Origin of the sequence: Aeromicrobium sp. Sec7.5, from assembly GCF_036867135.1 — a bacterium.
GTDB lineage: Bacteria > Actinomycetota > Actinomycetes > Propionibacteriales > Nocardioidaceae > Aeromicrobium.
On sequence record NZ_JBAJIJ010000001.1, the window covers coordinates 2,482,560 to 2,595,451 of the forward strand.

General features: G+C 70.1%; 115 protein-coding genes and 4 tRNA genes (2 of these 119 cut by a window edge). 20 read left to right on the top strand and 99 right to left on the bottom strand.

Going from position 1 to position 112,892, the window contains the following annotated elements:
* From V6S66_RS12410 to rplM, 14 genes are all read right to left on the bottom strand, one after another.
* A protein-coding gene (locus tag V6S66_RS12410; RefSeq protein WP_334207052.1) for an FtsK/SpoIIIE domain-containing protein crosses the window boundary here: on the bottom strand, window positions 1–1,921 show its 5' end (the start). The gene continues 2,576 nt to the left of window position 1, outside the view; 1,921 of the gene's 4,497 nt are visible here — the first part of the coding sequence; its start codon is at window positions 1,919–1,921; the stop codon falls past the left edge of the window.
* On the bottom strand, window positions 1,918–3,450 hold the full coding sequence (locus tag V6S66_RS12415) for an RDD family protein (RefSeq protein ID WP_334207053.1): 1,533 nt from the start codon (window positions 3,448–3,450) through the stop codon (window positions 1,918–1,920). Before V6S66_RS12415 ends, V6S66_RS12410 begins: the two co-directional genes overlap by 4 nt.
* Window positions 3,447–5,879: a transglutaminase-like domain-containing protein gene (locus V6S66_RS12420; protein WP_334207054.1), complete on the bottom strand. Its 2,433-nt coding sequence runs from the start codon at window positions 5,877–5,879 to the stop codon at window positions 3,447–3,449. Before V6S66_RS12420 ends, V6S66_RS12415 begins: the two co-directional genes overlap by 4 nt.
* Window positions 5,876–7,153: a DUF58 domain-containing protein gene (locus tag V6S66_RS12425; protein WP_334207055.1), complete on the bottom strand. Its 1,278-nt coding sequence runs from the start codon at window positions 7,151–7,153 to the stop codon at window positions 5,876–5,878. Before V6S66_RS12425 ends, V6S66_RS12420 begins: the two co-directional genes overlap by 4 nt.
* Window positions 7,150–8,121 carry an AAA family ATPase gene (locus V6S66_RS12430; RefSeq protein WP_334207056.1) on the bottom strand — a complete coding sequence of 324 codons (972 nt, stop codon included), beginning with the start codon at window positions 8,119–8,121 and terminating at the stop codon, window positions 7,150–7,152. The genes V6S66_RS12425 and V6S66_RS12430 overlap by 4 nt, the downstream gene beginning before the upstream one ends.
* Before the next feature lie 15 nt (window positions 8,122–8,136).
* Window positions 8,137–14,334 (bottom strand): Ig-like domain-containing protein, encoded by a 6,198-nt coding sequence (locus V6S66_RS12435; RefSeq protein WP_334207057.1) that lies wholly within the window; start codon window positions 14,332–14,334, stop codon window positions 8,137–8,139.
* An 8-nt stretch (window positions 14,335–14,342) separates the two neighbouring features.
* Window positions 14,343–15,122 (bottom strand): hypothetical protein, encoded by a 780-nt coding sequence (locus tag V6S66_RS12440; RefSeq protein WP_334207058.1) that lies wholly within the window; start codon window positions 15,120–15,122, stop codon window positions 14,343–14,345.
* Window positions 15,123–15,219: 97 nt separating this feature from the next.
* Entirely contained in the window at window positions 15,220–16,938 is a 1,719-nt protein-coding gene (locus tag V6S66_RS12445) for a serine/threonine-protein kinase (protein ID WP_334207059.1), read from the bottom strand.
* The gene (locus V6S66_RS12450) at window positions 16,935–18,179 is read right to left on the bottom strand and encodes an FHA domain-containing protein (RefSeq protein WP_334207060.1); all 1,245 of its coding nucleotides are present in this window, start codon (window positions 18,177–18,179) and stop codon (window positions 16,935–16,937) included. Before V6S66_RS12450 ends, V6S66_RS12445 begins: the two co-directional genes overlap by 4 nt.
* Before the next feature lie 52 nt (window positions 18,180–18,231).
* On the bottom strand, window positions 18,232–19,062 hold the full coding sequence (locus V6S66_RS12455; protein WP_334207061.1) for a PP2C family protein-serine/threonine phosphatase: 831 nt from the start codon (window positions 19,060–19,062) through the stop codon (window positions 18,232–18,234).
* Window positions 19,063–19,258: 196 nt separating this feature from the next.
* Complete coding sequence (locus tag V6S66_RS12460) at window positions 19,259–19,741, bottom strand: GNAT family N-acetyltransferase (protein ID WP_334207062.1); 483 nt, start codon at window positions 19,739–19,741, stop codon at window positions 19,259–19,261.
* Window positions 19,742–19,745: 4 nt separating this feature from the next.
* On the bottom strand, window positions 19,746–21,092 hold the full coding sequence (gene glmM, locus V6S66_RS12465) for a phosphoglucosamine mutase (protein ID WP_334207063.1): 1,347 nt from the start codon (window positions 21,090–21,092) through the stop codon (window positions 19,746–19,748).
* Between the two features lie 7 nt (window positions 21,093–21,099).
* A complete protein-coding gene (gene rpsI, locus V6S66_RS12470) occupies window positions 21,100–21,594 on the bottom strand; it encodes a 30S ribosomal protein S9 (RefSeq protein WP_334207064.1) in 495 nt (164 codons plus the stop codon).
* Window positions 21,595–21,614: 20 nt separating this feature from the next.
* The gene (gene rplM / locus V6S66_RS12475) at window positions 21,615–22,058 is read right to left on the bottom strand and encodes a 50S ribosomal protein L13 (protein ID WP_334207065.1); all 444 of its coding nucleotides are present in this window, start codon (window positions 22,056–22,058) and stop codon (window positions 21,615–21,617) included.
* Window positions 22,059–22,317: 259 nt separating this feature from the next.
* Here rplM and V6S66_RS12480 point away from each other — a divergent pair, with 259 nt between their 5' ends.
* The 6 genes from V6S66_RS12480 to V6S66_RS12505 all read left to right on the top strand — a co-directional run bounded on the left by V6S66_RS12480 (window position 22,318) and on the right by V6S66_RS12505 (window position 26,804).
* Complete coding sequence (locus V6S66_RS12480; RefSeq protein ID WP_334207066.1) at window positions 22,318–23,613, top strand: citrate synthase; 1,296 nt, start codon at window positions 22,318–22,320, stop codon at window positions 23,611–23,613.
* Between the two features lie 128 nt (window positions 23,614–23,741).
* The gene (truA, locus tag V6S66_RS12485; protein ID WP_334207067.1) at window positions 23,742–24,530 is read left to right on the top strand and encodes a tRNA pseudouridine(38-40) synthase TruA; all 789 of its coding nucleotides are present in this window, start codon (window positions 23,742–23,744) and stop codon (window positions 24,528–24,530) included.
* A 1-nt stretch (window position 24,531) separates the two neighbouring features.
* Entirely contained in the window at window positions 24,532–24,993 is a 462-nt protein-coding gene (locus V6S66_RS12490) for an NUDIX domain-containing protein (protein WP_334207068.1), read from the top strand.
* Window positions 24,994–24,997: 4 nt separating this feature from the next.
* Window positions 24,998–25,354 (top strand): MmcQ/YjbR family DNA-binding protein, encoded by a 357-nt coding sequence (locus tag V6S66_RS12495; protein ID WP_334207069.1) that lies wholly within the window; start codon window positions 24,998–25,000, stop codon window positions 25,352–25,354.
* The gene (locus V6S66_RS12500) at window positions 25,351–26,160 is read left to right on the top strand and encodes an endo alpha-1,4 polygalactosaminidase (RefSeq protein WP_334207070.1); all 810 of its coding nucleotides are present in this window, start codon (window positions 25,351–25,353) and stop codon (window positions 26,158–26,160) included. Before V6S66_RS12495 ends, V6S66_RS12500 begins: the two co-directional genes overlap by 4 nt.
* Window positions 26,161–26,174: 14 nt before the next feature.
* Window positions 26,175–26,804 carry a class I SAM-dependent methyltransferase gene (locus tag V6S66_RS12505; RefSeq protein WP_334207071.1) on the top strand — a complete coding sequence of 210 codons (630 nt, stop codon included), beginning with the start codon at window positions 26,175–26,177 and terminating at the stop codon, window positions 26,802–26,804.
* A gap of 107 nt (window positions 26,805–26,911) precedes the next feature.
* Here V6S66_RS12505 and rplQ read toward each other — a convergent pair whose 3' ends face one another.
* The 11 genes from rplQ to V6S66_RS12560 all read right to left on the bottom strand — a co-directional run bounded on the left by rplQ (window position 26,912) and on the right by V6S66_RS12560 (window position 35,384).
* Window positions 26,912–27,490: a 50S ribosomal protein L17 gene (gene rplQ, locus V6S66_RS12510; protein WP_334207072.1), complete on the bottom strand. Its 579-nt coding sequence runs from the start codon at window positions 27,488–27,490 to the stop codon at window positions 26,912–26,914.
* Window positions 27,491–27,537: 47 nt separating this feature from the next.
* On the bottom strand, window positions 27,538–28,545 hold the full coding sequence (locus V6S66_RS12515; RefSeq protein ID WP_334207073.1) for a DNA-directed RNA polymerase subunit alpha: 1,008 nt from the start codon (window positions 28,543–28,545) through the stop codon (window positions 27,538–27,540).
* 52 nt (window positions 28,546–28,597) lie between these two features.
* Window positions 28,598–29,206, bottom strand: coding sequence for a 30S ribosomal protein S4 (rpsD, locus tag V6S66_RS12520; protein WP_334207074.1), 609 nt, complete (start codon window positions 29,204–29,206; stop codon window positions 28,598–28,600).
* 47 nt (window positions 29,207–29,253) lie between these two features.
* Window positions 29,254–29,652, bottom strand: coding sequence for a 30S ribosomal protein S11 (gene rpsK / locus V6S66_RS12525; RefSeq protein ID WP_229051855.1), 399 nt, complete (start codon window positions 29,650–29,652; stop codon window positions 29,254–29,256).
* Between the two features lie 7 nt (window positions 29,653–29,659).
* Window positions 29,660–30,028, bottom strand: coding sequence for a 30S ribosomal protein S13 (gene rpsM / locus V6S66_RS12530; RefSeq protein ID WP_290581810.1), 369 nt, complete (start codon window positions 30,026–30,028; stop codon window positions 29,660–29,662).
* 206 nt (window positions 30,029–30,234) lie between these two features.
* The gene (gene rpmJ / locus V6S66_RS12535; protein ID WP_008361054.1) at window positions 30,235–30,348 is read right to left on the bottom strand and encodes a 50S ribosomal protein L36; all 114 of its coding nucleotides are present in this window, start codon (window positions 30,346–30,348) and stop codon (window positions 30,235–30,237) included.
* Between the two features lie 87 nt (window positions 30,349–30,435).
* Window positions 30,436–30,657 carry a translation initiation factor IF-1 gene (gene infA / locus V6S66_RS12540; protein WP_023647000.1) on the bottom strand — a complete coding sequence of 74 codons (222 nt, stop codon included), beginning with the start codon at window positions 30,655–30,657 and terminating at the stop codon, window positions 30,436–30,438.
* Window positions 30,658–30,872: 215 nt separating this feature from the next.
* On the bottom strand, window positions 30,873–32,261 hold the full coding sequence (locus tag V6S66_RS12545) for a M20/M25/M40 family metallo-hydrolase (RefSeq protein ID WP_334207075.1): 1,389 nt from the start codon (window positions 32,259–32,261) through the stop codon (window positions 30,873–30,875).
* The gene (locus V6S66_RS12550; RefSeq protein WP_334207076.1) at window positions 32,258–33,691 is read right to left on the bottom strand and encodes an MFS transporter; all 1,434 of its coding nucleotides are present in this window, start codon (window positions 33,689–33,691) and stop codon (window positions 32,258–32,260) included. The genes V6S66_RS12545 and V6S66_RS12550 overlap by 4 nt, the downstream gene beginning before the upstream one ends.
* Window positions 33,692–33,729: 38 nt before the next feature.
* Complete coding sequence (locus tag V6S66_RS12555) at window positions 33,730–34,869, bottom strand: vWA domain-containing protein (protein WP_334207077.1); 1,140 nt, start codon at window positions 34,867–34,869, stop codon at window positions 33,730–33,732.
* A 53-nt stretch (window positions 34,870–34,922) separates the two neighbouring features.
* Window positions 34,923–35,384, bottom strand: coding sequence for an Lrp/AsnC family transcriptional regulator (locus tag V6S66_RS12560; RefSeq protein ID WP_334207078.1), 462 nt, complete (start codon window positions 35,382–35,384; stop codon window positions 34,923–34,925).
* Window positions 35,385–35,584: 200 nt separating this feature from the next.
* Between V6S66_RS12560 and ddaH the strand changes: the two genes are divergently transcribed.
* Both ddaH and V6S66_RS12570 read left to right on the top strand, forming a co-directional pair.
* Window positions 35,585–36,472: a dimethylargininase gene (gene ddaH / locus V6S66_RS12565; protein ID WP_334207079.1), complete on the top strand. Its 888-nt coding sequence runs from the start codon at window positions 35,585–35,587 to the stop codon at window positions 36,470–36,472.
* 71 nt (window positions 36,473–36,543) lie between these two features.
* Window positions 36,544–37,410 carry a DUF4339 domain-containing protein gene (locus tag V6S66_RS12570; RefSeq protein WP_334207080.1) on the top strand — a complete coding sequence of 289 codons (867 nt, stop codon included), beginning with the start codon at window positions 36,544–36,546 and terminating at the stop codon, window positions 37,408–37,410.
* A gap of 232 nt (window positions 37,411–37,642) precedes the next feature.
* Here the strand turns inward: V6S66_RS12570 and map are convergent, their stop codons facing one another.
* The 31 genes from map to V6S66_RS12725 all read right to left on the bottom strand — a co-directional run bounded on the left by map (window position 37,643) and on the right by V6S66_RS12725 (window position 58,566).
* Window positions 37,643–38,407: a type I methionyl aminopeptidase gene (gene map / locus V6S66_RS12575; RefSeq protein WP_334207081.1), complete on the bottom strand. Its 765-nt coding sequence runs from the start codon at window positions 38,405–38,407 to the stop codon at window positions 37,643–37,645.
* Window positions 38,408–38,421: 14 nt separating this feature from the next.
* Window positions 38,422–38,985 carry an adenylate kinase gene (locus V6S66_RS12580; RefSeq protein WP_334207082.1) on the bottom strand — a complete coding sequence of 188 codons (564 nt, stop codon included), beginning with the start codon at window positions 38,983–38,985 and terminating at the stop codon, window positions 38,422–38,424.
* Window positions 38,982–40,304 carry a preprotein translocase subunit SecY gene (secY, locus tag V6S66_RS12585; protein ID WP_334207083.1) on the bottom strand — a complete coding sequence of 441 codons (1,323 nt, stop codon included), beginning with the start codon at window positions 40,302–40,304 and terminating at the stop codon, window positions 38,982–38,984. The genes V6S66_RS12580 and secY overlap by 4 nt, the downstream gene beginning before the upstream one ends.
* Before the next feature lie 194 nt (window positions 40,305–40,498).
* Window positions 40,499–40,939 carry a 50S ribosomal protein L15 gene (gene rplO / locus V6S66_RS12590; RefSeq protein ID WP_334207084.1) on the bottom strand — a complete coding sequence of 147 codons (441 nt, stop codon included), beginning with the start codon at window positions 40,937–40,939 and terminating at the stop codon, window positions 40,499–40,501.
* 1 nt (window position 40,940) lies between these two features.
* Window positions 40,941–41,123: a 50S ribosomal protein L30 gene (gene rpmD, locus V6S66_RS12595; RefSeq protein ID WP_334207085.1), complete on the bottom strand. Its 183-nt coding sequence runs from the start codon at window positions 41,121–41,123 to the stop codon at window positions 40,941–40,943.
* Complete coding sequence (rpsE, locus tag V6S66_RS12600) at window positions 41,123–41,722, bottom strand: 30S ribosomal protein S5 (RefSeq protein WP_334207086.1); 600 nt, start codon at window positions 41,720–41,722, stop codon at window positions 41,123–41,125. Before rpsE ends, rpmD begins: the two co-directional genes overlap by 1 nt.
* A 43-nt stretch (window positions 41,723–41,765) precedes the next feature.
* The gene (gene rplR, locus V6S66_RS12605) at window positions 41,766–42,149 is read right to left on the bottom strand and encodes a 50S ribosomal protein L18 (protein ID WP_334207087.1); all 384 of its coding nucleotides are present in this window, start codon (window positions 42,147–42,149) and stop codon (window positions 41,766–41,768) included.
* Window positions 42,149–42,691 (bottom strand): 50S ribosomal protein L6, encoded by a 543-nt coding sequence (rplF, locus tag V6S66_RS12610; protein WP_334207088.1) that lies wholly within the window; start codon window positions 42,689–42,691, stop codon window positions 42,149–42,151. Before rplF ends, rplR begins: the two co-directional genes overlap by 1 nt.
* A 13-nt stretch (window positions 42,692–42,704) precedes the next feature.
* Complete coding sequence (gene rpsH, locus V6S66_RS12615; RefSeq protein WP_334207089.1) at window positions 42,705–43,112, bottom strand: 30S ribosomal protein S8; 408 nt, start codon at window positions 43,110–43,112, stop codon at window positions 42,705–42,707.
* 130 nt (window positions 43,113–43,242) lie between these two features.
* Complete coding sequence (locus V6S66_RS12620; RefSeq protein WP_229051872.1) at window positions 43,243–43,428, bottom strand: type Z 30S ribosomal protein S14; 186 nt, start codon at window positions 43,426–43,428, stop codon at window positions 43,243–43,245.
* A 1-nt stretch (window position 43,429) separates the two neighbouring features.
* Window positions 43,430–44,011, bottom strand: a complete 582-nt coding sequence (gene rplE / locus V6S66_RS12625) for a 50S ribosomal protein L5 (protein ID WP_334207090.1) — start codon at window positions 44,009–44,011, stop codon at window positions 43,430–43,432.
* 2 nt (window positions 44,012–44,013) lie between these two features.
* Complete coding sequence (gene rplX / locus V6S66_RS12630; protein WP_334207091.1) at window positions 44,014–44,373, bottom strand: 50S ribosomal protein L24; 360 nt, start codon at window positions 44,371–44,373, stop codon at window positions 44,014–44,016.
* Window positions 44,373–44,741 carry a 50S ribosomal protein L14 gene (gene rplN, locus V6S66_RS12635; protein WP_056209423.1) on the bottom strand — a complete coding sequence of 123 codons (369 nt, stop codon included), beginning with the start codon at window positions 44,739–44,741 and terminating at the stop codon, window positions 44,373–44,375. Before rplN ends, rplX begins: the two co-directional genes overlap by 1 nt.
* A 4-nt stretch (window positions 44,742–44,745) precedes the next feature.
* Window positions 44,746–45,045: a 30S ribosomal protein S17 gene (gene rpsQ, locus V6S66_RS12640; RefSeq protein ID WP_334207092.1), complete on the bottom strand. Its 300-nt coding sequence runs from the start codon at window positions 45,043–45,045 to the stop codon at window positions 44,746–44,748.
* Window positions 45,042–45,281, bottom strand: coding sequence for a 50S ribosomal protein L29 (rpmC, locus tag V6S66_RS12645; RefSeq protein ID WP_334207093.1), 240 nt, complete (start codon window positions 45,279–45,281; stop codon window positions 45,042–45,044). The genes rpsQ and rpmC overlap by 4 nt, the downstream gene beginning before the upstream one ends.
* A complete protein-coding gene (rplP, locus tag V6S66_RS12650) occupies window positions 45,281–45,703 on the bottom strand; it encodes a 50S ribosomal protein L16 (RefSeq protein ID WP_229051876.1) in 423 nt (140 codons plus the stop codon). Before rplP ends, rpmC begins: the two co-directional genes overlap by 1 nt.
* Entirely contained in the window at window positions 45,703–46,530 is an 828-nt protein-coding gene (rpsC, locus tag V6S66_RS12655) for a 30S ribosomal protein S3 (protein ID WP_334207094.1), read from the bottom strand. The genes rplP and rpsC overlap by 1 nt, the downstream gene beginning before the upstream one ends.
* On the bottom strand, window positions 46,530–46,946 hold the full coding sequence (gene rplV, locus V6S66_RS12660; protein ID WP_334207095.1) for a 50S ribosomal protein L22: 417 nt from the start codon (window positions 46,944–46,946) through the stop codon (window positions 46,530–46,532). The genes rpsC and rplV overlap by 1 nt, the downstream gene beginning before the upstream one ends.
* Complete coding sequence (gene rpsS / locus V6S66_RS12665) at window positions 46,943–47,224, bottom strand: 30S ribosomal protein S19 (protein ID WP_229051879.1); 282 nt, start codon at window positions 47,222–47,224, stop codon at window positions 46,943–46,945. Before rpsS ends, rplV begins: the two co-directional genes overlap by 4 nt.
* Before the next feature lie 13 nt (window positions 47,225–47,237).
* Window positions 47,238–48,065, bottom strand: coding sequence for a 50S ribosomal protein L2 (gene rplB, locus V6S66_RS12670; RefSeq protein WP_334207096.1), 828 nt, complete (start codon window positions 48,063–48,065; stop codon window positions 47,238–47,240).
* 13 nt (window positions 48,066–48,078) lie between these two features.
* Complete coding sequence (gene rplW / locus V6S66_RS12675) at window positions 48,079–48,381, bottom strand: 50S ribosomal protein L23 (protein ID WP_334207097.1); 303 nt, start codon at window positions 48,379–48,381, stop codon at window positions 48,079–48,081.
* Between the two features lie 2 nt (window positions 48,382–48,383).
* Window positions 48,384–49,322: a 50S ribosomal protein L4, sunset domain variant gene (gene rplD, locus V6S66_RS12680; RefSeq protein ID WP_442885904.1), complete on the bottom strand. Its 939-nt coding sequence runs from the start codon at window positions 49,320–49,322 to the stop codon at window positions 48,384–48,386.
* A complete protein-coding gene (rplC, locus tag V6S66_RS12685; RefSeq protein WP_334207099.1) occupies window positions 49,319–49,975 on the bottom strand; it encodes a 50S ribosomal protein L3 in 657 nt (218 codons plus the stop codon). Before rplC ends, rplD begins: the two co-directional genes overlap by 4 nt.
* A gap of 14 nt (window positions 49,976–49,989) precedes the next feature.
* Window positions 49,990–50,298, bottom strand: a complete 309-nt coding sequence (rpsJ, locus tag V6S66_RS12690) for a 30S ribosomal protein S10 (protein ID WP_229053069.1) — start codon at window positions 50,296–50,298, stop codon at window positions 49,990–49,992.
* 359 nt (window positions 50,299–50,657) lie between these two features.
* Window positions 50,658–51,581 (bottom strand): cation diffusion facilitator family transporter, encoded by a 924-nt coding sequence (locus tag V6S66_RS12695; RefSeq protein WP_334207100.1) that lies wholly within the window; start codon window positions 51,579–51,581, stop codon window positions 50,658–50,660.
* Window positions 51,582–51,900: 319 nt separating this feature from the next.
* The gene (gene tuf, locus V6S66_RS12700) at window positions 51,901–53,094 is read right to left on the bottom strand and encodes an elongation factor Tu (RefSeq protein WP_334207101.1); all 1,194 of its coding nucleotides are present in this window, start codon (window positions 53,092–53,094) and stop codon (window positions 51,901–51,903) included.
* Between the two features lie 123 nt (window positions 53,095–53,217).
* Window positions 53,218–55,329, bottom strand: a complete 2,112-nt coding sequence (fusA, locus tag V6S66_RS12705) for an elongation factor G (protein ID WP_334207102.1) — start codon at window positions 55,327–55,329, stop codon at window positions 53,218–53,220.
* A gap of 76 nt (window positions 55,330–55,405) precedes the next feature.
* Complete coding sequence (gene rpsG, locus V6S66_RS12710; RefSeq protein ID WP_229051888.1) at window positions 55,406–55,876, bottom strand: 30S ribosomal protein S7; 471 nt, start codon at window positions 55,874–55,876, stop codon at window positions 55,406–55,408.
* Window positions 55,876–56,250, bottom strand: coding sequence for a 30S ribosomal protein S12 (rpsL, locus tag V6S66_RS12715; protein WP_229051889.1), 375 nt, complete (start codon window positions 56,248–56,250; stop codon window positions 55,876–55,878). Before rpsL ends, rpsG begins: the two co-directional genes overlap by 1 nt.
* A 209-nt stretch (window positions 56,251–56,459) precedes the next feature.
* The gene (locus tag V6S66_RS12720) at window positions 56,460–57,773 is read right to left on the bottom strand and encodes a uracil-xanthine permease family protein (protein WP_334207103.1); all 1,314 of its coding nucleotides are present in this window, start codon (window positions 57,771–57,773) and stop codon (window positions 56,460–56,462) included.
* A 61-nt stretch (window positions 57,774–57,834) separates the two neighbouring features.
* Entirely contained in the window at window positions 57,835–58,566 is a 732-nt protein-coding gene (locus tag V6S66_RS12725) for a maleylpyruvate isomerase family mycothiol-dependent enzyme (RefSeq protein WP_334207104.1), read from the bottom strand.
* Between the two features lie 168 nt (window positions 58,567–58,734).
* Between V6S66_RS12725 and V6S66_RS12730 the strand changes: the two genes are divergently transcribed.
* Window positions 58,735–59,901: a hypothetical protein gene (locus tag V6S66_RS12730; protein ID WP_334207105.1), complete on the top strand. Its 1,167-nt coding sequence runs from the start codon at window positions 58,735–58,737 to the stop codon at window positions 59,899–59,901.
* On the opposite strand, the gene V6S66_RS12735 is transcribed toward V6S66_RS12730, so the two are convergent.
* On the bottom strand, window positions 59,868–60,356 hold the full coding sequence (locus V6S66_RS12735; protein WP_334207106.1) for an NUDIX hydrolase: 489 nt from the start codon (window positions 60,354–60,356) through the stop codon (window positions 59,868–59,870). The genes V6S66_RS12730 and V6S66_RS12735 overlap by 34 nt on opposite strands.
* A 46-nt stretch (window positions 60,357–60,402) precedes the next feature.
* On the opposite strand from V6S66_RS12735, the gene V6S66_RS12740 reads away from it, so the two are divergent.
* Window positions 60,403–61,464: an acyltransferase family protein gene (locus tag V6S66_RS12740; protein WP_334207107.1), complete on the top strand. Its 1,062-nt coding sequence runs from the start codon at window positions 60,403–60,405 to the stop codon at window positions 61,462–61,464.
* Window positions 61,465–61,506: 42 nt separating this feature from the next.
* Here V6S66_RS12740 and V6S66_RS12745 read toward each other — a convergent pair whose 3' ends face one another.
* The 22 genes from V6S66_RS12745 to V6S66_RS12850 form a co-directional block, all read right to left on the bottom strand.
* Window positions 61,507–62,418, bottom strand: a complete 912-nt coding sequence (locus tag V6S66_RS12745; protein WP_334207108.1) for a hypothetical protein — start codon at window positions 62,416–62,418, stop codon at window positions 61,507–61,509.
* Window positions 62,419–62,688: 270 nt separating this feature from the next.
* The gene (locus V6S66_RS12750; protein ID WP_334207109.1) at window positions 62,689–66,504 is read right to left on the bottom strand and encodes a DNA-directed RNA polymerase subunit beta'; all 3,816 of its coding nucleotides are present in this window, start codon (window positions 66,502–66,504) and stop codon (window positions 62,689–62,691) included.
* An 86-nt stretch (window positions 66,505–66,590) separates the two neighbouring features.
* Window positions 66,591–70,076: a DNA-directed RNA polymerase subunit beta gene (rpoB, locus tag V6S66_RS12755; RefSeq protein ID WP_334207110.1), complete on the bottom strand. Its 3,486-nt coding sequence runs from the start codon at window positions 70,074–70,076 to the stop codon at window positions 66,591–66,593.
* A 277-nt stretch (window positions 70,077–70,353) separates the two neighbouring features.
* On the bottom strand, window positions 70,354–71,160 hold the full coding sequence (locus V6S66_RS12760) for a hypothetical protein (RefSeq protein WP_334207111.1): 807 nt from the start codon (window positions 71,158–71,160) through the stop codon (window positions 70,354–70,356).
* Window positions 71,157–71,759 carry a hypothetical protein gene (locus tag V6S66_RS12765; RefSeq protein WP_334207112.1) on the bottom strand — a complete coding sequence of 201 codons (603 nt, stop codon included), beginning with the start codon at window positions 71,757–71,759 and terminating at the stop codon, window positions 71,157–71,159. The genes V6S66_RS12760 and V6S66_RS12765 overlap by 4 nt, the downstream gene beginning before the upstream one ends.
* A complete protein-coding gene (locus tag V6S66_RS12770; protein WP_334207113.1) occupies window positions 71,756–72,967 on the bottom strand; it encodes an MlaD family protein in 1,212 nt (403 codons plus the stop codon). Before V6S66_RS12770 ends, V6S66_RS12765 begins: the two co-directional genes overlap by 4 nt.
* Window positions 72,964–74,325: an MCE family protein gene (locus tag V6S66_RS12775; protein ID WP_334207114.1), complete on the bottom strand. Its 1,362-nt coding sequence runs from the start codon at window positions 74,323–74,325 to the stop codon at window positions 72,964–72,966. Before V6S66_RS12775 ends, V6S66_RS12770 begins: the two co-directional genes overlap by 4 nt.
* The gene (locus tag V6S66_RS12780; RefSeq protein ID WP_334207115.1) at window positions 74,322–75,557 is read right to left on the bottom strand and encodes an MCE family protein; all 1,236 of its coding nucleotides are present in this window, start codon (window positions 75,555–75,557) and stop codon (window positions 74,322–74,324) included. Before V6S66_RS12780 ends, V6S66_RS12775 begins: the two co-directional genes overlap by 4 nt.
* Complete coding sequence (locus tag V6S66_RS12785; RefSeq protein WP_334207116.1) at window positions 75,554–76,531, bottom strand: MCE family protein; 978 nt, start codon at window positions 76,529–76,531, stop codon at window positions 75,554–75,556. Before V6S66_RS12785 ends, V6S66_RS12780 begins: the two co-directional genes overlap by 4 nt.
* Window positions 76,532–76,533: 2 nt before the next feature.
* Window positions 76,534–77,598 (bottom strand): MlaD family protein, encoded by a 1,065-nt coding sequence (locus V6S66_RS12790; RefSeq protein ID WP_334207117.1) that lies wholly within the window; start codon window positions 77,596–77,598, stop codon window positions 76,534–76,536.
* On the bottom strand, window positions 77,595–78,977 hold the full coding sequence (locus V6S66_RS12795; protein WP_334207118.1) for an MCE family protein: 1,383 nt from the start codon (window positions 78,975–78,977) through the stop codon (window positions 77,595–77,597). The genes V6S66_RS12790 and V6S66_RS12795 overlap by 4 nt, the downstream gene beginning before the upstream one ends.
* A gap of 5 nt (window positions 78,978–78,982) precedes the next feature.
* Window positions 78,983–79,828: an MlaE family ABC transporter permease gene (locus V6S66_RS12800; protein ID WP_334207119.1), complete on the bottom strand. Its 846-nt coding sequence runs from the start codon at window positions 79,826–79,828 to the stop codon at window positions 78,983–78,985.
* On the bottom strand, window positions 79,828–80,547 hold the full coding sequence (locus V6S66_RS12805) for an MlaE family ABC transporter permease (RefSeq protein WP_334207263.1): 720 nt from the start codon (window positions 80,545–80,547) through the stop codon (window positions 79,828–79,830). Before V6S66_RS12805 ends, V6S66_RS12800 begins: the two co-directional genes overlap by 1 nt.
* A 53-nt stretch (window positions 80,548–80,600) precedes the next feature.
* Window positions 80,601–81,560 (bottom strand): ABC transporter ATP-binding protein, encoded by a 960-nt coding sequence (locus V6S66_RS12810; protein ID WP_334207120.1) that lies wholly within the window; start codon window positions 81,558–81,560, stop codon window positions 80,601–80,603.
* A 303-nt stretch (window positions 81,561–81,863) separates the two neighbouring features.
* Entirely contained in the window at window positions 81,864–82,253 is a 390-nt protein-coding gene (gene rplL, locus V6S66_RS12815; protein WP_334207121.1) for a 50S ribosomal protein L7/L12, read from the bottom strand.
* Window positions 82,254–82,312: 59 nt separating this feature from the next.
* Entirely contained in the window at window positions 82,313–82,939 is a 627-nt protein-coding gene (gene rplJ, locus V6S66_RS12820) for a 50S ribosomal protein L10 (protein WP_334207122.1), read from the bottom strand.
* A 462-nt stretch (window positions 82,940–83,401) separates the two neighbouring features.
* Window positions 83,402–84,118 (bottom strand): 50S ribosomal protein L1, encoded by a 717-nt coding sequence (gene rplA, locus V6S66_RS12825; RefSeq protein WP_334207123.1) that lies wholly within the window; start codon window positions 84,116–84,118, stop codon window positions 83,402–83,404.
* A gap of 77 nt (window positions 84,119–84,195) precedes the next feature.
* A complete protein-coding gene (gene rplK, locus V6S66_RS12830) occupies window positions 84,196–84,627 on the bottom strand; it encodes a 50S ribosomal protein L11 (protein WP_334207124.1) in 432 nt (143 codons plus the stop codon).
* 52 nt (window positions 84,628–84,679) lie between these two features.
* Entirely contained in the window at window positions 84,680–85,540 is an 861-nt protein-coding gene (nusG, locus tag V6S66_RS12835) for a transcription termination/antitermination protein NusG (protein WP_334207125.1), read from the bottom strand.
* 13 nt (window positions 85,541–85,553) lie between these two features.
* Window positions 85,554–85,781 carry a preprotein translocase subunit SecE gene (secE, locus tag V6S66_RS12840; protein ID WP_334207126.1) on the bottom strand — a complete coding sequence of 76 codons (228 nt, stop codon included), beginning with the start codon at window positions 85,779–85,781 and terminating at the stop codon, window positions 85,554–85,556.
* Window positions 85,782–85,921: 140 nt separating this feature from the next.
* Window positions 85,922–85,994 (bottom strand) — tRNA-Trp (locus tag V6S66_RS12845).
* A 165-nt stretch (window positions 85,995–86,159) separates the two neighbouring features.
* Window positions 86,160–86,657, bottom strand: a complete 498-nt coding sequence (locus V6S66_RS12850) for an NINE protein (RefSeq protein ID WP_334207127.1) — start codon at window positions 86,655–86,657, stop codon at window positions 86,160–86,162.
* A 173-nt stretch (window positions 86,658–86,830) separates the two neighbouring features.
* Here V6S66_RS12850 and V6S66_RS12855 point away from each other — a divergent pair, with 173 nt between their 5' ends.
* Genes V6S66_RS12855 through V6S66_RS12870 form a run of 4 tightly spaced genes read left to right on the top strand, consistent with a single transcriptional unit; the run spans window position 86,831 to window position 89,455 of the window.
* The gene (locus V6S66_RS12855; protein WP_334207128.1) at window positions 86,831–87,325 is read left to right on the top strand and encodes a hypothetical protein; all 495 of its coding nucleotides are present in this window, start codon (window positions 86,831–86,833) and stop codon (window positions 87,323–87,325) included.
* Window positions 87,326–87,371: 46 nt separating this feature from the next.
* Window positions 87,372–88,499, top strand: a complete 1,128-nt coding sequence (locus tag V6S66_RS12860; RefSeq protein WP_334207129.1) for an adenosine deaminase — start codon at window positions 87,372–87,374, stop codon at window positions 88,497–88,499.
* The gene (locus V6S66_RS12865) at window positions 88,496–88,870 is read left to right on the top strand and encodes a hypothetical protein (RefSeq protein ID WP_334207130.1); all 375 of its coding nucleotides are present in this window, start codon (window positions 88,496–88,498) and stop codon (window positions 88,868–88,870) included. Before V6S66_RS12860 ends, V6S66_RS12865 begins: the two co-directional genes overlap by 4 nt.
* A 54-nt stretch (window positions 88,871–88,924) precedes the next feature.
* Window positions 88,925–89,455 (top strand): DUF4190 domain-containing protein, encoded by a 531-nt coding sequence (locus tag V6S66_RS12870; RefSeq protein ID WP_334207131.1) that lies wholly within the window; start codon window positions 88,925–88,927, stop codon window positions 89,453–89,455.
* Between the two features lie 10 nt (window positions 89,456–89,465).
* Here the strand turns inward: V6S66_RS12870 and V6S66_RS12875 are convergent, their stop codons facing one another.
* The 7 genes from V6S66_RS12875 to gdhA all read right to left on the bottom strand — a co-directional run bounded on the left by V6S66_RS12875 (window position 89,466) and on the right by gdhA (window position 94,597).
* Window positions 89,466–90,485: a UDP-N-acetylmuramate dehydrogenase gene (locus tag V6S66_RS12875; protein WP_334207132.1), complete on the bottom strand. Its 1,020-nt coding sequence runs from the start codon at window positions 90,483–90,485 to the stop codon at window positions 89,466–89,468.
* 206 nt (window positions 90,486–90,691) lie between these two features.
* A complete protein-coding gene (rpmG, locus tag V6S66_RS12880; protein WP_007078674.1) occupies window positions 90,692–90,862 on the bottom strand; it encodes a 50S ribosomal protein L33 in 171 nt (56 codons plus the stop codon).
* A 49-nt stretch (window positions 90,863–90,911) separates the two neighbouring features.
* Window positions 90,912–90,985: transfer RNA gene (locus V6S66_RS12885), tRNA-Met, on the bottom strand.
* 50 nt (window positions 90,986–91,035) lie between these two features.
* Window positions 91,036–91,108 (bottom strand) — tRNA-Thr (locus tag V6S66_RS12890).
* Window positions 91,109–91,162: 54 nt separating this feature from the next.
* Window positions 91,163–92,200, bottom strand: coding sequence for a quinone-dependent dihydroorotate dehydrogenase (locus V6S66_RS12895; protein WP_334207133.1), 1,038 nt, complete (start codon window positions 92,198–92,200; stop codon window positions 91,163–91,165).
* Between the two features lie 9 nt (window positions 92,201–92,209).
* On the bottom strand, window positions 92,210–93,253 hold the full coding sequence (locus V6S66_RS12900; RefSeq protein ID WP_334207134.1) for a hypothetical protein: 1,044 nt from the start codon (window positions 93,251–93,253) through the stop codon (window positions 92,210–92,212).
* Entirely contained in the window at window positions 93,254–94,597 is a 1,344-nt protein-coding gene (gdhA, locus tag V6S66_RS12905) for an NADP-specific glutamate dehydrogenase (protein ID WP_334207135.1), read from the bottom strand. It lies immediately after the preceding gene.
* A 95-nt stretch (window positions 94,598–94,692) separates the two neighbouring features.
* Between gdhA and V6S66_RS12910 the strand changes: the two genes are divergently transcribed.
* Window positions 94,693–95,385 (top strand): NADPH-dependent F420 reductase, encoded by a 693-nt coding sequence (locus V6S66_RS12910; protein WP_334207136.1) that lies wholly within the window; start codon window positions 94,693–94,695, stop codon window positions 95,383–95,385.
* A 329-nt stretch (window positions 95,386–95,714) separates the two neighbouring features.
* On the opposite strand, the gene V6S66_RS12915 is transcribed toward V6S66_RS12910, so the two are convergent.
* Window positions 95,715–95,796, bottom strand: a tRNA-Tyr gene (locus V6S66_RS12915).
* 95 nt (window positions 95,797–95,891) lie between these two features.
* Here V6S66_RS12915 and V6S66_RS12920 point away from each other — a divergent pair.
* Entirely contained in the window at window positions 95,892–96,383 is a 492-nt protein-coding gene (locus V6S66_RS12920) for a YajQ family cyclic di-GMP-binding protein (protein WP_334207137.1), read from the top strand.
* Between the two features lie 89 nt (window positions 96,384–96,472).
* Here the strand turns inward: V6S66_RS12920 and V6S66_RS12925 are convergent, their stop codons facing one another.
* From V6S66_RS12925 to V6S66_RS12935, 3 genes are all read right to left on the bottom strand, one after another.
* Entirely contained in the window at window positions 96,473–98,116 is a 1,644-nt protein-coding gene (locus tag V6S66_RS12925) for a hypothetical protein (RefSeq protein WP_334207138.1), read from the bottom strand.
* A 294-nt stretch (window positions 98,117–98,410) separates the two neighbouring features.
* Window positions 98,411–99,997 (bottom strand): DHA2 family efflux MFS transporter permease subunit, encoded by a 1,587-nt coding sequence (locus V6S66_RS12930; RefSeq protein ID WP_334207139.1) that lies wholly within the window; start codon window positions 99,995–99,997, stop codon window positions 98,411–98,413.
* Window positions 99,998–100,001: 4 nt separating this feature from the next.
* The gene (locus V6S66_RS12935) at window positions 100,002–100,460 is read right to left on the bottom strand and encodes a MarR family winged helix-turn-helix transcriptional regulator (RefSeq protein WP_334207140.1); all 459 of its coding nucleotides are present in this window, start codon (window positions 100,458–100,460) and stop codon (window positions 100,002–100,004) included.
* Window positions 100,461–100,646: 186 nt separating this feature from the next.
* Here V6S66_RS12935 and typA point away from each other — a divergent pair, with 186 nt between their 5' ends.
* Complete coding sequence (gene typA / locus V6S66_RS12940) at window positions 100,647–102,527, top strand: translational GTPase TypA (protein ID WP_334207141.1); 1,881 nt, start codon at window positions 100,647–100,649, stop codon at window positions 102,525–102,527.
* A gap of 91 nt (window positions 102,528–102,618) precedes the next feature.
* Here typA and V6S66_RS12945 read toward each other — a convergent pair whose 3' ends face one another.
* From V6S66_RS12945 to V6S66_RS12955, 3 genes are all read right to left on the bottom strand, one after another.
* Complete coding sequence (locus tag V6S66_RS12945; protein WP_334207142.1) at window positions 102,619–103,296, bottom strand: endonuclease domain-containing protein; 678 nt, start codon at window positions 103,294–103,296, stop codon at window positions 102,619–102,621.
* 69 nt (window positions 103,297–103,365) lie between these two features.
* Window positions 103,366–104,097, bottom strand: coding sequence for a YqjF family protein (locus tag V6S66_RS12950; protein WP_334207143.1), 732 nt, complete (start codon window positions 104,095–104,097; stop codon window positions 103,366–103,368).
* A 100-nt stretch (window positions 104,098–104,197) separates the two neighbouring features.
* Window positions 104,198–104,833, bottom strand: a complete 636-nt coding sequence (locus V6S66_RS12955) for an alpha-ketoglutarate-dependent dioxygenase AlkB (protein ID WP_334207144.1) — start codon at window positions 104,831–104,833, stop codon at window positions 104,198–104,200.
* 68 nt (window positions 104,834–104,901) lie between these two features.
* Between V6S66_RS12955 and V6S66_RS12960 the strand changes: the two genes are divergently transcribed.
* The gene (locus V6S66_RS12960; protein ID WP_334207145.1) at window positions 104,902–105,189 is read left to right on the top strand and encodes a hypothetical protein; all 288 of its coding nucleotides are present in this window, start codon (window positions 104,902–104,904) and stop codon (window positions 105,187–105,189) included.
* 34 nt (window positions 105,190–105,223) lie between these two features.
* Here the strand turns inward: V6S66_RS12960 and V6S66_RS12965 are convergent, their stop codons facing one another.
* The 4 genes from V6S66_RS12965 to V6S66_RS12980 form a co-directional block, all read right to left on the bottom strand.
* The gene (locus V6S66_RS12965; protein WP_334207146.1) at window positions 105,224–105,505 is read right to left on the bottom strand and encodes a DUF2516 family protein; all 282 of its coding nucleotides are present in this window, start codon (window positions 105,503–105,505) and stop codon (window positions 105,224–105,226) included.
* A gap of 78 nt (window positions 105,506–105,583) precedes the next feature.
* Window positions 105,584–106,138, bottom strand: coding sequence for a hypothetical protein (locus V6S66_RS12970; protein WP_334207147.1), 555 nt, complete (start codon window positions 106,136–106,138; stop codon window positions 105,584–105,586).
* Window positions 106,135–106,599, bottom strand: a complete 465-nt coding sequence (locus tag V6S66_RS12975) for a helix-turn-helix domain-containing protein (protein WP_334207148.1) — start codon at window positions 106,597–106,599, stop codon at window positions 106,135–106,137. The genes V6S66_RS12970 and V6S66_RS12975 overlap by 4 nt, the downstream gene beginning before the upstream one ends.
* Window positions 106,600–106,701: 102 nt before the next feature.
* Window positions 106,702–107,628: an asparaginase gene (locus V6S66_RS12980; protein ID WP_334207149.1), complete on the bottom strand. Its 927-nt coding sequence runs from the start codon at window positions 107,626–107,628 to the stop codon at window positions 106,702–106,704.
* Between the two features lie 87 nt (window positions 107,629–107,715).
* Between V6S66_RS12980 and V6S66_RS12985 the strand changes: the two genes are divergently transcribed.
* The gene (locus tag V6S66_RS12985) at window positions 107,716–108,795 is read left to right on the top strand and encodes a mannose-1-phosphate guanylyltransferase (protein WP_334207150.1); all 1,080 of its coding nucleotides are present in this window, start codon (window positions 107,716–107,718) and stop codon (window positions 108,793–108,795) included.
* Window positions 108,796–108,827: 32 nt separating this feature from the next.
* On the opposite strand, the gene manA is transcribed toward V6S66_RS12985, so the two are convergent.
* Window positions 108,828–110,009, bottom strand: coding sequence for a mannose-6-phosphate isomerase, class I (gene manA / locus V6S66_RS12990; RefSeq protein WP_334207151.1), 1,182 nt, complete (start codon window positions 110,007–110,009; stop codon window positions 108,828–108,830).
* Between the two features lie 47 nt (window positions 110,010–110,056).
* Window positions 110,057–111,865, bottom strand: a complete 1,809-nt coding sequence (locus V6S66_RS12995) for a DEAD/DEAH box helicase (RefSeq protein ID WP_334207152.1) — start codon at window positions 111,863–111,865, stop codon at window positions 110,057–110,059.
* A gap of 126 nt (window positions 111,866–111,991) precedes the next feature.
* Here V6S66_RS12995 and V6S66_RS13000 point away from each other — a divergent pair, with 126 nt between their 5' ends.
* Window positions 111,992–112,892, top strand: partial view of a polysaccharide biosynthesis tyrosine autokinase gene (locus tag V6S66_RS13000; RefSeq protein ID WP_334207153.1) — the 5' portion only. The gene runs 437 nt beyond the window's last position; only the first 901 of its 1,338 coding nucleotides appear in the window; the start codon lies at window positions 111,992–111,994; its stop codon lies beyond the right edge, outside the window.

Consider the following 112,892-nt stretch of genomic DNA (forward strand, 5'->3'; position numbering starts at 1 on the left):
GCAGGTCGCTGGAGTCGTCGGTCACGGCCCCGTCGTCGGCGAGCGGCGCGAGCGCCATCGCGAAGCGCAGCGCGTGCTCGACGCTGACGCCCTCGACCCGCACGTCCTTGACGACCTGCCCGTGGCGCACGAAGTGCGCCTCGGCGGTGCCCAGACCGCCCGTGACGTCCAGGAACGTGCGGCACATCGCGGGGAGCCGGCCCCGGGTCGAGCCCACCCAGATGGGGAAGACCCCCACGCTGTGAGCGCGCTCGAACAGCTGCACGACGCGGGCGCGGTCGATGGGCGCGTCCTCGGTCACGAGCACCAGCACGATCGGCAGCGGGACGTCGTCGTCGTCACTCTTGTCGTCGACCACGCCAACGGTCCCGCCGCGCGCGGTGGACTCCAGGTCGTGCGAGAGCGGTCCGAGACGCTCGGCCGCCATGCTGGCCCGGCGTCCCAGGCGCTCGTCGACGAGCTGCTCGAGCGAGGACACCAGACCCGTCGCGGTCGTCTGCGTGTCGACCAGGTGGGAGCCGGAGAGCGGCGACTGCGGTGAGCTCGTGTGCGGGAGCCACCGCATCCAGTCGATCGCCGGGGTCTCGTCGGGGCTCGCGATCGCGGTCAGGACGACCTCGGCCGGCGAGTGGAGCCCCGCGACCTGCAGGAGCGTGCCGCGCACGGCGTCGGCCGCCTGCTGCATCGGGCCGACGATGCCGAGCGCACCCGCGGCGAACAGGGACTCGACCACCGGGACGTCGGGGACCTCGCGATAGCGCTCCTCGACCTCCTCGAGGAGGCGGGCGTACTTCGGCATGCCCTCGTCCATGTCGTGGGCCTCGGCGACGGTGTGCCGCGAGGGCAGGGTGGCTGTGCCCAGGCGCACGTTGAGCGCGGTCCAGTGCTCGGGACGGCGGGTCCAGAGCAGGTCGCTGCGCTCGATGCCCGCTTGGTAGACCAGCGCCACGGCGGGCACCTCGGCCTGGCGCACGCGGTGCTCCTCGGGCATCGACTCACGGAGACGCTGTTCGAGGACGCGCAGCTGCTCGGTGAACTTCTCGGAGTCCATCGCGAGCTGGCGGTTGTTGCGGAGCTTCCGGTTGACGAAGTTGCTCGTCATCATGAGCGGCGCCATGGCCACGAACAGCAGCGACATGGGGTTGCCGGTGATCGTGAACATCGCGGTGCCCATGACGATCGGGGCGACCATCATCAGGAACGGGAACGGGGCCGGGGTCGGCTCGACCGGCACGGCAGGGCGCGGGTGCTGGAACTCGGGGTAGCGCTCCTCGACGCGCGGCGACCGGTTGAACGGGATCGCGCCACCGCGGATGTCGGGGCTGGCCATGACCGGCTGCTGCCCGGCCACCAGGGCGAACGACAGGCGCGTGTCGCCCAGCTGCACGGTCTGACCGGGAAGCATCGCCACGCGGGACACCACCGAGCCGTCGATCACGATGCCGTTGGCGGAGTTGAGGTCGACGACCTCGATCGTGGCACCGACCTCGACCCGGGCGTGGCGCTTGGACACGAACTGGTCGCCCAGCACGACGTCAGCGGTCGTGTCGCGGCCCAGCACGGTCGATCCCGGCGGGAGGTTGACCTGCCGGCCCGCGTCGGGGCCGGACTCGATGCGCATCGTGGCGGCGACGACCGTGGAGCGCGACCCGCTCACGGGCTCCACGACCGACACGACGCTGCCGGAGGCGACGGGCGCCTCGCCGAGGAGGCGCTCGACCGGCAGCACGACGGGACGACCGCCACCGGGGGGCGCCACCGCGAGGGTCACCTCCGACGCGGACCGGACGGCCTCGGTCGCGAGAGGATCCTGCTCGACGATCTCGCGCGCGACGTCGCCGACCGCGGCGGTCGGCTCCGTGATCAGCACGACGTCGGTCGTGGGCCCCGAGGTGCGTTCGAGGGAGAGCTTGAGCTTCATCCTCCGTGCTCCGCGACGAACGCGCGGTCGCCGAACCACACGGTGTCGCCGGGCTGGATCTCGAGCGGCTGGCCGGGCTGGACCGCGGACTCGACGCCGTGGCTCAGCACGTGCGTGCCGTTCGTGGAGTGCAGGTCGTCGACGCGCAGGGCCCCTGCTGCGACCGTGAGCACGGCGTGGGTCTTGGAGACGCTGCGCTCGGGATCGGGGATCGCGGCCGGCAGCGCTCCGGTGTGCTCGCCGGTCTCCGGGTCGCGACCCACGACGACGGTCGAGCGCACCGCGATGCGCCGGCCGTCCTCGCCGACCAGGACCCACGTCGGGCGTGCACCTCGACGCTGGCCGACCCGGGTCGCCCCGTCGACGGCGTCCGGCTCGGGCCGGACCTCGGGCGGCTCCTCCTCCACCGCGGGGGTGGCGCGGCGACGACCCTCGACCGGTGCGGGGGCGGGCTGCGGCTGGGGCTGGGGCTCGGGCGTCGGCTCTGGCTGGGGCTCGGGCGCCGAACGCGATTCCTCCGTCGGCGAGGCGTCGCCCGCCGGACCGAAGCCCGGCACCGAGGTGATGAGACGGCCACCCGAACCGGACGGCGGCGGTGTGGCCGGCGCGGCCGGGCCGATGGGGGGCGGGGTGCGCTCATCCGCGGCAGGACCGGCCGGCGCGGCTGCTGGGGGCGCGGGTGGTGCGACGGGTTCCGGGGTCGGCTCCGGTTCCGGGGCCGGCGCCGCAGCCGGTTCCACCAGGTCACGGGTGTCGGCGTCGGGCGCGACCGGCGGCGGGGGCAGGGGCAGCGGCGGCAGGCTCGCGGCCGGCTCGGGCGATCGCGGGGCCGGTGCGGCCGGCGCGGTGGTCGGGGGGCCCGGCAGGCCGGGAGCAGCGGGCGCCGCGGGAGTGCTCGGGGCCGGGAAGCTCGGGGCTGGCAGGCTCGGGGCCGCCGGGGCCGGACCGGTCCCGAGCCCGACCGGGGGCGCGGAGCTGTCGAGCATGACGGGCGGACCGCTGATCGGGATGGGCGCCTCCCGCGCGCGGCGGTCGGCGTCCTCGACGAGCGACTCGGGCGTGGCCTTGACGACGACAGCCCCCACGGCACTGTCGTGCCGGGCCTGGCGACGCGGGTGCTTGGTGCTGAGGAACATCGCGACGAGCACCAGCAGGGGGACCGACGCGATCAGCTGGAGCACGATCGTGCGCAGCAGCGCCTTGCCGAACCCGAGGGGCGTGCCGCCCTCGCCGCGCACGACCGAGACACCGAGGGCGAAGCCGCCGATCGTGCGTCCGCGGCGAGCGAGGTTGACCCACTGGACAATCAGGAGGACGAGCGTCAGGAGCGTCGGGATGCCCGCGAAGAACAGCTGCCGTCCGCCCGGGGACCCGTCCTCGAACGCGACGACGTACAGCGCCGCGGCCGGGGCCACGAACGCCAGGAGCAGCATCCGGTCGATCACGAACGCCCCGAAGCGGGCGCCGAGCGACGCGAACGGGCCGGTCACGGTGCCGACGCGGCTCGCCGGACTCGACGACTCGGTCATGAGGTCCCCTTCCGTCTTCTCTGGTGCTGGCGACGCCGCAGCGCCGCAGCCCGGTCCGCACCCCATCGCGCAGGGCCGGACCGTCGTGCGAATGTTGCCAGACCTGCGGCCCGCGAGCGTGCGCGGCGGCCGAGGTCACGCCACGGGATGCTGGCGGGCGACAGGGCCGCGACCCAACGACGCCACCACGGCACGGAGGTGCGCATCCGTGCGAGGGCCGTGCGGACGTCGGCCCAGTACGAGTCGACCTCCTCCGGCGTGGGCTGGCCGGGGGCGAAGACGTGGCGGTCCGCGACCGACGCGAGCAGCGGGGTCTGTGCTTGCGGGAAGCGCCCGTCGAGCACGAGGCCGTTCTGGTAGCGCGTGTTGCTGACCGGCAGGCGCACGCCGAGGTCACGGGCGCGGTCGGTGACCTCGCGCCACCCACCGCTGAGCTGCACGACGGGGTCGCCGGCGCGACGGCGACGGTTGCGGCGCAGCCGCTTGGCCAGCAGCAGGCCCCAGATCGGCGACAGCAGCAGCAGGAGCTTCAGCAGGTCGAACAGGTAGCCGAGGATCGTCAGGATCAGGCCCCAGAGGTCGAAGCTCGTGTCCTGGCCGGCACCCTGCGGCGGCGCCTGCTCGGCGTCGCCGGGCTCCTGGGGCACCTCCGGCGGCTGGGGCAGGTAGGGCTGCGGCACCGGGTCCGGCTCCTCCTGCTCCTCCTTGAGGATCTGGTCGTCGGGCGGGGTCGGCTGCAGCGGCACCCAGCCGAGGCCGTCGAGCGCGACCTCGACCCAGGCGTGCATGTCGTCGCCGTTCACGAGCCCGCTGGCCGGGACCTCGGCCCCGATGACGACCCGCGCGGGCACGTTCAGGTTCTGGAGGGCGATGCCGAGGGCCGAGGCGTACTGCTCGTCGTTGCCGACCATCTGGCGCGGGCGCTCGACGAGGTCGGTGACTCGCTTGACGCCGTGGCCCGCGGCCGACGGGTAGCCGCTGGGCTTGCCGTCGCTGTAGAAGCCGTCGTCCTTGAACCGCTGGGCCAGCAGCTGCGCGGTGGCGCCGTCGCCACCAGGCGTCGCCGCGTCACCGATCCAGCTCTCGACCAGCTTGGTGAGGTTCTCCGGCACCCCGACGGGCGCCTCCAGGTCGACGCCCTGCTGGCGGGCGGCGTCGGCGATCTCCTCGTCGGACGCCTCGTCAGGAAGCACGGTCTCGAACTCGTAGGAGACCCCGGGGGCCACTCCCCCGACCTGCGCGACCGTGCCGGTGGGCACGGTGTGCAGCACGTTCGCGCCCCGCTCGGGGTCGACGTCGCCCTCGTTGTCGCGCACCGTGACGGTCTGGCTGTCACCGACCGACGGCACCCAGACCCCGGTGTACTGGTCGATCGTGACCGTGACCTCGGTGGTGTCGCCCGTCGAGGCCCCGTCACGGAACCGCACGAACGTGCCGGACGCGTCGCCCGATCCGGCACCACCGGTGACGTTCCAGACGATCCCGTCGAAGTAGTCCATCGTGGCGACGCGCACGAGCGTGCCACCGTCGAGGCCCTCGACCTGGAACATCGGCGTGTTCTTGAGGTTGAGCTGGTCGGTGTACGCCCGGAACTTCGAGAGCGGGCTCGGGTAGTCACGGGGGTCGAACGGCGGGTCGACGTGGTCACGCAGCACCTCGCGCTGCGGATCGGCCGCGAGGCTCGTCGCCCCCACCGCGGCACCGCCGACCAGCGCGAGCGTGAGCGCTCCGAGCAGCGCCCGGCGCGTCCAGGCGGCCCGCGAGCCCGTCATCGACCGCCAGCGCACCCACAGCAGCAGGAGCACCGCGAGCACGACGCCGCGGAGGGTCGTGTCGGTGGCGAGGGACGTGCCGAAGGCCGACGACACGGCCAGCACGACCAGGACGACGAGGGCCGCCGCACCGGGCCAACGGCTGCGCCAGACGAGGATGCCGGCGAGCACCCCGCCCAGGAGGCCGATGACCCACGGCACGACCAGGACGTTGCCGCTGGTGCCGAGGGGGGCGATCAGCGTCAGCGAGTCGCGCCAGGCGTCGACGACGCCGGTCAGGAGCGTGCGGATCGCGTCCGGGCTCGGTGCGACACCACCGGCGGCGAGCTCCGGCGTGGCCAGCGCCGGCCCGATGACGAGGTAGACCAGCACGAGGGCGCCCGCCGTGGGCCACGGACCGAGCCGGGCCACCCGTGCGAGCAGTGCCACGAGCAGCCCGAGCAGGAGACCGCCGCCGACGGCGAGCGCCCAGCGGTAACCGCCGTACGCGTCGGCGAGCGGGCTGGCCGCCACGAGGCCCAGGCCCAGCAGCGCCACGAGGTCGAGGACCACGAGTGGGGCGGTCAGGCGTCGGTCGCGGAGCTCGGACGTCTGCAGCGTGCGCGCCCTGCTCACCCGGTCCGCGGTGCTCGTGCTCGTGCTCGATGCGCTCGTCATGTCGCGAGCCTCCGCATCGTCGTGGGGAGGTCGTCGAGGTTGCCCAGGACCGCGACGTCGACGTCGCCCATGGGGTGGATCTGGGACTGCGCGCCGGGCCGGGCCTGCACCACGATCGTGCGGACGTCGATCGGCAGGAACCGGCGGGCCCGACGGATCTCGGTGGGGTCGACGAGCGCGCCGCACACCAGCACGGCGACGCTGGCGCCCGAGACCTCGCGCACGAGCCGGCGGACGAGCTCGGAGAGACGCGGCGAGGTGGGCTCGTAGTCGACGCCCGAGAGCTGGTCGAGCCACTGCTGCACGGTGGGGGTGCGGAGGCGACGGGTCGAGGTGGACCCGCTGAGGGTCTGGCCTTCGCCCAGGCACTGCACGCCGAGCGAGCCGGCCACGGACACCGCCACCTCGAACTCGTCGTCGGAGGCGTAGTCGTCGAGCCGGGTGCTGAGCGCCACGAGCAGGTGCGAGCGACGCGTCTCCTCGAACTGGCGCACCATGAGCGTGCCGGTGCGGGCGCTCGACTTCCAGTGGATGTAGCGGCGGTCGTCGCCGGGCACGTACGGGCGCAGCGCGTGGAACGCGACGTCGCTGTCGGACAGCTTGCGCACGGTCTGGCCCTCGAGGTCGCGGATCAGGCCCGTTGCCGAGCTCTCGAGCCGGACGGTGCGCGGGTGCACGTAGAGGTCGTGCTCCCGGGTCAGGGGCTGCTCGCGCCGGAACAGGGCGAAGGGGTCGGACCGCACCGACAGCACGGGCCCGACGGGGATGATCGCGCGGCGGTGGGTCGGGATCGCGAACAGCTCCTCGCGCTCGTCACCGATCCGCATCGAGGGGATGTGGAAGGCCGCGCTGGCACGGCCGACGGGCAGCTCGACTGTGACGGGCAGGCTGCGCCGGCGCGAGCCGTTGGTCACGAAGATCGCGCCGTTGGCGCGTTCGCCCACGACGACCCGGTCGCGGCCGAGGTCGAAGCGGGCCGACAGCTGGTGGCGGCCCAGCACGAACAGCGCACACACCGCGAGCAGGACGAGGCCGAGCCAGAAGCCCAGGACGAGCTCGCGCCACCCCAGCCGCCAGCCGACGACCCCGGCCACGAGGGCCACGACCGCGACCGCCACCGCAGCGGCGCTCGTGACGTCGGTGACCGGCTGCAGCCAGCGCCGCGGGGTCGCCGTGAGCCGGGCCGCCCGGTCGCGGGTGCCCAGCGCGAGGTGACGGACGCGCCGGCGCGCGCCCGTGACCCTCCGCTCGACCCCCACCCCCCGCTCGCTCATGCCGTCGCGCGCTCCTGCGGAGCAGGAATCGTGTCGAGCAGGCGCTGCACGACGGCCTCCGTCGTGAGGCCGCGGAACTCCTCCTCCGGGTCGAGCACCATGCGGTGCGCGAGCGACGGGATGGCGAGCACCTTGATGTCGTCGGGCAGCACGAAGTGTCGGCTCGAGGCCGCCGCCCAGACCTTGGCGACGCGGATCAGCGCGAGGCCGGCACGGACGCTGCAGCCCAGCTGCACCTCGGGGGCGCTGCGGGTCTCGGCGAGCAGCGTCGTGACGTACTCCAGCACGACGTCGTCGACGTGGACCCGCGCGGCCAGGTCGATCATCGAGGCGACCGCCTCGGTCGTGATGAGCGGCTCGAGCTCGCTCGCCGATGCCTTCGTGGCGGTGGCCGCGAGGATCTTGAGCGTGCTCGCGTGGTCGGGGTAGCCGAGGGTCGTCTTCATCAGGAAGCGGTCGAGCTGGGCCTCGGGCAGGCGGTAGGTGCCCGCCTGCTCGATCGGGTTCATCGTGGCGATGACCATGAACGGGCGGCCGACGCGGTGCGTGATGCCGTCGACCGTGACCTGACCCTCCTCCATGACCTCGAGGAGGGCCGACTGGGTCTTGGGCGAGGCGCGGTTGATCTCGTCGGCCAGCAGGATGTTGGTGAAGACCGGGCCCGGGTGGAACTCGAACTTCTCGGTGCGCTGGTCGAAGATCGTGACGCCGGTGACGTCGCTCGGCAGCAGGTCGGGCGTGAACTGGATCCGGCTCTGCTCGCCCTTGAGCGTCTGCGCGATCGAGCGGGCCAGTGAGGTCTTGCCCGTTCCGGGGAAGTCCTCGAGCAGCAGGTGACCCTCGGCGAGCAGGCAGGCCATCGCGAGCTGGATCTGGTGGGTCTTGCCCACGACGGCCTGCTCGACGTTGCCGACGAGCTGGCCGAACGTCGTGGCGAACCACTGCGTCTGGTCGGGGGTGAGGGTCATGGGGATCGTTCCTCGCTAGGGACAGGGCTGGAAGGTGACACGGTTGGACTTGTAGACCGCACCGGTCGAGTTGTTGACGAGCTGGGCGTAGTACTGGTTGCTGCCGCCGCCCGGGGCACAGGCCGACCCGAACTCGCGGACCTGGTTGTTCGAGGCCGTGACGGTCCGCTGCTCCGTGCCGTCGAGCAAGGTGTCGTCGAAGTCCTTGCGCAGCGACATCGTGTAGTTGCCGTTCGGCAGGTCGTCACCATTGATCCGGACCTCGGGGAACCCGAACCGGGTGCCGCCGGTGTACCCGGTGGTGACCGTCGGGTTGAAGTCCTCGGTCGTGGCCGACGCCGACCGCGCATCGGACTTGCGACCTTCGGAGTCGACCGTGCGCACCTCGATCGTGTGCCGCGAGCCGGGCTGGTACCCCGTGCCGCGGAAGCTCGTCCCGTTCGTGGACTGCCAGCCACCGCCGCCGTCGATCCGGTACTCGAAGCCCGTGATCGCGCGGCCGTTGGTGGCAGGCCGCGACCAGGAGTAGTTGACGGCGGTGCGTCCGTCGCGGCTCGCCTGGACGTTGTTGGGCGCGTTCGGCGGGCCGTTCGGACGAATGCCGTTCCGGGTGCCGGACCTCTCGCCCGGCAACGAGCCGTTGTCTCCGCTGAGCGGCACGATGTACACGTTGTAGCCGTCGACACTGTTGTTCACGCCGGTCACCGTCAGGGTTGCCGCGGCGCCCTCGGCCTGGGTGGGCGCGTTGACGGTCCTGGTGCCACCGCCCGCTCCGTAGACCTGGTAGGAGCGCACGGGGTATCCACCGTTGTCCGCAGGCGTCACGATCTGCAGGTCGAACCGACCGTCGCCCTCGGTGTGGCCCGTGATCTGCGGTGCGCTGGCCGGGCCGAAGGGCTTGACCGCGTTCGACCTCGGGCTCGGGGTCGGCGACCAGCCGGCGCGGTTGCGCGCCTCGATCGTGAAGGAGTAGTCGATCCCGTTCTCGACATCGTTGTAGGTGCGCGAGGTCGTGCCCGCCGGCAGCTCCTCGGTGCGCAGGACCGAGCCGTTGGCATATGTCACGAGCCGGTACCCGGCGATGGGGTCGCCGTTGTCGTCCGACGGCTCCCACAGGGCGCGGATCGTGCGCCCGCCACCGGCACCGTTGCTGAGCGCCTCGGCCACCGGGGCCCTCATGATCGCCGGCTTGCCGAAGGGGGCCACGGCCGCCGACGACGGAGAGAACTGCTGCTGGGTCGGCGTCTTGTTGATCGCGCGGATCTGGAACTGGTAGGTCGTGCCGTTCGTGAGCCCGGCCCAGGTGTACGACGTCGAGCCTCCCGGGACCGACTGCGACTGTCCCGAGCCGACCATCTTGATCTCGTACGAGGTGACGGCCGAGCCCTCGTTGCCCGGCGGGGTCCACGAGAGCTTGAGCTGACCGTCCATCGCGGTCGGCTCGACCGCGATCTGCGGCGGCGACATGACGTCCGGCATCTTGTCGGGCGTGACGGGAGCCGAAGCGGCGCTCGGGTCGCTCTCGCCCACGCGGTTCACGGCGACGACCGTGAAGGTGTAGGAGTCGCCCGGGTTGAGCCCGGCGATCGTGCACGTCGTGGACGCGCACTCCTGGCTCACGCCACCGGATCCCGTGACCTGATAGGCCGTGATGGGCGCGCCCCGGTCGTTGGGGGCCGACCAGTTCAGCACGACCGAGCGGGCCTCCGTCGTGGTGACCTGGGGTCGGCCGGGGGCCTCGGGCCGGCCGGCGACCGTGACCGTCGCGCGTCCGACGACGTCGCGCAGCGAGTCGCCCGAGGCGTCCGAGACCGTGAACTTGACGGTCACGACACCGAACGTGTCGGCCTTCGGGGTGATCGTGAACTCCGTGCCCTGCTCGCCGGAGATCGAGCCGTCGCCGGACTCGACCGACACGTCCGAGACCGTGAGCGGCTCGTCGTCGTCGGCGTAGGGATTGGTGGCGAAGTCGGCCACGTCGATCGTGACCGGCTCGCCGGCTGTGCCGTCGACCCGGATCGGCGCGACGATGATGGGCGGCCGCGTCGAGCTCGAGATCGTGACGAGCACCTGGCCCGGCACCTGGACCGTGCCGTCGTCGACCACGACGTCGACCGTCGCGGTGTCACCCGTGGCGGCGCCGTCCTGGGCCGAGACCTCGATGACGGTGCTGCCGTCCATGTCGGCCTCGACGGGGCCCTCGACACCCGTGACCTCGAAGCTGAGGTCGTCGTCGTTGAGGTCCTTCGCCGCGTTCACGAGGTCGAGGCGGGAGGCCTCGCCGCCGTCGGACACGACCATCCGCACCGTGCGCATCGTGGGCGGCACGTTGCCGTCGGGCGTGACGTCGATCGGGATCGTGAGCAGCGCGCGCTTGCCCTCGGGGTCGTTGAGCCCGTCGCCGTCGGTGACCTCGACCGTGATCGACGCCGGCCCCACGTAGTCGGCCTGCGGCGTGAAGACGACGCGGTCGTCCTCACCCTCGCGGACCAGCGCCGAGCCGTCGGAGCGCTGCGCCGTGATGACGTCCTCCGTGGTGAGCACGGGGGTGCGGCCGTCGCGGACCAGGATGACGTCGGCCAGCTGGATCTCGATCGGCGTGTTGACCGGCGTCTCGACCGGCACCTTCTCGGGGTTGACCGTCGGCGGGGCGCTGTCGGTGCCCGAGACGAACACGAAGCCGTAGGCGATCTGGTCGTCGTCGTCGGTGACCTTGTACGCCACGACCTGGTCCTCGGCCGCGAGCGTCACCTCGAGCTGTCGGTCCTTGACCCGGCTCACGTCGGTGTCGACGGCCTCGATCTCCAGGTCCTCGAGCCGGCCGTCCAGGTCGCCGTCGTTCTCGAGCACGTCGACCAGCGCGGTGTCGCCGGCGGTCTTGCCGGTGACCTCGGCGAGGTCGGCCGAGTCGTCGCGCACGATCGGGGCGTGGAAGGGGGCGTCCTCGCTGGCACTCAGCACGAAGAACGCGGTGCCGTTGCCGCCGAGGCCGTCGGTGATCGTGTAGCCGATCGAGCTCGTGGCGGTCTCGGCGCCGTCGGGCTCGGGAGCGGTGACCTCGATGAACGTGCCCGAGACTCGGGCATCGGCACCCGCCGGGACCGTCAGCTCGGCCAGGAGGTCGACGGGGTCGCCATCGGGATCGGCGTCGTTGAGCCGCGGGTCGTACTGGATCTTCTTGCCCGGCTTGACGAGCAGCTCGTCGTTCAGGGCGACCGGCGCCTGGTTGACGGGCGCCTGGGGGATCACACCGACGCGGACCTCGGCCGGGGCGGACGCGCCGTACTTGTCGGCGACCGTGACGCTGAAGACGTCGGTGCCGGCCTCGCCCTCGAACGGCTCGTACTCGACCCAGTCGGCTCCCGTGGCGACGATGCGCCCCTTCTGGGGCGCCTGCACGACGCTCTTGAAGCCCACCGCGTCACCGTCGGGATCGGCGCCCTGCACGTTGAGCGGGACCCGCACGGTGCTGCCGACGATCGCGCGGTCGACGATCGGGTTCGGGCGAGGTGCGCTGTTGCCCTCGGGGCTGTCGGGCTTGACCGTGAGCCACACCGTGGAGGCCACGCGCACACCGGCGGCGTCGCGCACGCCGTACGTGAAGGAGTACTGGCCCGGCTCCTCGGGCGCCCGCACCTTGAGGTCCTGGCCCGAGACGAACACCAGCAGCCCGGCCTCGGTCGTGGGCTCGTCGACGACGAGGTCCTCCTGCACGAGGTCGAGGTCGTCGCCGTCGGGGTCGGAGTCGTTGTCGATCACCGAGACCGTGGCCACGGCGCCCGCCCGCATCGTCTGGTAGTCGGCGTTGACGACCGGGGGGCGGTTCTCGCCCCGGGGCCCGGGACTGATCACGACGGCACCGGTGGCGGTCTCCTCGCCGTCGGACAGGACGTAGTCGATCTGGGCGGGCTCGGTCAGCTCTCCCGTGGCCTCGACGCGGAGCATGCTGTTCTCGAGCAGCACCGCCTTGAGCGGGACACCCTCGGCGACCTCGAGGCCCTGGACGACCAGCACGTCCTCGTCGGGGTCGTAGTCGTTGGCCAGCACGTCGACGAGCACCGACCCGCCGGTGGGCAGGACCCCTTGGTCCTTGACCGCGACCGGGGCGGAGTTGGCGTCGGAGGGCGCCTTGACGTCGAGGCGCACGACCGAGGAGGCCGACTTGTCGACGTTGGCGGCCGTGTACTCGAGGTAGTACGTGCCAGGACGCTGGGTCGTGGCCGTGAAGGTGCCCGCGATCGCGTCGACGACGACCTCGACCCCGTCGGGACGACTCACGTCGGTCAGGGTCAGGGGCACGCCGGTCGGGCTCCCGTCGTTGAGCAACGGCTCGACGAGGGCCTTGGTGCCGGCGATGCCGACCGCACGATCGGCGACCGGCTCCGGGACGGCCGACGTGGCGGCCACGACGTTGACCGGCACGACGGCGGTGACGTCGCCCCCGCGGCCGTCCGAGACCGTGATCTCGACCCCGTTCTGGCCGATCTGCCCGAGCGTGTCGACGAACTCGACGGTGCCGTCGGGGCGGAACTCGACCTGGCCCTCGCCCGTGGGGACGGCCGCCGAGATCGTGAGGTCGTCGCCGTCGGGGTCGAGCCAGTCGGACAGGACGAAGACGGAGTTGCGCTGCCCCTGCGCGACCGTGAGCGACGTGTTGCGGTCGGGGAGCTTGACCGGCACGAGGTTCTCCGCGGCGCCGCGCATCGCGATCGTGGCCTCGGTCGAGGCGGTGCCGCCGCGGCCGTCGGCGATGTCGTAGCGGAACACGGCGTCACCCGCGACGTCGCCGGCGAACGTGGCCTGCACCTGGGTGTCGTTGCCCACGACGGCATAGCCGCTGGTGGGCTCGGGCCCGCTGACGTGGGTGACCTTCGTGACCGTGATGAGGTCGCGGTCCGGGTCGGTGTCGTTCAGGACCACCGGGAGGATCGTGGCCTGACCCGGGCGGGCACCGAGGTTGTCGGGGTTGGCGACGGGCGGCCGGTTCTCGGGCTGCTCGTCGGGGTCCTCGACCTCCTCCTTCTCGAGCTCCTCGCGCTGGGTGTTCGGATCGACGTCGTCCCAGTTGTTGACCCGGTCGAGCGAGTCCTTCTGGACCATCCAGGAGTCGCCCGACACGGTGTCGTTCAGCACCACGACGTCGCGGTTGACCCGGAACACGAGGTTCGCCGAGGACGTGACCCCGGGGATCGCCTTCTCGAACGCGCGCTCCCCCTCGCACAGACGGGTGTACGACTTCGCCTCGCCGTCGTCGGCCCAGGCCGCGTGGACGCAGCCGTCGAGCACGACGGGGGCCGCCGGGTCGCCGGCCACGGCGGGCTGCTTGAGCTGCTCGAGGTCGCCCCCGTCCGGCGAACCGCTCAGGAGTCCTTCCTGGGTGCCGACGTGGAGCGTGCCTCCGGCGGCACTGGGCACCTGGAGCTTGACGGCGGCCGGCTTGTCGGTGTCGACCCTGACCGGCTCGCTGTCCGGGCGGAACAGGTTGCCCTGCGCGGCGTCGTAGGCCACCGGGGTCGAGCCGACGACCGTGAGCTGGGCGTCCTCGCCGATCGAGTCGCCGAGCTCCCACGTGCCCTGCTGCTCGGGGGTGCCGTCCTCGGCGAGCGCGAAGCTCGTGACGATGCCGGAGCTGCGGTCGAGCACGTAGGCCACGCCGCTCGGGCTGACCGCGACTGCACCGTCGCGGGCGACCTTGACGAGCTCCGGCTCGGCCTTGGCCGAGAACGAGGCGAGGTTCTGGCTGGACTTGACCCACAGCTGGCCCGACTTCGTGTCGAGCAGGGCGATCGTGTGGCCGCCGAACGCCGCGTCGACCGTGTCCGGGAGCTCGACGGGCTCGGAGGCGACCGCGCTGGCGACGTCGACCTGGCGCAGGGTGCGCGTGCCCGACTGGTTGTCGATGAAGACCGTGGGGCCGTTCTGGAAGATGTCGACGTCGGCCGAGTCGGTCGAGACGCCCAGGTCGAGCTGCTTGATCTGCGGGTTCAGCCGACCGATCAGCAGGCGCTGCGAGTTCGAGACCCACACGCTGCCGTCGTGGAGCTCGACGTCGGTGACGGGGGTGCCGTCGGCGCGGAAGGCCAGGACCACGAGCAGCGAGGAGACGAGCGCCAGCGAGGCACCCGACGCGACCTTGCGCCAGCGACGGGTCCCGCCGCCGGCCTGGCCGCGGGGCGGCCGGGGCGTGGGGGCCGCGGCCCGGCGGCCCCCCATGGATCGCTTCACGAGCCGGCCTCCGGCTCGTCGAGGATCTGCAGGTGCTCGGGCCGCACGATGCGGGCGGCCACGGCGTACTCGACCAGGCGGGCGCGACGGTTCGTGGCGAGTTTGCCCGCGCCGCCGCGCAGGCCCTTGACCCCGGCCGCGGAGAACTTGTCGCAGACGTTGTCGAGCTTGCGGTTGAAGGTCGTGATGGGCCAGCCGAGACGCTCGGCCGCCTTGGCGTTGCTCGGGAGCTCGCTGATGCCGGTGCCGGCACGCCGCAAGGACCCCTCGGCGAGGGCCAGGATCAGGCGGAACTGCGTCGGCGTGAGCTCGACGGCCCCGAGGGTGTGGTCGCCGGGCGGCTGGTCGAGCTCCTGGTGCGGGCTCACGACGAACGTCGGTGCGGCGCTGTGCACGTTGACCTCGTAGGTCGTCTCCCCGGCCGTGAACAGCACGGCGAGGTCGGGCAGGACGACGGGCACCTGGGAGCCCGGGCCGACGACCGACTGCAGCGTGCCGGCCTCACCCGTGACGGTCAGGGAGAGACGCGTGCCCACGTTCGTGATCCACCAGAAGCCACCCTCGTGACGCAGGTCGACCAGCTGGCGGTGCAGGTAGGGGTTGTCCTCGTCGACCACGAGGTCGCCCTCGCGGCCGATCGTGAAGGACTCCCCGACCGCGACGTCGTACTCCTCGCCGCAGAACTCGACCGTGAGGCGCGCGCCACCGGGACCCACGTCGTCGCCGTCGACGTCGTTCGACGTCACGTCGTCGTCCGCGCCCCCGTGTCCCGTCACTTCGCGTCCTGTTCCTGTGCTGCTCGTGCCTGATGGTCCTGCACCCTGGTTCGTCGCCATCGTCCCCCGATGGTCATCGTGATCTTCCCCCGGCCGCTCAGCTCGCGCAGACCGGACCGGAGTCCTCGACCGGCGACGTCCGTCCGTCGGCGCGCTTGACCATGACGACGATGCACGTGGCTCCGGTCGCGTCGGCCCGGATGCTGAGCATCGGCTCGAGCACCTCGTTGGCGGTCTCGAGCTGTCCGGCACCCGCGCGCATCCAGACGTAGGTGTCGCCGTCCTCGGGGTCGGGGTTGCTCCAGGTGAAGACCGCGAGCCCCTCCTGGAGCCGGCCGTCGAGGTCGGTGGGAGCCTGCGGGGCGTCGCCCACGATCTCGGTGGGGTCCTGGCGCTGGCCGTCGTCGAGGTCATCGGTCTGGTCGCGGTCCGAGGAGGTGCCGCCCAGCAGGGCCACGGCCACGAGACCACCGATCACGAGGAGGGCCACGAGCCCGCCGATCCAGGGCCAGGGCGAGCGCCGCTCGCGCTCGGCCTCCGGGGCCGTCGTGGTGGCCGGTGAGGCGGCCACCGGGGCCAGGGCGGACGCGACGTGCCACGGGATGCCGTCGTCGGTGCTCGTCGGCGGCGCTGCAGGTCGCGGTGCCGGGGCCAGCGGGCCGGGCGCGCCGACCGGGCGGGCGGGCTGCGGCGGGTAGGGCTGACGAGCGACGTGCCCGGGCGGCGCCGGGGCCGGCGTGCTCGGTGCTGAGGAGTGCGGGGCAGCCGGGACGGGCGGACCCGCCGGCACGGGGCGCACGTGGGTGCGGTCGTCGAAGTCGGTGATGACGACCGGTCGCAGGCGGGTGCCCTCGGGCTGCGCCTCTTCCCTCGCCTGGGGCTCGACGACCGCGACCGGCCGCACCTGCGTGCGATCGTCACCGTTCGGCGTGGAGGGAGTGGTCGCTGCCGAGGCGTCGAGCACCTCGATGCGCGTGGGCGGCTCACCCAGCTCGAGCTGCACGTCGTACAGCGCCGAGGCCAGCGCGAGTGCCGACGGCTGGCGCGCCTCGACGTCCTTGCTCATCGCGGTCATGAGGATGTGCGTCAGGGAGTCCGGGACGTCGCCGCGATTGATGCGGGCCGGCTGCTGGCGCTCGATCCGCGTCATGAGGGTCGCGTTGTCGTTCGCCGCACCGGGGACCTCGAAGGGCGAGCGTCCGGCGAGCAGCGTGTAGAGCGTCGCGCCGAGCGACCACACGTCGCTGCGGACGTCGGCCGGCGGGTCGTCGCCGAAGAACTCCGGCGGCGACCACGGGACCGACACACCCGTCGCGCCGGTGTCGGTGTCATGCGTCGTGGCCGCAATGCCGAAGTCGGTCAGCATCGGCGACCCGTAGGCGCTGGTGAGGATGTTGTGCGGCTTGATGTCGCGGTGCAGGATCCCGGCCCGGTGGGCCGTCTCGACCGCGCTGCAGAGCCGGACGCCGATCTCGAGCGTGTCGGGCACCGAGAACCGCTCGGCGCGGTACCGCGCGGCGAGGTTGGGCGCCGGGCAGTACTCCATGACGAGGTACGGACGGCCGTCGTCGCTGACGCCGGCCTGGAAGATCGAGACGATCGACGGGTGGTCGGAGAGCTGGGCCATGAGATTGGCCTCGGCGTGGAAGACGTCGCGCTCGGCCGCCTGCACCGCCGACTCCAGCAGCACCTTGACCGCGACCTGGCGGTTGAGGCCGTCGCGGTAGAGGAAGACGTCGGCGAAGCCACCCTCGCCGATGTGGTCGACGAAGGTGAAGCCCGCGAGACGGGGCGGGTTGCTGCGCAGGCGGGTCACGAGGCGCCCCCGGAGATCGACAGCGTGATCGTCAGGTCGTCGGAGAGGCGCAGGACGGAGCCGTCAGCCGCGTCGGTGGGGACGTCCCTCACCAGTACCCCCTCCGTGCCCCCGGGCGGAGTCAGCGTCGTGCCGTTGGTCGACACATCGGTCACGAGCACGGTAGCCGCGGCCACCGCGATCTCCAAGTGGGTGCTGGACACGTACGGGTCGTCGACCACGACCAGCTGGGGCAGGGCGGCGCCGGTGACGGCGGTCGAGCGCGGGCTACGTCCCACCAGGGCTCGGCCGGTGACGTCGTACGTCTCTCCCGTGCTGAGGCCGAGCGTCACGGACGGACCCGGACGCGACGGGCGCCCGGCCGCCGATCCGGGGCGCCGGGGCAGGCTGCGGCGCGCGACGGTGTGTCCGTCGTGGTCACCGGTGTCGGGGGTCATCGGGGCGGGCTCGACGCTCCTCGACGGCGTCGGATCGGACGGGTGGGCAGCGGACTCCTCCGAGTCGCCGTCCTCCGGGTCGGCCTCGATCGGCCGCACGGCGGCGTCCTCGGGACGACGCCCGGGCACGGTGACACCGAACATCGCGTCGAACTCGTGCTCGTCGGGCTCGATGATCGTGGCCGGCGAGTCGGGCGCCTCAGCCGGACGTCTCGACGCCGGCACCGGGTCCGGGTCCGGCGCGGGATCCGCCTCGGTCACCGGCGCCGCGACCGACTCGGGATCGGGCGTGGAGGGGGCCTCGGTCGTGGAGGCCGTCTCGGGGACCTCCGCGCGGGCCGGGTCGGCCACGTCCTCGGCGACCACGCGGTCGGTCACGAGCCAGTGCACCTGTGAGGCACGGACCACGCCGGACCCGATCGGCAGCCGGGGCGTGGTCGGGGACTCCCCGTCGTCGGTGCGGTCATCACCTGCTCGGAGCACGACGGCGTCGACCTCCGAGCGCGGCCACGAGCGCTCGGACCACGTCGTGACGCCGTGTCCCTCCAGGACCTCACCGGCGATCTCGACGCGGTGGCGTCCGCGCACCAGGACGCGGACCTCGTCGCCCTCGACGACGGTGCAGGCGAAGTCGGGGACGGTCGACCAGCCACCGGCCGTGAGGGCCTCGACGATCCCCGGCACCTTGAGCGGCTCCTCGAGGAGCGCGGTGAGCGTGGCCTCCTGGCCGGGGTCGGTCACGATGACGCCCACGCCCGTGACCAGGGCGAGGGCGTCTCCGGAGTGGTACCAGCGGCCGGTCACGGGGCGGCCCTCGTCGGTCGCCCCTCGTGCCGGGCCGTTCGAGGCGGGACGCTCATGCGTGGCTCCGGGCCTGCGGGACCGTGTCGACCTCGGGATCGCTGCGGTGACCGAGCGTGTCGGCCTGCGACAGGACGTCGCTGCCGATGACGTCGATCACGATCGCGGTGACGTTGTCGTGACCGCCGGCCTCGACCGCCGCCGCCACGAGACGGGCGGAGGTGACCGCCGCCGAGGCCCCACCGCGCAGGATGCGCTCGATGCGGGCGTCGTCGAGCTCGCCGGTGAGCCCGTCGGAGCACAGGAGCAGGCGCGTGCCGCCGCGGGCCGGCATCAGCGTGAAGTCGGCGGCGGCGTCGTCGACGGCCCCGATCGCCCGGGTGATGACGTGCCGGTCCGGGTGCACCCGGGCCTGGCGCTCGTCGATCTCGCCGGCGTCGATCATCTCCTGGACGAGGGAGTGGTCGTGGCTCACCTGCTCCAGCCGCTCGGGCGTGAGGAGATAGGCGCGAGAGTCACCGATGTTGACCAGCAGCCAGTACCCGCGCCCGCGCTCGACGACGTAGACGGCAGCCACGACGGTGGAGCCGGGCGCCGTGACGGGAGAGGTGGCGAGGGCGGCGACGGCCGCGCGGGACGACTCGAGCACCCGCTCGATGTCGGGCGCGGTGACGTCGTCGCGACCGGAGAGCTCGGTGAAGGCCTCGATCACGAGACGGCTCGCGACGTCACCCGCCGCGTGACCGCCCATGCCGTCGGCGACGACGTAGACGGGCGGGCTCACGAGCCAGGCGTCCTCGTTGTGGCTGCGGACCGCACCCTCGTGGGTCGATCCGGACGCGACCAGCGTGACTCCCGCCGACACGATGTCCGGCGTCCACGTCACTGCGGTTGTCTGCGTCACCCGATCCGCCCTCCCGGTCCGTTCCTGCCCAGATCGATGGTCCCGGCCGCCCGGTTCTCGAGGGAACCGGCGCATGACCCGAGGGCCGCAGGATACGTCGCGCACCACGCTACGAGCGAGTCGAGCGCCCACGCCATGGGGAGCGCTCCCCGCCCGCCGTCGTGCGAGGGGTCCGGCGTCAGACCCGGAGAGAGTAGAAGACGCTGTGCGGATCGAGCGCATAGTCGCTAAACGGGCCCACCGGCACGAAGCCGTGGCGCTCGTACAGCCGGCGTGCCGGCGCGAAGTGGTCCTGCGTGCCGGTCTCGAGGCTGACCCGGACGAATCCGCTCCTCCGCACCTCGTCGAGCAGGTGCCGGAGCACCACCTGACCGACCCCACGGCCCCGAGCGGCCACCGCGGTGCGCATCGACTTGATCTCCGCGTGGCGGTCGCCGAGGTGCTTCACGGCGCCGCACCCCACGAGGGCGTCGCCGTCGCGTGCGGTCCAGAAGGTCACGCCGGCGGCGCGGAGCGCGTCGACGGGCAGCGCATGGACGCTCTCGGCCGGGCTGGTGGCGCGCATCTCGGCGAGGTGCTCCTGCAGCAGGGCCAGGACGTCCTCGCGGCCGAGCTCACCCGCCGTGAGCCGGAGCGGGACGCCGGGCACGGTCACGGTCACGGACTCAGAGCGCGAGCTGGACGCGGACCACGTCGGCGAGGTCGTCCGCGACGCGCGACGCCTCGTCGGCCGTGGGCGCCTCGACCATGACGCGCACCAGGGGCTCGGTGCCCGACGGTCGCAGCAGCACGCGTCCGCGGCCGGCCAGGGCACCGGAGGCGGCGGCGACGGCACCCTGCAGGACCGGGTCGGAGTCACTCCGGGTGCGATCGACGTCCGGCACGTTGACGAGCACCTGCGGCAGGCGGGTCATGGCGGTGCCCAGGTCGGCCAGGGTCCGGCCCGTGGCCCGCATGCGCGCGGCCAGGTGGATCGCCGCCAGCACCCCGTCGCCCGTGGTGGCGTGCTCGGCCATGATGACGTGGCCCGACTGCTCACCGCCCAGGGCGAAGCTGCCGGCCCGCATCGCCTCGAGCACGTAGCGGTCGCCGACCGCCGTCCGCACGCACACGATGCCGGCCCGCTCCATCGCCTGCACGAAGCCGAGGTTGCTCATCTGCGTGACCACGACGGTGCCACCCGTGAGCGTGCCGGACTCCTGCGCCGCGAGGGCCAGGATCGCGAGGATCTGGTCGCCGTCGACGAGCTCGCCGTCGGCGTCGACGGCCAGGCAGCGGTCGGCGTCGCCGTCGAAGGCGAAGCCCGCATCGGCACGGTGCGCGACCACGGCGGCCTGGAGGCCCTCGGGGTGGGTCGAGCCGGCGGCCTCGTTGATGTTGGTGCCGTCCGGCGCCGCGTTGATCGCGACGACCTCGGCCCCCAGAGCCGCGAACGCCTCGGGCCCGACCTCGTAGGCGGCGCCGTGCGCGCAGTCGAGCACGACCCGCAGGCCGTCGAGGCGCACCGGCGACGTGCGCACCAGGTGGCGGACGTACTCGCCGAGTCCGGCGTGGCTGTCGCCAACGCGGCCCACGGCGGCCCCGGTCGGACGGTCCCACGGCTCCTCGAGGCGGTCCTCGATCTGCCGCTCGATCGCATCGTCGAGCTTGTGGCCGCCCCGGCCCAGGAACTTGATGCCGTTGTCGGGCATCGGGTTGTGGCTCGCCGAGATCATGACGCCCATGTCGGCGTCGAGGTGCTGCGTCAGGAACGCGCAGCCCGGCGTGGGGACGACCCCCAGGCGGTGCACGTCGACGCCGGCCGAGGCCAGGCCCGCGACGACCGCGGCCTCGAGGAACTCCCCCGAGACCCGGGTGTCGCGGGCGACCACCGCGGTGGGTCGGCTGTCGGCGAAGGCTCCCCGCTCGCCCAGGACATGGGCGGCGGCGACCGCGAGGTCGACGGCCAGCTCGGCCGTCAGGTCGCGGTTCGCGAGCCCCCGAACGCCGTCGGTTCCGAAGATCCGACCCACGCGCGGATCAGCGCTTGCTGTACTGCGGAGCCTTGCGGGCCTTCTTGAGACCAGCCTTCTTGCGCTCCTTGATGCGCGAGTCGCGCGTGAGGAGACCGGCCTTCTTGAGGACCGGGCGGTTGGCCTCCTCGTCGATGCCGTTGAGCGAGCGGGCGACGCCGAGACGCAGCGCGCCGGCCTGACCCGTCATGCCGCCACCGGTGACCCGGGCGACGACGTCGAAGGCGTCGGCCAGGCCGACGGCCGTCAGGGCCTCCTTGGCGATCTGCTGGTGCAGCTTGTTCGGGAGGTACTCCTCGAGCGGCTTGCCGTTGACGGTCCAGACACCCGTGCCGGGCACGATGCGCACGCGGGCGACGGCCTCCTTGCGGCGACCGGTGGCGGCGCCGGGGGCCACGACGGCCGGACGATCGGTGGCCGAGGCGGAGATGCCGCTCGACTCGGAGGTGTAGACGCCGGAGGTCGGGACCTCGAGCTCGGTGTCGGTGGTGCTGTCAGCCACGGTGGTCTGCTCTCTCGTGCTCACTGGGAGATCTGCGTGATCTCGAACGGCTGGGGCTTCTGGGCGGCGTGCGGGTGGCTCGGGCCGGAGTAGACCTTGAGCTTGCTGATCTGCGCACGGCCCAGACGGTTCTTCGGCAGCATGCCGGTGACCGACTTCTCGATGGCCTTGCGGGCGTCCTTCTCGAGCAGGTCGCCGTAGGAGATCTGCTTCAGGCCGCCCGGGAAGCCGCTGTGGCGGTAGACCTGCTTGTCGGTGCGCTTGGCACCGGTCAGCGCCACCTTCTCGGCGTTGATGATGATGACGAAGTCACCACCGTCGACGTGCGGGGCGAAGGTCGGCTTGTGCTTGCCACGCAGCAGCGTGGCAGCCTCGACGGCCAGACGGCCCAGGACGACGTCCTGGGCATCGATGACGTGCCACTGACGGGTGATGTCAGCGGGCTTCGGGCTGAACGTGCGCACGGCGTGACCTTCTCGTTCTGGAGCTGGTGGAAAACGAGGCATGGAACCTCGAGGAGAATCTGTGGTCGTCACCCGCGTGTGGATCATCGGTAGCGATCACCGGGCACGACGACGTCCAAGACTAACCGCCGGAGGACTCCCGGGTCAAAACGACGGCTGGCCGCAGCACCCCCGGGACGCAGACCTCGTCAGGCGGGGCTAAGTTGGATGTCGGAAGCGTCACACCCCGGCGCACGTCGTACGTCACAGGAGACCCATCGTGACCGAGAAGAACACCCTGACCGTCCGCGACAACCGCTCGGGCGAGGAGTACGAGGTCGACATCGCCGACGGCGCCGTCCGCGCGACCGACTTCAGCCAGATCGGCAGGACCGAGGACTCCCCCGGACTGGCGGTCTACGACCCCGGCTTCACCAACACCGCGTCGACCCGCAGCGCCGTCACCTACATCGACGGCGACAAGGGCATCCTCGAGTACCGGGGCTACCCGATCGAGCAGCTGGCCGAGAACTCGACGTACCTGGAGGTGGCCTACCTCCTGGTCAACGGCGAGCTGCCGAACCAGAAGCAGCACGAGCAGTGGGTGCACGACATCACGTTCCACACCTTCGTGCACGAGAACCTCAAGAGCTTCATGCAGGGCTTCCGCTACGACGCGCACCCCATGGGTCAGCTGCTGTCGAGCGTCGGCGCTCTGTCGACGTTCTACCCCGAGGCCCGGAACATCAAGGACCCCGAGATCCGCATGGCGCAGGTCGTCCGCCTGATCGCCAAGATGCCGACCCTCGGCGCCTGGTCGTTCCGTCACGCGCAGGGCAAGCCGTACGTCTACCCCGACAACGACCTGTCGTACACCGAGAACTTCCTCTCGATGCTGTTCAAGATGAGCGAGCGCAAGTACGACGCCGACCCGCGCCTCGTGAAGGCCCTCGAGGTCCTGTTCATCCTGCACGCCGACCACGAGCAGAACTGCTCGACCAACGCGGTGCGCTCGGTGGGCTCCAGCCAGGTCGACCCGTACTCGGCGGTCAGCGCCGGCATCGCGGCCCTCTTCGGCCCGCTGCACGGTGGCGCCAACGAGGCCGTGCTCCGCATGCTCAAGCGCATCAAGACCAAGGACAACGTCCCGGCGTTCATCGAGGGCGTCAAGAACGGTGAGGAGAAGCTCATGGGCTTCGGTCACCGCGTCTACAAGAACTTCGACCCCCGTGCCACGATCATCAAGAAGGCCGTCGACGACGTCTTCGAGGTCACGGGCGTCAACCCGCTGCTGGAGATCGCGCAGGAGCTCGAGAAGATCGCGCTCAACGACGAGTACTTCATCAAGCGCAAGCTGTACCCGAACGTCGACTTCTACTCGGGCCTGATCTACGAGGCGCTGCAGTTCCCGCCGGAGATGTTCACCGTGCTGTTCGCGATCCCGCGCACCTCGGGCTGGCTGGCGCAGTGGATCGAGCTCGTCGACGACCCGGAGCAGAAGATCGCCCGCCCGAAGCAGATCTACACGGGCGCACGCACGCTCGACTTCGTGCCGGCGTCGCAGCGCTGGGCCTGAGCACCGTCCCACCACCCGAGCGGTGAGTGGGTGACCTCCGAGCCGTGCGGAGGGGTCACCTGCTCACCGCTCGCGTGCGTCCGGGTCACTGACCGGACCCCGCCGGCGGCCGACTACCGTGGACTCCCGTGAGACTGCGGATCGACCTGGCCTACGACGGCACTGACTTCGCCGGCTGGGCGACCCAGCCGGGACAGCGCACCGTCCAGGGTGACCTCGAGGCCGCTCTGGCCAGGATCCTGCGGCTGCCCCAGGAGCCCACCGTCACCTGCGCCGGACGCACCGACGCCGGGGTCCACGCGCGCGGCCAGGTCGCGCACGTCGACCTCGACACCCACCCCGGTGTCCTCGAGCGACGCCTGCGCCGCTACCTGCCGTCCGACATCCGCATCAAGGCGGTCACGGAGGCCCACCCCGACTTCGAGGCACGCTTCGCCGCCACCGAGCGCCGGTACGTCTATCGGATGACCGACCACCCGGCCGGGCCCGACCCGCTCGCCCGCGGCATGATCGTCGCCCACCCGAGGCCGCTCACGGTCGACCTCATGAACGAGGCGGCCGAGCACCTGCTGGGCCAGCACGACTTCGCGGCCTTCTGCCGCAGGCGAGAGGGCGCCACCACGATCCGGACGCTGCTCGCCCTGCGCACCGTCCGCGGCGGCGAGACGATTGCGACGACCGTCCGGGCCGACGCCTTCTGCCACTCGATGGTGCGTTCGCTCATGGGCTGCCTCGTCGCGGTCGGCGAGCGCCGGTTCCCGCCGGAGTTCGCCGCCGAGGTGCTGTCCGGGAAGGTCCGTGACGGGCGGGTCAAGGTCATGGAGCCGCACGGACTCGTGCTGGAGGAGGTCGTGTACCCCGACGACGCCGGCCTGTCCGCCCGGGTCCGCGAGTCGCGCCGTCGCCGGGACGAGTGACGTGCCCCGGCTCCTGAGCGCGGGCATCCTGCTGCACCGTCGTCGCGACGGAGTCACCGAGGTCCTCCTCGGCCATCTGGGAGGTCCGTACTGGGCGCGCCAGCACGAGCGGGCGTGGTCGATCCCGAAGGGCGTGGTCGAGGACGGCGAGGAACCGGTCGACGCGGCCCGGCGGGAGTTCACCGAGGAGCTCGGCGTCCCGGTCCCGGACGGCCCGCTCGTCGACCTCGGGAGCGTGCGGCAGTCACGCAAGGACGTGCGCATCTGGGCCCTCGAGGGCGACCTCGACCCGGGTTCCATCGAGCCCGGCACCTTCGAGATGGAGTGGCCGCCGCGCTCCGGCCGCACGATCGTGGTGCCCGAGCTGGATCGCGTCGCGTGGTTCGACCTGGAGACGGCCGCCACGGTCGTGGTCGCCGCCCAGGCCGAGCACCTGCAGCGGCTCGCGGCACTGTCAGACTGATCCCATGGCCAGTACCTGGGACGAGGTCGTTGCCTTCGCGACCGGGACGTTCCCCCAGACCGAGGAGTCGACCTCCTGGGGCAACCCCTCGCTCAAGGTGAAGGGCAAGATGCTCTGCCGGCTCCGGCTCGAGAAGGAGGCGCACGGAGCCCTGGCGCTGAAGTGCTCCCCGGAGGACAAGGAGGCTCTGCTCGCCAGTGACGACTCGGCCTTCTTCACCATCTCCCACTACGACGGCTACCCGTACGTGCTGGTCGACCTCACGCGCGTCGAGGTCGACGAACTGCACGAGCTCCTGACCGACGCCTGGCTGCTGGCTGCCCCCGTGCGGGTCCGGCAGGAATGGGAGGCCCAGCGGTGAGGCGCCCGGCCCTGGTCCTGGTCGTCGCCCTGCTGGGCTCGCTGCTGACCGGCTGCGCTGGTGGGTCGGGCGAGGACGACCTCGAGCTCCCTCCCGTCGGCGCCGTCGTCGACTACCAGCTCGGCGGGCCCTACGAACCGGCCGACGACGTCGACGTCGTGACCCGGGACAGCTCCTCGGTGCCCGATCCCGACCGCTACTCCATCTGCTACGTCAACGGGTTCCAGACCCAGCCCGGTGGGGCGCGCGACGTCCTCGTCGACCAGCACGGGATCGACCTGCTGCTGCAGGCCGACGGGCAGGACGTCATCGATCCCGGGTGGCCGGGCGAGACCCTGTTCGACACCTCGACGGCCCAGAATCGCACCGCACTGGCCGAGGTCGTCGGCGACTGGATCCGCACGTGCGCCAGCGATGGCTTCGACGCCGTGGAGATCGACAACCTCGACAGCTGGACCCGGTCACGCGGCCTGCTGACCCAGGACGACGCCGAGGCCTTCGCGCGGCTCCTGGTCGACGCGGCGCACGACGCCGGGCTGCCGGTCGCGCAGAAGAACAGCGCCGAGGTCGACGGACCCGCCCTCGGCTTCGACTTCGCCGTCACCGAGGAGTGCGCGGTCTACGACGAGTGCGACGACTACACCGCGATGTACGGCGAGCACGTGATCGAGGTCGAGTACACCGACAACGGGCGCGAGGCGTTCGACGAGTCCTGCGCCGACGCCGCCGGGGACCGGTCGATCCTGCTGCGCGACCGCGACGTCGTGCCGGACGACGACCCCGCCTACGTCTTCGAGCACTGCTGAGAAAGACTGGACCGGTGGCCGACCACTACTTCTCCCGGACCCCCGGGGTCGCGGCACGCCTGCGCGAGGTCGAGATCGAGCTCGGCGGTCGGCGCCTCGCGATGCGCACCTCGTCCGGCGTGTTCTCCGGCGACGGGCTCGACCACGCCACACGCCACCTGCTGCAGCGCCTCGACGACGAGGCCCCCTCCTCCACCCACCCCGCGCCCGCCCGCGTGCTGGACCTGGGCTGCGGCTGGGGCCCGATCGCGCTCGCGCTGGCGGCACACTGGCCGGCCGCCGAGGTGTGGGCCGTCGACGTCAATGAGCGCGCGTTGGAGCTCACCGAGCGCAATGCCGAGCGCCACGACCTGCCGGTCACGACCTCGCTTCCCGAGGACGTCCCGAGCGACCTGCGCTTCGACGCGATCTGGTCCAATCCGCCGATCCGCATCGGCAAGCAGGCCCTGCACGAGCTGCTCCTGCTCTGGCTCGAGCGGCTCGCCGACGATGGCAGCATGACGATGGTCGTGGGCCGCCAGCTCGGGGCCGACTCGCTGCAGCGCTGGCTCGACGAGCAGGGCTGGCCCACCGAGCGCCTCGGCTCGGCCAAGGGCTTCCGCCTCCTGCGCACCCGCCGACCCGCACCCACGCCCGCTCCCTGAGGTGCGAGGCGGCCCCCGGCCGAGCTCGACGGGTCACCCGTCCACGAACGACCAGGGCCCCGCACCGGTCAACGGTGCGGGGCCCTGGTCGTCAGGCGGGGTGGGAGTCACTCCTTGGCGGAGGACTCCTCGTCGGTCGCGTCGGCCTCGGTGGCCTCCGCCTCGGCCGGAGCCTCGGTGGTGGTCTCCTCGGGCGGCGTCTCGCCCTCGGTCGACACAGCCTCGTCGGTCACGGTCTCGTCGCTGGTCTCCTCGGCGGGAGCCTCCTCGACGGACGCGGCCTTCGGGGCCGTCTTGGCCTTGGGGGCCTGGTTCTGCGCCGCGAACTCCTGGGCCTCGACGATCTCGATCACGGCCATCGGGGCGTTGTCGCCCTTGCGGGGGCCGAGCTTCGTGATGCGCGTGTAGCCCCCGGGACGGGTGGCCATGGCCGGCCCGATCTCGGTGAACAGGGTGTGCAGGACGCTCTTGTCACGGATGACCTTGACGACCAGGCGGCGGTTGGCCACCGTGTCGGTCTTGGCCTTGGTGATGAGCTGCTCGGCATAGGGACGCAGACGGCGGGCCTTGGCCTCGGTCGTCGTGATCTTGCCGTGCTCGAACAGCGACTGCGCCAGGTTGGCCAGGATCAACCGCTGGTGCGCGGGGCTGCCGCCGAGGCGGGGACCCTTGGTGGGGGTAGGCATGCGTTACTCCAGGTGGGATGCGGCGGGCCGTCGGCTCGCCGGGGGGCTCAGTACTGCTCGTCCTCGGCGAACGAGGCGTCCTCGTCGTCGAAGGCGACGGCGGTCGGGTCGAAGCCGGCCGGGCTGTCCTTCAGGCCCAGACCCATCTCGACCAGCTTCTCCTTGACCTCGTCGATCGACTTCTGCCCGAAGTTGCGGATGTCGAGGAGATCCTGCTCCGAACGGGTGATCAGCTCACCGACGGTGTGGACGCCCTCACGCTTGAGGCAGTTGTACGAACGAACGCTGAAGTCGAGGTCCTCGATCGGCAGCGCGAGGTCGGCGGCGAGCTGCTCGTCGACCGGCGAGGGACCGATGTCGATGCCCTCGGCCTCGACGTTGAGCTCACGGGCCAGCCCGAACAGCTCGACCAGGGTCGAGCCGGCCGACGCGATCGCGTCGCGCGGCAGGAGCGAGCCCTTGGTCTCGACGTCGATCACGAGCTTGTCGAAGTCGGTGCGCTGCTCGACACGCGTGGCCTCGACCTTGTAGGTGACCTTCAGCACGGGGCTGTAGATCGAGTCGATCGGCATGCGACCGATCTCCTCGTCGCCGGTCTTGTTCTGCACGGCCGTGACGTAGCCACGACCGCGCTCGACGACGAGCTCGATGTCCAGACGGGCCTTGTCGTTGAGCGTCGCGATGTGCAGGTCCGGGTTGTGGATCTCCACATCGGCCGGCACCTCGATGTTGGCCGCCGTCGCGGCCCCCGCGCCCGAGGCGCGCAGGTACATGACGACGGGCTCGTCGACGGTCGAGGAGACCACGAGGCCCTTGAGGTTCAGGATGATCTCGGTGACGTCCTCGGTGACCCCGGGGACCGTCGAGAACTCGTGCAGGACGCCGTCGATCTTGATCGACGTGACGGCCGCACCCGGGATCGAGCTCAGGAGGGTGCGACGCAGCGAGTTGCCGAGGGTGTAGCCGAACCCGGGCTCGAGGGGCTCGATGACGAACCGCGAACGGAACTCGTCGACGACCTCTTCGGACAGGGTGGGGCGCTGGGCGATCAGCATGGTGATTCCTTTCCGGGACAACCGTTATATGAGGCCCGGGTCGGTGGGATGACTACTTCTTCGAGTAGAACTCGACGATGAGCTGTTCCTGGATCGGAACGGTGATCTGCTCGCGGATCGGGTTCTGGTGCACCAGGATCCGGCCGCGGTCGGGCGACACGTCGAGCCACGCGGGCACGGTGTCGGCGTCGTGGGTCTCGCGAGCGACGATGAACGGCGTCGTGTTCAGGCTCTTGGCCTTGACGTCGACGATGTCGAACTTGCTGACCTGGAACGACGGGATGTTCGTCTTGACGCCGTTGACCAGGAAGTGACCGTGGTTGACGAGCTGACGGGCGTGGCGGCGCGTGCGGGCCAGGCCCGCGCGGTAGACCACGTTGTCGAGACGCGACTCGAGCAGCGTCAGCAGGTTGTCACCGGTCTTGCCGGGACGACGCGAGGCGAGCTCGTAGTAGTTGGCGAACTGCTTCTCGAGGATGCCGTAGGTGTAGCGCGCCTTCTGCTTCTCCTGCAGCTGGGTGCGGTACTCGGACTCCTTGATGCGGGCGCGGCCGTGCTGGCCGGGCGGGTAGGGACGACGCTCGAAGGCGGCGTCACCACCGACGAGGTCGACGCCGAGGCGACGCGACTTCTTGGTGAGAGGACCGGTGTAACGGGCCATGGTTCAGTGCTCCTGGAATTCGTGGGTCGAGCTGGGACTGGAAAGTCTCAGAGACGACGGTGCTTGGGCGGGCGGCAGCCGTTGTGGGGGCTGGGGGTGACGTCGGAGATCGTGCCGACCTCCAGGCCGACACCGCTCAGGGAGCGGATGGCGGTCTCACGGCCCGAACCCGGACCCTTGACGAAGACGTCGACCTTCTTCATGCCGTGCTCCTGGGCCTGACGCCCAGCAGCCTCGGCCGCCATGCCGGCCGCGAACGGCGTCGACTTGCGGGAGCCCTTGAAGCCCACGGTTCCACCGGACGCCCAGGCGATGACCGCGCCGGACGGGTCGGTGATGGTGACGTGCGTGTTGTTGAACGTGCTCTTGATGTGGGCGTGGCCCTGAACGACGTTCTTCTTCTCCTTGCGGCGCACCTTCTTGGCGCCAGCGCTCTTGGGAGGCATCAGCGAATCACTTCTTCTTTCCGGCGACAGTGCGCTTCGGACCCTTGCGGGTGCGCGCGTTGGTCTTGGTGCGCTGGCCGCGGACCGGCAGGTGAGCGCGGTGACGACGGCCCTGGTAGCTGCCGATCTCCATCTTGCGACGGATGTCGGCAGTCACCTCACGACGGAGGTCGCCCTCGGTCTGGTAGTTGGCCTCGATGTGGTCACGGAGCGCGACGAGCTGGTCGTCGGTGAGCTCGTGGACCCGGAGGTCGCCGGAGACGCCGGTGGCGGCGAGGGTCTCGGCGGCGCGGGTGCGCCCGATGCCGAAGATGTAGGTGAGTGCGATCTCGAGGCGCTTCTCGCGCGGGAGATCCACTCCGATGAGGCGTGCCATGTGCTGGCAGTTCCTTTCGGTACGGCGAAGGTGTGGTCATCCGCGGCGCCCCGATTGCCTCCCGGAAGCCTCTCGTCCACAGGTGTGGGGAGCAGGGTGTTCCGGAACCGGGCCCCGGCCTTCGCGCCGGGGGTCGCACCCGGGAGTGGTCCCGGGTGAGCCGTCAGATGTTCAGTCGTGCTGGTGAAGAAGAAAGCGGGTCTGCGTCAGCCCTGGCGCTGCTTGTGCCGGGGGTTCTCGCAGATGACCATGACGCGTCCGTGGCGACGGATCACCTTGCACTTGTCACAGATCTTCTTCACGCTCGGGTTGACCTTCATGGAGAAGCCCTTTTCTGAACGTGATTGTCGGTTATGCAGTTGTGGCTGGGCACCGAGGTGCCCGGGTGGAGCGTCAGGCTCGACGCGTCACTTGTAGCGGTAGACGATGCGCCCACGGCTGAGGTCGTACGGCGAGAGCTCCACCACGACCCGGTCCTCGGGGAGGATCCGGATGTAGTGCTGGCGCATCTTCCCGCTGATGTGAGCGAGCACCTTGTGCCCGTTCGTCAGCTCGACGCGGAACATCGCGTTGGGGAGAGCCTCCACCACCGCGCCTTCCATCTCGATGACGCCTTCTTTTTTCGCCATGACCTCTGCTTCTCGGTTGCTTCGTCTGGTGGCCCGGACATGCGGAAATCCGCCTGGACAGGCCGACTCGCAAGTCTACGCCCGTACGGCGTCGGTCACCAAATCGTCACCCCCGGTGGTTGAGGTGCGAGTGCCGCCTGCGGCGCGAGCCTCGAAACCTTGGGTCACCTGCGCTCGAACCTGCGGAAGGTTTCGAGGCTCGTCGCCAGAGCTCCTCACACCTCAACCACCGGGACGAACGGTCCGACACCACTCCTAGCCGACGAGCCGCGCGCCCCCGCGATCAACCACCGGTGGAACGCCGCACCACGCTCGAGCCAGTCGGCCTCGACCCACTCGTTCGGGGCGTGGATCGAGTCGCGCTGCGACCGGCTCATCTTGAGCGGGCTGAAGCGGTACACCGAGTCGCTGATCCGGGTGAAGTGACGACTGTCGGTCGCGCCGGTCTGCACGTACGGCACGACGCGAACGGTCTCGCCTGGCGTCTCGAGTGCCGCGATCGCGCGGCCGAGGTGGGCCCACGCGGCGTTGTCGGTGCGGGAGACCGGTGGCGGGTCGTTGCCCTCGACGGCCTCGATCTCGACGTCGAGCCCCTTCAGCAGGCGGGTGAGCCGAGCTCGCAGCTGCTCGCGGTCGTCGCCCACGGCGAGACGGACGTTGACGACCGCGCGGGCCTCGGTCGCCAGCACGTTGTCGGCCGGAGATCCGCTCAGACGGGTCACGGCCATCGTGGTCCGCACCATCGAGCTCGTCTCCTTGCTCACGCGGGCGAGGACCTCGGCCACGGGCCGACGGGCACGCCGCGCCTGCCCCAGTGCCAGCCGGACGGGCAGCGGCATGGACTCGGCCACGACGTCGAGCATCTGCAGGACGGGCTCCGAGAGCGACGGCGGCGCGGGACTCTCCTCGAGCCGCACGATCGCCCGCGCCAGCTGGGCCGTGGCGCCGTTCGGCGACGGGGTGGAGGCGTGGCCTCCGCCACCGCGGGCCACGAGGTGCACGTTGGTCACCCCCTTCTCGACCGTGGCCACCATCGCGCTGAGGCCGGTCAGCCCGGGCAGCGCGTCGTCGACCACGGCCCCACCCTCGTCGGACACGAGCCAGGGTCGCACTCCGAGCGACGCCAGGTGGTTGACGACCTGCCGCGCCTCATGGCCCTCGACCTCCTCATCGGCGCCGAAGCAGAGCCAGACGTCGTGCTCGGGGACGTGCCCGGCAGCGAGCAGGTGCTCGACGGCCTCGGCCACACAGACGAGCGAGCCCTTGTCGTCGAGCGTGCCGCGACCGTGCACGACCGATCCCGTGGGTCCGTCGACGATCTCACCGGAGAACGGGTCGCGGTCCCACTGCTCCGCCGGAGCCGGGACGACGTCGTAGTGCGCCATGAGCACGATCGGATCGGCCTCGGTGCGCCCGGGCCACCGGAAGAGGAGGGACCCGAGCGGGAAGGTCGTGAGCTCGAGCTCGGCGTGCAGCCGCGGGTACAGCCGCGCGAAGGTCTCGCGGAAGCGCGCGAACTCGCGCTCGTCACGCTCGTCCGGCGCCGACACCGTGCGGCACCGCACGAGCTCCGCCAGGCGTCCGGCGGCCTCCCGGGCGCTCACGCGGCCACCGGCGTCTCGGCCTCAGCGAACGCGAGGCGCGGCACGAACGTCAGCAGGACGGCCGCGATCACCGCCGTGGCCGAGCAGACGATCCAGACCGTGTAGTAACCGCTCAGCGAGGCGGCGGTGTCACCCGTGGCGCCCTGGGCCAGTGCGACTCCGAAGACGCACGACGCGATGGCCCCGCCGATCGTCTTGGTCGTGTTGGTCAACCCGGTCGCGACGGCCGTGCGCCCCTCCGGTGCGGCAGCCGCGGCGGCGGCCGGCAACGCGGCCACGAGTGCCCCGGCGCCCAGGCCCGCGACGACCATGCACGCCGCCACCGTCGGCACGGTGCCGTGCGCAAACACGAGTGCCCCGTAACCGGTCGCCACGAGCGAGGCGGCCCCGATCAGGCAGTTCCGCGGGCTGAACCGTTGACTGATGCGCGCAAAGGCCAGGGCTCCCACCAGCAGCGAGAGCACGTAGGCGCCGATCAACGGTGCCACGGTGGACGAGGTGAGACCCAAGCCGAAGCCGTACTGGTCCGGATCGGTCTGCGCGAACGTCGACAGCGGGATCTGCGCTCCCAGCACGCTGACGCCGAACAGCAGCGCGGTGACCTGCACGGGCCACATGGACGGCCGGCGCATGACCCGCAGGTCGACGAGCGGGTCCGGGGCGCGCAGCTCCCACCGGCCGAACGGCAGCAGCAGGGCCAGGCCCGCCGACATGGCGAGCCAGGGCCAGACCGAGCCGACGCCCTCGGTGCGGACGAGCGACAGGCCGCCCGTGACGAGCAGCAGGCTCGCGCTCACGAGCAGCAGGCCGCGGCGGTCGAGACTGCCGTGCTGCACCACGTGCTCGCGGTCGATGGCGACGTGGATCACCACGACGACCCCGGTCGTGAGGAGCGCCGGGACGGCCAGCACGATCCAGATCGGCTCGAAGGCTGCTGCGGCGGCACCGGCCGAGAGCGCACCGGCGATGGCACCCGCCTGCAACGCGGCCACGATGACGCCCGTCGCCTTGCGGGTCGCGGCCGCCCGGTCAGCGATCCCGAGGCTGCGGCGGTAGATCAGGGCGACCTCGAGCGGCAACCAGACCGTGAAGACGCCCTGGAGCGCCCAGAACACGAGGTACGTCGCGAACGACGACGACAGCGCGACACCCCACGTCGCGACCGCGGTCAGCACGGCCGACCACCACAGGACCCGTTGGTGCCCCACGAGGTCACCGAGCTTCGACAGGGCCGGCACGCACAGCGCCGAGAGCAGGAGCTGCGCGGCCTCGAACCAGTTGACGTCGGCGTCGTTGATCGAGAGGTGGCGGGCGATGTCCGAGGCGAGCGGCGTGTAGTAGCCCTGCAGGAAACCGCTCACGAACTCGACGAAGACGAGCGCCCCGACGAGCCCGGCCCCGATCGAGGTCGCGCGGGTGGTCGAGGTCACCTGCCGAGCGTACGACGACGGCGGACCACGACGCCGGCTCAGCCGCAGGCGCAGAGCGTGATCGAGACGATCTCGTCATCGTCGACGCCCAGGCGGAAGCTCGTGGCCGCCCCGGCGTCGGCGCTGACCAGGAGGTCGCCGTCGGGCCCCGGCCGCGCGGGGCCGTAGAGGAGCTCGGCATCGGCCCTCGAGTCGCCCACGGCCAAGCCGTCGATCGTGCGCACGTCGGGCGTCGCGACCGTGATGGCCGTGACGAGCCCGTCGGTCAGCTGCAGCGTGGCATCGTCGATCTCGAGCTCGACCACCCCGCGCGACCGGATGGTGGGCAAATCCTCGTCCACCGCGGCCGCCACCTCGTCGATCGTGGAGCCGAGCGCGATGCCCCGGAACGACGTGCTGCCCAGCGCCTGGGCCGACCACCCCGAGTTGAGCGCGGCCGAGAGGCGCGTGCCCAGCAGGGTGGAGGTCGCCGCTCCGAGGGCCTTCCCGCCGCCGGCCGTCGCGATGCAGTCCAGCTGCTCAGCCGCCGCCGGGTCCGACTCCGTCCGGAAGCCGATCGTGCTGACCGTCAGCTCCGGGTCCGCCGCGTGCAGCTCCTGGGCCGCGAGGCACGGATCGACGCCGAGCCCGTCTGGCGCGCAGGTGTCGAGTCCGTCGGACACGACGACGACCTGTCGCGGACCGGTCTTCGGCAGCAGGTCGGCCGCCGTCTGCAGGCTGAGCCCGATCGGGGTGTAGCCGCTCGGCTGCAGCTGCGCGAGCACGCCGGCGACGTCGCGCTGACCTCGCGGCGCGACCTCGCGAGCCACGACCACGTCCTGGCAGCCAGCCACCTGCTCGGCGTCGCTGGACCCGGTGCCGCTGCCGTAGACGACCAGTCCGACCTCGTGCCCCCACGGCAGGAGGGTCACGACCTCGGTCACCGCGGCCTTCGCGGCCTCGAGCCGCTGGCCGGGTGCGTCCTGCGTGACCATCGAGCCCGAGGCGTCGATGACGACGACGGTGGGGACGGCGGGCGCCTCCTGGGCCGCCGAGACCGGCATCGGCGCACTGAGGTCGCGCGAGCGGTCCGGCACGGGTGCGGTGCCGTCGCGCCGGTCGCTCCCGCCCGCGCACGCCGCGACCAGCGCGCCGAGCAGGGCGAGCGACCCGGCGACGCGACCCACCTGCCCCTGCATGGCTCGAGGCTACGTCGTCGCGCTCACGGCGCCATCGGGACTTCTCCCCATCGTCAGCCGAGCCGGGGCGCCGGCAGGGCGCCGCCGCGCTCGACCAGGCGCGAGAGCACGATCGCCGTCTCGGTGCGCTCGACGTTGCGGGCCGCGTTCCGCAGCCGCTCGAGGGCGTCCTCGAGGTGCTGGACGTCGCGGGCCACCAGGCGCACGATCGCGTCGGCCTGGCCCGTGACCGTCGCGGCGTCCTGCACCTCCGGGATGGAGGCGAAGGCCTCCCGCAGCTCGTCGGGACCGATCGTGCCCTGGCAGTGGAGCTCGACGTACGCCTCGGTGCCCCAGCCCAGGTGCTGCGGGTCGAGCACCGCGGTGAACCCCCGGACGACCCCGTCGGCCACGAGCCGGTCGATGCGTCGCTTGACGGCCGGGGCGGAGAGCCCGACCCGCTCCCCCACGACGGCCAGGCTCGCGCGGCCGTCGTCGAGCAGGGCCTCGACGATGCGTCGATCGATGGTGTCCATGTGGCCATCGTCGCACGTGTGCAAGAAATCGCGGCGCTGACGTGTCCTGCGCAATGGATCACCGGACGCACGTCGAGTTTCGGCTTCGTCAATCATGAGGGCGACCTTCTAGCATGGATTTGTTGCGCACGGTCCCACCCCGACCGAGCCGACGTCCCGGGACCGGCGTCCCATCGGCCACGACACCCGAGGTGACCACCATGACCGTGCTCGACCCCCAGCTGGCCCGGCCGATCGGCCGTCGCACGAAGCCCGTCCCCGCGCCGCTGCGCGTCCGCCGCACCCGCGACTACGTCATGTGTCGGCCGACGGAGTTCGCCGTCGAGTACGCGATCAACCCGTGGATGGATCCGAGCCGCCCCGTCGACCGCGGTCGCGCGATGCGTCAGTGGGAGGCGCTGGTCGAGACGTACCGTTCCCTCGGCCACGTGGTCGAGGTCGTCGAGCCACTGCCGGCACAGCCCGACATGGTCTTCGCGGCCAACGGCGCGCTCGTCGTGGGGGACGTCGCCTACGGGTCCCGGTTCCGGTATCCCGAGCGGGCCGCCGAGGCGGGAGCCGTGGCGACGTGGCTGCGCGGGCGGGGCATCGACGTCACGCCCGCGTCGCACCCCGCCGAGGGCGAGGGCGACTTCCTCGTGCTGGGTCATGTCGTGCTGGCCGGCACCGGTTTCCGCACGAGCCTGGCCGCGCACGTGGAGGCGGCGACCATCATCGACCGGCCGTTCGTCACGCTCGAGCTGGTCGACCCGGCGTTCTACCACCTCGACGTGGCCCTGGCCGTGCTCGACGACGGGCGCGGCAGCGCCTCCGCCGACATCGCCTACTACCCCGGCGCCTTCAGCCCTCACAGCCGCCGCACCCTGCGCGAGCTGTTCCCGGACGCCCTCCTCGTCAGCCGCGACGAGGCACTCACGTTCGGCCTGAACCTCGTGAGCGACGGCCTGCACGTCGTGATCCCGCAGGAGGCGGGGTCCATGGCCGACCGGCTGCGCCAGCGCGGGTACGTCCCGATTGCCGTCGAGCTCGACGAGTTCCGCAAGTCGGGCGGCAGCGTCAAGTGCTGCACGATGGAGCACCACGCCTGACCTGCGCATTCTCGACCGAATCCCGTGAGTCGCGACGCGCGAGCAGCCCCACGGCGTTCTACCCTCGGGGCATGACGAGCACGACACCTCCCCCTGCACCCGTCGAGGCCACGCCGACCGATGCCTCCTCTGCCGACGGCGGGCGTCCCGTGCGTCGTTTCGGCACCGCCCGCGCCCTCGGCCTGGCCCTCGCCGCGTTCGTCGGCGGGTACCTCGCGCTCCTGGCGCTCGGCACCTGGGTCGACATCGTGCGCGACGAGCTCTGGAGCAACTACGACCCCTTCGGCGGGCAGGCCGCCATCGGCCGATTCCGACTCCTGCTCCTGGGCGCGGTGAGCCTCGGTGCCCTCGCGGGCGTCCTCGCCGTGATCGGACTGGCCGTTCGCCGCCTCGCCGTCCTCGTCCTCGTCGTGACCGTCGCCTCCCTGCTGTGCCACGTCGGCTTCGCCCTGCAGGTCGTCGACACGACCTTCCGGGGCAACTTCATCGACCCGAACCGCGGCTGGAGCCCCTCCTTCGGGCTGCCGTTCACGATCGCCGTGCTGGCGCTCCAGGTCGTCGTGGTGCTGCTGTGCCTCGTGCGCGGTCCGCGCCCCGAGCCGGTCGTCATCGCTCCCCCGGTCTCGCGGCCGGGCGACACCCCGCCTCCGGTCACCCACGACCACGATCACCGCTCGGACGACCTCGCCACGACCGAGACCGCCCGCGACGAGGATCGCGGCGTGGCGGCCGCCGGGGTTGCCGACGACGAGGACGCCGACGACGAACAGGCCGACGACGACGTGTTCCTCGTGATCCATGGCCAGGAGTACGGCCCGTACCCCACCGACCGGGTCCGTGGGTTCATGGTGGAGGGCCGCATCCACCCGGGCACGCTGGTGCGCATCGGCGACGAGACCAAGCCCGCCTCCGAGGTCCCCGCCATCTACGGCACCTGACCCGGACCTCCGCCCACCACCGGTGGTTGAGGTACCCCTTTCGAGGCTCGTTCCTCGCACCTCAAGGGGCGGGGCTTCGCCCGCCACGGGCGGATCCACGGGCCGAGCCGAAGGCGAGGCAGGCGCCCGGGCGAAGCCCGGCACCGGTGCCCTTCGAGGCTCGCTCGTTCCTCGCTCACACCTCAGGAACCGGAACGAACCGGTGGAGCCGCGAGGAACGAGCGGTGCGCCCTCAGGCCGGCAGCGTCAGCACCACGGGGCCGTCGGCCGTGATCGCCACGGTGTGCTCCCAGTGGGCGGCGCGACTTCCGTCGACCGTGACCGCGGTCCAGTCGTCCTCGAGGATCTGCGTGTACGGAGAGCCGCGGGACACCATCGGCTCGATCGCGATGACGAGGCCCGGCTTGAGCTTCATCCCCTGTCCGGCGCGCCCCGTGTTGGGCACGTCCGGGTCCATGTGCATGGCCGTGCCGATGCCGTGGCCCGTGAACCCCTCGACGATGCCGTAGTCGCCGGCAGCACGCACCGACGCCGTGATCGCGTGGCCGATGTCGCCCAGACGGGCTCCCGGACGGGCGGCCTCGATACCGGCCCACAGTGCGGCCTCCGTGACGCGTGACAGCTCGGCGTCGGCCGCCTCGAGCTGACCCACCCCGATCGTGACGGCAGCGTCACCGTGCCAGTTCTGGACGATCGCACCGGCATCGACCGAGACGAGATCGCCGGCCACCAGCTCCCGGTCGCCCGGGATGCCGTGCACGACCTCGTCGTTGACCGACGTGCAGATCACGGCCGGGAAGCCGTGGTAGCCCAGGAAGTTGGACGTCGCCCCGTGACGCGCGATGACCTGGCGTGCCACGGCGTCCAGGTCGCGGGTCGTCGCTCCGGGCTCGGCCGCCTCACGCACGGTCTGCAGCATCTCGGCCACGATCGCGCCTGCACGCCGCATCACGGCGATCTGGTCGGCGGTCTTGTACTCGACGCCGCGGCCGAACATCGACGCGCTCCGAGTCAGAGACCGAGGGCGGTGTTGATGCGGGCCTCGACCTCGTCGATCGAGCCCACACCGTCGACCTCGCGCAGGAGCCCGCGCTCGCGGTACACCGGCAGCAGGGGGGCGGTCTCGGCGATGTAGACCTCCTGCCGCTCGCGGATGACGTCCTCGGTGTCGTCGGCGCGCCCACTGGTCTCGGCCCGCTTCAGGAGTCGGCCGATGAGCTCCTCGTGGTCGACCGTGAGCACCAGCACGGCGTCGAGCGGGGCATCGAGATCAGCCAGGATCGCGTCGAGCGTCTCGACCTGGTCGGGCGTGCGCGGGTAGCCGTCGAGCACGAAGCCCGTGCTGGCGTCGTCCTGCGCCAGGCGGTCCTTGACCATGGCGTTCGTGACCTCGTCGGGCACGTACTTGCCGGCGTCCATGTACGACTGCGCGAGCTGGCCGAGCTCCGTGCCGCCGGCCACGTTGGCCCGGAAGATGTCACCGGTCGAGATGTGCGCGCCGCCGATGCGCTCGGCCAGACCCGTCGCCTGAGTGCCCTTGCCCGCGCCGGGCGGGCCCATGATCAGCAACCTCATGAACGCAGGAACCCTTCATAGTTGCGCTGCTGCAGCTGGCTCTCGATCTGCTTGACCGTGTCGAGGCCGACGCCCACGATGATCAGGATCGTCGTGCCACCGAACGGGAAGTTCTGGCTCGCGTTCAACAACGCGATCGCGAACATCGGGATCAGGGCGATCAGACCCAGGTACAGCGCACCCGGAGCGGTGATGCGGCTCAGCACGTACTGCAGGTAGTCCTGCGTCGGGCGACCCGCACGGATGCCCGGGATGAAGCCGCCGTACTTCTTCATGTTGTCGGCGACCTCCTCGGGGTTGAAGGTGATCGCCACGTAGAAGTACGTGAAGAACACGATCAGCGTGAAGAAGGTGATCATGTAGTACGGGTGGTCGCCGCGCACGAAGTGGTCGTTGACCCACGTCGCCCACGAGGAGCCCTCGTTGAACTGCGCGAGCAGCGCCGGCAGGTACATCAGGCTCGAGGCGAAGATGACCGGGATGATGCCGGCCTGGTTGACCTTGAGCGGGATGTAGGTCGAGGACCCGCCGAACATCCGGCGTCCGACCATGCGCTTGGCGTACTGCACCGGGATGCGGCGCTGCGCCTGCTCGATGAAGATCACGCCGGCCACGACGATGAGTCCGACCAGGATGACCAGGGAGAAGGTGACCCAGCCCTCGCGCTCCGACGCGGCCTGCGCCTTGATCTGCCACAGGGCGCCGGGGAAGGTCGCGATGACCTGCGTGAAGATCAGGATCGACATGCCGTTGCCGACACCGCGGTCGGTGATGAGCTCGCCGAACCACATGATGATCGCGGTGCCCGCGACCATCACGAGGACGATCAGCAGGAACGCCGGGATGCTGTCGGGGTGGTAGAGGAGGTCCTGGGTGCACGCGCCGCCGAACAGGCGTCCGCTGCGGGCCAGTGCCACGATGCCGGTGGCCTGGAGGACCGCGAGGCCCAGCGTCAGGTACCGGGTGTACTGGGTGATCTTGGTCTGACCGGCCTGGCCCTCCTTCTTGAGGGCCTCCAGGCGTGGGATCACGACGACGAGCAGCTGCAGGATGATGCTCGCGGTGATGTACGGCATGATGCCGAGCGCGAACACCGTGAGCTGCAGAAGAGCGCCACCGGAGAAGACGTTGATGAGCGCGAACAGGTTGCCGTTCTCACCGGCGCTGGCCGTGTCGATGCACTGCTGCACGTTCGCGACGTCGATACCGGGAGCAGGGGTCATCGAGCCGAGCCGGAACAGCACGATGATGCCCAGGACGAAGAGCAACTTGCGTCGCAGGTCAGGCGTGCGGAACGCATTGACGAAGGCGCTGAGCACTTCCGTCCTCCTCAGGGTGGGCAGCCGGGCAACCCGGCGACTGTAACAGTCAAACTACGGACCGACGCACACGCCTGCGTCGGGGTTGCGCCATCGGGACGCGCGCACGGCCCGGGGGCCGACGTCCTGCTGAACCACGACGGCGAGGCCCTCCGAGGGAGAGCCTCGCCACCGTGTGCGATCCGTGCGGGGTGTCAGCGCTCGCTGACGCTGCCGCCGGCCGCCTCGATCTTGGTCTTGGCGCTGGCCGAGAACTTGTCGGCGGTGACCTGGACGGCCACGCCGATCTCGCCGTTGCCGAGCACCTTGACCGGCTGGTTCTTGCGGACCGCGCCCTTGGCGACGAGGCCGTCGACGTCGACGGCACCGCCCTCGGGGAACAGCGCCTCGAGCCGGTCGAGGTTGACGACCTGGAACTCCACGCGGAAGGGGTTCTTGAAGCCCTTCAGCTTGGGCAGGCGCATGTGGATCGGGACCTGGCCGCCCTCGAAGCCGACGGGCACCTGGTAACGGGCCTTGGTGCCCTTGGTGCCGCGACCGGCGGTCTTGCCCTTGGAGCCCTCACCGCGGCCGACACGGGTCTTGGCGGTCTTGGCGCCCGGGGCGGGGCGAAGGTGATGCAGCTTGAGCGTCATGTCAATCAATCTCCTCGAACGTCACGAGGTGCGGGATGGTCTCGACCATGCCGCGGATCTCGGGACGATCTTCCTTGACGACCGTGTGGCCGATGCGCTTCAGACCCAGCGAGCGCAACGTGTGGCCCTGGTTGTCCGGGCGACCGATGGCCGACTTGATCTGGGTGACCTTGAGCTGAGCCATCAGACACCTGCCTCGGCGGGCTCGGCCGGGGCCGAGCTCTCCTTGCCGGCCTTGAGCAGCGCCGCCGGAGCGACGTCCTCGACGCGCAGGCCACGACGTGCGGCGACCTGCTCGGGCGACTCCAGCATGCGGAGGGCCTCGACCGTGGCGTGCACGATGTTGATGGCGTTGGACGAACCGAGCGACTTGCTCAGGACGTCGTGGATGCCAGCGGCCTCGAGCACGGCGCGCACCGGACCACCGGCGATGACGCCGGTACCGGGCGAAGCCGGACGCAGGAAGACCACGCCGGCCGCCTTCTCACCCTGCACGGGGTGCGGGATGGTGCCCTGGATGCGGGGGACGCGGAAGAAGTTCTTCTTCGCCTCCTCGACACCCTTGGAGATCGCCGTGGGGACCTCCTTGGCCTTGCCGTAGCCGACGCCGACCTGACCGTCGCCGTCACCGACGATCACCAGGGCGGTGAAGCTGAAGCGTCGACCACCCTTGACGACCTTGGCGACACGGTTGATCGTGACGACCTTCTCGATGTAGTTGGACTTCTCGCCGCGGTCGCCGCGCTGACCGCGACCGGCTCCGCCGCCTCGACGCTGGCTCATGCAGCACTCCCGACGTTGTTGATGGTGGTGTGGATCGTGGTCATCAGAACTCCAGTCCGCCCTCGCGAGCGCCGTCGGCCAGGGCCGCGACGCGACCGGCGTACTTGTTGCCGGCGCGGTCGAACACGACCGTCTCGACGCCAGCCGCCTTCGCGCGGTCGGCCACGAGCTCGCCGACCTTCTTGGCCTTGGCGGTCTTGTCGCCCTCGAACGAACGCAGGTCGGTCTCCATCGTGGAGGCCGAGGCCAGCGTGTGTCCCTCGAGGTCGTTGACGACCTGCGCGACGATGTGCTTGCTCGAACGCGTGATGACGAGGCGCGGACGATCGGCCGAACCGGCGATCTTCTTGCGACCGCGGATCTGACGACGTGCGCGCGACGCGGCACGGTTCGAGAGACTGCGCTTGTGCTTGATGGAGATGGCCATCACTTACCAGCCTTTCCGGCCTTGCGCACGACGCGCTCGCCGGCGTAGCGCACGCCCTTGCCCTTGTACGGCTCGGGCTTGCGGATCTTGCGGATGTTGGCAGCGACCTCACCGACGGCCTGCTTGTCGATGCCGATGACGCTGAACGCGGTGGGCTTCTCGACGGCGAAGGTGATGCCCTCGGGGGCCTTGACGATCACCGGGTGGCTGAAGCCGAGCGCGAACTCGAGCTCGGTCGGCCCCTTGGAGATGACGCGGTAGCCGACGCCCACGATCTCGAGCTTCTTCTCGTAGCCCTCGGTGACACCGACGACCATGTTGTTGACGAGCGTGCGGCTCAGGCCGTGCAGGGCCTTGCTGCGGCTCTCGTCGTTCGGGCGCTCGATGGACAGCGTGCCGTCATCGGACTTCGCGATCGTGATCGGCTCCGCGACGGTGTGCGACAGCTCGCCCTTGGGCCCCTTGACGCGAACGTCCTGGCCCTCGATCGAGACCTCGACACCCGCGGGAACGGCGACGGGAATCTTGCCAATGCGTGACATGGTTCTGCTCCCCTCACCAGACGTAGGCGAGGACTTCCCCACCTACGCCCTTGCTGTTGGCCTGACGGTCGGTCAGCAGACCCTGGCTCGTGGAGATGATCGCCACGCCGAGGCCACCGAGGACCTTGGGCAGGTTGCTGCTCTTGGCGTAGACACGCAGACCGGGCTTGCTGATGCGGCGGATGCCGGCGATCGAGCGCTCACGGTGCGGGCCGTACTTCAGGGTGACGGTCAGCGTGCGGCCGACCTCGCCCTCGCCGGGCTCGGCCACGGAGAAGTCGGTGATGTAGCCCTCCTGCTTCAGCAGGGTGACCACACCTTCCTTCAGCTTGCTGTAGGGCGCGGTCACGGAGTCGTGGTACGCCTGGTTGCCGTTGCGGATCCGCGTCAGCAGATCCGCGATCGGGTCAGTCATCGTCATGGGTGGTGTTTCCGTTTCTCGCTGCGGTTTCCGTCTCGTCCTCGACTCGGATCGGGCGCTGCCCTGAGGTGGGAGCTTGCGACCCTCGAAGGGTGGGAGGGGACCTCCAACGGGTAGGTGTTCTTCTGGGTTACCAGGAGCTCTTGGTGACGCCCGGCAGCTCTCCGCGGTGCGCCATCTCGCGCAGGCAGATGCGGCACAGGCCGAACTTCTTGTAGACCGACTGCGAGCGGCCACAACGCTGGCAGCGCGTGTAGCCACGCACGGCGAACTTGGGCTTGCGGGCGGCCTTGACCTTGAGACCAGTCTTCGCCATGTCAGTTCTCCTTGTAGGGGAAGCCGAGCAGCTTGAGCAGCGCGCGACCCTCGTCGTCGTTCGTGGCGGTGGTGACGACCGTGATGTCCATGCCCCGCGACCGATCGATCTTGTCCTGGTCGATCTCGTGGAACATGACCTGCTCGGTCAGACCGAACGTGTAGTTGCCACGTCCGTCGAACTGCTTGGGGCTCAGACCGCGGAAGTCGCGGATGCGGGGCAGGGCCAGCGTCAGCAGGCGGTCCAGGAACTCCCACATGCGGTCGCCGCGCAGCGTGACGTGCGCGCCGATCGGCATCCCCTCACGCAGCTTGAACTGCGCGATGGACTTGCGGGCCTTGGTGACCTGCGGCTTCTGGCCGGTGATCGCGGTGAGGTCGCGCACGGCGCCCTCGATCAGCTTGCCGTCGCGAGCCGCCTCACCGACGCCCATGTTGACCACGATCTTGGTCAGGCCGGGCACCTGCATGACGTTGTCGTACGCGAACTGCTCGCGCAGCGCCGAGACGATCTCCTCGCGGTACTTGAGCTTGAGACGCGGTGCTTCAGCAGTCTGGGCCGTAGCGATGTCGGTGTCAGCCATGCTCAGATCTCCTTTCCGGTCTTGCGCGCGACCCGCACGCTGCGCTGGGCCGCGTAGGTCGAGCCGTCGGGCCGGCTCTTGGTGACGTCGTCGCGGCGGTAGCCGATGCGCGTCGTGGTCTTGCCGTCGTCACCATCGACGACGAGCTGCACGTTCGAGATGTGGATCGACGCCTCGACCGTGATGATGCCGCCGGTCTCGGCACCACCGGACTGAGCAGCCCGGGTGTGCTTCTTGACGCGGTTGACGCCCTCGACGATCACGCGATCGTTCTCGGTCAGGACCTCGATCACCTTGCCGGTGACGCCCTTGTCGGCGCCGGCGATGACCTGGACCTGGTCGCCCTTCTTGATGCCTGCCATCACAGCACCTCCGGTGCCAGCGAAATGATGCGCATGAACTTCTTGTCACGAAGCTCGCGCCCGACGGGGCCGAAGATGCGCGTACCGCGCGGATCTCCGTCCGCCTTGAGGATCACGGCCGCGTTCTCGTCGAACTTGATGTAGGAACCGTCGGGACGACGGCGCTCCTTCACGGTCCGCACGACGACGGCCTTGACGACATCGCCCTTCTTGACGTTGCCGCCCGGGATCGCGTCCTTGACGGTGGCGACGATCGTGTCACCGATGCCGGCGTAACGCCGGCCCGAGCCGCCGAGGACACGGATGCAGAGGATCTCCTTCGCACCGGTGTTGTCGGCGACCTTGAGTCGCGACTCTTGCTGGATCATGTCGTCACTTCGCCTTCTCGAGGACCTCGACGAGGCGCCAGCGCTTGGTGGCCGACAGCGGGCGGGTCTCCATGATCCGCACGCGGTCGCCGATCCCGGCGCCGTTCTCCTCGTCGTGGGCCTTCAGCTTGATGTTGCGGCGCAGCACCTTGCCGTACAGGGCGTGCTTGTAGCGCTCCTCGACGTTCACGACGATGGTCTTGTCCATCTTGTCGCTCACGACCAGGCCCTCGCGCACCTTGCGGGCGCTGCGCGGCGCAGTGCTGGAGTCGTTCGTCACGGTCTCGTCCTTGCTGGTGCTCATGCGTCCACCTCGGCGTTGTCGTCGGTGGTCTCGATGATGCCGAGCTCACGCTCGCGCAGCACCGTGTAGATGCGGGCGATGTCCTTGCGGACGGTGCGCAGGCGCGCGGTGTTGTCGAGCTGGCCGGTCGCGTTCTGGAAGCGCAGGTTGAACAGCTCTTCCTTGGCGTCGCGCAGCTTCTCGGCAAGGCCGTCGGCGTCGAGCAGACGCAGCTCAACTGCAGTCATGATCGCCATCAGATGCCTCCCTCGGTCTCACGGCTGATGAAACGTGCCTTCATCGGCAGCTTGTGGATCGCGCGGCGCATCGCCTCGCGAGCCGTGGTCTCGTCGACGCCCGAGAGCTCGAACATGACCCGGCCCGGCTTGACGTTGGCGACCCACCACTCCGGCGAGCCCTTGCCGGAACCCATGCGGGTCTCGGCGGGCTTCTTGGTGAGGGGGCGGTCCGGGTAGATGTTGATCCAGACCTTGCCGCCACGCTTGATGTGACGCGTCATGGCGATACGAGCGGACTCGATCTGGCGGTTGGTCACGTAGTGACCCTCGACCGCCTGGATGCCGTACTCGCCGAAAGCGAGCGTCGTGCCGCCCTTGGCCATGCCGCGGCGCTTCGGGTGGTGCTGCTTGCGGTACTTGACCCGTCGGGGCATCAACATCAGGACTCGCCTCCCTCGGGGGAAGCAGGAGCAGCGGCTACGGCGACCGGCTCGGCCGAGGCGGGAGCCTCGGTGGCGGGCTGGGCCGACGGGGCGCCCTCGCGGGCGGGACGCTCGGGGCGGCGTCCGCCGCCACGACCGGCGCGACGAGCGCCCGGTGCAGCAGCGCGCTTGGCCGCCTCGGCCTCACGCTCGGCGCGGGTGCCCGCGACCTCGCCCTTGTAGATCCAGACCTTCACGCCGATGCGACCGAAGGTGGTCTTGGCCTCGTAGAAGCCGTAGTCGACGTCGGCACGGAGCGTGTGCAGGGGCACGCGGCCCTCGCGGTAGAACTCCGAGCGGCTCATCTCGGCGCCGCCGAGACGACCCGAGCACTGGATCCGGATGCCCTTGGCACCCGAGCGCATCGTGGTCTGCATCGCCTTGCGCATCGCGCGACGGAACTGCACACGACCGCTCAGCTGCTCGGCGACACCCTGGGCGACGAGCTGAGCGTCGAGCTCAGGCTGCTTGACCTCGAGGATGTTGAGCTGCACCTGCTTGCCGGTGAGCTTCTCGAGGTCACCGCGGATGCGGTCGGCCTCGGCGCCACGGCGGCCGATGACGATGCCCGGACGCGCGGTGTGGATGTCGACGCGGACGCGGTCACGCGTACGCTCGATCTCCACGCGGCTGATGCCGGCGCGGTCCATGCCCTTGGTCAGCATCTTGCGGATCTTGACGTCCTCGCCGACGTAGCTGCTGTACAGCTTGTCGGCGTACCAACGGCTCTTGTGATCGGTCGAGATGCCGAGTCGGAACCCGTGCGGGTTGATCTTCTGGCCCATCAGCGAGTCCCTCCCTTCGTGGTGTCGACCGGCGTGACGACGACGGTCAGGTGGCTCGTGCGCTTGAGGATGCGGTTGGCCGCACCCTTGGCGCGGGGGCGCCAACGCTTCATCGTGGGGCCCTCGTCGACCGTGACGACGCTGATGACCAGGTCGGCGGAGTCGAGTCCCTCAGTGGTCTCGGCGTTCGCGACCGCGGACTCGACCAGCTTCAGGAAGTTCTGGGCGACGGCCTGCGGGGCGAACTGCAGGGTGGCAATGGCGTCCTCGACACGCGCACCACGGATCAGGTCCGCGATACGGCGGGCCTTCTGCGCGGTGACACGGACGTACTGCGCAGTGGCGAACGCACCGGGCTGGTCGCCCAGCAGGCGCTCGCGACGCGCGCTGACGTTGACGCGGCTGGCGGCACTCATCGACGCTTCGCCTTTCGGTCGTCCTTCTCGTGGCCACGGAACGTGCGGGTGGGAGCGAACTCCCCCAGCTTGTGGCCGACCATCGAGTCGGTGATGAACACGGGGACGTGCTTGCGGCCGTCGTGCACGGCGACCGTGTGTCCGATGAAGGACGGCAGGATCATCGAGCGACGCGACCAGGTCTTGATGACCGTGTGCGTACCGGCCTCGTTCTGAGCGTCCACCTTCTTCTCGAGGTGGCCGTCGACGAACGGGCCCTTCTTCAGGCTGCGGGGCATTGTTCAGGTCCTCTCAGCGGCCGGACTTGCGGCGGCGGACGATCATCTGGTCACTGGCCTTGCGCTTGCGCGTACGGCCCTCGGGCTTGCCCCACGGGCTGACCGGGTGACGGCCTCCGGAGGTCTTGCCCTCGCCACCACCGTGCGGGTGGTCGACCGGGTTCATGGCGACACCGCGGACGGTCGGGCGCTTGCCCTTCCAGCGGTTACGGCCGGCCTTGCCCCAGTTGATGTTGGACTGCTCGGCGTTGCCGACCTCGCCCAGCGTGGCGCGGCAACGGACGTCGACGTAGCGCATCTCGCCGGACGGCAGGCGCAGCTGTGCACGCGAGCCCTCCTTGGCGACGAGCTGGACGCGGACACCGGCGGAACGGCCCATCTTGGCGCCGCCGCCCGGACGGAGCTCCACCGAGTGGAGCACCGAACCGACGGGGATGTTGCGCAGCGGCAGGTTGTTGCCGGTCTTGATGTCGGCACCCACGCCGGACTCGACCGTCATGCCCTGGCGCAGACCCTCGGGCGCGATGATGTACCGCTTCTCGCCGTCGGCGTAGTGCAGCAGCGCGATGCGGGCGGTGCGGTTCGGGTCGTACTCGATGTGAGCGACCTTGGCCGGCACGCCGTCCTTGTCGTAGCGCTTGAAGTCGATGATGCGGTAGGCACGCTTGTGTCCACCGCCCTGGTGACGAGTCGTGATCCGTCCCTGGTTGTTGCGGCCGCCCTTCTTGGGCAGCGGCTCGACCAGCGACTTCTCAGGAGTCGTGCGAGTGATCTCGGCGAAGTCGGCCACCGAGGAGCCACGACGGCCCGGGGTGGTCGGCTTGTACTTGCGGATTGCCATGTCTGCTCAGTCCTCAGCTCGGGCTCGAGAAGATGTCGATGCTCTGACCGGCAGCGACGCTGACGATCGCCCGCTTGGTGTCCTTGCGCTTGCCGAGACCGCTCTTGGTCCGACGCGTCTTGCCTTTGCGGTTGAGCGTGTTCACCGCGGTGACCTTGACGTCGAAGATCTGCTCGACGGCGATCTTGATCTCCGTCTTGTTCGCGTCAGGGTGCACCACGAAGGTGTACTTGTTGTCGTCGATGAGGTTGTACGTCTTCTCACTGACGACCGGGGACAGCACGACGTCGCGCGGGTCCTTGGGCAGGGTGGTCATGGTCACTCACCAGCCTTCGTGAATCCCGCAGCCTGGGCGGACTCCTCGGAGTCGAACCAGACCTCGGCGATCGTGGCGTCGTACCACTGGCCGTCGGGCGCGTGGTACTTCATGGAATCGGCGTTGCCCTTGATGTCGAAACCCTTGGGCGCGTTGCCGCTCTTGAGCGGCGCCTTCGAACCCGGGCCGTACGGCTGGGTCTTGGTGACGCCGTCGTCGGCCGGCTCGTCGGCCTTGGCCGCAGCGGCCTTGGCCGGCTTGGCCTTCGGCTTCGCCGGCGCCGGGGCGGCGGACGCCTCGACGGCGGCCGCGCTGAGCTTGATGGTGTCGACGCCCTCGGCCGAACGAGCTGCGACGAAGGCGTCGAACGCGGCCTTCGTGAACACCACGTCGTCGCTCTTGATGACGTCGTAGGTGTTGAGCTGGTCGAACGTCAGGAGCACGAGGCCCGTGAGGTTGCGCAGGCTCTTCGCCGTGACGTCGTCGCCGCGGTCGATGACGACCAGGACGCGGTGACGGGTCGTGACGGCCTGCACCGCGGCGATGGCGGCCTTGGTCGACGGGGCATCGCCCGTGACGAAGGACTCCACGACGTGGAGGCGACCCGAGCGGGCCCGGTCCGAGAGGGCACCGCGCAGGGCGGCGGCCTTCATCTTCTTGGGCGTGCGCTGCTCGTAGTCACGCGGCGTCGGGCCGTGGACGATGCCACCACCGTTGTACTGGGGGGCACGGATCGAGCCCTGACGGGCGCGGCCGGTGCCCTTCTGGCGGTAGGGCTTCTTGCCACCGCCGGACACCTCGCCCCGCGACTTGGTGCTGTGCGTGCCCTGGCGCGCCGCGGCGAGCTGCGCCACGACCACCTGGTGGATCAACGGCACGTTGACCTGGGTGTCGAAGATGTCGACCGGCAGGTCGACGTCGATCGTCTGTGCCATGGTCATGCCCCCTTGGCGGCGGAGCGGACGACGACGAGCTGGCCCTTGGGCCCGGGCACGGCACCCTTGATCAGGATGATGCCCTTCTCGACGTCGACCGCGTGGACGGTGAGGTTCTGGGTGGTCACGGTGTCGGTGCCCATGTGGCCCGCCATGCGCAGACCCTTGAAGACGCGACCCGGGGTGGCGCAGCCACCGATCGAGCCCGGCTTGCGGTGGTTGCGGTGGGCGCCGTGGGAGGCGCCGACACCGGAGAAGCCGTGACGCTTCATGACGCCGGCGAAGCCCTTGCCCTTGCTGGTTCCGGTGACGTCGATCTTGTCGCCGGCGGCGAAGATCTCGGGCGAGATCTCCTGGCCGAGCGTGTAGTCGGCGACGAGCTCGGTGCGGATCTCGACGACGTGACGGCGCGGCGTGACGCCGGCCTTCGCGAAGTGGCCCGACTGCGGCTTGTTGATCTTGCGGCCGTCGATCTCGCCGAACCCGAGCTGGACGGCGCTGTAGCCGTCGGTCTCACGGGTGCGGATCTGGGTCACGACGTTGGTGCTGGCGGCGACGACCGTGACCGGGACGACCCGGTTGTCCTCGGTCCAGACCTGCGTCATCCCGAGCTTGCGGCCGAGGATGCCGCGCGCGGTGGCGGTGGCAGAGTTGCTCATGACTCGCAGTCCCCTCAGAGCTTGATCTCGATGTCGACACCCGCGGGGAGGTCGAGTCGCATGAGCGAGTCCACCGTCTTCGGGGTCGGGTCGAGAATGTCGATGAGCCGCTTGTGGGTGCGCATCTCGAAGTGCTCGCGGCTGTCCTTGTACTTGTGCGGCGAACGGATCACGCAGAACACGTTCTTCTCCGTCGGGAGCGGGACCGGACCGGCCACCTTCGCGCCCGTGCTCGTCACCGTGTCCACGATCTTGCGTGCCGAGGAGTCAATGACCTCGTGGTCGTAGGCCTTGAGCCGGATACGGATCTTCTGTCCCGCCATGCTCGCGTTGTCCTTTGCGTCGTCGTACGTTTCGCGATCCACTCCCCCTCGGAGTGGTTCGGCCACTCCGGTCCCACGTACCCCGAGGTCGGGCGTGTCGCTACTGCGCGCTGGCGCGGACATGCACAGATCTCAAGTTGGGTGGTTGGACTCGCTGTGCTGCAAGTGATCGTGAGACCACCGAGCTTTCGGCGAGTCGGTCGGACCTCAGGTTCGGTGCCTTCGTCAGTCCCGGCGTGAGTTCCGGGCGAGTGCACCCCAGCAGTCCGGCCGGAGCAACCGCACTAGTCTGACAGAGGTCGTTGCCGAAACACAAATCGGTGGGAACCACTGTCGGGCAGGACCTGCGGCTGCTCGGTTCAGGCGTGCAGGTGGGGCTCGGAGTCGACGTGACCGCGGGGCTCGAGCTGCAGGGTCGAGTGCGCGACGTCGAAGTGCTCGGCCAAGCACGTGCGCAGTCCGTCGAGCACCTCGTGCGCCTGGCCCATCTGCTCGATCGAGTCCTCCACGACCACGTGGGCGCTCATGACCGGCATGCCCGACGTGATGGTCCAGACGTGGAGGTCGTGCACGTCGGCCACCCCCGGGGTCCGGAGGATGTGCAAGCGCAGCTCCGCGAGGTCGACGTCCTGCGGCGACGACTCCATCAGGACGGCACCGACGTCGCGCAGGAGGCTCACGGCCCGGGGCAGGATCAGCACGGCGATCGCGAGCGAGGCGACCGCGTCGGCCCGGACCCAGCCGGTCAGCAGGATCACGACCGCCGAGACGATGACGGCGATCGACCCGAGGGCGTCGCCGAGCACCTCCAAGTACGCGCCCCGGACGTTGAGGCTCTCCTGCGCACCCGAGCGCAGGACCAGCAGACCGATGACGTTGACCACCAGACCCACCGCACCTGCGGCCAGCACCGGCCATGCCTCGAGGTCGACCGGGTCCTCGAGCCGGCCGACGGCGCTGAGCACGATCCATCCGCACAGCCCGATCAGCAGCAGGCCGTTGGCGCCCGCCGCCAGGATCTCGGTGCGGTGGTGCCCGAACGTGCGACGCGACCCGGGCGCCGCGCCGCGCTGGGCGACCGCGATGGCCGCCAGCGCCAGGACCAGCCCGATCGAGTCGCTGAGCATGTGGCCGGCGTCCGCCAGGAGCGCCAGGCTGCCGGTGAGCACCGCCACCACGGCCTGGACCACGAGCACCGACAGGGTGAGGGCCAGCACCAGGACGAGCTTGCGCCGGTGGCGCACCCCCGACCCCGTGGGGGCGTGGCCGTGTCCGTGTCCCATGCCAGGGACGCTACGCACCCGGGGTGAGATCCGCGAGCACGTGTCCGCCAAAGGGACGCCCACGACAACCGTTCCCGAGGGTGGGGGTGCAGTGGACGGGACCGAGGGTGATGCATCGAGGCTGCCTCAGCGACCGACATGCATCGTCGTCGGTCCACCTGACCGTGGGCCGGGATGACCGCGCTTGGTCCGTGCCGCTTGTCGGGCACCAGACGCCGGCCCGGTCCGAGCAGACGCGCCCGATCCCCCGCCCACGACGAAGCCCCCCGGACCCGAAGGTCCGAGGGGCTCGTCTTCAGCTGAGCTGCGTCAGATCAGATCACTTGTTGATCTTGGTGACACGGCCGGCGCCGACGGTACGGCCGCCCTCGCGGATGGCGAAGCGCAGGCCCTCCTCCATGGCGATGGGCTGGATCAGCTCGACGCTCATCTCGGTGTTGTCGCCGGGCATGACCATCTCGGTGCCCTCGGGCAGCGTGACGACGCCGGTGACGTCCGTGGTGCGGAAGTAGAACTGCGGGCGGTAGTTGTTGAAGAACGGCGTGTGACGGCCACCCTCCTCCTTGGACAGGATGTACGCCTGACCCTCGAACTCCGTGTGCGGCGTGGTCGAACCGGGAGCGATGATGACCATGCCCCGCTCGACGTCCTCACGCTTGGTGCCGCGCAGCAGCAGGCCCACGTTCTCGCCGGCCTGGCCCTCGTCGAGCAGCTTGCGGAACATCTCGATGCCCGTAACCGTCGTGGTCTGCTTGGTCTCACGGATGCCGACGATGTCGACGGTCTCGTTGACCTTGATGACGCCACGCTCGATACGACCCGTGATGACGGTGCCACGACCGGTGATCGTGAAGACGTCCTCGACCGGCATGAGGAACGGCTTCTCCGTCTCACGCGGCGGCATCGGGATGTAGTCGTCGACGGCCGCCATGAGCTCGGCGATCGAGTCGCCCCACTTGGCGTCGCCCTGGAGCGCGGGGTGCGCGGCAACACGGACGATCGGGACGTTGTCGCCGTCGAAGTCCTGGTCGCTCAGCAGCTCGCGGACCTCCATCTCGACGAGCTCGAGGATCTCCTCGTCGTCGACCATGTCGCACTTGTTGAGCGCGACGACCATCGACGGCACGCCGACCTGGCGAGCGAGCAGCACGTGCTCACGCGTCTGGGGCATGGGGCCGTCGGTGGCGGCGACCACGAGGATCGCGCCGTCCATCTGGGCCGCACCGGTGATCATGTTCTTGACATAGTCCGCGTGACCCGGGCAGTCGACGTGCGCGTAGTGGCGGTTCTCGGTCTGGTACTCGACGTGCGAGATGGAGATCGTGATGCCGCGCTGGCGCTCCTCGGGAGCCTTGTCGATCTGGTCGAAGGCCGAGGCCTCGTTCAGGTCGGGGTACTTGTCGTGCAGCACCTTCGTGATCGCCGCGGTCAAGGTCGTCTTGCCGTGGTCGATGTGTCCGATGGTACCGATGTTCATGTGCGGCTTGGTCCGCTCGAACTTCGCCTTAGCCACTGGGGCTCCTTCTGGGTTGTGATGGTGCTGACTGTGAAAGCCGTCGGGCCCCGCGTGGGAAACCTCGGGCCAGCCTAGGGGATGGGTACTACCGAGTGGTGGTGGGGCCGAGGCCCCCGCGGACTACTCGCCGCGGACCTTCTTGATGATCTCCTCCGCGACGGCCTTGGGGACCTCCGCGTACGAGTCGAACTGCATCGAGTACGAGGCACGGCCCGAGGTCTTGGACCGCAGGTCACCCACGTAGCCGAACATCTCCGAGAGCGGCACGAGCGCCTTGATGACCTTCGCACCGCCGTAGCCCTCGTCCATGGACGAGACCTGACCCCGGCGGGAGTTGATGTCGCCGATCACGTCGCCCATGTAGTCGTCGGGCGTCGTGACCTCGACGGAGAAGACGGGCTCGAGGAGGACCGGGCCAGCCTTGCGCGCGGCCTCCTTGAAGGCCATGTTGCCGGCCAGCTTGAACGCGAGCTCGCTGGAGTCGACGTCGTGGTAGGCGCCGTCCTCCAGGGTGAACTTGACGTCGACCATGGGGTAGCCGGCGAGGACGCCGAACTCCATGGCGGCCTGTCCACCGGCGTCGACCGACGGGATGTACTCGCGCGGCACGCGGCCGCCCGAGACCGCGTTGGCGAACTCGTAGCCCCCCTCGCCACCGGCGTCGGGGCCGTTGGGCGCGATGCCGATGACGACCTTCGCGAACTGGCCCGAACCACCGGTCTGCTTCTTGTGGGTGTAGCTGTGGCCCGTGACCGTCTTGCGGATGGTCTCGCGGTACGCGACCTGCGGCTTGCCGACGTTGGCCTCGACGTTGAACTCGCGCTTCATGCGATCCACGAGGATGTCGAGGTGGAGCTCGCCCATGCCGGCGATGATCGTCTGACCGGTCTCCTCGTCGGTGTGGACCTGGAACGTCGGGTCCTCCTCGGCGAGCTTCTGGATCGCGACGCCGAGCTTCTCCTGGTCGCTCTTGGTCTTGGGCTCGATGGCGACCTGGATGACCGGGTCGGGGAAGGTCATGGACTCCAGGACGATCGGGTTGGCCGAGTCGGCCAGCGTCTCGCCCGTGGTGGTGTCCTTGAGGCCCATGACGGCCACGATCTGGCCGGCGCCGACCGACGCGATCTCCTCACGCTTGTTGGCGTGCATCTGGTAGACCTTGCCGATTCGCTCCTTGCGGCCCTTGGTCACGTTGAGGACCTGGGTGCCCGCCTCGAGGCGGCCGGAGTAGACGCGCACGAACGTGAGCTTGCCGAGGTGCGGGTCGGTGGCGATCTTGAACGCCAGGCCCGAGAAGGGCACGTCGTCCGAGGGCTCGCGGGTGTCGTTCTTGCTCTCGTCCTTCGGGTCGAGGCCGACGATGGCGCCGACGTCGATGGGCGAGGGCAGGTAGGCGACGACGGCGTCGAGCAGGGGCTGGACGCCCTTGTTCTTGAACGCCGTGCCGCACAGAACGGGGTTGAGCTTGGCGGCCAGCGTGGCGCGACGGATCGCGGCCTGCAGGACCTCGACCGAGATGTCGGCGCCGTCGAGGAACAGCTCGGCGATCTCGTCGTCGACGTCCGACAGGGTCTCGAGCAGCGCCTCGCGGCCCTCCTCGGCGGCGTCGGCCAGGTCGGCCGGGATGTCCTCGACCGTGTAGTCCTCACCGATCGTGGTCTCGCCACGCCAGGTCAGGGCGCGCATGCCGACGAGGTCGACGACGCCCAGGAAGTCCTGCTCGGCGCCGATCGGGAGCTGCAGGACGAGCGCGGTCGCGCCGAGGCGCTCGCGGATCGTCTTGACGCAGAAGTCGAACGAGGCACCCGTGCGGTCGAGCTTGTTGACGAAGCACATGCGCGGGACGCCGTACTTGTCGGCCTGGCGCCAGACGGTCTCGGACTGCGGCTCGACGCCGGCGACACCGTCGAAGACGGCGACAGCGCCATCGAGGACGCGCAGCGAGCGCTCGACCTCGACGGTGAAGTCGACGTGGCCGGGGGTGTCGATGATGTTGATCTGGTGGTTCTTCCACCAGCAGGTCGTCGCGGCCGACGTGATGGTGATGCCGCGCTCCTGCTCCTGCTCCATCCAGTCCATCGTGGCGCCGCCGTCGTGGACCTCACCGATCTTGTAGTTGATACCGGTGTAGAAGAGGATCCGCTCGGTGGTGGTGGTCTTGCCGGCATCGATGTGCGCCATGATGCCGATGTTGCGGACCCGGGTGAGGTCGGTGGTGAGTTCGGTAGCCACTACGTGAGCTCTCTCTTGATCGTGGAACAGAGGGTGGTGCGGGCGGGGCCGGTGCGGCCCCGCCCTGCAGCGTTGATTACCAGCGGTAGTGCGCGAACGCGCGGTTGGCCTCGGCCATCTTGTGCGTGTCCTCGCGCTTCTTGACGGCTCCGCCGAGGCCGTTGCTGGCGTCGAGGATCTCGTTCTGGAGGCGCTCGGCCATGGTCTTCTCACGACGCTCGCCGGCGTACTTGACGAGCCAACGCATCGCGAGGGTCGTCTGACGGGCCGGGCGGACCTCGATCGGGACCTGGTAGGTCGCGCCGCCGACGCGGCGGCTCTTGACCTCGAGGCTCGGGCGGACGTTGTCGAGCGCACGCTTGAGCGTGATGACCGGATCGGTGGCGTTCTTCTCGCGGGCGCCCTCGAGCGCGGAGTAGACGATGCGCTGAGCGGTCTGCTTCTTGCCGTCGACGAGGATCTTGTTGATCAGCTGCGTGACGATCTGGCTGCTGTAGACCGGATCGGTCTCGGGGATGCGCTTGGTGGCGGGACCCTTACGAGGCATTAGCTCTTCTCCTTCTTGGCACCGTAGCGGCTGCGGGCCTGCTTGCGGCCCTTGACGCCCTGGGTGTCGAGCGAGCCACGGACGATCTTGTAGCGGACGCCGGGAAGGTCCTTCACACGACCACCACGGACGAGCACGATCGAGTGCTCCTGGAGGTTGTGGCCCTCACCGGGGATGTACGCGGTGACCTCGGTACCCGAGGAGAGCTTGACGCGCGCGACCTTGCGGAGCGCGGAGTTCGGCTTCTTCGGCGTGGTCGTGTACACGCGGGTGCACACCCCACGACGCTGCGGCGACCCCTTGAGGGCCGGCGTGCTGGTCTTGACCACCTTGGACTGGCGGCCCTTGCGGACCAGCTGATTGATCGTGGGCACTACGCGACATCCTTCTTCTCGACTGAGCGTCTCGACTCTTGATGCACTCGCCATCGGTCCCGGCGGATACGAAGATCCGGGCGTTCGGGACGACAGGATGTGTGCATCGGTCTGGTTGATCCAGACACGGCTTCCAAGACTACCCGGCGCGACAGGGCGGGTCAAAACGCCGACGGCGGCCGTCGACCGGCGCGCCGGGCCGTCCCTGATCAAGGCAGCGTCACGTCCGCGGGCCGCGCGCTCCGACCGCCCTCCAAGGCCGTCATGACGTGGTAGACCGTGATGGCCGCGACCGTGCCGAGCGCGATCCCGTTGAACGTCAGCTGCCCGGCGCTGAACGTGAAGTCGGCGATGCCGACGACCAGTGCGGTGGCAGCCGTGAACTGGTTGGCCGGCCGCGAGAAGTCCACCTGGTTGTCGATCCAGATCTTGATGCCGATCACGCCGATCAGGCCGTAGAGGGCGGTGGTCACTCCACCCAGGACCCCCGGCGGGATCGTGTTGACCACGGCGCCGACCTTGGGCAGGAAGCCGAGCGCGATCGCGAAGGCACCGGCCACCCAGTAGGCCGCGGTCGAGTAGACCTTCGTCGCGGCCATGACGCCGATGTTCTCGCCGTAGGTGGTGGTGCCGGAACCGCCGCCGAGGCCGGCGACCGTGGTCGCGAGGCCGTCGGCCAGCAGCGCCCGGCCCGTGCGCTCGTTGAGGGCGGGGTCGGTCAGGTGGGCGACGCTGCGGACGTGGCCCACGTTCTCGGCCACCAGCACGAGCACGACGGGGATGAAGGCGGGCAGCACCGACCAGGCCACGTCGGGGGTCGAGAAGTCCGGCAGGCCGATCCAGGCCGCGCTCTCGACCGGCCCGAAGTCGACCTGGTCGGCGAGGACCGCGGCGACGTAGCCGATCACGACGCCGAAGAAGATCGACAGCCGCGCGACCAGGCCGCGGAAGACGACGGTCCAGAGGATCACCGCCGCCAGGGTGATGAGCGCGACCCACGGCGCCTGCTCGAAGTTCGACCTCGCGACGGGCGCCAGGTTGAGGCCGATGAGCGCCACGATCGCACCGGCCACGACGGGCGGCATGAGCCAGTCGATCCAGCCGGTGCCCGTGACGGTGACGAGCGCACCGACCAGGGCCAGCAGGACGCCGACCGCCACGATGCCGAACAGGGCACCCCCCGGGCCGGCCTCCGAGGCGGTCGCGGCCGTGATGGGGGCGATGAAGGCGAAGGAGGACCCGAGGTAGCTCGGCAGACGGTTGCCCGTGATGACGAGGAAGAGGATCGTGCCGACGCCCGAGAAGAACAGCGTCGTCGTGGCCGGGAAGCCGGTGAGGATCGGCACGAGGAACGTGGCGCCGAACATCGCCACGACGTGCTGGAGGCCCAGCCCGATCGTGGCCGGCCAGGCGAGCCGCTCGTCGGGGCGCACGATGTCGCCCTCGGCGATCGCGCGACCGTCGTCTCCGTGCAGCTTCCAGGTCAGGGCCGGCTTCCAGGACGGGGTCGTCTTCGAGGACATGGGCCCATGATGGCGAAGCCCGGGTCCGCACGGCTCGTCCGACGCGCCGGTGGGAGCAGGGTCACGGGACCAGGGGTCCGCGCAGCAGGTCGCGGCCCGCGCCGGACGTCGTCAGTCGCTCGCGCTCGAGGCGTCCCCAGAGACCGAGGTAGAGGTCGGCCGCCGTGGCCCGGATCTCGCCGTCGGCGTCGGCACCCTCCCCGGCGTACAGCAGGATCGGCGTGCGCATGGCGTCGGGAGACTCCCCCACGACCCAGGAGCGTCCCGTGTCGGTGGCGACGACACGCACGCGCCCCTCCAGGTGGGGTCGCTGCCCCCGCGCCGTCATCCGCGGGAGCATGACGCCCAGCAGCTCGTCCACGCCGTCGGCGGCGAGCTCGGCGGAGATCGGCGTCCCGTCGGCGCCCAGCCCCAGCGCCAGCCCGGCGTCGATGACGTGGATCGTCGTCTCGTGCATCTGCCGCCGCGGCCAGTACGCGGCGGTCTCGTGCACCCGGGCCGAGTTGGGCGTCGGCTCGTCGGCCGGAACGGCTCGGACGACCTCGAGGAGAGCGGCCGCCGTCCGGGCGTACCAGTCCGCCCGCGGCTCGGTGACCCGGACACCCCGCGGCTCGTCGATCCGTTGCCCCGACAGCAGGATCGACGCCGCCCAGCGGTGCACCGTGCCGAGGTGTCCCGTGAGGTCGTCGATGGTCCAGCCGGGACAGCTCGGCACGGGCTCGTCGCCGAATGCGGCGTCCGCCACCTCGGCATAGCGCTGCATCGCCGTCGCGAGCTCGAGGACGTGGTCCATCGGGACTCCTGGTGAGGGGAAGTGGGACGTCCGTAGTCTCGCGCCAACCCGCCCCCGGCGCTGCCGGATCGCCAGGATCTCCCCCAGACCGGCTCCGCAGCGGTGCGGGGGCCGGGTCGGCACCACGGGTCGAGGTGGGTGGCTGCCGCTAGGGTTGCCCCGGATCTGATGACGATCGTTGGTCTGGAGGTGGAGGGCATGGGTCGCTGGAAGCGTGTCGCGTCGGCAGCACTGTCGGCAGCACTGGTCACCGTGGCCCTGGCGGGTTGCGAGATCGGTTCCGGGGACGCGGGCGGAGGGTCGGGCTCAGCCTCCGTGCCCGACGAGATCACCGCGCACGAGAGCGGCCCCGAGTCCCCCATCATCAACGGACTGACCGTCCCGGAGGGGGCGGTGCAGCTGGGTCCCCTCGCCCGGTACCGCAGCAATCGCATGATCGAGGCCTACCAGCCCGACCTCACCGTGGCACTGACCCGCCAAGGCGTCTCCGACGCCGTCTCGGCCGCCCGCGGCAACCCCGACGGCGTGGTGTCGCCGGAGCCGCCGGAGATCACCAAGTCCGGCCGGCCCGACGACGACACCTTCGCCCTGCTCGAGGAGCCGCCGCCCGCCGACGTCACGGTCGCGGTGATCCGGCTCGACGCCGAGTCGTCCACCGGCAAGTCGGAGATCGTGCAGGCGCTCGTCGCGCAGATCGCTGCCCTTCTGCCGGACGCCGATGTCGATCCCGAGGACTTCACGAGCTACTGCACCGTCGAGGACGACCGACTCACCGGGTGCGAGCTCGAGGTCGCGGGCGTCACGGGCGACGGGCGCAACCTCGCCATCTCGATGTCGGTCGACCCGGGCAACCCCGAGACCCGCATCGCCCCGCCCTCCAGCCTGACGCGCCCGGTCATGGAGGTGCGGGTCCAGGACTTCAGCGATCCGCGCATCGAGCGCACCGCCACCGAGGTCGAGACCGAGGAGCCGGAGCCGGTCCGCGGCGAGCTCGACGACATCATCTGGCCGGCGATGGACACCCAGGCCCCGGCCGACACGCCCCTGCTCAACGGCTGGGTCGCACCCGAAGGCACCCTGATCCTGCTCAGCTCGTTCCAGCCCGAGTTCGTGTCACTCAACGTGGCCAGCAGCTCCGAGGCGCGGGAGATCGCCCGCTCGTACGTCGAGTCGCTCTCGCCCGACGTGCCGGTCACGCTCGACTCGTACGAGGGCCTCAACGAGGTCGACGTCACGTTCTCGGCCACGGCGCCCGACGGTGAGCGAGCGGTCGCGACGCACGTCATCACCGCCCGCGGCAACTACGTGATGCTGTTCCACACGCCCGCGAGCTGATCCAGGCGTCCGAGCACGTGCTCGACCACGGGCAGCAGCGGGCGCCCGTCGGCAAGATCGCTCAGCGGGAGCCACAGCGCGAGGTCGGTCGTGCCTCCTGACTCCACGACGTGTGGCACGGCGTCGGTGTCGACGCGGCAGGCGTAGAGCAGGTGCACCCCGTGGTAGTCCTCCCAGGCGTCGCCTCGGCCGGGAGAGACGGTGTGCACGTCGTGCACCTCGATCAGCCGCTGCTCCAGCACCTCGAGCCCCGTCTCCTCGTGCATCTCGCGTCGGACGGCGTCGTTCGGCGACTCGCCGTGGTCGACTCCCCCACCGGGCAGCGCCCACCAACCGGCCGGGTAGCCGCGCGGCGAGACGCGGGTGATGAGCAGCTCGGGCTGCTCCCGCTCGCGCACCACGACCCCGTACGCACCGAGGCGCTGCGTCCGACGGATCTGCTCAGGGTGCTCCACGTCTCTCAGGATGTCACCTGACCGGGGGGTCGATACAGTCGGCTCGATGTCCGCCCTGGCCCCCCTCCCCGTCTCGCCGTCGGGTCCGAAGGAGCGCGTTGCCTACCTCGACAACGCGCGCTACTGGGTCATGCTCCTGGTCGTGATGGGGCACTGCCTCACCGAGTTCGTCGTGATGGACTCCGCCCGAGGCGTCTACACGTGGATCTACGCGTTCCACATGCCGTTCTTCATCCTGATCTCCGGGTACACGGCTCGGCACTACGTCGGGGACGTGCGCCAGATCCGACGGATCGTCAGCACGCTCGTCGTGCCGTACCTGCTCGTCGAGCTGAGCCTGCAGCTCATCACCCGCCACTACACCGGCGAGCCCGCCCAGCTCATGGTGCTGTCGCCGCAGTGGATCGGCTGGTTCATGGCGGCGCTGATCCTGTGGCGCCTCACGACGCCGATCTGGCGCGCGCTCCGCTACCCGATCACGACCTCGATCGTCATCTCCCTCGGCTCCGGGCTGATCGACATCCCCAACGTCCTGGCGATCCACAAGACCCTCGCGCTGCTGCCGTTCTACGTCATCGGCCTGCACATGACGCGCGAGGGCTTCCTGTCGCTCGGCACGGCGCGGATCCGGGCCGCGTCGGCCGCGCTGCTCGCGGGGCTGTTCGTGCTCAGCCAGCTCGTGAGCTTCCCGGACGCCCAGGAGTGGCTGCTCTGGAAGCACAGCTACGTCGACCTCGACGCCACGTTCGCCGAGGGTCTGATGGTCCGCACGGGCCTGATCGCGCTCGGGCTGCTGATGACGTTCGCCGCCCTGTCGCTCGTGCCGCGCAGACGGTCGTGGACCACCGCGTTCGGTGGGCGCACGTTCTACTGCTACCTCCTGCACGGTTTCGTCATCATCTGGCTCGACCGCCACTTCCACCTCTGGGACCAGCTCGAGCCGTACGGCGCCACCGCCGTGGCCGGTCTCATGTTCGCGGCGATCGCACTGGCGAACCTGCTCATGACACCCCCCTTCGCCCGCGTGTTCCGCCCCGTGTTCGAGCCCAGGCTCACCTGGCTGTTCCGCCCCATCGACGACTCCCCCCAGGTCAAGATCCCCGTCTGACCGGCGGGTTGGACCGACGATGATGCATGTCGGTAGCCATGGCTACCCAGATGCATCGTTCCGTCGCTGGGCGGCACCGGGACGAGGCACACCCCGCCATCCCCCGGCTCGCAGCGCTCGAACGAGCTGGTCGAGCACAGTCTCGGTTTCGTGCCGGATGACGTAGGACGTGAAGATCAGCAGGCGAGGGCCGTCAATGACGATCTCGTTGGCCCGCACCAGGTCCATCGACCACTGCACGACGCCGTGGTGGGGCAACCCGTGGACTTCGGCTGCGACGCCATACGGTCCCCACTCGACGTCGAGGAAGTAGCGTCCGTCCTTGCCGCGCACGGCCCGCTGACGGGTGGGCCGGGGCAGGCCGGCCACCAGCATGAGCTCATCGAAGACTTTCTCCGGCAGAGACTGAACGCCGCCGACCGCGTCGAGCACCGACTCACGCACCAGCCCGACTCGATTCACCGATCCGCGGCGATCGAGCGCGGCGTGGAGAAGGCGGTCGTTGACCAAACCCTGCTGGAACGTCGCGAGCACAGCGGCACGCGCATACCGGTCCGTGGCGGCCCACGACGCGAAGTCGATCACGCTGCGTGCCATGACCGTTCGGCGCGGTCGCCGAGCCTGGTGCACGTCGACCCGGTCCAACAGGGTGCTCCAGTGCGTCTCGAGGCCTTCGCACCGCGGCCGGCGAGCACCTTCGGGGACCGTGACGTAGGTGCGAGTCGACGTGAACCCCTCCAGCCCCTCGAGCTCGAGGGCTGTCGCACCGGCCAGTGCCGACCGGGGCGGGCAGGCCGCCAGGCGCACCTCGTGCTGCTCGAGCTGGCTCAGCGGGCCGTTGTGGGTGACGACGACCCCCAGCGCCGGGCGCTGCCACCGGCCGGAGTTGATGGCATGCCGCACGCGGCCACGACCGTGGACCGCCTCGGCTTCGAACGTGCGAAGAACCGTCATGGACCGATGCCAGTCGGTCTCAGTCCATCGCACCACCTTCTCTCGTCCGCTTGGGGACGAGGCGGCCCTGTGGAGGGACCGAGGACGATGCATCACGGTCCCGAGGACAACCGCCATGCAGCGTCGTCAGTCCCTGCGAGACAGAGCGTGATGCATCCGGGCAGCCGGAGCTACCGCGATGCATCATCGTCAGTCCCCACCCGATTCACGCACGAGGGCCCCGGGTCCGCCGTGTGGCGGTCCCGGGGCCCTCAGGCGATCAGCGAGCGATCAGCTCTCGTAGGAGGTGTAGTCGTACGAGTCGACCTGCACACCCTCGGTCTGGCCGAAGTTGTAGTCGTAACCCTCGTAGCCCGAGACCGCGTACGCGTTCTGGCGGGCCTCCTCGGTCGGCTCGACCGCGATGTTGCGGTACCGCTCCAGGCCGGTGCCGGCCGGGATGAGCTTGCCGATGATGATGTTCTCCTTGAGGCCACGCAGCCAGTCCGACTTGCCGTGGATCGCCGCGTCGGTGAGAACGCGGGTGGTCTCCTGGAACGACGCGGCCGACAGCCACGACTCGACGGCCAGCGAGGCCTTCGTGATGCCCATCAGCACCGGACGACCCGAGGCCGGCGTGCCACCCTCGGCGACGACGCGGCGGTTCTCGGCCTCGAACGAGGCCCGGTCGACCAGGTCGCCTGGGATCAGGTTCGAGTCGCTCTGCTCGATGACCGTCACGCGACGAAGCATCTGGCGCACGATGATCTCGATGTGCTTGTCGTGGATCGCCACGCCCTGGCTGCGGTAGACCTCCTGGACCTCGTCCACGAGGTGCTCCTGCGCCTTGCGGACACCGAGGATGCGCAGGACCTCCTGCGGGTCGGGCGTGCCGTGGGTGAGCTGGTCGCCCACCTCGACGTGCTGACCATCGGTGATCTGCAGACGCGAACGCTTCGTGACCGGGTACTCCAACGGCTCCGTGCCGTCGTCCGGCGTGACGACGAGCTTGCGCATCGCCTCGGAGTCGTCGATCTGGACGCGACCGGCCACCTCGGTGATCGGCGCCTTGCCCTTGGGCTGACGCGCCTCGAACAGCTCGACGACGCGCGGCAGACCGTGCGTGATGTCGTCACCGGCCACACCACCGGTGTGGAAGGTACGCATCGTGAGCTGCGTGCCGGGCTCACCGATCGACTGGGCCGCGATGGTGCCGACGGCCTCGCCGATGTCGACGAGCTTGCCGGTGGCCAGCGAGCGGCCGTAGCACTTGGCGCAGCTACCGGCGGCGGCCTCGCAGGTCAGGACCGTGCGGACCCGGACCTCCTCGAGACCAGCGGCGATCAGGCGATCGATGTCGTCGTCGCCGATGTCCTCACCGGCGCCGATCAGGACATCGCCGCTCTTCGGGTCGACGATGTCGGTGGCCGAAGCACGGGCGTAGATCGAGGTCTCGACGTGCTCGTGGGGCACCAGGGTGCCGTCCTCGAGCTTCTCGGCGATCTTCTTGGGCAGACCACGCTCGGTGCCGCAGTCGGGCTCGCGGATGATGACGTCCTGGCTGACGTCGACGAGTCGGCGCGTCAGGTAGCCCGAGTCGGCCGTACGCAGCGCCGTGTCGGCCAAGCCCTTGCGAGCACCGTGGGTCGCGATGAAGTACTCGACGACCGACAGGCCCTCGCGGTAGTTCGACTTGATCGGACGCGGGATGATCTCGCCCTTGGGGTTGGCCACGAGGCCACGCATGGCGGCGATCTGCCGCAGCTGCATCATGTTTCCGCGCGCACCCGAGTTGACCATCATGTAGATCGGGTTGTCGACGTGGAAGTTCTCGTTCATCGCCTCCGCGACCTCGGCCGTGGCCTGGGTCCAGATCTCGATGAGCTCCTGACGACGCTCGTCCTCGGTGATCAGACCGCGGTCGAACTGCTTCTGGACCTTGGCCGCCAGGTCCTCGTAGCGCGCGAGGATCTCGGGCTTGGAGTCCGGGCTGACGACGTCGTCCATCGAGATCGTGACGCCCGAGCGCGTGGCCCAGTGGAAGCCGGTGTCCTTCAGCGCGTCGAGCGCATTGGCCACGTCGACCTTGCTGTACCGCTCGGCCAGAGCGTTGACGATGACGCCGAGCTCCTTCTTGCCGACCTGGTAGTTGACGAACTCGAAGTCCTCCGGAAGCGCCTCGTTGAAGATCGCGCGACCCAGGGTCGTCTGCTTGGTGACGCCGTCGATCCGGATCGCGACCTTGCTCTGCAGCGTGATCTCACGACGGTCGAACGCCATGACCGCCTCGGCCATCGAGCCGAAGCTGCGGCCCTCGCCGAGGTGCCCGTCACGATCGAGGGTCAGGAAGTACAGACCGATGATCATGTCCTGGGTCGGCATCGTGACCGGCCGGCCGTCGGAGGGCTTCAGGATGTTGTTGGTCGACAGCATCAGGATGCGGGCCTCGGCCTGGGCCTCGGCCGACAGCGGCAGGTGCACGGCCATCTGGTCACCGTCGAAGTCGGCGTTGAAGGCCGAGCAGACGAGCGGGTGGATCTGGATGGCCTTGCCCTCGATGAGCTGCGGCTCGAACGCCTGGATGCCCAGACGGTGCAGGGTGGGCGCGCGGTTGAGCAGCACGGGGTGCTCGGCGATGACCTCTTCGAGGACGTCCCACACGACCGGGCGCGCACGCTCGACCATGCGCTTGGCGCTCTTGATGTTCTGTGCGTGCGCGAGGTCGACCAGGCGCTTCATGACGAAGGGCTTGAAGAGCTCCAGCGCCATCTGCTTGGGCAGACCGCACTGGTGCAGCTTCAGCTGCGGGCCGACGACGATGACCGAACGGCCCGAGTAGTCGACGCGCTTGCCGAGCAGGTTCTGGCGGAAGCGACCCTGCTTGCCCTTGAGCATGTCGGAGATCGACTTCAGCGGACGGTTGCCCGGCCCGGTGACCGGACGACCACGACGGCCGTTGTCGAACAGCGAGTCGACGGCCTCCTGCAGCATCCGCTTCTCGTTGTTGACGATGATCTCGGGCGCGCCGAGGTCGAGCAGTCGCTTGAGGCGGTTGTTGCGGTTGATGACGCGGCGGTACAGGTCGTTCAGGTCCGACGTGGCGAAGCGGCCACCGTCGAGCTGGACCATGGGCCGCAGCTCCGGCGGGATCACCGGGACGGCGTCCAGGACCATGCCGGACGGGTGGTTGCCCGAGGCGCGGAACGCCTCGACGACCTTGAGGCGCTTGAGGGCGCGGGTCTTGCGCTGGCCCTTGCCCGTGGCGATGATCTCCTTCAGCACCTCGGCCTCGTTGTCGAGGTCGAAGTCCTGCAGGCGACGCTGGATCGCGGCGGCACCCATGAAGCCCTCGAAGTACGCACCGAAGCGGTACGTCATGTCGCGGTACAGCATCTCGTCGCCCTCGAGGTCCTGGACCTTGAGCTTGGTGAAGCGGTCCCAGACCTCGTTCAGGCGGTCGAGCTCGCGGTCGAAGCGCGTGCGGATCGCCTTCTCCTCGCGCTCCGCGGCGTCCTTGACCTTGCGCTTGGCGTCGGCCTTGGCGCCCTCGTCCTCGAGGGCCTTCAGGTCCTCCTCGGCCTTGCGGCCGCGGTCGGCGAGCGCGGTGTCGCGACGCGTCTCGATCTGCTCGCGCTCGAGCCCGATCTTGGCCTCGAGCGAGGAGAGGTCGCGGTGACGCGCCTCCTCGTCGACGCGGGTGATCATGTAGGCCGCGAAGTAGATGACCTTCTCGAGGTCCTTCGGCGCGAGGTCGAGCAGGTAGCCCAGACGGCTCGGGACGCCCTTGAAGTACCAGATGTGCGTGACCGGCGCGGCGAGCTCGATGTGACCCATGCGCTCACGACGGACGTTCGACCGGGTGACCTCGACGCCACAGCGCTCGCACACGATGCCCTTGAAGCGGACCCGCTTGTACTTGCCGCAGTAGCACTCCCAGTCCCGGGTGGGACCGAAGATCTTCTCGCAGAACAGACCGTCGCGCTCAGGCTTGAGCGTGCGGTAGTTGATGGTCTCGGGCTTCTTGACCTCGCCGTGCGACCACTGACGGATGTTGTCAGCGGTTGCGAGCCCGATCTTGAGCCGGTCGAAGTTGTTAACGTCGAGCACGTGTTCTTCTCTCCGTGGAGTCGGAAAATTCAAAAGTTGATCAGCGAGGGGTGCGGGGACCGGCCCGGAGGCCGGTCCCCCACTTCTCAGAGGTCGTCGACCGAGGACGGCTCACGACGCGAGAGGTCGATGCCGAGCTCGTCCGCCGCGCGGAACAGCTCGTCCTCGGCGTCACGCATGTCGACCTGCTGGCCGTCGGCCGAGAGCACCTCGACGTTGAGGCACAGCGACTGCATCTCCTTGACGAGCACCTTGAACGACTCGGGGATGCCGGGCTCCGGGACGTTCTCGCCCTTGACGATCGCCTCGTAGACCTTGACGCGGCCGGCGATGTCATCGGACTTGATCGTCAGGAGCTCCTGCAGCGCGTACGCCGCGCCGTAGGCCTCCAGGGCCCAGACCTCCATCTCACCGAAGCGCTGGCCACCGAACTGGGCCTTACCGCCGAGCGGCTGCTGGGTGATCATCGAGTACGGGCCGGTCGAGCGGGCGTGGATCTTGTCGTCGACCAGGTGGTGCAGCTTCAGCATGTACATGTAGCCGACGCTGATGGGCTCCGGGAAGGGCTCGCCGCTGCGACCGTCGAAGAGGTGGGCCTTGCCCTGGCCGTTGACCAGACGCACACCGTCACGCGTGGGCGTGGTGGAGTGCAGCAGACCGGAGACCTCGTCCTCGCTCGCACCGTCGAACACCGGGGTGGCGACGTGGCTGTTCGGCGGGGCCTCGGTCAGACCGATCTTGGACAGGCTCTTGGCCCACTCGGCGGTCTTCTCGTCGACCTTCCAGCCGGTCTTGGCGATCCAGCCCAGGTGCATCTCGAGCACCTGACCGACGTTCATGCGGCCGGGGACACCGAGCGGGTTGAGCACGATGTCGACGGGCGTGCCGTCCTCGAGGAACGGCATGTCCTCGACCGGCAGGATCTTGGAGATGACGCCCTTGTTGCCGTGGCGACCGGCCAGCTTGTCGCCGTCGCTGATCTTGCGCTTCTGCGCGACGTAGACGCGGACGAGCTGGTTGACGCCCGGGCTGAGCTCGTCACCCTCGGAGGCGTCGAAGACACGCACGCCGATGACGGTTCCGGACTCGCCGTGGGGCACCTTGAGCGAGGTGTCGCGCACCTCGCGCGCCTTCTCGCCGAAGATCGCGCGGAGCAGGCGCTCCTCCGGGGTCAGCTCGGTCTCGCCCTTGGGCGTGACCTTGCCGACCAGGATGTCGCCGTTGCCGACCTCGGCGCCGATGCGGATGATGCCGCGCTCGTCGAGATCGCTCAGCATCTCCTCGGAGACGTTCGGGATGTCCCGCGTGATCTCCTCCGGGCCCAGCTTGGTGTCGCGCGCGTCGACCTCGTGCTCCTCGATGTGGATCGAGGTCAGGAGGTCGTCCTGCACGACGCGCTGGGAGAGGATGATCGCGTCCTCGTAGTTGTGCCCCTGCCACGGCATGAACGCCACGAGCAGGTTGGTGCCGAGGGCCATCTCGCCCTCGTCGGTGCACGGCCCGTCGGCCAGCGGCGTGCCGCTCTCGACCCGCTGACCTGCGGCGACCAGCGGACGCTGGTTGGTGCAGGTGCCCTGGTTCGAGCGACGAAACTTGGCCAGACGGTAGGTCGTGTAGGTGCCCTCGTCCTCGGCGATCTCGATCAGGTCGGCCGAGACCTCCTTGACGACACCCGCCTTCTTGGCGACCGTCACGTCACCGGCGTCGACGGCGGCACGGAACTCCATGCCGGTGCCGACGAGCGGGGCGTGGCTGCGGATCAACGGGACGGCCTGACGCTGCATGTTCGAGCCCATGAGGGCGCGGTTGGCGTCGTCGTGCTCGAGGAACGGGATCAGGGCGGTCGCGACCGACACCATCTGGCGCGGCGAGACGTCCATGTAGTCGACCTCGGCGGCCGGGCGGAGCTCGGCCTCGCCACCGCGCTGACGCACCAGCACCGCAGCGTCGACGAACGAGCCGTCATCGGCCAGCGGCGAGTTCGCCTGGGCGATGATGAACCGGTCCTCCTCCGTGGCCGTGAGGTAGTCGACGGTCGTGCTGACCTTGCCGTCGATGACCTTGCGGTACGGGGTCTCGACGAAGCCGAACGGGTTGATCCGTCCGTACGACGCGAGCGAGCCGATCAGGCCGATGTTCGGGCCCTCAGGAGTCTCGATGGGGCACATGCGGCCGTAGTGCGACGGGTGGACGTCGCGGACCTCGTAGCCGGCGCGCTCACGCGACAGACCGCCCGGTCCGAGGGCCGACAGACGCCGCTTGTGCGTCAGGCCCGCGAGCGGGTTGTTCTGGTCCATGAACTGCGACAGCTGGCTCGTGCCGAAGAACTCCTTCAACGCGGCCACGACGGGCCGGATGTTGATGAGCGTCTGCGGGGTGATGGCCTCGACGTCCTGCGTGGTCATGCGCTCGCGCACGACACGCTCCATGCGGGCCAGGCCCGTGCGGAGCTGGTTCTGGATCAGCTCGCCGACCGTGCGCATGCGGCGGTTGCCGAAGTGGTCGATGTCGTCCTTCTCGACCAGGGTCGGTCCGGCCGGAGCCTCGAGCTCCTCCTCGCCGGCGTGCAGCGCGACGACGTACTTGATCGTGGCGACGATGTCGTCGACCGTCAGCGTCTGCTGGTCGAAGGCCTCGGTCGTGCCGAGCTTCTTGTTGATCTTGTACCGACCGACCTTGGCGGTGTCGTACCGCTTCGGGTTGAAGTAGTAGTTCTCGATCAGCGTCTGCGCGGCCTCGCGGCTGGGCGGCTCGCCCGGACGCAGCTTGCGGTAAAGGTCGAGGAGCGCCTCGTCCTGCGTGTGCGCGTTGTCCTTCTCGAGGGTCGTGCGGATGGAGTCGTACTGGCCGAACTCCTCGAGGATGCGCGCCTCGGACCAGCCGAGGGCCTTGAGCAGGATCGTGACGCTCTGCTTGCGCTTGCGGTCGAGACGGACGCCGACGAGATCGCGCTTGTCGATCTCGAACTCCAGCCACGCGCCGCGCGACGGGATGACACGCGCCGTGTAGATGTCCTTGTCGGACGTCTTGTCGGCGGTGCGCTCGAAGTACACGCCCGGCGAGCGGACGAGCTGGCTGACGACGACACGCTCGGTGCCGTTGATGATGAAGGTGCCCTTGTCGGTCATGAGCGGGAACTCACCCATGAAGACGGTCTGGCTCTTGATCTCGCCGGTCTCGTTGTTCATGAACTCGGCGGTGACGAACAACGGCGCGGCGTACGTGACGTCGCGGTCCTTGCAGTCCTCGACCGAGTACTTCGGGGGCTCGAAGCGGTGATCCCGGAACGACAGGCTCATCGTCTCGGAGAAGTCCTCGATGGGACTGATCTCCTCGAAGATCTCCTCGAGGCCGCTCTTGCCGGACACGTCGGTGCGACCGGCGGCCAGGTCGGCTTCGACCCGGGCCTTCCAGGCGTCGTCACCGATGAGCCAGGCGAAGCTCTCGGTCTGGAGGGCCAGGAGCTCGGGAACCTCGAGAGGCTCCGAGATCTTGGCGAAGGAAAGTCGACGTGAGGTCGAGGTGACAGTCTTTGCTGACGTCTTCTGGGCGACGGTGCGCGAGGCGGCCAAGAGAAGTCCTTCCGAAGGCTCGCAGGCGGATGGCTCTGAGTAGTGCTCTGGGCGCACGCCAAACCGACCCCGTCAAGGGCTTGTGTACCCGGAAGTGGGCATGGCAAGGCGAGCGCGAAGATTCAGTGTAACTCGCGGTGGCCCACCGATGCAAGCCCGGTGCTTGACATCTCAGGTTCCATACAGCATTCTGTGCGCCGCACTCTTCGGTCGTGCCGAATACCGGCCGAGATTCCGGGCTGTTTGGCCGCTTGCGGCGTGTCCTGCCGAACGAGCGTCAGGCGCCGATGTAGGAGATCGAGTCGACGAGCCAGCGCCCGTCCTGCTCCACCATGGCCACGCGCAGGCGCTGCGGGGTGATCGTGGGCGCGTCGAGGTTGGAGGTCAGTGTGACCTTGTCGATGACGACCAGCACCGAGGCCTCGTCGGCCGGGCACTCGCCCTGGCAGGTCTCGGCCGCCGAGGCCTGCACCGTGGTCTGCACCTGGACCTGCGCCGTGGGCGCCTGCTCGCGGAGAGCGGCGACGCTGGGCTCGAGCTCGTCGCTCACGTAGGCGTCGGTCAGGAGACCGTCGACCCCGGCCTCGTAGGCGTCGAGGTCGCGGTAGTCGAAGCTCAGCACCTTCTCGACGGCCGTGGCCGCGGCGTCGGCGGCGTCCTGCGCGGCACCCTGGCTGAGCGGGGCCTCACGCTGCATCTGCCAGTACCCGGCGCCCGCGGCGACCAGGCCGAGGACCAGCACGAGCACCGGGAGCGTAGCCCTCAGCGTGGGGCGACGCCGGCCAGACTCCTCCGACGCCTTCTCGGGCGCCGCGTCGCGGGCGGCCGCGGCCTTCGCCTTCGGCGTGGTGGACGACGGACGAGCGGGGCGGGCCGGGCGGCGCACCGTGGGGGCGACGGCCGCCTCCGGCGCGCGATCGGCAGCCTTCTTGTCCTCGCGTTCACGCCGTGATGGCGCCGGCTTCGGCGTGGGGACGACGGGGCGTGCCGGCGCCGCCTTGCGAGCCTGGGGCTTCGCGGGGGTGGCGCCGGGCTTGTCCTCGCCCGCGATCCTGCGGCGGCGGGGTGGCTGAGGTCCGCTCACGGCGTGACCTCCGGTACGGGCGCGGTGGGCACGCCGTCGGTGGGTGCTCCATCCGTCGGTGCCCCCTCGGTGGGCGCGCCGACCGAGGCCTCGACCTGGGGGATCTCGGCGAGGTCGCTCGCGATCCAGGAGGAGCCCGACCGCGCGAGGTCGACGATGACGCGGCTCGCCACGGTGGCCGGCTCCGTGGCCGCCGAGTCGACGACGAACGTGAAGGTGACCACCACGGCGGCGGAGTCGGCGTCCATCGTCGTGACCCCGGCGGAGGTCACGACCACGCTGCTGAAGCTGACGTCCGAGGAGATCAGGCCCGGCTCCGCCTCGGCGAGCTGGTCGAGGAAGGTCTCCTCGAACTCGTCGGTCACCAGCTCGCCCACGCGCGTCCGGTAGTCGTCGAGGTCGTCGGCGGTGTAGGTGTTGAACGACGTCACGAAGTCGGTGGCGACCGACTCGGCCGACTTGGCGTCCTTGGACCACCCGTCGGAGCCGACGGCCGGCAGGACGAAGGCCATGACGACGCCGGCGACCAGACCCAGGAGGCCCACGACGTACGCCACCGTGACCTTGGTCGACCGCCCGGTCGCCCGGGCGGACGTCACCGGCTCGTTCCGAGCAGCAGCCACTCCAGTTCGCCCTTCCCGTCCGCGGTGGGGACCACGGTACGGGACAGCTCCGCCTGCGAGGCGCCGCGGGGGACGAGGTTCGGGTCGTTGCACCCGAGCTCGGGGTTGAAGACCTCCTGGCCGAGCGCGTCGACGTCGGAGACGTCGGCCGGCAGGCGGACGTCGCGGTAGCCCACGTTCGGACCCTCGCAGAGCGTGAACCCGCCCGGGAGCGGAGCCGGCAGTCCGAGGACGTTGCCGAATGCGGCGTTGAACTGACCGTCCGGCGTCGGCGTCGCCACCGTGAACGCGCCCTGGATCAGGTACGGGTAGAGCAGGAACAAGGTCTGCAGCCCCACGACGTTCTCGTCGAGGATGCGCACGGGGCCCTGGAGGTTGGCCAGGACCGAGCTCAGGTCGGCCGAGTTCTCGCTCACGACGGCGTTGATGGTCTGGGCGGCACCCGAGCCCTCGTCGATCAGGGCGCGCAGGTCGCCGTCGGAGGTGACCAGCGTGTCGGTGAACAGGGCCAGGTCGCTCGCGAAGGACTGGATCTGGCTGCCCTTGTCGATCTGGGTCTGCAGCACGGTGCTGGACGAGTTGATCAGGCTCCGCGTGACGTCGATGTTGTCCTGCGCCTGCTGGACCAGGTTCGCGGTGGAGTCCAGGATCTCGCCCAGCGCCGGACCGGCTCCGTCGAACGCGGTGCCGAGCTCGGTGACCACGGTGTCGAGGTCGTCGGTGGGGACCGAGGAGACGAAGGAGTTCAGGTTCGTCAGCAACGTGCGCGTGTCGATCGGCACCTGGGTGTCGCCGACCTTGATGTTCGAGCCCGCCTTGAGGTACGGCGCGCCGGATCCCTGGGGTCGCAGGTCGAGGTACTGCTCGCCGATCGCCGACTTGTTGGCCACGACGGCCTGGGCGTCGGCCGAGATCCGCGGCGCCGACTTCTCGATGTCGAGGGTGGCCTTGACGCCGTTGCTCGTGAACGTGAGCTTGTCGACCGTGCCCACCGCGATGCCGCGGTAGGTGACCTCGGCCCCGGCGAAGATGCCGCCGGACTCACTGAGCTCGACGGTGACCGGGAAGGTCCGGTCGACCACCAGGCGGTCGATCTGGGCGTACTTCGCGCCGACGTAGCTGACGCCGATCACCGTGACGAGCACGAACATCAGGAGCTGGATCTTGGTCAGGCGGGTGATCATGCGGTGGCCTCCCAGTCGAGCAGCAGCGCCGACAGGTCCGACGACCCCGTGGAGGCCGTGACGGTCGTGCGGCAGAGAAGGCCCGGCAGCAGGCAGGACGGAGCCGGGGTCGTGGCGTCCGGCGCGGGCGCAGCGCCCGGGTCGGCCGTGGCGTCCGGCGCAGGCGTGCTCGCCGGCGCCGGGGCGCCGCCACTCAGCATCTGGACCAGACCGGTCAGCTGCTCGGTGCCGCCACCGAGGTCGGTCTCCGACTGCGTCTCGCCCGTCAGCGGGGTTCCGCCGGCGGGAACCAGGAACCGGAACAGGTTGACCAACGACTCGGTGTCGAGGTCGATGTTGATGTTCAAGTTCAGGTAGTCACCACCACATCCCGAGGGTGTGTCCTTCAGCGGGACGTTGTCCGACGGACGCGGGCAGTACTGCTGGACCGCCGCCAGGGTGCCGCCGACCGCACTGTTGGGGAAGGGGAACGACACGAACGTGCTGAAGTTCTTCACGAGGTCGTCACCGGCGAGGGCCAGGTTCGACAGCAGGGGCTGCAGCGCCTGCAGGTTGGCGACGGTGTCCTCGCGCGAGGCTTGGATGACGCCGGTGGCGGTGTCGCCGAGGTTCTGCAGGGCGGTCGTGAGCGCGACGAGGTCGTCGCGCTGCTGGTCGAGCACCGTGAAGGCCGCAGGCAGGTTGTCGAGGGCCGACTCGATCGCGGACCGCTGACCGTTGGCCGTGATCGCGAGGTTGTTGACCTTCTCGAGCGAGGTCAGGAGGGCGTCCTTGTTCTGGTCGATCTGCCCGAGGAACACGGTCGTGTTGTCGAGCAGCGCCTTGATGTCGGCCTCGTTGCCGGTCGTGGCCTTGTTCAGCTCGGTGACGATCGTGTTGACCTTGTCGAGACCGCCGTTGTTGAACAGCAGCGACGCGGCACCGAGCACCTCCTCGACCTCCGGGTTGCGGCCGGACTGCTCGAGCGGGATCTCGTCACCGTCGGAGAGCTCACCGGTGGCCCCGCTGGCGGGCGGCGACAGCGAGACGAACTTCTCGCCGAGCAGGCTGCTCTGGCGGATCGTGGCCTCGGCGTTGTCGGGCAGGTCGACCGACCCGTTGAGCTCGACGACCACGACGGCGGTCCAGCCCTCGAGCTCGACGGACTTGACCCGACCGACGGCGATGTCGTCGACCCGGACCGCGCTCTGCGGCACGAGGTCGAGCACGTCGCGGAACTCGATCGTGACCTGGTACGGGTCGTCGCCGACGTCGGCACCTCCCGGGAGGGGGAGGTCGGTGGCCGTGAAGGAGCAGCCGGACGTGACGACGGCCGCCACGACGCCGACCGTCAGAAGTCGCAGGTTCGGGCGCTTCACTGGGTGCCCCCCGTCAGGTACTGGGCCAGGTCGGTGAGCTCCGGCAGCTGCGTGGCCGACGCGTCCGGTGCGGCGGTCGCCGGGTCCGTGGTGGGCTCGCTCCCGGCGCCACCCACGGGAAGGGCAGGCAGGCCACCGAAGATGGGCCCGAGGAGTCCGGTCAGCGTCGAGCACAGGGTTCCTGGCATGTCGGGTGTCTGTTGCAGCACCGAGCAGATCGCCCGCGCAGGCCCGCCGGGACCGGTCAGCAGCCCGAGCAGGGTGCCCGGGAGGTTCGCGTGCGTGTCGAGCGTGCCGTAGACCGGGTTGTACGCCAGCGTGACGTTCGACAGCACGGTCGGCGCTGCGACCGAGAACTCACCGATCTCGGTCTCACGGGAGGCGAGCACCTCGGCGAGCGACTTGAGGTTGACCACGTTGGCGCGCAGGGTGGAGCGGTTGTCGCTCACGAGCGACTCGACGCTGGTGAGCGCCGTGGTCAGGGTCGACAGCGTCGCTGCGAGGTCCTCGCGCTCGGTCTCGAGCACCTCGGCGACGGCCGCGGTGTTGTCGTTGAAGGACCGCACCGTGGCGTCGTTCTCCTCGAGCATCGACACGAAGTCCTCGACCTGGCGCACACCGGCGAACAGCTCGTCGGAGTTGTCGCTCAGCGTAGTCGTGAACTGGCCGAAGTTCTTCAGCGTCTCGTTGAGCTGGGCACCCTGGCCTTCGAGCTGGTCGGCCGAGCTCGAGACCAGGTCGCTGAGGGCGCCGTCGGCATTGGCCCCGTCCGGGCCCAGTGCCACGGTCAGGTCGTCGATCGACTCGTAGACCTGGTCAAGCTCGACGGGGACCGCCGTGCGGTCGGTGTCGAGGTGCGCGGCGTTCGCGAGCTTCTCTCCCCCGCTGTAGGCGGGGGCCAGCTGCACGAAGCGGTCGCCGACGATCGCGGGCGACACGATGACGGCCTTGACGTCGTTCGGCAGGTCGACGTCGGAGTCGACCTCGATCGTGGCGCGGATGAACTCGCCCTTCGGCTCGAGCTCGGTGACCTTGCCGACCGGAACACCCAGCACCCGCACCTCCGAGCCCTCGTACAGGGACGTGGTCTGGGTGAAGTCGGCCGTGATGGTGCGATCGCCGCCGCCACGGTTGAAGACCAGCACGACCGCGGCGAAGAGCGCCACGACGACGAAGATCGCCAGGACCTTGCTCGCTCCGGCAAGACGCTGGGCGAAGGAGATGGGGCTCACGGTGCTCCTCCGGTCGACGGGAGGGACAGCGGAGTGCCGATCCCGAGGAGAACATCGAACCATGGTCCCGTGCCGAGTGCCTCCGAGAACAAGCCGAAGAACGCGGGTGACACACGCAGGAGCTCGTCGAGGCTCGCCTCGTTGCTCACGAGGGTGTCGGTGACGCTCTGCAGCTGCTCGAGCGCCGGCTTCAGGTCGGCCCGCGTGGAGTCGACCAGGGCGGTGAGCTCGGTTGAGATCTGCTGCGTCGAGACGAGCAGCGTGTGAATCGCGTCGCGTCGCTGGACCACCGCGTCGAAGAGGGTCGAGGCATCGGTGAAGAGCGTGTCGATCTCGGCGTTGCGGGACGCCAGGGTGCCGGAGACGGTGTCGAGGCCCACGAGCAGGTCGTTGATCTGCTGGTTGCGGGCTGCGAGGTTGGCCGACAGGTCGGAGAGGCCCACGATGGCCTCGCCGAACTCCACGGTGGAACCGGCCGCGACCTCGCTCACCGTGGTGAGCGCGGTGGCGAGCTGGTCGGTGTCGATCGCACCGGTCGTCTCGGCGAGGTCGGAGAAGGCCTGGACGACGTCGTACGGCGCCTGGGTGCGCGACAGCGGGATCGTGGCGTTCTCCTTCATGTCGCCCTCGCCCGCAGGTGTCAGCGCGAGATAGCTGGCGCCGAGGAGGGTGCGGATGCGGATCGCCGCGCTGGTCTGCGGACCGAAGCCCTCGCCCCCGGTGATGCGGAACCCGACGAGGACCTTGTCGCCGTCGAGTTCGATGGAGTCGACCTTGCCGACGGTGACGCCGGCGACGCGCACCTCGTCGCCGGAGCGCAAGCCCCCGATCTCGGAGAACTCAGCCGTGTAGACGTCGCCACCGCCGATGATCGGCAGACGGTCGGCGCGGAACGCTCCGAACAGCATCAGCGCGATGACCGTGAATCCGACGAGACCGGTGATCGTGTGGTTGCGCTCGTGGAACGGCTTCATGGTCACTCACCCCCCGGGATGGCGTCGCGACCGCAGCGGTCGCCGCCGATGTCGGGCAGGTTCAGCGGGAACTGCGTGCCGGTGATCGGATCGGCGAGGGTCAGGTTCAGGCCGCACACGAAGAAGTTGAACTGGCTTCCGGCCGAGGCCGCGTTGCTGAGCTTCTTCATCTTGATCGGCGTGATCTGCAGCTGTCGCTCGATCTCACCGAGGTTGTCGCCCGCCGTCAGGGTCGACGTGAGCTCCTTGAGGGCCGTGACGTCGGCGGCCAGGGCCGGTGCACCCTCGTCCAGGAACGACGCCGTCTCGTTGGCCAGTGCCGAGATCGAGTCGATCGAGCCAAGGATCGCCTCCCGGTCCCCGTTGAGACCGGACACGAACTGCTGCAACGTGACGATCGTCTGGTCGAGCTGCACGTCGCGGTCGGCCACGATGTCGAGGGTCGTCGAGAGGTTGGTGATGACATCTCCGATGAGTTGGTCGCGGTCGGCCAAGGTCGAGGTCAGCGACGCCGTGGTGCCAAGGAGGCTCTGGACGCTGCCGGCCTCGCCCTGGAGCACCTGGATGATCTCGAACGCGAACTGGTTCGTGTCATCGGGAGAGAGCGCCTCGAACACCGGCTTGAAACCGTTCAGCAGCACGTTGAGGTCGAGGGCGTCGACGGTCTGCTCGTCCGGGATCGTCGAGCCGGGCTTCATGACCGCGCTGCTCCCGCTCGGGTCCTGCGAGAGGGCCAGGTAGCGCTGCCCCACGAGGTTGCGGAACTTCAGCGTGGCCATGGTGTTCTGTGTCAGCGGACGATCGGCGTCGACGCTGAAGGTCACGATCGCCTTGTCGCGCCCGTGCACCTCGACACTGTCGATCTTGCCGACCGCGACGCCCGAGATGCGCACATCGTCGCCCTTGGCGACGCCGGTGACATCGGTGAACACGGCCTTGTACTCGTGGCCGTCGCGGAACAGCCCATTGGCCAGGATCGACATCAGCAGCAGGGTGGCCAGACCGGTGAAGGCCAGGAACAGGCCCACCTTGATGGCGGCCGAGAACGCCTCGCGATCGAGCCTCATCGGACCGCCACCTCGGCTCCTTCGTAGAGGGGCCCCAACAGCAGGGGCGCCAGGTCGGAGCTCTGGGCCGGGTCCAGGCCCACGCTGTCGGTCACGAGGGCGTCGAGCATGGTCCACTCGGACGCCACGCCCGTGCGATTGGCACTGCCCGCGGGCGTGCCGTCAGCGCTGAAGAACTTGCCGTGCGGCGACTTCACACCCACGAGCTGGTAGAGCTCGGCCGCGCGGGGCGGACCCGGGTAAGGGGTCTCCTGCGGGAAGAGGTCGACCCCTTCGGCGAGCTGGTCGAGCTGCAGACAGGTCGGCTCGACGAGCGACGCGTTCTCGGCCGAGTTGGCCTCCTCGTAGGAGATGACCGGCTTTTCGTCGAGCGTGTACGGCGTCGGCATGCCGCCGCGAGTGGTCTCCGGGATGCCCGGCGTGATGATCTCCAGGTTGATATGGAGCGCGCCCCCGCGGAACAGACTGTCGAGTCGCGGCACGACCGTATCGAGTGCCGCCAGGAAGCACGGGAAGGTCACTGAGTAACGACCTGCCTGGTACAGCCCGCGACGGCCGTTCGCGTTGAGGTCGACCAGGTCCTGACCGCTCGTGGCGAAGAAGTTCGTCAGGGTGTTGGCCAACGTCGTCGTGCTGGCCAGGAAGGACGTGAGCTGCGCGTCCTTCTCGACGATCGTGCCGCCGGTCACGACGGAGTTCTCGAGCACCCGCGCGAGATCGGGCAGCGCGGCCGCGTAGATGTCGGAGACCTCACCGAGGGCGACGAGGTCGTCGACCGCCTGTGGGATCTCGGGGTTGATCTCGGTCAGGTAGGAGTTGAGCTGCACGAGCGTGTCGCCCAGCTGCTCGCCGCGCCCCTCGAGCGCCGTCGAGACCGCGGTCAGCGTGGTCGAGAGCTCGGCCGGCTCGACCGCCTCCAGGAGTCCGTAGAGGTTGTTGAGCACCTCCTCGAGCTCGATCGGGACGTCGGCCTTCTCGATGACGTCGCCGGCCTTCAGCGAGTCGGTGGAGGTGATGGCCGGCGGGATCAGCGCGACGAACTTCTCGCCGAACAGGGTCTTCGGCAGGATCTGCGCCGTGACCCCGGCGGGGATCTCGTCGATCAGGTCGGGGTTCAGCCCGAGCGTGAGCTCGACGCCGTCGTCGGTGACCTTCTGGTCGGTGACCTCGCCCACGATCATGCCGCGCAGCTTGACGTCAGCGGCCTGCGGCAGCTGCGAACCGGCCTTGCTGGTCTTCAGCGTGACGTCGTCGGTGCTGACGAACGTCTTGTTGAAGAAGGCGAACGTGAGCCAGACGAAGAACAGCAGCATCACGAGGAAGCCGATGCCGAGGACCTTCTTGACCGAGGGACGGTCGAGGGTGGCAGTGCGAGCCATCGCGGTCACCCAGCCAATCTGACGGTGACGGTCGTGCCCCAGATGGCCATCGAGGCCAGCAGGTCGACGACGTTCACGGCGACGATCGAGGTTCGGACTGCCAGGCCCACGGCCACGCCGACGCCGGCGGGTCCGCCGGTGGCGTAGTAGCCGTAGTAGCAGTGGATCAGGATCACGACGACCGCAAAGATCAGCACCTTCGCGAACGACCACAACACATCGGTGGGTGGCAGGAAGGTGTTGAAGTAGTGGTCATACGTGCCGGTGCTCTGACCGTAGATCTGGGTCACCGTGAGTCGTGTCGCGAAGTACGACGACAGCAGGCCGACCATGTAGAGCGGCACGACGGCGATGAGGCCGGCGATCACGCGGGTCGTGACGAGGTAGGGCAGCGACGGCACGGCCATGACCTCGAGCGCGTCGACCTCCTCGGAGATCCGCATCGCGCCCAGCTGCGCCGTGAAGCCGCAGCCCACCGTGGCGGCCAACGCGATGCCCGCGACGATCGGGGCGATCTCACGGGTGTTGAAGTAGGCCGACACGAATCCGGACAGCGCCGAGGTGCCGAGCTGGTCGAGGGCCGCGTAGCCCTGGATGCCGACCTCGGTGCCCGTGAAGAAGCACATGGCCGTGATGACGCCGACCGTGCCGCCCACCAGGGCGAGCGAGCCGGATCCGAAGGTGACCTCGGCGAGCAGCCGGAAGATCTCCTTGGAGTAGTTCTTGATCGCGCGCGGCACGTTGGCGATGACGCGTACGTAGAACGCCATCTGGCGTCCCATGCTGTCGAGCGCTCCGGACGGCTTGGAGGCGACTTCCGAGATGCGCGAGCCGAGAGTCTTGTTCGCCATCACATTCCCTTCGGCGGGACGAGCTGCAGGTACAGCGCGGAGATGACGAAGTTGACCACGAAGAGCAGCGTGAAGGTGATGACGACAGCCTCGTTGACCGCGTCGCCCACGCCCTTGGGCCCACCCTTGGCGTTCATGCCCTTGTAGGAGGCGACGATCGCGGCCAGGAACCCGAACACGAGGGCCTTGGCCATGCCTTGGTAGATGTCGGGTAGCTGCGCGAGTGCCGTGAAGGACGAGACGTAGGCGCCTGGTGTGCCGTCCTGCAGGATCACGTTGAAGACGTAGCCGCCCGCGACGCCGACGATACTGACCAGGCTGTTGAGGAAGACCGCGATCATCATGCAGGCGAGGACTCGGGGCACGACCAGACGCTGGATCGGGTCGATGCCGAGCACCATCATCGCGTCGAGCTCCTCGCGGATCTTGCGCGAGCCGAAGTCGGCCGCGATGGCCGATCCGGCCGCGCCCGCGATCAGGAGCGCCGTGGCGATGGGGCCCGCCTCACGGATGACCGCGAGGACCGCAGCCGATCCCGTGAACGACTGCGCGCCGAACTGCTTGATGAGTCCACCCACCTGCAGCGCGATGACCGCTCCGAAGGGGATGGCCACGAGCGCCGTGGGGACGATCGTGACGCGGATGATGAACCAGGACTGGAGCAGGAACTCCCGCAGCTGGAACGGCCGGCGGAACAACGCCACCAGCACGTCCATCATGAACGCGAACAGGCCGCCGGCGACGCGCGCCGGGCCGGTGACGACGGAGAGGCTCACGCACCGCCGCCTGTCGGGACCGGGGCTTCGGACTCGAAGGAGCCGGGGGGCGGGGTGACGTTGTTGTCGCGGCACCAGCCGCCGGGCTCACGCTGGCCCCGGCGGGGACGGCCGTCGGAGGGCGACAGCTGCTCCGGGATCGGCGGCAGGGGCGGCATGTCGATGCCGGACTCCGAGGCGAGCTCATCGGCGTCCTTCTCCTCGGACATGCCGATCGGGCCGACCCGCTGGGCGTTGAGGAACTGCGCCACGACCGGCTCGGTCGAGCTCAGGAGCATCTCGCGGGGACCGAACATCGCCAGGTGCTTGTGGTAGAGCAGGCCGATGTTGTCCGGGACCGTGCGGGCGGTGTTGATGTCGTGGGTCACGATCAGGAACGTCGCGTCGATCTGCGCGTTCAGGTCGATGAAGAGCTGGTTGATGTAGGCCGTGCGGACCGGGTCCAACCCCGAGTCCGGCTCGTCGATCAACAGGATCTCCGGATCCAGCACCAGCGCGCGGGCCAGGCCGGCGCGCTTGCGCATACCGCCGGAGATCTCACCGGGGAGCTTGTTCTCCGCACCCGTCAGACCCACCAGCTCCATCTTGTCCATCACGACCTGACGGATCTCCGACTCGGACTTCTTGGTGTGCTCACGCAACGGGAAGGCCACGTTGTCGTAGAGGTCCATCGAGCCGAACATCGCCCCGTCCTGGAACAGCACACCGAACAGCTTGCGGATCTCGTAGAGATCCTTCTCCGAGCAGTTCGCGATGTCGGTGCCCTCGATCCACACATGACCCTTGTCGGGCTTCAGCAGACCGATAACCGTCTTCAGGAACACCGACTTGCCGGTACCCGACGGGCCGAGCATCACCGAGATCTCACCCGCGGGGAGCGTCAACGACACATCGTTCCAGATCACCTGCGACCCGAACTTCTTCGTCAGACCCTCGACCTTGACCTCAACACCCACGGTGTCCTCCTCGTTCGACCGTCATCCCCCGGAGAGATGACGGATCCAAGCCATCGTAGTGCAGTGTGACCGGGCGCACAGGGACAACGATGGCGCGTGATGGGAAGTTACGACACCTGGTGGTCACTGCGAGTTACCGATCGCTGGGTGACTGTAACCGACGACACAACTGGGCCCATAATCAACTCTGGATTCAAAAAAATTCGGAGCGTTCGAGGGGTCGCGAGCCGGCCCCGGACGCGCCGAAGGCGCCCCTCCCGCGAGCGGGAAGGACGCCTTCAGCAGTGTGCTGGTGTCAGCAGGTCACTTGAGGGTGACGGTGGCGCCGGCGGCCTCGAGGGCCTCCTTCGCCTTCTCACCGGTCTCCTTGTTGACCTTCTCCAGGACCGGCTTGGGCGCGCCCTCGACGAGATCCTTGGCCTCCTTCAGGCCGAGGCTCGTGAGCGTGCGCACCTCCTTGATGACCTGGATCTTCTTCTCGCCGGCCGACTCGAGGACGACGTCGAACTCGTCCTGCTCGGCGGCTTCCTCAGCGGCACCGGCGCCACCGGCCGCGGGGGCGGCGGCAACGGCGACCGGAGCGGCCGCGGTGACCTCGAAGGTCTCCTCGAAGGCCTTCACGAACTCGCTGAGCTCGATGAGGGTCAGTTCCTTGAATGCATCCAACAGCTCGTCAGTGCTGAGCTTCGCCATGGTGGCGTCCTTTCCTACAGATGAGACCCCGAGGGGGTCCCGATGGGTGATCGGGCGGTTCAGCCCTCGGTGGTGGTCGCGTCCTCGGCGTCGGCCGCGGGGGCCTCGTCCTCGGTCGCGGGGGTGGTGTCGGCGGCCTCCGCAGGTGCGGCGGCAGCCTCGGCGGGGCTCTCCTCGGCCTTCTTCGCCTCGAGGGCCGCCACGAGGCGGGCCGTCTGGGCGAGGGGCGCGGCGAACAACGAGACTGCGTTCTGCAGGCTGCCCTTCATCGCACCGGCCATCTTCGCGAGGAGGACCTCGCGCGACTCGAGGTCGGCCAGCTTCTTGATCTCGTCAGCGCTGAGCTGCTTCCCGTCGAGGAAGCCGCCCTTGATGACGAGGTGGGTGTTCACCTTCGCGAAGTCACGCAGACCCTTGGCCGTCTCGACCGGATCGCCCGAGATGAAGGCGATGGCGGTCGGACCGGTGAGGAGGGCGTCATCGATGTCGATGCCGGCCTCCTTGGCCGCGATCTTGGTCAGCGTGTTCTTGGCGACGGCATAGCTCGCCGTCTCACCGAGGATGCGCCGCAGTTCCTGCAGCTGCTTGACGGTGAGACCGCGGTACTCGGTGAGCACAGCGCCGTTGGACTCTCGGAAGTTGTCCGCGAGCTCAGCGACCGCTGCAGCCTTGTCCGGGCGTGCCATGGGTCTCCTTCCAGCACATGTCAGTGCCGAGGACCAGGCGAAGGGCCACAAAAAATGCGCCCCGTGCAAGGCACGGAGCGCATGGAAGCATGAACTCTGAACCTGCGCGGGCCGCCACCAGGATTGCTCCTGGGGCACTTCGGGCGATCCGGGTGGATCACCGACCGACGGTCTTCGGCAGTGCCACTCTACGGGCGCGGTGCTCCGCGACCAAATCGGGCGTCAGGCAGCGTCGGCGAACAGGTCCTCGAGGTCGCCCTCCGTGCGGTGGATCCACCACGTTCTCGTCCACGCCGCTCAGGCGGGCGGTGGATGCTCCACGACCTCAGCCACCATTCGGTGGTGGAACCACCGGCGACCCGGTCGACGAGTCCAATTTGTGGTCGATCCACCGCCTGACCGGACGCACGAGGGCCCGGCGCCGCTGGTGCGGTGCCGGGCCCTCGTGGACGGTCTGGAGGCTCAGGCCTCGGTGTCGCTCGCGAAGCTGCGCGTGCGCGACGGGTCGACGCCGATGCCGGGGCCGTTCGTCGTGGAGATGGTGACCTTCTTGACGTAGCGGCCCTTCGAGCTGGACGGCTTGAGACGCAGGATCTCCTCGAGCGCGGCGCCGTAGTTCTCGGCGAGCTGCTCGGCCGAGAACGAGGCCTTGCCGATCACGAAGTGCAGGTTGGCGTGGCGATCGACGCGGAACTCGATCTTGCCGCCCTTGATGTCGCCGACGGCCTTGGCCACGTCGGTCGTGACGGTGCCGGTCTTCGGGTTCGGCATCAGGTTGCGCGGGCCGAGGACGCGGCCGAGCCGGCCGACCTTGCCCATCATGTCGGGCGTCGCGACGACGGCGTCGAAGTCGAGCCAGCCGCCGTTGATCTTGTCGACGAGCTCGTCGGCGCCGACGTGGTCGGCACCGGCCTCACGGGCGGCGTCGGCGTTGGCGCCGGTGGCGAAGACCAGGACCCGGGCGGTCTTGCCGGTGCCGTGCGGGAGGTTGACGGTGCCGCGCACCATCTGGTCGGCCTTGCGCGGGTCGACGCCGAGGCGGACGGCGACGTCCAGCGTGGAGTCGTACTTCGTGCTGCCGGACTCCTTGGCGAGGGTGGTCGCCTGCAGAGGGGTGTGGAGCGTGTCCTTGTCGAACTTGTCGGCGACCGCGCGGTACGCCTTGCTGTGTTGTGCCATGGCTTCTTTCCTTGGTGTGCCAGGTGTGGTGCGGGCCCAGCGGGCCCTCCCACGTACTTCTGGGTGGTGGTTGAGCGTCAGCCCTCGACCGTGATGCCCATGGAGCGGGCGGTGCCCTCGACGATCTTGGCCGCGGCCTCGAGGTCGTTGGCGTTCAGGTCGGGGAGCTTGGTGGTGGCGATCTCACGGACCTGGGCGGCGGAGATCTTGCCGACCTTGTCAGTGTGCGGCGTGGCCGAGCCCTTGGCGAGCCCCGCAGCCTTCTTGATCAGCTCGGCGGCCGGCGGCGTCTTGGTGACGAACGTGAACGAACGGTCCTCGTAGATCGTGATCTCGACGGGGATGACGTTGCCACGCATGGACTCCGTGGCGGCGTTGTACGCCTTGCAGAACTCCATGATGTTGACGCCGGTCGGGCCGAGCGCGGTGCCGACGGGCGGCGCCGGGTTGGCCTGGCCAGCGTTCAGCTGCACCTTGACGACAGCGGTGACCTTCTTCTTGGGAGGCATGTTTTTCGGGTCCTTGGTGATTCGGGTGGTGGTGCGAGGACGAGCGGAGCGCTCAGACCTTCTGGATCTGGGTGAAGCTCAGCTCGACCGGGGTCTCGCGACCGAAGATCTCGACGAGCGCCTTGACGCGCTGGGCGTCGACGTTGATCTCGGTGATGGTCGCGTGCAGCGTCGCGAACGGTCCGTCGACGACCATGACGGAGTCAGCCGTCTGGAAGTCCGCGAACTCGACCTTGGGGGCCTTCGTGGGCTGCTTGTCGGAGGCGTCGTCGGACGCCGTGGCGGCGACCTCGGCCTCTACCGCCGGGGCGAGCATCTTCTCGACCTCGGCGAGGCTCAGCGGGACCGGCTGGTGGGCGTTGCCCACGAAACCGGTGACCGACGGCGTGTGGCGGACGACGCCCCACGACTCGTCGGTGAGGTCCATGCGGACCAGGACGTAGCCGGGCAGGACGGTGCGCTTGACGAGCTTGCGCTGACCGTTCTTGATCTCGGCGACCTCCTCGGTGGGCACGACGACCTCGAAGATGTCGTCCTCGGCGTTGAGCGAGGTGATGCGGTTCTCGATGTTGGCCTTGACCCGCTTCTCCATGCCGGAGTACGTGTGCACGACGTACCAGTCGCCGATCTGGCTGTAGAGACGGTCGCGGAACTCCTGGAGCGGGTCGGCCGGAGCGGCGGGCTCGAGGGCCTCGTCACCGGCGCCCTCGACCTCGTCGCCCACCTCGTCGGCGGACGGCTCGTCGCCGTCGGTGGCGGACTCGTCGCCGTCGGTGGCGGACTCGTCGGAGCTGCCGTCGACGGTCTCGTCGGCGTCGACGGTCTCGTCGGCGTCGACCGGGGCCTCGGTCTCGACCTCGGGGACGTCGTGCTCCTGCACGTCGCCCGTGGTCTCTTCGTAGCTCTCACTCACGTGAATTCTCGTCCTAACCGAAGATCTTGAACATCAGCTGACCGAACCCGAAGTCGAGTCCAGCCACGATCGCCATCATCACGAGCACGAACACGAGCACGACGACGAAGTACTGCGCGACCATGGGCCGCGTGGGCCACACGACCTTGCGCAGCTCGGCGATCACCTGGCGGATGAAGGTTGCCGGTGCGGTACGGGCCTGCGCGGTGGGCGTCCGGCCGTCCTTGTCGCGATCGCTCACGATGCTCCTTCGTCAGTGGTCAAGTGGGGGCTCGAGATGGGGATCCGGTGGCACCGGCGGTGCCACCGTGACGGGCGAACCAGCGTCCGTCTCTGTTTTCGTACGTGCTCCGCGATGCGTGCTGCGTCGTGCGTACTGGGCACGGCACGAGGGACTTGAACCCCCAACCTTCGGTTTTGGAGACCGATGCTCTGCCAGTTGAGCTAGTGCCGTTCGGCGTGGCCCCGCGCCGCACCGCCTGCGCGCGGGCATGACGAAACGATGTGAGATCTCACCGGAGGCCTCAGTGTACGGGGTGCTCGCGTCCGGGGTCGAATCGAGTCCGGACGCACCTGGGGCCCGGTCGATCGACCGGGCCCCAGGTGCGGGTGGAGTGCGTCAGCGCGCGAGCGGGCGACCCTGCGCGTCGCCGAGCTTGCCGATCGCGATCAGGATCAGGTCGATCAGCGACCAGATGCCGCAGCCGCCCAGCGTGAGCAGCTTCAGGACGCCCAGGCCCGTGTAACCGAGGTAGAAGCGGTCGATGCCCAGTCCGCCGAGCAGGACCGAGAGGATCAGTGCCGTCACGAAGCTCTTGTCGCTGACGGGGCCGTTGTACTGGCCGGCGACACCGTAGGCCTGCTGGCCCGGAGCGCCGTAGCCCTGGCCGGGCGCCGGGTAGCCGGCCGGTGCGGCGGGCGCGAAGGCCCCGCTCAGCTCCGGCATGGCCGAGGCGAGCACCCACTCGCCACCGTCGGCGCGGACGTGGCTGTTCTGGGTGATGTTGCCGGTGCCGGCGAACTGCTTCAGCTGGTCGAGCGTGTACGGGCCGTACTCGGTGCCGTTGACGTAGGTGAAGTACTGGGTGCTGGGCGCAGTGCCCGGATCGGTGGTCATCAGGAGTTCTCCTCAGGAGGATGCGGGGTGGGCCGGACAGCACTCTAGGTCAGGAAGGCTCCAACGCGGAGACGTCGTGCACCCTGCCGAGCGTGTGTCCGGTTCTCAGACGCTCAGCCGGACGGCTTTGTTCCCGGCCGAAGGGTCCCATCTCCTGCGTCTAGGGTCGAGTCATGACCGACCCGATGCAGGCCAGCGGCAGCTCCTTCGCCCGCGCCAACCGGATCCTCGCCCTCGCGCTCGTCTCCGCGCCCGTCTACATCCTCATCGCGCTGTGGTTCGCCGCCCCCGAGGCCGAGGAGGACCTGGCCCCGTGGGTCGCCGGCGCTGCCATTGGTGCGGTCGTGCTCGCCTGGCTCCTGGCCCAGTCGATCGGGTACCGGGTGACCCCGCTGGCGTTCGGCGACTCCCCCGCCGTCGCGACAGGTCGCTACCAGCAGTCGATGCTGGTCCGCTTCGTGCTGACCGAGGCGCCGATCATCCTCGGCATCGCCGCCACCTTCGTGCTGCCCTACGGGGTCTGGACGTACGTCGTCGTGCTCGTCGTCGGGCTCCCGTCGATGGTCTTCCACGTCTGGCCGAGCCGGCGCGTCGTGGACAAGATCGCCACGCGGCTGGAGTCCGGGGGCGTCCCCTCGGGCCTGCGCGAGGCCTTCGGCCACCGCTGACACTCCTCCTCGACGACGGGGACCGGGCGTGCGACAGGATGGACCGATGCGGCCCCTGCACGAGCTCCCGAAGGCGCACCTGCACCTGCACTTCACCGGGTCGATGCGCCACGCGACGCTCCTGGAGCTGGCCGAGCGCGACGGCATCCACCTGCCCGCGGCGCTCCAGGAGGAGTGGCCCCCGGAGCTCAGCGGCGCTGACGAGAAGGGCTGGTTCCGCTTCCAGCGCCTCTACGACGTGGCCCGGTCCGTCCTGCGCACCGAGGACGACGTCCGGCGCCTCGTGCGCGAGGCCGCCGAGGACGACGTGGCCGACGGCGCCCGGTGGACCGAGATCCAGGTCGATCCCTCGGGCTACGGCGCCCGCTTCGGCGGCATCACGGCGTTCACCGACCTCGTGATCGACGCCGTGCGCGACGCCGAGCGGGCGACGGGGCTCGGCATGGGCGTCGTGATCGCCGCGAACCGGACGCGGCACCCCCTCGACGCGCGCACGCTCGCGCGGCTCGCGACCCAGTACGTCGACCGCGGGGTCGTCGGCTTCGGCCTGTCCAACGACGAGCGCCGCGGCGAGACGACCGACTTCGGCCGCGCCTTCCAGATCGCGGCCGACGCCGGACTCGCCTCGGTGCCGCACGGCGGTGAGCTGCGGGGCCCTGAGCACGTCACGACGTGTCTGGACCACCTGCACCCGCACCGCCTCGGCCACGGGGTCCGCGCCTCGGAGGACCCGCGCGTGCTCGAGCGGGTGGTGGCCGAGGGCGTGGCGCTCGAGGTCTGTCCCGCGTCCAACGTGTCGCTCGGCGTGTACGCCACGGTCGAGGAGGTGCCCGTACGTGAGCTGATGGCCGCCGGCGCCACCGTCGCCCTCGGTGCCGACGACCCCCTGCTCTTCGGCACCCGGCTCGCCGGGCAGTACGCGCTCCTCCGGGCCGCCCAGGACTTCAGCGACGCCGAGCTCGCCGAGCTCGCCCTCGGGTCGTGGGAGGCGTCCCGCGCGCCGGCCGAGCTGGTCGCCATCGCCAGGGCCGACGTCCAGACGTGGTTGGACGCCCCCGATTCCGCTCCCTCTGATTCCGCTCCCTCTGATTCCGCCCGGAGCCCGGAACCCCCGCCTGTGCCCGATTCCGCCCGGAGCCCGGAACCCCCGCCTGTGTCAGAGTTGGGCCGATGACAGCCCCGACCCCGCCACCACCGATGCCGCTCGGACCGGCACCGGCGTGGGGCCACCCGTGGCCCGCGCCCGTCCCGCCGCGCCCGCTGGCACCGGGATCCACGGCCGGACTCGTGGTCGGCATCGTCGCCCTGGCGGGCGGGCTGGTGCTGCTGCTTCCGCTGGTGGTCGCTCCGCTCGCCTGGTACCTCGGCGCCCGGGCCCACCGACAGGCCGAGCGGGAGCCCGAGCGGTGGCGTCCCGGCGGTCCCGCCAGGACCGCGATGGTCCTGGGCATGGTCGGCTCCGGACTCCTGACCCTCGTCTTCCTGCTGGCCGTCGTCGTCGCGACCCTGACCTGGGTCACGATCGCGTCCCCCTCGCCCTACTGACCCCGGGGACCTCTCCCCCACGCTCGTCGCAGCACGCCGTGGGATGCTCGTGCCATGAGCGATCCGACCCAGCAGCCGCCCTCGGACCCGTACCGGGCTCAGGACCCGTACCAGCCGCAGGCGCCCTACCAGGGCCCCGGAGCCCCGGGTGGCCCGACGCCGCCTCCCCAGGGTCCGCCCCAGCAGGGCCAGAACCCCTACGGCCAAGGCCCCTCCGGCCATCCGCAGCCGATGTTCAACCACGCGCCCCAGCCCAACCACCCGCAGGCCACGACTTCGATGGTGCTCGGCATCATCTCGATCGTCGGTGGCTTCATGTGCCTGGTGCCGCTTCTCATGGCACCCGTCGCGTGGATCATGGGCCGCAAGGCCGTCAAGGAGATCGACGCCTCCGGTGGCCAGCTCGGCGGACGGGGCGAGGCGCAGACGGGCTTCATCACGGGCATCGTCGGCACCGTGCTGCTGATCCTCGGCGTGATCGCCACGATCCTCATCGTCGCGCTCGTGTTCGCGGCGGCCGACTCGACCAACAGCGGCGACTACTCCTACGACGCCCTGACCAGCCTGATCCCGGCCGGTCGCTGACCGACGCGGGTCAGATCGCGCAGCCGACGAGGTTCGGCTCGGGCTCGAGCTCGATGCCGAACCGTGCGGCGACGCCGTCGCGGACCTCACGGGCCAGCGCGAGCAGCTCGTCGGTCGTGGCGTCACCGCGGTTCGTCAGCGCGAGCGCGTGCTTGGTCGAGAGGCTCGCAGCCCCCGTGCCGTGGCCGCGATCGAACCCGGCGTGACTGATGAGCCAGGCCGCACTCGTCTTGACCGTGCCGTCGGGCTGCACGAAACGCGGGGCCTCGCTCGGCAGTCGCTCGGTGGCCTCGGCCGCGAGCACGGGGTTGGTGAAGAACGACCCGGCACTCCAGGTGTCGTGATCAGCGGGATCGAGCACCATGCCCTTGCCCCGACGAAGGGCCAGGACCGCCTCGCGAACCTCGGCCGCGGGCGCGCGCCCACCCACCTCGATCCCGAGCGTCCGGGCGAGCTCGGCGTAGGCGACCGGCGCGCCGAGCGATCCGAGCCGCAGCTGGAACGCGACGTCGAGCACGACGTGGCGGCCGGGCTCTGCCTTGAAGCGGCTCGTGCGGTAGCCGAAGCGGCACTGGTCGGCCGCCAGCGTGCGGACCTCGCCCTCGCGCCGGTCCCAGGTGCGGACCCGGATGATCGACTGAGCGACCTCCTGGCCGTAGGCACCCACGTTCTGGATCGGGGTCGCACCCACTGATCCCGGGATCCCGGCGAGGGCCTCGATCCCGATCCATTCCTGCCCGACCGCGCGGGCGACAAGAGCCTCCCAGGACTCGCCGGCGGCGACCGTGACGGTGGCGCCGCTGCACGCGTCCTGGTCGACCACGTCACCCGAGGTGCGCACCAGCACGACGCGCCCGTCGAATCCCTCGTCGGCCACGACGAGGTTGCTGCCGCCCGCCACCAGCAGGACCGGGGTCCCGGAGTCGTCGGCATCGGCGACGGCGGCGATCAGCTCATCGGTCGTGGTGGCCTCGACGACCTCACGGGCCGGGCCCCCGAGGCGGAGCGTGGTGACCTCCGACAAGCGCATGCGACGACCCTACCGGCGGGCGTGGGCGGTGAATCCTCCACTCATCACGGCGTGGGCGGTGAGTGTTCCACCGTCACGCCTCTCGTGCGGTGGAACACTCACCGCCCGAGCACCGTGGGTGGAAGACTCACCGCCCCGCGGCGGGCAGGGACGGCGAAGGCCCCCTCCGCCGGAGCGGAAGGGGCCTTCGGAGTCGAGCGCTGGGATCAGCGGGTCTCGCGGTGCACCTGGTGGGTCTTGCAGCGCGGGCAGAACTTCTTGATGTCGAGACGATCGGGATCATTGCGACGGTTCTTCTTGGTGATGTAGTTCCGCTCCTTGCACTCGGTGCAGGCAAGGGTGATCTTGGGGCGGACGTCGGAGCTCTTGCTGGCCACGGGAGTGCCTCAGTTCTGAATGGATCGGTGACGTACTGGTGAAGTTCGGTAGCGGAGGCGGGGCTCGAACCCGCGACCTCACGATTATGAGTCGTGCGCTCTGACCAACTGAGCTACCCCGCCGGAGTTCGCGAGTCGCCTCGCGAGGGGACCCGGCCGCGACCGGGATCCAGAGCCCCTTTACGGAATCGAACCGTAGACCTTTTCCTTACCATGGAAACGCTCTGCCGACTGAGCTAAAGGGGCAAGCCGACGACCCACCCTACAAGGTGATCGCCCGGATCCGAAATCGGGGGGTCGTCACTCCTGGGCGGCTGCCGCAGCGGCTGCCAGGCGGGCCGGCCAGGCGGGGCCGCCGTAGATGAATCCCGTGTAGGCCTGCACCAGGTCCGCCCCCGCCGCCAGCCGCGCGACGACGTCATCGGGGCTGTCGACACCACCGACGCCGATGAGGGCCAGGCGGTCGCCGACGCGCTCCCGGAGCCGGACGAGGACCTCGGTGGACCGCTCCGCGAGGACGGGCCCCGAGAGGCCGCCACCGCCGGCCGCCTCCACCACGGCGCGGGGCGTCACGAGCGAGTCCGGCCGCGCGATCGTCGTGTTCGTCGCACTGATGCCGTCCAGGCCCAGCTCGAGCGCGAGGTCGGCCACGGCGTCGACGTCGGTGTCGGCCAGATCAGGGGCGATCTTGACCACCAGCGGGACGCGACGACCGTGGTTGAGCTCGGTCACCTCGCGGACGGCCGCGAGGATCGGCTCGAGCTGCTCCACGGCTTGCAGGTCGCGCAGGCCGGGCGTGTTGGGGCTCGAGACGTTGACCACGAGGTAGTCGGCGAACGGGGTGAGCAGGCGCGCGGAGTCGACGTAGTCGGACACCGCGTGCTCCGGCGGCACGACCTTGGTCTTGCCGATGTTGACCCCGATGACGGCCCGCCGGCCCGCCGCCGAGCGACGGAGCCGGTGCAGGCGCGCGGCGACGACGGCGGCGCCGTCGTTGTTGAAGCCCATCCGGTTGACGACCGCTCGGTCGTCGACGAGGCGGGCGAGGCGAGGGCGGGGGTTGCCCGGCTGCGCCTGGGACGTCACGGTGCCGATCTCCACGTGGCCGAAACCGAGCGCCAGGAGCCCCAGGACGCCGCTGGCGTTCTTGTCGAAGCCGGCGGCGAGACCGAAGGCGTGCGGGAACTCGATCCCCATGACGGTGCGCGGGGCCTCCGGGACCCGGACCACCGCGCCGGCGGCACGTCCGCCCAGGCGGATCGCCCGGAACGCCTGCTCGTGCGCGAGCTCGGGATCCATACGGGCGAACACCTGGCGGAACAGCGCGTCGTAGACCACGGCGTCAGGTTAACGGTGGTGCGACCAGCGGGTCGCGTCGATGCGGAAGACCCATCGCCGACCGGGCCACTCGGTCGACGACCAGAGGCGATCGGTCCCGGGCCACGACGTGATGTCCTCGGGCCCGGTCGGCAGGACGCCGCGGTGACGGACCAGCTCACCGGGTCGCCCCACCCAGAGGTCGCCCGGATTGCCCTCCCCGGAGCTGGCCGTGACGAACCAGGTCCCGTCGACGACGGCCGCACCCTGCATCCGCGGCACGCCGTCGGCGACGTCCACCGGCCGTGCGACGCCGTCCGCGTCGACGCTCAGCAGTCCGGTGGAGCGGTCGAGCGGGAACCGCACGAGCCGGTGGCGACCCGTGCCCTTGCGGCCGTACTCGCCCGCCACGAGGTGGTCGGTGTCGGCCCCGCGCTCGAGCGAGAGGAAGGAGTAGACCATGCCGCGCTCGCCGGTGTCGGCCTGCGCCTCGTAGGCGCCGGTCTGCGGCAGCACGTGCCGCGCACCCCGTCCGCGGAGGCGCGACCGGAGCCGCTGCACGTCGCCGAGTCGGAAGATCCGCAGGCCGCCACCGCTGGCCGCCACGAAGAGGTGGTCGCCGTACCAGGCGAGTCCCCCGGCGTGCACCGGCACACGACGCAGCCCCGGCACCCCGGCGAGCCGCCGCTCCTCCACGAGCCGCACGTGGGCGTAGCGCGGCGCGGCCTCCGGCTCGAGGTCGACGACCGAGATTCGCGAGCCGAGCAGGAGGTAGCCGAGCCCCCCGTGGCCGTACCAGCTCGTGAGCAGGACCGGGCGCCCCGATGACGCGCCCGCGTCGGACGCGTCGGCGGGGTCGAGACGTGCCGTGGCGCCCTGGGGGAACCACCAGCGGGTCTCGACGTCCCGGTCGTCCCAGCGAAATCCCCGCTCGGCGGCCTCACCGGGCACGTCCGTCCAGGTGCCGGTCCGGTCGAGGCGGTCCAGCACGCCGGCCAGACCGACGCGACTCGGCCGTCCGCGCAGCGGCCTGCCGGGACGGTGGACCAGCCGCAGCGCCGGCGTGTCAGCCACTCAGACGACGCCCTGCGCCAGCATCGCGTCGGCGACGCGCGTGAACCCCGCGATGTTCGCCCCGAGCGCGTAGTCGCCCGGCGCCCCGTACTCCTCGGCGGTCGTCACGCAGGCCGTGTGGATGTCACGCATGACCGTCTCCAGCCGTCGCTCGACGTCGTCGGCCGTCCACGACTCGCGGGAGGCGTTCTGCTGCATCTCGAGCGCGCTCGTGGCGACTCCACCGGCATTGGCCGCCTTGCCGGGGACGAACGTGACGCCGGCCTCGCGCAGCACGTCGACGGCCTCGGGCGTCGTCGGCATGTTCGCCCCCTCGGCGACGACCGTGCAGCCGTTCTCGACCAGCGAGGCGGCGCCCTTGTCGTCGAGCTCGTTCTGCGTCGCGCACGGGAGCGCCACGTCGCACGGAACCTCCCAGATCGACCCCGAACCCATCGCGGCCCGGTCGCGCTGCTCGGCGTACTCCGCGATCCGTCCGCGTCGCTCCAGCTTGACCTGCTTCAGCAGCTCCAGGTCGATGCCGTCCTCGTCGACGACGAAGCCCGAGGAGTCCGAGCACGCGACGACGGTGCCGCCCAGCTGGTGCACCTTCTCGATCGCGTGGATCGCGACGTTGCCCGAGCCCGACACCACGACCCGTTTGCCGTCGAGCGAGGAGTCGTGCGCCTCGAGGACGTCGCGCACGAAGAACGCCAGGCCGTACCCGGTGGCCTCGGTCCGGATCCGCGACCCGCCCCAGGCCGGTCCCTTGCCGGTCAGCACGCCGGCCTCGAAGCGGTTGGTGATGCGCTTGTACTGGCCGAACAGGTACCCGATCTCCCGCGTGCTGACGCCCTGGTCGCCCGCCGGGACGTCGGTGTGCTCCCCCACGTGGCGGTAGAGCTCGGTCATGAAGGACTGGCAGAACCGCATGACCTCGGCGTCGGAGCGGCCCTTGGGGTCGAAGTCCGAGCCGCCCTTGCCGCCACCGATCGACAGGCCGGTCAGGGCGTTCTTCAGGACCTGCTCGAAGCCCAGGAACTTGACGGTGGCGACGTCGACGCTCGGGTGGAAGCGCAGTCCACCCTTGTAGGGCCCCAGCGTCGAGCTGAACTCGACCCGGAAGCCCCGGTTGACCCGCACGCGACCGTCGTCGTCGACCCACGGCACGCGGAACACGACCTGTCGCTCCGGCTCGACGAGGCGACGGACCACACCCGCGTCGACGTACTCGGGGTGGCGCTCGAGCACCGGCCCGAGGCTCTCGAGCACCTCGAGCACCGCCTGGTGGAACACGTCGTCGCCGCGGTTGCGGCTCGTCACCTCGTCGTAGACGTCCTGCAGTCGCTGCTCGAGCTCGGGCACCGGTTCTCCTGTTCGTCGCGTGCCGTCGACGCTATCGGCCAACCCGAACTCCTGCCGTTCGGAATGGCCACGGCGCGGACACCGTTGACGCAGGCATGACGACACTCGGACTGATCGGCAGCGGCAACATCGGCAGCACCCTCGCGCGACTCGCGGTCGACGCCGGCCTCGACGTGGTGCTGAGCAACAGCCGCGGCCCGGAGACCCTGGCCGGCCTGGTCGAGGAGCTCGGCCCGCACGCCCGTGCGGCGACGGCGCCGGAGGCGGCGAGCGCGGGCGACCTCGTGGTCGTCACGATCCCGCTCAAGCACCTCCGCGACGTGCCGGTCGAGCCCCTCCGCGGGAAGGTCGTGCTCGACACCGGCAACTACTACCCGGAGCGCGACGGCTCGATCCCCGAGCTCGACGACGAGTCGACCACGACGAGCGAGCTGCTGCAGGCGCACCTGCCCGAGTCGCACGTCGTGAAGGCGTTCAACAACATCTACTTCGAGCACCTCGCGGCGCTGGCGCGACCGGCCGGTGACGCCGAGCGGTCCGTGCTCGCGATCGCCGGCGACGACGCTCCCGCGAAGGCCGAGGCCTCCGCGCTGATCGATCGGCTCGGCTACGACACCCACGACGTCGGCGCCCTGGCCGAGGGCTGGCGCTTCCAGCGCGACACCGCGGCCTACGCGGCGCTGTACGGCGACCCGAGCACGTCCTTCCCCGACTGGAGGCCGCGTCCGGTCAAGCTCGACCTGCTGCAGCAGCAGCTCGACGCCGCCCAGCGCTACCGCGACATGTGACGGGTAGCCGGTGGCGCTCTCGCGCCGCCGGCGGCCGCGGGCGGAGCCCCGCCCCTTGAGGTGCGACGAGGAACGAGGAGCCTCGAAAGGGGTACCGCCACCCACAACCTGACCAAGGCTTCGAGGCTCGTCGCTGAAGCTCCTCACACCTCAACCACCGGGCGGGCGGGCCAAGCCCCGCCCCTTGAGGTGCGACGAGGAACGAGGAGCCTCGAAAGGGGTACCGCAACCCACCGAGGGCCCCGTCGCAGGCTCCTCCCACATCCACAACGCCCCATCACGCACCAACGCCCCCCAGCAGAGAACGCTGAGGGGCGTTGGCACGGACGTGGCAGGTAGAGGATTTGAACCTCTGAAGTCGATGACGGCTGATTTACAGTCAGCTCCCTTTGGCCGCTCGGGCAACCTGCCTCGCGCGCCGCCCGAACTGCAGGCGACGGAGAGAGAGCCTACCCCACGCGGCTAGGCTGATCGAATCCAGATCCACCCCTCCCGAGGAGACGCAGATGGCCGACTCGTCGTTCGACATCGTCAGCAAGTTCGACCGCCAGGAGGCCGACAACGCCCTCAACCAGGCGGTCAAGGAGATCGGCCAGCGGTACGACTTCAAGAACACCGGCGCCACGATCGAGTGGAAGGGCGAGCAGGGGATCGAGGTCACGGCCAACGCCGAGGAGCGGGCCCTGGCGGTGCTCGAGGTCTTCAAGGAGAAGCTCATCAAGCGCGGCATCAGCCTCAAGGCGCTCGAGACCGACGACCCGCGACAGAGCGGCAAGGACGTCAAGCTCAACGGCACCTTCAGCGACGGCATCACGACCGAGCAGGCCAAGAAGGTCAGCAAGATCATCCGCGACGAGGGTCCCAAGGGCGCCAAGGTGCAGATCCAGGGCGACGAGCTGCGCGTCACGAGCAAGAAGCGCGACGACCTGCAGGAGATCATCGCGCTCGTGAAGGCCGCCGACCTCGACTTCCCGGTGCAGTTCGTCAACTACCGCTGACTCGTGCGTGAGCGGGCGGAGGCGTCCCACCGCTCACGCAGGAACGGAGGGGAGCCGCGGCTCCCCTCCGTTCCTGCGTGCTCAGCGGATCAGCGGGTGCCACCTCGCAGCAGCTTCCCGGCGAACGCCACCGCGTCGCGCAGGCGACCGACGGGCGATCCGTGGTGCTGCGGGGCGGCCGCTCCACCCGCCATCGGACGGGGTCCGGGGCCGACCAGCGAGTAGCTGATCACACCGGAGTCCGTCCAGTGCATCGTCGGCCGGCGACGCATGAGCAGCAGCACGCCGGCCGCCGTCAGGGGACCGGCCACGAGCAGCATCCACAGCGGACCGGCTCCCGTGCTGGGGAGCAGCCCGGAGACCGCCGCGGGTGAGGCAACGGGGGGCGTCGGGAGACCGCCGCCGGAGCCGACCGTGACGACCACCGGAGGGGTGCCGCCGCCGGAACCGAGGTCGTCACAGACCGGGCCCGTCAGCTGCGCGGGGACCGTGATCGGGAAAGAGGCCTGACCAACCAGGTCGAAGCCCACCTCGGCCACCGCGGTCACGACGTAGTCGCCCGGTCCGCTTCCCAGCGGGTTCGAGGAGTAGAGCACTCCGGCCGTGGTCGGAAGCACCAGCGTGCCGGCGACGGCACACGTGGCCGGCGTCGCCGTCGGCGGCTCCGCGATCACCTCGGCGTCCGGCACGATCGGCGCTAGACAGTCATCGACCGTCGGCTCCGGGTCGGCCGGGGACAGGGCCACCACGACGGAACGCTCCTGCGCGTCCTGGAACACGTCGCCCACCTGCGGGTCGACCGGCGAACCGGGCAGGGCGTTGACGCTGACCTCGATCGGGTTCTTGCCCGCCTTCAGCACCTCGTCGACGCCGGGCTGACCGACGTACTTGCAGACGAACACCTTCTTGACCGGATCCGGGGGGACCGGACACGCGACCGGGCCGCTGAGCTGTGGATCCACGGTCACGACGAACGGCACGGCGACCGTGGGGTCGAGGACGAAGTTCGCGAGGGCGGTCGGCGTCACGGTGTACGTGCCGGGCGCACCGGTGAACGCTGGATCGACGGTGTACGTGACACCCGTCGTGATGGGGAGGGTCAGCGTGCCGGGCTCGTCACACGTGGGAGCGCTGACGATGGGGGGCTCGGGTGCGACGACCGTGGCCACCGCAGCCAAGGGACAGGCGGCAGCGGTCGGCGCCGGACCGCCGTCGTCGATCGCCACGACGTAGGAACGGTCCTGGCCGTCCGCGAAGAAGTTGCCGACGGCCGCGCCGCCGGTCGAGGCCGAGCTGACGCTGATGGGCTGCTTGCCGGCCTTGAGCCGCTCGTCCACGCCCGGCTGTCCGACGTACTTGCAGACGAACACCTTCTCCGGGGGCGCCGCAGCGACGACGAAGCCGTCTCCACCTTCGGCCGCCACCTTCTGGGCGACGGGCGCCGGGGACGGTGCCGCGGCTGCCTGGTCCTCGACCACGGTCGCCGGCTCCGACGCGGCCGCGGGCGCCTCCTCCGCGACGGACGGGGCGGGCGCGGTGGTCTCTGGAGTCTCGGCGAGCTCGACGACCGCGTCGTCGGCCTCGGCCGGGGCCGGCGACGACGAGGTGTCGAGCTCGAAGGACTCACCGGTGGCCGGCTCAACCTCGCCCTCGGCACCGACGGCGGCGTTCGCCGGGTAGCCCAGGAGCACGCTCCCGAGCAACAGCAACAGCACGACCAACAGTCTCTTCATGGCATTCTCCGGCTCACGCAGGTGACCAGGCGGCGGTCGATCGAGTCCCCGGGGGTGGGGCTCCGCGCGTCCATTTCGCCGAAGGTGCAGGGTGCACGTTCTACAGGGAGAACTGCGCCGGGCCCCTCTGCGTTACGAAACCACCGATATTGGCCTCGCGACGCGTCTCACTTTTGGTGGTCCAGGCGTGGATCCGCCGCCGGACCTGCGCCGTCCGGGTGCCCCACACCACGCCCGCCGGGCCCCGACCGCAGATGGTCGGGGCCCGGCGGGCGTGCTCGGATCGGGGCGGAGTCAGTGCAGCATGATCGGCGCTGCGGCCGCGTCCTCGGCGTCCAGCATCGCCGACTCCTCCCGTTTGCGCGGCAGGAACAGCGCCGGGACGATCGCGACGAGCACGAGCGCCAGGGCGACCATGAAGGTCGACGAGAACGCATCGGCAGCGAACGACAGACCCCGCTGGATCACGTCACCGGGCAGACCGAGCTGGTCGAGCAGGCCTGGCTGCATCTGCGTCGCGATCGCGACCCCCGCCTCCGTGAGCGGCTCACCGTTGTCGTCGACGGCACCCTGGATCGTGGGCGAGGCCTGGATGCTGTTGGTCAGGATGACCGAGAGCACCGCGGCGCCGACCGAGCTGCCGACCTGCTGCACGATGTTGACCAGCGTCGACCCCCGGGCCACCTCGTGGTTGGTCAGCGTCTTGAGCGCCGAGGTCATGATCGGCATCATCGTGCCGCCCATGCCCAGGCCCATGACGAACAGCGCGCTGCCGAGGAGCCAGTAGGACGTCTCGGCGCCCAGCATCGTGAACGGGACGAAGCCGGCCGCGATCAGGAGCATGAAGAACGGCACCGTGCGACCGACCGGGATCTTGTCGGCCATGAATCCGGCGACCGGCATCATGATCATCGCGCCGAGTCCCTGCGGGGCGATCAGCAGACCGGCCATGAGGGTGGTCTCCCCGCGCACCTGCAGGAAGTAGCTCGGGAAGAGCAGACCGGCGCCCATGAAGGCCACGATGAAGACGAACATCGTGACGACCGCGACCGTGAGCCGGCGGTTTGCGAAGAGGCGCAGGTCGATCAGCGGGTGCTCCGGGCGGAACGCATGGAACACGAACGCCGTGATCAGCAGCAGGCCGATCGTGACCGACACCCAGACGCGCGGGCCGAGGTGCACGCCGTTGCCGCCCTCGGCGATCGAGGAGACACCGAACAGGAACGCCGCGAGGCCGGGCGAGAGCAGCAGCATGCCCATGAGGTCGAACGACTCGGAGCTGGTCGCGGTGTCCTTCGGCAGGACCCGCATCGCCACGATGATCGCGATGATGCCGATCGGCAGGTTGATCAGGAAGATCCAATGCCAGCTGAACTGGTCGATGAGGTAGCCGCCGAGGATCGGGCCGCTGATCGGACCGAGCAGCATCGGGACACCGAGCACGGCCATGAGGCGACCGATGCGCTCCGGGCCCGCGGCGCGGGTCAGGATCGTCATGCCGAGCGGCATCAGCATGCCGCCGCCGAGACCCTGCAGCACCCGGAACGCGATGAGCATCTCGATCGAGTCGGCCGCGGCGCACAGCACCGAGCCAGCGGTGAAGAGCACCAGCGCCGCGATGTAGAGGCGCTTGGTGCCGAAGCGGTCGGCGGCCCACCCCGTGGCGGGGATGACGGTGGCCAGGGCCAGCGTGTAGCCGGTCATGGTCCACGCGACCGTCGCGAGCGTCGTATCGAAGACGTTCGCGAAGGTCGGCAGGGCCACGCTCACGACGGTGATGTCGAGGATCGACATGATGGCGCCCAGCACGACGACGCCGGCGACCTTGAGCACCGGCCCGTCGAGCTTGTCGGGCGCTGCGGGTGCGGTGGAGGCACTCATGCAGTCACTTCTTCCTGGTGGGTCGCAGGTGGTCGCCTGCGAGGATCGGATCCAGTGCCGCGGACAGCCGGGCGCACAGGTCAGGGGGGATCTGGTCGACCACGTCACGCAGCGCCTGGGCCTTCTGCTTCCCGTGCGCATCGGCGAGCTCCAGGCCCCGCGGGGCCAGCGAGACGAGCTTGACGCGGCGGTCGGACTCGCTCTCGCGACGCTCGACGACCGACAGCTTCACGAGCCGGTCGATCACCCGACCCTCGGCCGCGACCGAGATGCCGACCTGCTCGGCGATCGCCGAGATGGGCAGCGCCTCGGGAGCGCACGCCAGCAGGAAGACGGTCTTGGCCTGGTTGATCGTGAGGTCGAGCTCGGCGGCGACGTCGTTCGTGCGCGAGTGCATGACGCCCATGACCTGCTGCAGGAAGTCCTGCAGCTGGTCGTAGAGCACGTCGGACGAGGTGGACACGACTCGAGATACTAACCGATCGGCAACCATTGCCGATCGGCAGGCGACTGTGACATGCCTCGCACCGCCACTCCCGAGCGCCCCGCGATTTCAGGCAAGGCGCCCTCGGCCCGTAGAATCGCCGAGGCGCACCTGCGCCCCTACCTCGGCTCCGCGCCGCCTCCTTCTCCAGACTCGGATCTCTGCATGCCCATTCGCCATGACCTGCGCAACGTCGCGATCGTCGCCCACGTCGACCACGGCAAGACCACGTTGGTCGACGCCATGCTCCAGCAGCAGGGCAACTACGACGAGCACCACCAGCTCGCCGAGCGCGCGATGGACTCCGGCGACCTCGAGCGCGAGAAGGGCATCACGATCCTCGCGAAGAACACCGCGGTCCGTTACAACGGCCCGGGCGCCCCGGAGGGCGGCGTCACGATCAACATCATCGACACCCCCGGTCACGCCGACTTCGGTGGCGAGGTCGAGCGCGGCCTCTCGATGGTCGACGCCGTCGTGCTGCTGGTCGACGCCTCCGAGGGTCCGCTCCCCCAGACCCGCTTCGTCCTGCGCAAGGCCCTCGCGGCCAAGATGCCGGTCATCCTCGTCGTCAACAAGGTCGACCGTCCCGACTCGCGCATCGCGGAGGTCGTCGACGAGACCTACGAGCTGTTCCTCGACCTGTTGCCCGAGGACGCCGGCGACGACGCCCTCGACTTCCCCGTCGTGTACGCGTCGGCCAAGGCCGGGCGCGCCTCGACGAACAAGCCCGACGACGGCGGCCTGCCCGACTCCGAGAACCTGATTCCGCTGTTCCAGACGATCATGGACGCCGTCCCGGCCCCGGAGTACACCGAGGGCGCACCGCTGCAGGCGCACGTCACGAACCTCGACTCCTCGCCGTTCCTCGGTCGCCTGGCGCTCGTCCGCGTCAAGGAGGGTGAGCTCAAGAAGGGTCAGCAGGTCGCGTGGATCAAGCGCGACGGCTCGATCGAGCGCACCAAGATCACCGAGCTCCTCGTGACCGAGGCGCTCGAGCGCAAGCCCGGCGAGAAGGCCGGCCCCGGCGACATCGTGGCCATCGCGGGCATGTCGACCATCACGATCGGCGAGACGCTGGCCGACCCCGACAACCCCGTCGCCCTGCCGCTCATCCATGTCGACGAGCCGGCCATCTCGATGACGATCGGCACGAACACCTCGCCGCTCGCGGGTCGCGAGAAGGGCACCAAGGTCACGGCGCGCCTCGTGAAGGACCGCCTCGAGTCGGAGCTGATCGGCAACGTCTCGATCAAGGTGCTCCCGACCGAGCGACCGGACGCGTGGGAGGTCCACGGCCGTGGCGAGCTGGCCCTGGCCATCCTCGTCGAGCAGATGCGTCGTGAGGGCTACGAGCTCACGGTCGGCAAGCCGCAGGTCGTGACGCGCGAGGTCGACGGCAAGATCCACGAGCCCGTCGAGCGTCTGACGATCGACTGCCCCGAGGACTACCTCGGCACGATCACGCAGCTGCTCGCCGTCCGCCGCGGCCGCATGGAGCAGATGGTCAACCACGGCACCGGCTGGGTCCGGATGGAGTTCCTCGTGCCCGCCCGTGGCCTGATCGGCTTCCGCACCGAGTTCCTCACCGACACCCGCGGCACGGGCATCGCCCACCACGTCTTCGAGGGCTACGAGCCGTGGGCCGGCGACATCTCGACGCGACCGTCGGGCTCGCTCGTCGCCGACCGCGCCGGCGCCGTCACGTCGTTCGCGATGACCAACCTGCAGGAGCGCGGCACCCTGTTCGTCGACCCCGCCACCGAGGTGTACGAGGGCATGATCGTCGGCGAGAACTCGCGCGACGACGACATGGACGTCAACATCACCAAGGAGAAGGCGCAGACCAACATCCGGTCGGCGACCTCGGACAACTTCGAGAAGGTCATCCCGCCGAAGAAGCTGTCGCTCGAGCAGTCGCTGGAGTTCTGCCGCGAGGACGAGTGCGTCGAGCTGACGCCCACGCACGTGCGCATCCGCAAGGTCGTGCTCAACCAGTCCGAGCGCGCCCGCTCCGCCAAGGCGCGTCGCTCCGGCCGCAGCTGACCCCCGCCCCGCACGGGCGGTGAGCTAGCCGTCACCTCCGTCGCACGACGGTGAGCCTGCCGTCACCTCGGTCTCGAGCGTGACGGCAGGCTCACCGCTGGGTGGAGATGGGACGCGAGAGCGCCTGCCACCGGAGGCCGAAGGTCGGTGCCGGGCCCGCGTACCCGCGGTCGCGCAAGCGCTGGAGGATGAGGAGCACGACAGCCCTGGGGTTGCGCAGCATCTCGGCCGTGACCTGGACGTACTCGTAGCCCGCGGCCCGGAGGTCGGCGTAGCGCTGCACGTCTCGGGCGAACTGGCGCGAGTCGCGGTGGTGCTGGCGACCCTCGTACTCGACGACGAGTCGGTACTCCTCGAACAGCAGGTCGACGATCGCGATCTGGCGACCTCTCTCGACAATGGCGGCGTTGACCAGCGGCCGCGGCAGACCACCGGCGCGGCACCACGAACGCAGGCGGCTCTCCTGGGGCGAGGCGGACCGCGGGTCCAGTTCCCTGACGACACGACGCGTCTGCAGTGCCCCCGATCTCCAGAGGTGAAGCTGGATCGTCTCGGAGATCTCCGCGACCGTGGCGTGCCCGCCATGGAGCAGCCCGTCGCCGCGTGCGACGCACTTGAGGTGCGGGGCGTCGGCACACGTCTGGATCCAGGCGGCGGCGGGACGAACTCCGTCCGGCGTGCAGGGCGGCAGCGCCTTGGTCCGGTGCAGTGGACGGCCGAGCTCTGTGGACCAGGCCGGCCCAGCGTTGACCGGTGAGCCTGCCGTCACCTTCGGCGGACGAGTGACGGCAACCTCACCACTCCTGCGCAGCGGTGACGGCTAGCTCACCGCCCGGGGTCAGGGGACGAGGCGGGGCAGGCCGAAGGACGTGTGCACGGGATCGGTCGTGAGCACCGAGACAGGCGGGGAGTCGACGATGCCGGGAAGCCCAGCGGCGGCCACGAGCGTGTCGTCGAGCTCGAGCAGCTCGCCCTCGCGCAGGACCCAGGGGGCATGCGTGTTCGGCACCCACCACGTGCGTCCGAGGTGGCGCGTGTGCAGACCGAACCGGGCGCTCAGGAAGACCGACAGGTCGTCCGGCTCACTGATCACGGCTCCCCGGCGCACCACGATCCGCCCACCGGCCCCGCGCGGCGTCGGCCACCGGCGGCTCGAGCGGTACTCGAGCACGTCGCCCTGGCGCCGCAGCGACATGCGGGCCCAGGTGTAGGGGGTCGCGAAGGCGAGACGGGCCCCGAGGCTCACGGCCAGGCGGTCGGTCTCGAGGGAGCTGAACACGACCCCGTGGCGCCCCTGCTCGTCGACCGAGTAGAGCCGCACGTTGGTCTCGAGGAAGTCGCCCAACCAGGGGATGGCCGGGCCGCGCCCGAAGCCCGCCCGCCGCATGACAAACGGGATGAGGCCGACGTAGGTCGCTCCGTCCAGGGCGTCGGGCCGCGTCCCGGGCGGCAGCAAAGGTGCGACCCGCTCGGGGTCGACCGCCCAGTGCACGTACGTCAGGTCGGCCCACGTCTGTCGCATGATCCTCGGACCGGCCAGCGCCGGCGGTCGCGGATCGAGGGTGGTCACCCCCTCATCCTCGCCGCGCGAGGCGATCTCGGCCGGGCGAGTGCGTGTGACGCTCGCGACCCCAGCCGGACGAGCACCGTGTCACTGGACGAGCACCGTGTCAGAGGACGCCGCGCGGTCGCAGCTGCACGGAGATGCGTGGTCCGACGGGTCTCGAGGTCTTGAGCACGGCGTGGTCCCACGTGCGCTGACAGCTGCCGCCCATCACGAGCAGATCGCCGTGCCCGAGCAGGAAGCCGATCGTGTCGCCGCCGCCGCGCGGCCTCAGGCTCAGGCGGCGCGGGGAGCCGAGCGAGACGATCGCGACCATGGTGTCCTCGCTGCGACCCCGGCCGATGCGGTCGCCGTGCCACGCCACGCTGTCGCGGCCGTCGCGGTAGTAGCACAGGCCCGCCGACACGAACGGCTCGGCGAGCTCGTCGACGTAGTGCGCCTCGAGCGCCTCGCGCATCGCCATGAGGGACGGGTGCGGCCACGCGTCGCGGGGACCGAAGGCCGCGAGCAACCGGGGCACGTCGACGACGGAGTCGTACATCTCGCGCCGGTCGGCCCTCCACTGGACCTCGGTCTGCAGCTTCAGGAACAGGGGATCCGCACCGCGGACCCAGCCAGGCCGCACGTCGACCCAAGCCCCGTGCGCGAGCTCGCGACGCTGCACCGACGCGCCGAGGGACGCGAGCGAGACCCCCGACCCCGTGCCGGGGTCGGGATCCAGCAGGGAGCCCTGGAAGTACACGCACCCAGCATAACGCCGAATCGAACGCCTGTTCTAGAGGCGATCGACGTGTCGCCTAGACTGGTCCCGTGACGCCGGCCTGGGACGCTCTGATCGCCGCCTTCGAGCACGCGATCCTCGCCGACCCCACGGATCTCGGGGGTCTGCGCGACCTCGTCGTGGCCGCGATCCACGACGGCACGGTCGACGCCGAGCTCGACCCCGGGCAGACGGCACGCCTGCTCACGGCGCTGGCCGGCGGCACCCGCGAGCTCGACCCCTCCGAGGCCGACGTCGCGACAGCCCTCCTGGTGGCCACGCGCTGGTTGCACCCTCCGCGCACCGGTGCGCGACTGGAGCCCGGCCCCGCCATCTGAGCCCGTCAGGCCACGCGGGGCACCGATCTCGGGCTCACCACGACGAGGACGACGACCCACGCACCTGCGCCAGGTACACCAGCGCGGCGACCGTGCCGGCGAGGTTCAGCAGCGACAGCGGGTACCACCAGACCAGGTGCGCCGCGATCGCAATGCCGAGGATCAGCAACCAGGCATTCTTCGAGAGCGTGCCGGCGCCGTCGAAGTCACGTCCGTTGCGCGCGAAGCAGTCGCCGAGCGCGAAGGCCTTCACCACGAACAGCACGATCGTGAGGCCCAGCGCGAGCGTCGTCTGGAGGGATCCGAGTTCGAGCACGGGATCACCCTAACGACCGACGACGGGCCGGCACCCCCCGAGAGGAGGTACCGGCCCGTCACGGGTGCCGCAGGTGACTCAGGACTGCGAGGCGGCGGTCTTCGCGGCCGGGGCCTTCTTCGCCGCGGGGGCCTTCTTCGCGGCCGGAGCCTTCTTGGCCGCGGGAGCCTTCTTCGCGGCCGGAGCCTTCTTGGCCGCCGGGGCCTTCTTCGCGGCCGGAGCCTTCTTCGCCGCGGGAGCCTTCTTCGCCGCGGGAGCCTTCTTCGCGGCCGGAGCCTTCTTCGCCGCGGGGGCCTTCTTGGCCGTGGACGTCGCCTTGCTCGCGGACGCGGCCGGAGCCTTCTTCGCGGCGGGGGCCTTCTTGGTGACCTTCGCGACGGTCTCGGAGACGGTCTCCTCGGCCATGTCGGTGTAGACCTTCACGGCCGAGCGGACGTCGTCGAGCTTGAGGCTGCGCGCCGTGGCGACGAAGTCCTCGCCCCGCTTCGCCAGGTCGGCGTACGCGCCGGCGGCGGAGGTCTTGGCCTTGCCCTGCAGGTCGGAGACGTCGATCTTGGCGAGCTCGTCGGTCAGGGACTTGATCTCCTCGACGATGGCCTTGATGCGGGCGTTGACGGAATCGGTGATGCTCATGGGGTGTCCTCCTGGACGTTGGTGTTCTCGGTCTGCTCGGACAGCTCCAGTGCCAGCTCGTCACCGGCGGTGACGTCGGCTCCGACGAACGAGCGGTAGATGTCGAGCAGGGTCGACTTCTGTCGCTCGGTCAGTCGCGCGTCGAGGGCGATGGCGTCCTCGACCATCCGAGCGCCGCTCCGGTCCGCGTCGAGGATCCCGGCGCGCACGTAGAGCGACTCGGCCGAGATGCGCAGTGCCTTGGCGATCTGCTGCAACACCTCTGCCGACGGACGACGCAGTCCTCGCTCGATCTGGCTGAGGTACGGGTTCGAGACGTCCGACTCCTCGGCCAGCTGCCGCAGCGAGAGCTGGGCCTGGCGTCGCTGTTCGCGGAGGTACTCGCCGAGTCCCCCCACGGTGTCCTTGACGGTGTCCTTCACGGCGCCGGTGACGCCTTCCGTCGCGGTCAGCTTGGCCATGCCCCCCACTATGCTTGCAATAGTTAGCAAGCGCAAGCGGGATAGGCAGCGACCTGGGTCACAGGAACTGGCGCAGAGGACTGGACAGTCGGGTCGACGCGGTCAGAACGCCGGCCTGACCTGACCGACGGGGCGACCGCCCCCGAGCACCACGGGTCGGGGCTCCGGCAGCACGACCGGGCCACCCAGGACCTCGACCGCGCGCGACATCGCCACCGTCAGTGCCCGCGCCGAACCGTCCTCGATCTTGCCGACCAGGGCCGACCCGTCGGGCCAGCCGACGACCATCGTGCTCTCCGCGCCGGTCTTCGCGATCGCGCCCGGGAGCCGCTCGACGAAGTGGCGCTCGGGCGCGCGAGTTCCGCTGACGAGCGTGGGGTGCGCCGCGATCGCCGCGACCAGGCGCCGCGACGCGTCCGTGCTGCCGGTGGCGATCGACCCCACGGCGCGGGCCAGGCGCGCGACGGATGTCGCGAGCAGCGGGGCGCCACACCCGTCGACCCCGACGACGTCCGGGGACCCGCCGGTGAGGCGGGCGAAGGTCTCGGTGACCTGGCGCTGGAGCGGGTGCTCGGGCGTCAGGTAGTCCCCGGTCGACCACCCGCGCAGCACGCAGACGAGCAGCATCGCGGCGTGCTTGCCGGAGCAGTCCATCAAGATCGGCGCCTTGCCGCCCCCCGCGCGGATGACCCGGGCGTGCTCGTGCGGCGAGTCCGGCCAGGAGGCCGGCGTCTGCAGCGCCGGCTCGTCCAGCCCGGCACGGGCGAGCACCGACCGCACCAGCTCGAGGTGCATGACCTCGCCGTGGTGGCTCGACGTCGCGATCGCCAGCTCCCGGCCCTCGAGCGGAAGCCCGGCCTCGAGCATCGCCAGCGCCTGGATCGGCTTGTTCGCGGACCGCGGGAAGATGACCGTGTCCGGGTCGCCGATCGCCCAGTCGACCGCCCCAGCAGGGTCGACGTGCACCAGCACGCCGCGATGACGGCTCTCGACGAGCCCCGACCTCTCGACCTCCACCAGCACGTCCACGGCGCCAGCCTAGGAGACGTCGGCGGGAGCGGGACTCCCGTCACGGAACCGGGGACCCCGCGCCACCCGGCCACTACGCTGACGAGCGTGACGCGCCCCTCCTTGGACGACTTCCACGCCATCGTGCCCGCCGGCGGGTCCGGGACCCGCCTGTGGCCACTCTCGCGACAGTCCCGCCCCAAGTTCCTGCTCGACCTGCTGGGCAGCGGACGCACGCTCCTGCAGCAGACCTGGGACCGGCTCGAGCCGCTCGTCGGCACCGAGCGCCTCCACGTCGTGACGGGGATCTCCCACACCGGCGGGGTGCGCGAGCAGCTGCCCGACCTGGGCCACCTGGTCGTCGAGCCGTCGCCGCGCGACTCGATGCCCGCGATCGCGGTCGCCGCCGCGATCATCGCCGAGCGCGATCCCGACGCGATCATCGGCTCGTTCGCCGCCGATCACGTCGTTGAGGACGAGGCCGTCTTCGCGGCGGCCGTCGGCGAGGCCGTCGAGGCGGCTCGCACCGGACTGCTCGTGACGATCGGCATCACCCCGACCTCCCCCTCGACCGCGTTCGGCTACATCGAGGGCGGCGACCCGCTCGACCTCGCGGGAGCCCCCACCGCCCACGCCGTCCGCCGCTTCGTGGAGAAGCCCGACCTCGAGACCGCCCGCGGGTACGTCGCCAGTGGCGACTTCAGCTGGAACGCGGGAATGTTCGTCGTGCGCGCCTCGGTGCTGCTCGACCACCTCGCGCGGCTGCAGCCCACGCTGCACGACGGGGTCCGGGAGATCGCCCGGTCCTGGAACACCCCCGACCGCGACGAGGTCCTCGCCCGGATCTGGCCGACGCTGACCAAGATCGCGATCGACCACGCGATCGCCGAGCCGGTCTCGCTCGAGGGCGGCATGGCGGTCGTGCCCGGCACCTTCGGCTGGGACGACATCGGCGACTTCGCGGCGCTCGCCGACGTCGGTGCCACCTCGACCGACGGCACGATCTTCGTCGACGCCGACGGCCTCGTGATCTCCTCCGAGGGCACCACCGTCGCCGTCGTCGGGCTCACCGACGTCGTGGTCGCCCACACGGCCGACGCGGTGCTGGTCACGACCCGCGAGCACAGCCAACGGGTCAAGGAGGTCTCGGCCGCGCTGCAGGAGCTCGGCCGGGCCGACCTGCGCTGACCCGGCTGCACCCGGGTCACGCGATCCAGGTCTCAGACCAGGTCGATCAGGCGACCCGGCGTCTCCTCGTCCGGCGTGAACGCCACGGCCACCTCGCCCGTGCCGACGACCCTGACGGCGCCGTCACCGGCGTCGACGTACACCGAGTCGCCGCGGACCAGGGCGGTGCGACCGCCCGTCGCCGTCACGAGCTCGACGTGCCCTCCGGTGCACAGCACGATGCGGCGACCCCCACCGTAGAGCGGGGTGCCGTTGGCGTCGCTCGCGGCGACCTGGGTCACCGCGAGCGCGAACTCGTCGACGTCGGGGGCGAAGACCTCGGTCTCGGTGCCCACCACCTCGGGCGTGATGCGCGCCAGTCGCGACATCCCCCGCTCGAGGCACGTGACGAGTCCGTCGGGATCGACGTGCTTGGACGTCAGGCCAGCCCGCAGCACGTTGTCGGAGGACGTCATGACCTCGATGCACATCCCGTGCAGGTGGGCGTGGATGATGCCGGCCCCGAGGAAGGCTGCCTCCCCCGGCTGCAGGGTCACCCGGTTCAGCAGGAGCGTGATGACGAGCCCGGGGTCGCCCGGGAAGTGCTCGGCGACCTCGATCAGGGTGACGTAGGCGCGCTTGACGTCGACGTGCTGGTCGACCAGGCGGTGGCACTGCTCGACGATCTCGGCGACCTCGGCCGCGGCGGGCGGTTCGGTCAGCAGCTGCTCGACGATCCGGACGATGCCGTCGAAGCCCGGCTTGCTGCGGAGCTCCTCGGCGAGCCGCTGCGTGAGCCCGGTGTCGATCGCGTCGAGCACACGCAGGATCTCGGCCGTGGGGCGGAACCCGACCAACGTGTCGAAGGTCGTGAGCGCGTAGGCCATCTCGGGCTTGTGGCGCGGATCCTTGTAGGTGCGGTGCGCCGCGTCGAGCGGGACCCCGCGCTCGTTCTCGGCCTCGAACCCGATCCGGGCGAGCTGGGCGTTCGGATGCACCTGCAGCGACAGCGGCCGGCCCGCCGCCAGGATCTTCATCATGAACGGCAGCTGGCCGGCGACCTCACCGAGCGGGGTCGACACGCCCTCCACCTCGACCTCGGACGGGCTCAGCTCGTGGGTGCCCATCCACACCTCCGCGAACGGCCTGCCGTCGGGCGACGCGCCGAGGAAGTGGGGGATGTCCGAGGACGAGCCCCAGTCGTAGGCGCGCGAAGCGTTCTGCAGCCGGTGCATGGCCGACATCGTATGCCGCGCTGCACCTCCCGGGGCCAGGGGTCAGATCAGTCGCGGCGGGCCGTGTGGCGTGGCTTGCGCGGACCCTTGGACGGGCGTCCCCCGCGACCGCCCCGGTCGTCGTCGCCCGCCCGGGCGCGCTCGCGGCGCGGCGGGGGGCCGTCGTCGAGCGTGAGGTCGATGAGCTTGCCGGAGATGCGCGTCGTGGCCAGCGCGTCGAACACGGCGGCCGGGAGGCCGGCGGTCAGCTCGACGATCGCGTGGTCGGCGCCGATCGTGATCTTGCCGAAGTCGGACCGCTTGAGGCCACCCTCGTTCGCCAGGGCGCCGACAATCGCCGACGGTCCGATCTTGTGCCGCTTGCCCACAGCGAGGCGGTAGCGCGTCCAGTCGCCGGAGTCCTGGAAGGATCGGTCGGACGAGCGGGAGTCGCCACGCTCCCGGGGCTCCCGGGGCTCGCGCGGCTCACGGGACTCTCGCGGCTCACGGTCGTCGCGGTCGCGGCGCTCCGAGCGTGCCGCCTGGCGCACCTCGTCCTCCGGTCGCAGGAAGAAGTTCGGGTCGTCGGCGCTGAGGACGGCCAGGGCCGCCGCGATGTCGATCATCTCGACGCCCTGCTCGGAGGCGTAGCCCTCCACCAGCGACCGGAACGCGGGGAACTGGGGTGAGCCGAGGCTGGCGGTGATCGACTCCGTCAGGCGCGAGGCCCGACGCTCGTTGACCTCGTCGGGCGACGGGACCGACATCTGCTCGAGGGTGCGCCCGGAGACCTTCTCGAGCGCCGAGAGCATGCGTCGCTCGCGGGGGGTGACGAACACGATCGCGTCACCGCTGCGGCCGGCGCGGCCCGTGCGTCCGATGCGGTGCACGTAGGCCTCGGTGTCGTGCGGGATGTCGTAGTTGATGACGTGCGTGATGCGGTCGACGTCGAGGCCGCGGGCCGCGACGTCGGTGGCGACGACGATGTCGATCGCTCCCGACTTCAGCCCGCCGACGATGCGCTCGCGCTGGGCCTGCGCCAGGTCACCGTTGAGCGCGGCGGCGTCGAAGCCCCGACCGCGCAACCGCTCCGCGAGATCCTCGGTCGACTGCTTGGTGCGCACGAAGATGAGCAGCCCGTCACCGTTCTCGACCTCGAGGAGCCGGGTGAGGGCGTCGAACTTGCCGTGGTGGTGCACGCCGATCCAGCGCTGCTTCACCGTCGACGTCGACCGGATGCTGGCGTCGATCGAGACGTCGACCGGGTCGTCGAGGTACTTCTTGGCGAGGCGGCGGATCGCGGGCGGCATCGTGGCCGAGAACAGCGCCACCTGCTTGTCGTCGGGGGTGTCGCGCAGGATCCGCTCGACGTCCTCGGCGAAGCCCATCGTGAGCATCTCGTCGGCCTCGTCGAGCACCAGGTGCTCGAGTCCGGACAGCTCCAGGCTGCCGCGCTCGAGGTGGTCGATGACGCGGCCGGGCGTGCCCACCACGACGTGCGCCCCCCGCTCGAGACCGCGGAGCTGCGCGGCGTAGCCCTGGCCGCCGTAGACGGGCAGGACGCGGATTCCGGGGAGCTTCGCGGCATAGCTCGTGACGGCGTCGGCGACCTGCAGGGCCAGCTCGCGGGTCGGCGCCATGATCAGGGCCTGCGTCTCGCTGCGGTCGGGGTCGAGCGCGTCGAGCATCGGCAGGGCGAACGCGGCCGTCTTGCCCGTGCCCGTCTGCGCCAGTCCGACCACGTCCCGACCCTGCAAGAGCTCCGGGATGGCGCGGGCCTGGATCGGCGTCGGCGACTCGTAGCCGAGCTCGGAGAGCACCGCCACGAGACCGGGCGACAGGCCCAGGTCGGCGAAGGTGGACGGCGTGGCACTCATGCTGCTCCGATGGTCGACGAGAGGGTCGGTGCAGCGCAACGTCACGAAACGGTTCGGCGCCACGCCGGCGGGATGTCAATACCGTAGTGTTTCGGCACGTCCGCACCCACATCGGGAGAGAGACTCGTGCGTCACACCTTCCTCGCCGTCGTCCGTCGCTGGCCGATCCTGGCCGCCGCGACCCTCCTCGGGATCGGCCTCGCCGCGCTCGCGGTGACGTTCCAGACGCCGCAGTACACCGGCACCGCCGCGGTCCTCGTGCAGCAGACCGGCGAGTCGGGTCCGACCTCGCCCGGCGCCCGGATCGTGGCCTCGTACGCGGACGCCCTCCAGGGGCGCGACCTCGCCGCCGAGGCGGGGGTCGACGGACCGGTCACGACCACGGTCGAGGAGGGCTCCGACGTCGTGACCCTGCAGGTCGACGCCGACTCCGCCGACGAGGCGCGCGACCAGGCCGCCGCCCTCACCGACACCTTCGTCGCCTGGGTGGCCGAGCGCGCCGGCGAGTCCGGCCTGGCGGCCACGGTGGTCTCGTCCGCCGCGGCCGATGGCTCCCCCACCAGCCCCGTCTGGGCCTGGTTCCTGCTCGTCGGCGCCGGCGCCGGACTGCTGCTCGGCGTCGTCGTGGCCCTGGCCCGGTCCGGCGCCCCGGCGGTCGTGGGCACCGCCGACGACGCGAAGTCGCTGACCGACGCCCCCGTGCTCGGCACCGTCGCCCAGGACCCCGACATGAACGAGCACCCGCTGCTGTCGCAGCTGGAGTCGAACCACCCCCGACGCGAGTCGATGCGGATCCTGCGCACCAACCTGCAGTTCCTCGACGTCGACTCCCCGCAGCAGGTCATCACGATCACGAGCGCCCTCCCGGGCGAGGGCAAGTCCACGACGTCGGCCTCGCTCGCGATCGCGCTGGCCGAGACCGGGCGCCGGGTCCTGCTGATCGACGGCGACCTGCGCAAGCCCCGGCTCGACACGCTGTTCGGGCTCGAGCGCACGGTGGGGCTCACGACGACCCTCGTCGGTCGCG

Bases quoted from the DNA above. Each gene is read 5' to 3' on its own strand.
- V6S66_RS12415 (WP_334207053.1), bottom strand. From the start codon at position 3,450: ATGACCGAGTCGTCGAGTCCGGCGAGCCGCGTCGGCACCGTGACCGGC.
- V6S66_RS12420 (WP_334207054.1), bottom strand. From the start codon at position 5,879: ATGACGAGCGCATCGAGCACGAGCACGAGCACCGCGGACCGGGTGAGC.
- V6S66_RS12425 (WP_334207055.1), bottom strand. From the start codon at position 7,153: ATGAGCGAGCGGGGGGTGGGGGTCGAGCGGAGGGTCACGGGCGCGCGC.
- V6S66_RS12430 (WP_334207056.1), bottom strand. From the start codon at position 8,121: ATGACCCTCACCCCCGACCAGACGCAGTGGTTCGCCACGACGTTCGGC.
- V6S66_RS12435 (WP_334207057.1), bottom strand. From the start codon at position 14,334: ATGGGGGGCCGCCGGGCCGCGGCCCCCACGCCCCGGCCGCCCCGCGGC.
- V6S66_RS12495 (WP_334207069.1), top strand. From the start codon at position 24,998: ATGGCCAGTACCTGGGACGAGGTCGTTGCCTTCGCGACCGGGACGTTC.
- rplQ (WP_334207072.1), bottom strand. From the start codon at position 27,490: ATGCCTACCCCCACCAAGGGTCCCCGCCTCGGCGGCAGCCCCGCGCAC.
- V6S66_RS12515 (WP_334207073.1), bottom strand. From the start codon at position 28,545: ATGCTGATCGCCCAGCGCCCCACCCTGTCCGAAGAGGTCGTCGACGAG.
- rpsD (WP_334207074.1), bottom strand. From the start codon at position 29,206: ATGGCCCGTTACACCGGTCCTCTCACCAAGAAGTCGCGTCGCCTCGGC.
- rpsK (WP_229051855.1), bottom strand. From the start codon at position 29,652: ATGCCTCCCAAGAGCGCTGGCGCCAAGAAGGTGCGCCGCAAGGAGAAG.
- rpsM (WP_290581810.1), bottom strand. From the start codon at position 30,028: ATGGCACGCCTCATCGGAGTGGATCTCCCGCGCGAGAAGCGCCTCGAG.
- rpmJ (WP_008361054.1), bottom strand. From the start codon at position 30,348: ATGAAGGTCAACCCGAGCGTGAAGAAGATCTGTGACAAGTGCAAGGTG.
- infA (WP_023647000.1), bottom strand. From the start codon at position 30,657: ATGGCGAAAAAAGAAGGCGTCATCGAGATGGAAGGCGCGGTGGTGGAG.
- V6S66_RS12555 (WP_334207077.1), bottom strand. From the start codon at position 34,869: ATGCAGGGGCAGGTGGGTCGCGTCGCCGGGTCGCTCGCCCTGCTCGGC.
- V6S66_RS12560 (WP_334207078.1), bottom strand. From the start codon at position 35,384: ATGGACACCATCGATCGACGCATCGTCGAGGCCCTGCTCGACGACGGC.
- ddaH (WP_334207079.1), top strand. From the start codon at position 35,585: ATGACCGTGCTCGACCCCCAGCTGGCCCGGCCGATCGGCCGTCGCACG.
- V6S66_RS12570 (WP_334207080.1), top strand. From the start codon at position 36,544: ATGACGAGCACGACACCTCCCCCTGCACCCGTCGAGGCCACGCCGACC.
- map (WP_334207081.1), bottom strand. From the start codon at position 38,407: ATGTTCGGCCGCGGCGTCGAGTACAAGACCGCCGACCAGATCGCCGTG.
- V6S66_RS12580 (WP_334207082.1), bottom strand. From the start codon at position 38,985: ATGAGGTTGCTGATCATGGGCCCGCCCGGCGCGGGCAAGGGCACTCAG.
- rplO (WP_334207084.1), bottom strand. From the start codon at position 40,939: ATGACGCTCAAGCTGCATCACCTTCGCCCCGCCCCGGGCGCCAAGACC.
- rpmD (WP_334207085.1), bottom strand. From the start codon at position 41,123: ATGGCTCAGCTCAAGGTCACCCAGATCAAGTCGGCCATCGGTCGCCCG.
- rpsE (WP_334207086.1), bottom strand. From the start codon at position 41,722: ATGAGCCAGCGTCGAGGCGGCGGAGCCGGTCGCGGTCAGCGCGGCGAC.
- rplR (WP_334207087.1), bottom strand. From the start codon at position 42,149: ATGGCCATCTCCATCAAGCACAAGCGCAGTCTCTCGAACCGTGCCGCG.
- rplF (WP_334207088.1), bottom strand. From the start codon at position 42,691: ATGTCACGCATTGGCAAGATTCCCGTCGCCGTTCCCGCGGGTGTCGAG.
- rpsH (WP_334207089.1), bottom strand. From the start codon at position 43,112: ATGACGATGACTGACCCGATCGCGGATCTGCTGACGCGGATCCGCAAC.
- V6S66_RS12620 (WP_229051872.1), bottom strand. From the start codon at position 43,428: ATGGCGAAGACTGGTCTCAAGGTCAAGGCCGCCCGCAAGCCCAAGTTC.
- rplE (WP_334207090.1), bottom strand. From the start codon at position 44,011: ATGGCTGACACCGACATCGCTACGGCCCAGACTGCTGAAGCACCGCGT.
- rplX (WP_334207091.1), bottom strand. From the start codon at position 44,373: ATGGCAGGCATCAAGAAGGGCGACCAGGTCCAGGTCATCGCCGGCGCC.
- rplN (WP_056209423.1), bottom strand. From the start codon at position 44,741: ATGATCCAGCAAGAGTCGCGACTCAAGGTCGCCGACAACACCGGTGCG.
- rpsQ (WP_334207092.1), bottom strand. From the start codon at position 45,045: ATGAGCACCAGCAAGGACGAGACCGTGACGAACGACTCCAGCACTGCG.
- rpmC (WP_334207093.1), bottom strand. From the start codon at position 45,281: ATGGCGATCATGACTGCAGTTGAGCTGCGTCTGCTCGACGCCGACGGC.
- rplP (WP_229051876.1), bottom strand. From the start codon at position 45,703: ATGTTGATGCCCCGACGGGTCAAGTACCGCAAGCAGCACCACCCGAAG.
- rpsC (WP_334207094.1), bottom strand. From the start codon at position 46,530: ATGGGCCAGAAGATCAACCCGCACGGGTTCCGACTCGGCATCTCGACC.
- rplV (WP_334207095.1), bottom strand. From the start codon at position 46,946: ATGAGTGCCGCCAGCCGCGTCAACGTCAGCGCGCGTCGCGAGCGCCTG.
- rpsS (WP_229051879.1), bottom strand. From the start codon at position 47,224: ATGCCCCGCAGCCTGAAGAAGGGCCCGTTCGTCGACGGCCACCTCGAG.
- rplB (WP_334207096.1), bottom strand. From the start codon at position 48,065: ATGGCAATCCGCAAGTACAAGCCGACCACCCCGGGCCGTCGTGGCTCC.
- rplW (WP_334207097.1), bottom strand. From the start codon at position 48,381: ATGACCACCCTGCCCAAGGACCCGCGCGACGTCGTGCTGTCCCCGGTC.
- rplD (WP_442885904.1), bottom strand. From the start codon at position 49,322: ATGACCATGGCACAGACGATCGACGTCGACCTGCCGGTCGACATCTTC.
- rplC (WP_334207099.1), bottom strand. From the start codon at position 49,975: ATGAGCAACTCTGCCACCGCCACCGCGCGCGGCATCCTCGGCCGCAAG.
- rpsJ (WP_229053069.1), bottom strand. From the start codon at position 50,298: ATGGCGGGACAGAAGATCCGTATCCGGCTCAAGGCCTACGACCACGAG.
- V6S66_RS12695 (WP_334207100.1), bottom strand. From the start codon at position 51,581: ATGGGACACGGACACGGCCACGCCCCCACGGGGTCGGGGGTGCGCCAC.
- rpsG (WP_229051888.1), bottom strand. From the start codon at position 55,876: ATGCCTCGTAAGGGTCCCGCCACCAAGCGCATCCCCGAGACCGATCCG.
- V6S66_RS12720 (WP_334207103.1), bottom strand. From the start codon at position 57,773: ATGTCCTCGAAGACGACCCCGTCCTGGAAGCCGGCCCTGACCTGGAAG.
- V6S66_RS12725 (WP_334207104.1), bottom strand. From the start codon at position 58,566: ATGGACCACGTCCTCGAGCTCGCGACGGCGATGCAGCGCTATGCCGAG.
- V6S66_RS12730 (WP_334207105.1), top strand. From the start codon at position 58,735: ATGACGATCGTTGGTCTGGAGGTGGAGGGCATGGGTCGCTGGAAGCGT.
- V6S66_RS12740 (WP_334207107.1), top strand. From the start codon at position 60,403: ATGTCCGCCCTGGCCCCCCTCCCCGTCTCGCCGTCGGGTCCGAAGGAG.
- V6S66_RS12745 (WP_334207108.1), bottom strand. From the start codon at position 62,418: ATGACGGTTCTTCGCACGTTCGAAGCCGAGGCGGTCCACGGTCGTGGC.
- V6S66_RS12770 (WP_334207113.1), bottom strand. From the start codon at position 72,967: ATGATCACCCGCCTGACCAAGATCCAGCTCCTGATGTTCGTGCTCGTC.
- V6S66_RS12785 (WP_334207116.1), bottom strand. From the start codon at position 76,531: ATGAAGCCGTTCCACGAGCGCAACCACACGATCACCGGTCTCGTCGGA.
- V6S66_RS12790 (WP_334207117.1), bottom strand. From the start codon at position 77,598: ATGAGGCTCGATCGCGAGGCGTTCTCGGCCGCCATCAAGGTGGGCCTG.
- V6S66_RS12795 (WP_334207118.1), bottom strand. From the start codon at position 78,977: ATGGCTCGCACTGCCACCCTCGACCGTCCCTCGGTCAAGAAGGTCCTC.
- V6S66_RS12800 (WP_334207119.1), bottom strand. From the start codon at position 79,828: ATGGCGAACAAGACTCTCGGCTCGCGCATCTCGGAAGTCGCCTCCAAG.
- V6S66_RS12805 (WP_334207263.1), bottom strand. From the start codon at position 80,547: ATGATGGACGTGCTGGTGGCGTTGTTCCGCCGGCCGTTCCAGCTGCGG.
- rplL (WP_334207121.1), bottom strand. From the start codon at position 82,253: ATGGCGAAGCTCAGCACTGACGAGCTGTTGGATGCATTCAAGGAACTG.
- rplJ (WP_334207122.1), bottom strand. From the start codon at position 82,939: ATGGCACGCCCGGACAAGGCTGCAGCGGTCGCTGAGCTCGCGGACAAC.
- rplA (WP_334207123.1), bottom strand. From the start codon at position 84,118: ATGGCACAACACAGCAAGGCGTACCGCGCGGTCGCCGACAAGTTCGAC.
- rplK (WP_334207124.1), bottom strand. From the start codon at position 84,627: ATGCCTCCCAAGAAGAAGGTCACCGCTGTCGTCAAGGTGCAGCTGAAC.
- V6S66_RS12850 (WP_334207127.1), bottom strand. From the start codon at position 86,657: ATGACCACCGATCCGGGCACTGCGCCCAGCACCCAGTACTTCACCTAC.
- V6S66_RS12855 (WP_334207128.1), top strand. From the start codon at position 86,831: ATGACCGACCCGATGCAGGCCAGCGGCAGCTCCTTCGCCCGCGCCAAC.
- V6S66_RS12860 (WP_334207129.1), top strand. From the start codon at position 87,372: ATGCGGCCCCTGCACGAGCTCCCGAAGGCGCACCTGCACCTGCACTTC.
- V6S66_RS12865 (WP_334207130.1), top strand. From the start codon at position 88,496: ATGACAGCCCCGACCCCGCCACCACCGATGCCGCTCGGACCGGCACCG.
- V6S66_RS12870 (WP_334207131.1), top strand. From the start codon at position 88,925: ATGAGCGATCCGACCCAGCAGCCGCCCTCGGACCCGTACCGGGCTCAG.
- V6S66_RS12875 (WP_334207132.1), bottom strand. From the start codon at position 90,485: ATGCGCTTGTCGGAGGTCACCACGCTCCGCCTCGGGGGCCCGGCCCGT.
- V6S66_RS12910 (WP_334207136.1), top strand. From the start codon at position 94,693: ATGACGACACTCGGACTGATCGGCAGCGGCAACATCGGCAGCACCCTC.
- V6S66_RS12920 (WP_334207137.1), top strand. From the start codon at position 95,892: ATGGCCGACTCGTCGTTCGACATCGTCAGCAAGTTCGACCGCCAGGAG.
- V6S66_RS12925 (WP_334207138.1), bottom strand. From the start codon at position 98,116: ATGAAGAGACTGTTGGTCGTGCTGTTGCTGTTGCTCGGGAGCGTGCTC.
- V6S66_RS12930 (WP_334207139.1), bottom strand. From the start codon at position 99,997: ATGAGTGCCTCCACCGCACCCGCAGCGCCCGACAAGCTCGACGGGCCG.
- typA (WP_334207141.1), top strand. From the start codon at position 100,647: ATGCCCATTCGCCATGACCTGCGCAACGTCGCGATCGTCGCCCACGTC.
- V6S66_RS12970 (WP_334207147.1), bottom strand. From the start codon at position 106,138: ATGAGCATCACCGATTCCGTCAACGCCCGCATCAAGGCCATCGTCGAG.
- V6S66_RS12975 (WP_334207148.1), bottom strand. From the start codon at position 106,599: ATGGCCAAGCTGACCGCGACGGAAGGCGTCACCGGCGCCGTGAAGGAC.
- manA (WP_334207151.1), bottom strand. From the start codon at position 110,009: ATGCACCGGCTGCAGAACGCTTCGCGCGCCTACGACTGGGGCTCGTCC.
- V6S66_RS12995 (WP_334207152.1), bottom strand. From the start codon at position 111,865: ATGAGTGCCACGCCGTCCACCTTCGCCGACCTGGGCCTGTCGCCCGGT.